The sequence below is a fragment of the Kineosporia succinea genome (genome assembly GCF_030811555.1).
Taxonomy (GTDB): Bacteria; Actinomycetota; Actinomycetes; order Actinomycetales; family Kineosporiaceae; genus Kineosporia; species Kineosporia succinea.
This window is the reverse complement of the sequence record NZ_JAUSQZ010000001.1, coordinates 459,746-573,864: the sequence shown is the minus strand read 5'-3', so window position 1 is coordinate 573,864 and position 114,119 is coordinate 459,746. Positions and strand designations below refer to the sequence as shown.

The following is a 114,119-nucleotide window of genomic DNA, read 5'->3' as shown; positions in this document are numbered from 1 at the left end:
CGAGGTGATCGTCGCGGTGGCCAGCAACCCCGCCAAGAAGTCGCTGTTCACCGTGCCGGAACGGGTCGAGCTGATCGAGCGCAGCTTCGCGGGCCGGCCGGAGGTGAGCGTGCAGACCGTCGACGGTGGGTTGCTCGTCGACTTCTGCCGCCGGGTCGGCGCGGTGGCCGTGGTGAAGGGCCTGCGGGGCGGCACGGACTTCGCCTATGAACTGCCGATGGCCCTGATGAACCGGCACTTGAGCGGCGTGGAAACGGTGTTTCTGCCCGGAGAGCCCCGGTTCGAGCATGTTTCGAGTAGTTTGATCAAAGAGGTTGCTGCGCATGGGGGTGACGTGTCCGGACTTGTCCCGGACCATGTCCTGGCGCGCCTCCTGGATCGACTCGGGCGGGTTGGTCAGACTGAAAACGGTCAGCCCGATGCGGCCGGTTAAGAGCTCTCCGTAACAATAAAGTTACTCTGGGTTCATTTCCACTTCCCCTCGCATCGGTCCGAAGCGTGGAGGGAGGTCCCCGGTGAGTCTTCGCCGAACCTTGGATGCAATGGGTGCGATGGTGGAGCGGGCGTCGTCCGTACCGCTGTCGGCTTCCTGCATGGTCAACCGCGCCGAGATGCTGGCTCTGGTGGAACGGGCCCGGGCCGAGCTGCCCGTCGAGCTCGACCAGGCGGCCGAGCTGCTCGTGGCGCACCAGGAGGTGATCGCCCGGGCCGAGAACGAGGCTGAGGGCCTCCTGGCCCAGGCCCAGGCCGACGCCGAGGCGATGATCGCCGAGAGCGCCCTGGTGGCCGGCGCCCGCGCCCGCTCGGAGCAGATTCTCGACGCCGCCCGCGCGGAGGCCGCCCGGCTGCTGCGCGAGTGCGACATGTACACCGACAACCGGCTCGCGGCCCTCGAGGCCGACCTGCAGCGCACGATGGGCCAGGTGCGGCGCGGCCGTGACCGCCTGCGTGAGCGCAGTGAGCTCGACTACCTCGAGTCCCTGGCCGACGAGTCCGACCCCGAGGGTCGGGACGTGCAGGCCGGGCACGAGCAGGCGGTCGAGCAGCGGCGCGAGCAGGAGTCGTGGGAAGAACGCAACCGCGGCCGCGACGAGGCCTACGACCACCAGGCCGACACTGAAGACGCGTACGACCAGGAGCGGGAGGCGCCCAAGCCGGACGACGCGGGGGCCGACCCGGCCCCGGCGCCGGCTGTCGAGGTGCGGGAGCCCGAACTGGTGCCGGCCGGGGCGGGGACGGAGCACCGGGTGATCGATCTGACGGCCGTGGAACGGGCCGCCGAGCGCTCCGGTTTGGTCGACCGGGCGACCTGAAGTAATCTTCCTAGCTGGTCTTAGTGTGTCAGCCCGATCCCTGCGTGTGATCACCGTCGAAGGCGGTGGAGAGCCCGCTGAAGGAACGGGGCTGGTCCGTCAGTTTCTCGTAAGGAGTGCACCATTCGTCTGAATGCCCGATCGCCCTATGTTCTCGACACCCGGGAACTCGGCCGGCGCCCGGGCATGATGCGGAAGGTGCAGCGGACCGTCCCGGCCCCGGCCGAGCTCGGCACCGAGGTGATCGGCGTTCCTGAGGGCACCGACGTCGAGCTGGATCTCCGGCTCGAGGCGGTGATGGAGGGTGTGCTGGTCAGTGGCACGGTCTCGGCCGTGGCAACGGGTGAGTGCATCCGCTGCCTCGACGGGGTCCGGCAGGAGCTGGACGTCCGCATCGCGGAGCTGTTCAGCTACCCGGAGAACCGAGTCGCCGAAGACCAGGACGACGACCGGCAGGAGGTCGAGGAAGAGATGATCAACCTCGAGCCCGCCCTGCGCGACGCGGTGGTTTCCGAACTGCCGTTCCAGCCGGTCTGCCGGGAAGACTGCCCGGGCCTGTGCTCCGAGTGCGGAGCACGGCTCGCAGACGACCCGGACCACAGTCACGAGGTCGCCGACCCGCGCTGGGCGGCACTTCAGGGCATCCTGACCGACGGGGTGTCACCGAAAGATTCCGGATCGCCCGCAGTGGGCAACCCGGACGAACCGAAGGAGAGCTGACGGCGTGGCCGTTCCGAAGCGGAAGATGTCCCGCAGCAACACGCGGTCTCGCCGGGCGCAGTGGAAGGCGACGCCGACGGCGCTCACCGCCACGACGTCGGGCGGCACCACCACCTACTCCCGGCCCCACCAGGCGCAGGTCGTCACCGACTCCGCCGGCACCCCGCTGTACCTCGAGTACAAGGGTCGCAAGGTCAAGGACCTCTGAGTCTGAGCATGACCACCGGGCATGCATCTGACGGGGCATCCGTAACCGTGACCGACCCGACCGATGCATCGTCCGCCGGCCTGGACGCCGAGGCGCTCGCCAAGCAGGACAAGCTTGTCGAGGTCCTCGGCGTCCAGGTCAGTCATGGGCTGCTCTTCAAGGCGCTGACCCACCGCTCGTACGCGTACGAGAACGGTGGGCTCCCCACGAACGAGCGGCTGGAGTTCCTTGGCGACTCCGTACTGGGCCTGGTCGTGACCTCGGCCCTGTACAACAGCCATCCCACACTGCCCGAGGGGCAGCTGGCCAAACTGCGCGCCGCGGTGGTCAACATGCGCGCGCTGGCCGGCGTCGGCCGTCGCCTCGGCCTCGGTGAGTACCTGATGCTCGGCCGGGGTGAAGAGGCCAGCGGGGGCCGCGACAAGTCGTCGATCCTCGCCGACACGGTCGAGGCCCTGATCGGTGCCGTCTTCCTCGAGTCCGGCATGGACATCGCCGGTGAGCTCGTGCACCGCCTGGTCGACCCGCTGCTCGAGACCAGCGCCGAACTCGGCGCCGGCCTGGACTGGAAGACCAGCCTGCAGGAACTCACCGCCATGGAGAGCCTCGGGGTGCCGGAGTACGCGGTCACCGAAGAGGGTCCCGACCACGCCAAGCTCTTCCACGCCTCGGCGCTGGTGCAGGGCCGGTCGCGGGGCGAGGGCAGCGGGCGCAGCAAGAAAGAGGCCGAGCAGGAGGCCGCCGCCGCCGCCTTCGGCCGGCTCACGGCCGACCGCGCGGCCCGCGCCGCGGAAGAGACTCCCGCCGAAGAGGCCTGAGCCGTGCCGGAGCTGCCCGAGGTCGAGGTGGTGCGGCGTGGCCTGGCCCGCTGGGTCATCGGTGCCACCTTCGAGGGCGTCGAGGTGCTGCACCCGCGGCCGGTGCGCCGTCACGAGGCCGGGATCGACGACTTCGTCTCCCGGCTCGAGGGCGTCACCGTGGTGGACGCGGTGCGGCGCGGCAAGTTCCTCTGGCTGAACCTCGACTCCGGTGAGGCGCTGCTCGCGCACCTCGGCATGAGCGGGCAGATGCTGCTCGAAGAGCCGGACGCCCCCGACGAGAAGCACCTGCGGGTGCGGCTCGGGCTCGCCGGGGCGCAGGGCCGCGAGCTGCGATTCGTCGACCAGCGCATGTTCGGCGGGCTGGCCGTGGTCGAGATGGTGCCGACGCCCGACGGGGGTCCGGGTGGGCTCGGCGGAACACCGGCCGACGTGGTGCCGACCGAGGAGCCCCGAGACGACGGGGTGATCGAGGGGACGTACGAGGCCGGTGAGGCGCTGATCCCGGCGCCGGTGGCCCACATCGCCCGCGACGCGCTCGATCCCGCGCTCGACGTCGACCTGCTCGCGGCCCGGTTCAAGCGGCGCGAGACCGGCCTCAAGCGAGCGCTTCTCGACCAGACGCTGATCTCGGGCATCGGCAACATCTACGCCGACGAGGCGCTGTGGCGGGCCAAGCTGCACTACGCGCGCCCCACCGAGAAGCTGAACCGGCCCACGCTGAACCGCGTTCTGGCCCATGCGCAGGACGTGATGCGGGAGGCGCTGGCCCAGGGCGGCACCAGCTTCGACAGTCTCTACGTCGACGTGAACGGCCAGAGTGGTTATTTCGAGCGGGGTCTGGACGCGTACGGGCGCGAGGGCGAGGCCTGTCACCGCTGCGGCAGCCGGATGCGGCGCGAGACCTTCATGAACCGGTCGTCGTTCTTCTGCCCGAAGTGCCAGCCGAAGCCCCGCGAAGGGCGCTTCTAGGGCCTGTCCGGTGTCACGGGCGCATCGCGGTGGGCCAGTGATCAGCAGGACAGGCCCCGGTCGCGCTCAGTCGAGCCGGTAGCCGTACCCGCGCAGCGTGACCAGCCGGTCGGCGTGCCGGCCGAGCTTCACCCGCAGCCGCCGCACGTGCACGTCGATGGTGCGGTCGCCGGAGATGTAGCCGGTGTGCCAGACGGCGCGCATCAGCTCGTCGCGGCCCAGGGCCTGCCCGCGGTGCCGCTCGAGGAAGGCCAGCAGGTCGAACTCGCGGCGGGTCAGCTCGACCGGGTCGCCGTCGAGCTCGAGGGTGCGGCGGGTGATGTCGACGTCGAACGGCTCGGCCGGGCGGCCGGGTTCACCGCCTGCCGGGCGGTTCCCGGCGCGGCTCTCCGCGCGGCCTTCGGTGCGGCTCTCGGTGCGGCTTGAGGACGTCGTGGTCGCCGCGGTGGGCACCGGCGCGAGCGCGGTGGTGCGGGTGGGCGACGCGTCGCCGGGCTCGTCGCCGGGGGAGGCCCAGCGCCGGGCCCCGTTGGTGGACCGGCCCGGGCGGGCCGGCTCGCGCAGCTCGATCTCCACGCTGGTGACCACGTCGGGAGCGACCGCGTGCACCAGGTCCTCCACCGCGCGGGCGATGCCGCGCAGGTCGGGACCCGGCCGGCGGCCGCCGTTGTCGTCGCCGCTCACTCCCGGGCGCCGGGCGTCGGGAGCTCCGGGCACGCTGAGTCGCACGACCAGCCCGGCCTGCGCGTGGTCACCTCGGTTGGCATCTGGTCCCGGTGAGGTCAACATTGAAAAGCTCCGGTCGCGTAGATCAGCAGGAACAGCCCGGGCGATCGACCGGTCACGGCGGCAGCGGCCGTGACCAGGGCGCCAGGCTCGGATCAGCTGACGGGACAACTACCCATGAGATCGAGTGAAGCACTCGTTCGGCTGAGCTACAAGTAACTCTATCGGATTGGTCTAGAATTTCTGGCGAATACTGATCCCGGAGGCATAGATGGCCCTGCCCGACTTCTTCCTGCTCGGTGCCCCCAAGGCCGGGACCACCGCGCTGCACGCGGCTCTCGCCCAGCATCCGCAGCTGTACCTGTCCGCGGTGAAGGAGCCGAAGTTCTACCTGTGCGACGGTGGCCCGCCCCGGCGATCCGGGCAGCGCGGGCCGGGCGACGCGCACAGCGCCCAGGAGTGGGTGTGGCGCCGCCGGGAGTACGAGTCGCTGTTCGACGTGGCGCCCGCGGGCACGCTCCGGGGTGAGAGCACGCCCTTCTACCTCTACGACCGGCTCGCCCACCGGCGCATCCACGCCGACGTGCCGCACGCGAAACTGCTCGTGGTGCTGCGGGATCCGATCGACCGGGCGTACTCGAACTGGATGCACCTGTGGGCCGACGGGCTGGAGCCGATCGGGGACTTCGCCTCCGCGTTCGCGGCCGAACCCCAGCGCGTCGCCGCCGGCTGGGCCCCGTTCTGGCACTACCGCGGCCTTGGGCTCTACGGCGAGCAGTTGCGTGACCTGATCGGGGTGTTCGGCCGTGAGCAGGTGCACGTGCTGCGCTACCGCGACCTGGTGGAGACGCCCGACGCCGCGATCGACCAGGTCTGCCGCTTCCTCGGGGTGGAGACCGGTCACGTCGCCCAGCCCGCTCGCGAGAACTCGCGCTCCTACGTGGAACCGGGGCCGCGCACGGCCGTGCTGTCACGGGTGGTGCGGGCCGGCGCGGCGGCGGGAGCCTGGGTGCCGCCGCAGGTCTGGCGCCGCGCGAGCGGTCCGCTGCTGAGCTACCTGCAGAAGGGCGGGGCCCGGCGGCCGGTGCTCGACGCGGAGGTGCGCATGCGCCTGGTCGAGTTCTACCGCGACGACAACGCGCTGCTCACCGAGATCGCGGGGGTCGGGTACTCGGACTGGATGGGCGCGACCTCCCGCGGCCAGTTCGCGCCGTCGGGCAACGAGTCCTGAGGTGACCCGGTGGTGAGGTGACGGACGCTCGCCGGCGACCGAAACGTCCTCAGGCGGTGGAGGTGTGCTTCGGGCGGCCCGCCAGCAGGATCAGCCCCACCGCGATCGCCGCGCCGAGCGCGGTCTCGGTCATGCGCTCGGTGGTGGTCGCGAGCGGATCGCTCTCCACCGCCAGGTGCTGCATGAGCAGGGCCAGGGGCGTGATCGCGATGACCGCCAGCCCGTAGTTGCGCATCACGAAGAGCTCGGCGAAGGCCTGGGCGAGCAGGGCCAGGACCAGGGTGGTGACGACGCCCGGGTCGGTCGAGAGGACGGCCAGGCTGATGAGCACGCCCAGCGCCGTGCCCCAGACCCGGTGCAGGGCGCGCGTCACCCGGTGGCGCGCGCCGGGTGGGCTCATCAGCGGGGCCACGGCCGACACCATCGCCCAGTACGGATGCGCACCGCCGGCCGCCGCGGCGACCGTGCCCGCGATCGCCGGACCGGCCGTGCAGGCGAGCAGGTCACCGCGCACGCCCTCACCCCGGAACAGCTCGGAGATGCTGAGACGTGTCTTGCGGGAGGCTTTCTCGCGGTTCCGGCCCGCCGCGAAGAGCTGCCCGGACTGGCCCAGGAGCACCGCGAGCGAGGCTGCCCCGAGGCTCACGGCGAGCGCGAGCGGCACGGTCGACCAGTCCTGCGGATGACTGGAACAGGCCCCGACCGCGAAGACCGCGAACAGGGAACCGGGCGGGGCCCAGTGCGCCCAGCGGGCCACCAGGTAGGCGATCCCGCTGGCGGCCGTGGTCGCGGCGATCGCCAGCGGGGTGCCGCCGACCGCCGCGACGACCACGCCGAGCGTGACGCAGGCGGCCATGAACAGGCCGCTCTCGGTCTGCATGCGCAGGCGTGAGGCGTAGATCGAGTGCCGGCCGTAGAGGCTGTTGAAGGCCCCGAAGCTGGCGAAGAGGGTGAGGTCGGACCGGCCGAGCGCGAGGACCACCGAGACCGGCACCCCCACGGAGAGCACGGCTCGCAACGCTGCCCAGTGGGCGTGCTCGTGGGGTCGGAGTTCGGTCAGCCCCCAGCCACGGACCGTGGCAAGGGTGGACACCCAGCCATTGTGCACCCGGTGCCTCCTTATCTGCACCCGGTGACAAAAGCGCCTAGACCAGCTCCGTGCGCAGGTCGTGCGACCCGTCCGGCAGCGCCGCCTCGTAGTAGAGACGCCGGCCACCGTCGGGGAGGTCGACCACGTCGAGGTAGCGCAGGGCGTGGTCACCGTGCGGCGACTGGGCGATCGGCGCGTCACCGACGGCCGTGAACGACCCGGCCGGGCCCAGGGCCACCCCGGTGCGCTCGAACCAGTTCTCCGCCGCGCTCGCGCGCCCGTCGTAGTAGGCGGCGAGCCCGTCACCGTGGGGGACCACCGCCGTGACCCGCGCGCCGCGGGCGTCCCACCGCCCCGCGCGTCCCTCGATCGCCACCGGCCCGAGCTCCCACTCCAGCCCGTCGTCGCTCGTGGCGTAGCGGGAGTTCATCCGATCGGTGGCATCCGGGTCGTCGAGGGGATGGCAGCACACCCACATCTGCCAGCCGGCGGCGTTCCGGTGCACCACCGGGTCTTTCACGCCCCAGGACTCGTCGCCCGGCAGCACGACCGTGCGCTTGCCGGTGGGCAGGTCCACCACGTCGGCCGCGTCGAGCGCCTCGATCCACCAGTGCTTGGAGTTCGGCGTGGAGCAGCTCAGGTACAGCCGCCAGCCGCCGTCACCGGTGGGCAGCAGGGCCGGGCGCTCGAGCGAGGCGGCGCCGAAGATGTCCCGTCCGACCGAGGTGACCGTCTCGAACGTCACGCCGTCGTCGCTGCGGGCGATCGTGACCGCCACCCCGCGACCCTCGTCCAGCGGCCGCCGTACCCGGTACGCCAGCCAGTACACCCCGTCCTGCAGGCAGACGCTCGGGGCACCCGCCCAGAAACCCGGGCCGGAACCTGGCGCTTCGATGCAGACCTGTGACGCGGAGTGATCGGGGACGGTGAAGCCGGACCTGGTCATGTGGGGCTCTTCCTCCGTGCTGCTGAGGTGGGGCGGCCTTCCGGTGGGGGCCAAGTGTGCCAGTCCAGGTTTGTTGTCGTGCGAGTAACACCGGTCGAACGCGGATACCCTGGGGCGGTCCGCATCAGCCGAGGAGCCAGCCGCCCGTGCACCTGAAGACCCTGACCCTGCGCGGGTTCAAGTCGTTCGCGTCGGCCACCACTCTGCGTCTCGAACCGGGCATCACGTGTGTCGTCGGGCCGAACGGGTCGGGCAAGTCCAACGTGGTCGACGCCCTCAGCTGGGTGATGGGTGAGCAGGGCGCCAAGAGCCTGCGCGGCGGCAAGATGGAAGACGTCATCTTCGCCGGCACCTCCGGCCGCCCGCCCCTGGGCCGGGCCGAGGTCGCGCTCACGATCGACAACACCGACGGTGCGCTGCCGATCGACTACACCGAGGTCACGATCTCGCGCACGATGTTCCGCTCCGGTGGTTCCGAGTACGCGATCAACGGCTCCCCGTGCCGCCTGCTCGACATCCAGGAACTGCTGTCCGACTCCGGTATCGGCCGCGAGATGCACGTGATCGTCGGGCAGGGCCAGCTCGACGCGGTGCTCCAGGCCACCCCGGAGGAGCGGCGCGGGTTCATCGAAGAGGCCGCGGGAGTCCTGAAGCACCGCAAGCGCAAAGAGAAGGCGATCCGCAAGCTCGACGCGATGCAGGGCAATCTGCAGCGTCTCGCCGACCTCACCACCGAGATCCGGCGTCAGCTCAAGCCTCTCGGCCGGCAGGCCGAGGTGGCGCGCAAGGCCCAGGTGGTGCAGGCCGACCTGCGCGACGCCAAGGCCCGGCTGCTGGCCGACGACCTGGTCACGCTGACGTCGACGATCGCGGCCGAGATGGCCGACGAGGCGGCGATCACCCAGCGGCGTTCCGAGGTGGAGCAGGAGCTGGCGTCCACACGGGCCCGATTGTCCTCGTTGGAGCTGGCCGCCAGCGCCGCGTCGCCGCAGCTCTCCCGGGCGCAGAACACCTGGTACCAGCTCTCGTCGTTGCGCGAGCGCACGCGGGGCACGAACAGCCTGGCCGCCGACCGGCTCCGGCTGCTGTCCGAGTCCGAGCCCGACGAGCGCCGTGACGGGCGTGACCCCGACGACCTCGAGGCCCAGGCCGCGCTGGTGCGGGAGCAGGAGGAAGAGCTCCAGGCCGAGGTCGAGGGCGCCAACGAGCTGATGCTCACGGCCGAGGACCGGCGTCGCGAGGCCGAGCAGGCCGCTCGCGCCGAGGAGCAGCGGCTGGTCGAGCTGGCCCGGCGCGCGGCCGACCGGCGTGAGCAGCTGGCCCGGCTGGCGGGCAGGGTCGGGGCGGCCCGCAGCACGGTGGACGCGTCGGTGGGCGCGGTGGAGCGGCTGTCGGGCACGATCGCGGACGCTGAGGAGCGGGTGCTCGCGGCCCAGGCGTCGGTGGCGGAGCTGGAGTCGGTCTCGGTCGCCGATCCGGACGATTCGGATGCTGAGCAGGCCGAGGCGCTCCAGGTCGAGGCGGCGTCCGTCTCGGAGCGGATCCTGGCTCAGGAGACCGAGCTGGAGGAGCTGCAGTCCCGGCTCACCGGGCTGAACCGGGAGCTCGAGGGCCTGCGGCACACCGAGCGCGAGGCGCACGGTGAGCGCAAGGAGTGGTCGGCGCGGCGGGACACCCTTGCTCTCGGGCTGCGGCGCAAAGACGGTGCGGGTGCGGTGCTGGCCGCGGGCGACCGGGTGCCCGGGCTGATCGGCTCGCTGGCAGCGGTGCTGGCGGTGGAGCCGGGCTTCGAGACCGCGGTCGCGGCGGCACTGGGGCCGGCGGCCGAGGCGGTCGCGGTGGGAGAGCTGTCCGGGGCCCTGGCTGCGCTCTCGCTGCTGGCCGCGGAAGACGGGGGGCAGGCGGTTCTGGTGCCGGCCTCGGTGACGTCACCGGCCGATTCGGATCCGGACGGCTGGCCCTCGCTGCCGGCCGGGGGCCGCTGGGTGCGGTCGCTGGTGCGCGAGCCCTCGGCTCTGAGGCCGGCCCTGGACCGTCTTCTGCACCGCGTCGCCGTGGTGCCGGATCTCGCCGCCGCCGCCGAGCTGGTGCGCCTGTGGCCCGACGTCCGCGCGGTGACGCCGGGCGGTGAGCTGGTCTCGGCGGCCCTGGTGCGCGGTGGCTCGGCCTCGGCGCCCTCGCCGATCGAGACGCAGGCCGCGGTCGAGCAGGCCGCCGAGCGGGTGGCTCTGGCGGCGGCCACGGCCGAGGAGGCGGGGGCCGCGCTGACGCAGGCCCGCGACCAGCAGCAGACGGTGCAGCAGCAGGTCCGTGATCTGCAGGGTGCGCTCAAGCAGGCCCAGGGCGATCTGCGCCGGGTCGAGAGCCGCATCGGTGAGCTGGAGGGACGCCGGGCCCAGGCCGCGGCGAAGGTCGCCGCCGAACGGGGGCGGCTCGCGGGCACGGCCCGCGCGGCCGAGGCCGAGGTGGAGCGGCTGCGCGACCAGCTCGGGCGCTCCCGGCAGACCGAGGCGGACGCTCGCGAGGCCCTGTTCGAGCTGGAGGCCCAGCTCGAGGCCGCCTCAGAGTCTCTCGAGGCCGAGGACGAGGAGCCGGACACCTCCGAGCGTGACCGGCTGATCGAGGCCACGGCCCGGCTGCGCGGCGAGGAGACCGACGCGCGCCTGGCCCTGCGCACCGCCGAGGAACGGGCCCGCGCGGTGGCCGGCCGGGCCGAGCAGCTGATGCGCCGGGCCGCCGAGGAACGCGCCGCCCGGGCCAAGGCGGTGGCCCGTGAGGAACGGCGCCGGCGGCAGATGCAGATCGCCCGGGCCGTGCTGGCCGGTGGCGAGTACATGCTCGTGCTGCTCGAGAAGACGCTGGCCACGGCCGAGTCGGTGCGGGACCGGCTGGAGGCCGAGCGCGACGCCCGCAACGTCGAGCTCACCACCGTGCGCGAGAGCGAGCAGCGGCTGGCGGCGGAGCAGGCACGGCTGATCGACTCCGCGCACCGCGACGAGGTCGTGCGCACCGAGCAGCGGCTGCGCATCGACGCGTTCCGGCAGCGCAGCGTCGACGAGCTGGGTATGGACCCGGACGTGCTGATCGAGGAGTACGGCCCGCACCAGCTGGTGCCGCCGAGCCTGCTGGCCCCCGGCGACCCGGAGCCGGCCACCCCGCCCGAGCCGAAGCCGTTCGACCGGGCGACCCAGGAGAAGCGGCTGCGCAAGGCCGAGCGGGGCCTGAACCTGCTGGGCACGGTCAACCCGCTGGCCCTGGAGGAGTTCGCGGCGCTCGAGGAACGGCACACGTTCCTCAACAAGCAGCTCGACGACCTCAAGGTGTCACGGCGCGACCTGCTGCAGATCATCGAAGACGTCGACAAGCGGGTCGAGGAGGTCTTCACCGAGGCCTTCAACGACACCGCGCGCGAGTTCGTCGGGGTCTTCCAGCGGCTCTTCCCGGGCGGTGAGGGCAAGCTGATCCTGACCGACCCGTCGAACATGCTCACCACCGGTCTCGACGTCGAGGCCCGGCCGCCGGGCAAGAAGGTCAAGCGGCTCTCGTTGCTGTCCGGTGGCGAGCGCTCGCTGACCGCGGTGGCGCTGCTGGTGTCGATCTTCAAGGCCCGCCCCAGCCCGTTCTACGTGATGGACGAGGTCGAGGCGGCGCTGGACGACGTCAACCTCGGGCGTCTGATCGGGATCTTCGAGGAGCTGCGGGAGTCGTCGCAGCTGATCGTGATCACGCACCAGAAGCGCACCATGGAGGTTGCCGACGCGCTGTACGGCGTGACCATGCGTGGTGACGGTGTGACCACGGTGATCAGTCAGCGGCTGGCGGACGACGAGCCCGAGTCGGGTTCCCGGTCGCGGCGGCGGCCCGCGGGTGAAATGGTGGACGTGGTGGAGCTTCCCGGGACCGGCGCGGCTGCCGGGGTGGCCGGGGACGGCGCGGCTGATCGGGTGATCGATCTTGACGCGGCGGCTGAGGTCTCGGTGACGACGGTGGACGGGCCGGGATCGCCCGGCTGACGTGATCATGACGTCCCGCTGAGGTCGGCATGACATCACCAGGGCCCCCGGGTGCATCCCGGGGGCCTTTTCCCTGACCCGCGACTACTCTTCGATTGTCTTGACCACGGCGAGTTTTCGCTCCCCACCGATAACGACTTCGATGCGCGGGCAGTTCCTGTTGCAGGCTGGGACTTTTCCGGTAGTTGCCCGGGTCGTTCCTGTGACTACTCCAGCCGGGCGAAGATCGACTGCGACCTCGGACACACTCGGCCGACCTGCGGTTGCTCGCGAAAAGGCTTGTTGCGAGGGGCTTTTCAAGGTGCGGGAATGGGCACGAAATCGGCCGGGTGTCCAGTATCGACAGGCAAGAGTGACGCGATCGAAACAATTGGCAGGGCCGTTCCCATTGGGTCGAGACGAAATACCTCGTAACGTAGACATGTGATTGCCGCGATCGTGGGACTGCTGCTCATCCTGGCCATTGCGATCGGATTCCTGTACCTGATCGCTGCACCTCAATTACGTTCGGGCTCAAGGGTTCTCACCCCCGAGGGGCAACGGGCGGTGAACGCGGCCGCCTCGGTGCCGACGGCTGCGGGCCGGGGCACGGCCAAGGGTGCCATCGCTTCGTGGCGCGCTTCGATCGCGACAGCCCACTGGTTCCAGCGCATCTGGCACCCGCTGAACGAGGCGATGCACTCCGGTCTCGACCAGCTCGAGAATCGTGGCGCCGTGGCGCCGGGGCAGAGCGAGGCGCCGGTCCGTGAGGTCGGCGTCGCCGGCCTCACCTCCACGATGGGCCGCACGCAGCCCCGCGGTCACTCGCGTTCCGCCACGGACGGCCGTTCCTCCGGCGCCGCGTGGCTGGGCAAGACCGGTGAGATCCCGGTGCGGGACATCGCGGTGCCCCACGACCCGCCGATGACCGACGACGGTGACCGCCCGCCGGCCGAGGTGCCCGACACCGAGATGACGATGCCGATGGCGCCGGTCCCGGCTGGTGCGGGCGCTGGCGCGGGTGTGGCTCCGGTGCTGAAGGGGCTGGCGCCGAAGGGTGTGCCGTCCGCGAAGCAGGCCGGGGCGAAGGTCGCGAGTGCGGCCGGCCGGGGAGCGACGCCGGGTGCGGCCGCGGCGGCCTCGCCCGCGGCGGCGGCCCGGGCGACGGGTGGCATCACCACGGGTGTCAGTGCGCGGGCCGGTGGCTCTGCTGCGGGCGGTTCGGGTTCCGCCTCGGGTGGCTCTGCTTCCGGGAGCCCGGGGTCGGGTGCTGTCGGTGCCGGTGTCTCCGCTGCCGGTGTCTCCGCCGGTCAGGACGCTTCCCCGGCGGATACCGGCCAGAGCGGCGTGCGGCACGCGAGCACTGCGGCGAAGCCGGCGGGCAAGCCCAAGGGTCCGCGGCGCGACCGGTTCGACGTGGCCGCGATCATCGGCAGCCGCGGCAAGAACAAGGCGAAGACCGACGCGAAGACCGACGCGAAGGCCGTCGAGGCGAAGGCCGCCGGCCGTGCCGAGGCGCCTGCCGGTGACAGTGCTCCCACAGCGAAGCCGGCGGTGGCCCCGTCCGACGAGACGGTGATGATCCAGCCGGTGAAGGCGGAGATCGCCGGATCCGGTGCGAAGAGGCCCGCCGTGCCGGCCAAGAAGTCCGCCGAGCCGGCCAAGAAGAAGGTCGCGGCGAAGTCCGAGGTCAAGGCCACGCCGAAGGTCGAGGCCCGGGTGTCCGATCGGGTGTCCGAGCCGGTGGCCCCGTCCGACGAGACCGTGATGATCCAGCCCGTGAAGGAGCCGCTCGTCTCCGCCGACGAGACGGTGATGATTGCCCCCGTCAAGGACCCGATCGCCACCTCCGGCGTGAAGAGCCCGACGGTGAAGCCCGGTGTCCCGGCGGCTCCGGAGCCCACCGCGTCCATGTCGTCGGCCAAGGTCGAGTCGAAGAAGAGCGAGCCGGTGGCTCCGTCCGACGAGACGGTCATGATCGCCCCGGTGAAGGACGAGGCGACCTCGGTCGCCGAGGCTGAGAAGGCGGCGGCTGAGAAGGCGGCGGCTGAGAAGGCGGCGGCTGAGAAGGCGGCGGCTGAGAAGGCGGCGGCTGAGAAGGCGGCGGCTGAGAAGGCGGCGGCTGAGAAGGCGGCGGCTGAGAAGGCGGCGGCTGAGAAGGCGGCGGCTGAGAAGGCGGCGGCTGAGAAGGCGGCGGCTGAGAAGGCGGCGGCTGAGAAGGCGGCGGCTGAGAAGGCGGCGGCTGAGAAGGCGGCGGCTGAGAAGGCGGCGGCTGAGAAGGCGGCGGCTGAGAAGGCGGCGGCTGAGAAGGCGGCGGCTGAGAAGGCGGCGGCTGAGAAGGCGGCGGCTGAGAAGGCGGCGGCTGAGAAGGCGGCGGCTGAGAAGGCGGCGGCTGAGAAGGCCGCGGCTGAGAAGGCCGCGGCTGAGAAGGCCGCGGCGGACGCAGAGGCCGCCCGGGAGACTCAGGTCATCGAGACGTCCGAGCCGTCCGTTCCCTCGGCGGCGGAGACCGCGGTGTTCGCCCCGGTGCGCGAGCCCATCGCCCGCAGCACCTCGGCGCCCGACCCGGCCGCGAACCAGACCAGGCCCAAGGCCACGAGCAGGCCTGAGAACACCAGCAAGAACGAGAACACCAGCAAGAACGAGAACACCAGCAGGCCTGAGAACACCGGCAATAACGAGAGCGAACCGGCCGCCGAGGCGGCGACCGAGGTCATGAAGCCCGTCGAGTCGGCCCCGGCCGAGACGGAGGTCATGACGCCGGTCAAGGCAGGCCAGGCAGCGAAGGCAGGCCAGACACAGAAGGCAGGCCAGGCAGCGAAGTTGGGCCAGGCGCAGAAGGTGGGCCAGGCGCAGAAGGCGGCCACGGCACAGAAGGCAGCCTCGGCAGGCCAGGCAGCGAAGGCGGGCCAGCCGCAGAAGGCAGCCAAGGCCGCCGTCCCCCCGGCGGCGGCCGAGACCGAGGTCATGGCCCCGGTGAAGGCCCCGTCTTCTTCGGACGAGACCGTGGTCATGGCCCCCGTTCCCGCCGCCGACGAGACTGCCGTCATGGAGCCGGTCGAGGCCACCGGCCCGCAGCCCAGGGCCCACGACAACACCAAGGGCCGGTCCAAGGGCAAGAAGGTCCGCGGCGGGGGCCGCGTCCGGCACGGGCGCTGATCCGACCGGCAGAGAAGGCAACCCGCACCGGCATCCGAACGGCACCTTCACGAAGGCGCGGTTCCGGGAACCGTCGCCCCGGCGACCGCCCCGGGAGCCGCGCCTTCGTGGCGTCGGTGCGACCGCGCGTCCGTCGGCTCTCGATCTGTGACCCCCTCGTGACCCCCGCCCCACCACCACCCCGGTAACCGGGTGACGCGCCGGGCGGGGGGACACCCGGCGCGGGCGCCGCAGCACACGGGCTGGCATGCTCATCAACGGCCGACACGTCATCGGCGTCGGGGGAGCCGACGCCACCCTGTGCCTGAGGAGGCTCGTCCGGAGTGGACACCGTCCAGTGGATCATTCTCATCGCGATCGTCGCGCTCGCCGGTCTCGGCGGAACGATCGGGCTCGTCGCCGGACGCGGACGTAAGGAGCCTCCGCTCCCGCCGGGCGGCGCGGGCACCACCACCCTCGAGCGTCCCGGTGACGACGCCGAGGTTCTCGACGCCCCGCCGACCGCCGAGAAGTCGGCCGAGAAGACCGCGACCACGGCACCGACCGTCGAGGTCGAGCCGCAGCCGGAACCGGAACCGGAACTGCTGGTTCCCACGCTCGACCGCCCCGAGGCCCCTCGCAGCCGGCTGGTGCGCCTGCGCGAGCGCCTGGCCCGCTCGAACGCCCTCGGCCGCGGCCTGCTCGAACTGCTGAGCCGCGACAAGCTCGACGCCGACACCTGGGACGAGATCGAGGAGACGCTGCTCCTGGCCGACCTCGGCGTCGACCCGACCACCGAACTCGTCGACCGCCTGCGGGAGCGCGTCTCGGTGCTCGGCGTCCGCGACACCGAGCAGGTGCGCGAGCTGCTGCGCGAGGAACTGAAGAAGATCATCGACCCGGGTGAGGGTCTCGACCGCTCGCTGGCCATCGACCACGAGCCCGGCCGTCCCGCCGTCGTCATGGTGGTCGGCGTCAACGGCACCGGCAAGACCACCACCGTCGGCAAGCTCGCCCGCGTGCTCGTCGCCGAGGACAAGGACGTCGTGCTCGGCGCGGCCGACACGTTCCGCGCCGCGGCCGCCGACCAGCTGCAGACCTGGGGCGACCGTATCGGTGTGCCCACGATCCGCAGCGACCGCGACGGGGCGGACCCGGCGTCCGTCGGGTTCGACGCGGTCAAGTACGGCATCGAGGCCGAGGCCGACGTCGTCATCATCGACACCGCGGGCCGCCTGCAGAACAAGGTCGGTCTGATGGACGAGCTCGGCAAGGTGAAGCGGGTCGTCGAGAAGCACGGCCCGGTCAACGAGGTGCTGCTCGTGCTCGACGCCACCACCGGCCAGAACGGCATGCAGCAGGCCAAGGTCTTCAGCGAGGTCGTCAACATCACCGGCATCGTGCTGACCAAGCTCGACGGCACGGCCAAGGGCGGCATCGTGGTCGCCGTGCAGCGCTCCCTCGGGGTGCCGGTCAAGCTCATCGGTCTCGGTGAGGGCCCGGACGACCTGGCCCCGTTCGACCCGGACGCCTTCGTGGACGCCCTGCTCGCCTGAGCCGGGAAACCGGGAACCGGGAAACCGGGAACCAAGAACGACAACCAAGAGCTGACAACGACGGACGCGGGTCCGTCCCCGGAACGGGGGCGGGCCCGCGTCCTTCATTCACCCCGGGCCCGGGCCCGTGACCTCGCTCACGAAATGCTTGATGCCACACGGATTTGATCTCTGGGTGACGCCCCCATCGCTAGAGCCGCGCTCGGGTCACCAGCGTGTGACGGGCGCCGGAGATGTCCCGGTCCGCCCCGGTGCCCGGCCGCGCGAACGGGCTAATGCCCAGGACCGGTAACCGACCGGAAACAAGCTCGCGCCAAACGTTACGGCAAGGAAATCGCGGAGGTGTCGGCAGGAAACCCTCACACAGCAATTTCTTCCGTAGGGCGAGCGGCACCGTACGGAGTCGCTGCCAGTCGCCGTCACCCTGCGCTGTCGGCGACAACTTCACGATGGTCCCGACGACAGCCCCTTCAACGGGGGGCGGTTTTCTCTTGAAGGGGTGGCGGATGGATACCGGCGATACCGCGTGGGTGATGACGAGCGCTGCGCTCGTGCTGCTCATGACTCCAGGTCTGGCGTTCTTCTACGGCGGCATGGTCCGCACGAAGAGCGTGCTCAACATGATGATGATGAGCTTCAGCGCTCTCGGCATCGTCACGGTGCTCTGGGTGATCTTCGGCTACTCGATGGCCTTCGGTGACGACCTCGGCGGTGGCCTGGTCGGCGACCCGTCGCAGTACTTCGGCCTCAAGGGCCTGATGAGCGCCGACGCGGTCTTCGGCACCATCCCGACCCTGGCGTTCGTCGGCTTCCAGGCCGTGTTCGCGATCATCACGGTCGCGCTCATCTCCGGTGCCATCGCCGACCGGGCGAAGTTCGGCGCCTGGTGCGTCTTCGTCGTGATCTGGGCGGCCGTCGTCTACTTCCCGGTCGCGCACTGGGTCTTCGACTTCAGCGGTGACGAGCACGTCGGTGGCTGGATCGCCAACAACCTCAAGGCTCTCGACTTCGCCGGTGGTACCGCGGTTCACATCAACGCCGGTGCGGCGGGCCTCGCCCTCGCCCTGGTGCTCGGCAAGCGCGTCGGCTGGCCGAAGGAGCCCTTCCGCCCCCACAACCTGCCGTTCGTGATGCTCGGCGCCGGTCTGCTGTGGTTCGGCTGGTTCGGTTTCAATGCCGGCTCCGCCCTCGGCGCCAACACCCTGGCCGCCGTGGCCTGGGTCAACACGATCGCCGCGACCGCTGCCGCCCTGCTCGGCTGGCTGATCCTCGAGCGCTTCCGCGACGGTCACGCCACCTCGCTGGGTGCCGCGTCCGGTGTGGTCGCCGGTCTGGTCGCCATCACCCCGGCCGCCAACTCGGTCAGCCCGATCGGCGCGATCATCATCGGCGCCCTCGCCGGTGTGCTCTGCGCCCTCGCGGTCGGCCTGAAGTACAAGCTCGGCTACGACGACTCGCTCGACGTCGTCGGCGTCCACCTCGTCGGTGGTCTCTGGGGCACGCTGGCCATCGGTCTCTTCGCCACCTCCACCTCGCCGGCCGGGGTCGACGGTCTGTTCTTCGGTGGCGGTGTCGACCAGCTCTGGCGTCAGGCCGTGGGCGCGTTCGCGGTCCTTGCCTTCTCCTTCATCCTGACCTACATCATTGGGTTCGCCATCCAGAAGACGATCGGCTTCCGGCTCGACCCGGAGTCCGAGGTCGAGGGCATCGACGGTCACGAGCACGCCGAGTCCGCCTACGACAGCTCCACCGGTGGCGGTTCCGTCCGCCCGGTCGTCGCCAAGAAGACTGAAGAGAGCGAGGTTCCGGCATGAAGCTGGTCACCGCGGTGATCAAGCCGCACAAGCTCGACGAGGTGAAGGCCGCGCTGGAGACCTTCGGGGTCCAGGGCATGACGGTCAGCGAGGCCAGCGGCTACGGCCGGCAGAAGGGCCACACCGAGGTCTACCGGGGCGCCGAGTACACGGTCGACCTGGTGCCGAAGTCCCGGCTCGAGGTGCTCGTCGACGACACCGACGTGGTGGACGTGGTCGACGTGATCACCAAGGCCGCGGCCACCGGCCGCATCGGCGACGGCAAGGTCTGGGTCACCCCGATCGACGACGTGGTGCGGGTCCGCACCGGGGAACACGGCGCGGACGCTCTGTAGAACCCCGGGAAAGATCCGGGCGACAGCAACTCCCGGCACCCCCAGCCATCGGGGGTGCCGGGAGTTTCCGGTACCGGCGGCCGTCTCTGACACGGGCGCTGGGACGAAAGGTGAACGGTGACGGCTGGCCAGTTCGACGGTCTGGACGAGAACACTCCGCACAGCGACGAACCCGACGACCAGACGGTGGAGGACCTGGCCCTCGCGGCCGCCCACGCCGCCCGTGACCTGCGAAAAGACAGACTCACCAGGGCCCTTCGCGGAGGCCCGGAGGGGCCCGGGCGTCGCGCCGCCCTGACCGCGATGGCCGAGAACACCCTGCAGCTGGGCTGGGCCGCCGCCGTGGCCCCGCTCGACGAGCGCCCGCGCCGCCGGGGCCGGGGCCAGAACGGTCACAACGGCCTCGAGGGTCTGGCCCTCGCCGCGGTCGGCAGCGTGGCCCGCGGCCAGACCGGCCCGGCCAGCGACCTCGACCTGGTGCTCCTGCACGACGGCCGCCGTCTGCCCGCCGACGAGGTCGGCGAACTCGCCCAGCGACTCTGGTACCCGCTGTGGGACGGCGGGCTGCGACTCGACCACAGCGTCCGCACCCCCAGCCAGTGCCGCGAGGTGGCCGCCGCCGACCTCTCCGCCGCCATCGGCCTGCTCGACCTGCGCGTCATCGCCGGTGACGCCGCCCTGGTGGTGAAGACCCGCACGTCCCTGCTCGGCGACTGGCGCGGTGGCATCCGCCGCCGCCTGCCGCAGGTGCTCGAGAGCCTGGCCGAGCGCGCCGAACGCTACGGCGAGGCCGCCCACCTGCTCGAACCCGACCTCAAGGAGGCCCGCGGCGGCCTGCGCGACGTCACCGTGCTGCGCGCGCTCGCGGCCAGCTGGGTCACCGACCGGCCGCACGGCTCGATCGACGAGGCGCACGAGCAGCTGCTCGACGTCCGCGACGCGCTGCAGGCCGTCACCGGCAAGAACAACGACCGGCTGCTCCTGCCCGAGCAGGACGCGGTCGCGGTGCTGTGCGGCCTGACCGACGCCGACGAACTGCTCGCCCGGGTGGCCGACTGCACCCGGTCCATCGCCTACGCCGTGGACGTCACCGCCCGCCGTGCCCGCCAGTCGATCCCGACGCGCCGACTGCGGCCCGGACCCCGGCGTCCTCGATTGAGGCCCCTCGGGCACGGACTCGTGGAGCACGACGGTGAGGTCGTGCTCGGCGTCGGCGTCGAGGCCGCCCAGGACCCGGTGCTGCCGATCCGCGCCGCGGCCACGGCCGTCCGCGCCGGCCTGCCCCTGAGCCCCGTGACCGTCGAGCACCTGGCCCAGGACTGCCCGCCCCTGCCTGAGCCCTGGCCCGCCGCCGCGCGCGACGAGTTCGTCGGGATGCTCGCGGGCGGGCCGAACCTGGCCCAGGTCTGGGAGTCCCTCGACCGCGCGGGCGTGATCACGCGCTGGATCCCGGAATGGGCCTCGGTGCGGAACCGCCCGCAGCGCAACGCGGTTCACCGGCACACGGTCGACCGGCACCTGATCGAGACGGTCATCCAGATCCAGGGCGCGCTGCGTGACACCAGTCGTCCCGACCTGCTCGTGCTCGCCGCGCTGCTCCACGACATCGGCAAGGTCGCAGGCGCGCAAGACCATTCGGTCACCGGTGCGCCGATCGCGGCCAAGGTCGCGCAGCGGATGGGCCTGAACGACGACGACAGCTCCACGCTCGAGCGGCTGGTGCGCGAGCACCTGACCCTGATCGAGCTGGCCACCCGGCGCGACCCCGACGACCCGCGCACGGTCGAGGCCCTGGTCGGGGCGGTCGGTGGCAAGCAGGAGACGCTTCTGCTGCTGCGGGCCCTGACCGAGGCCGACGCCGCCGCGGTCGGGCCGGTCGCCTGGACGGCCTGGCGCGCCCGGCTCGTCGAAGACCTGATGGCCCGGGCCTCCACCGCCCTGCGCGGTGAGGAGCCGCCCGGACCGGCCCCGATCGCGCGCACCGAGGTGGAACTGGTGCGCGCGGTGCTGAACGACGGCCGTCCCCGCGTCGGGGTCAGCCCGATGGACGAGCTCTTCACCGTCACCGTCGTCGCCCCCGACCGCTCCGGCCTGCTCGCCGACATCGCCGGGGTGCTGGCCAGTTTCCGGCTCACCGTGAAGTCCGCGCTGGTGCGCACCGTGGCCGCCGACCACCTGGGGGAGCACCTCGAGGGGCCGGACATCGCGGTCGACACCTGGTGGGTCGAGAGCCGCGGGGACATGCCGCCGCCCGAGCTGCTCGAGCTGCACCTGCGCCGTCTCAGCGAGGGCGACCAGAGCGTGCTGGAGCCGCTGATCCGCCGGGACGCCGGGTTCCGCAGCCGCAGTGGTGCGCCCGCGCGTCCACGAGTGGTGTTGCTGCCCGGCGCTTCTCAGGAGGCCACGGTGCTGGAGGTGCGGGCCGCCGACCGGCCGGGCCTGATGCACGCGATCGGCTCGGCGCTCGCCGGGGTGGGCGTTGACCTGCGGTCGGCGCACGTCGCGACGCACGCGGGTCAGGCGGTCGACGTGCTGTACGTGTGTGAGCGCGAGGGGGGCGGCCCGCTGTCGCCGCCGCGGGTGGCCGAGACGGTTTCGGTGCTGGTGGACGCCGGGTCGGTGCCGGGGTCGTAGCGGGTTGGCGGGTTCCCGGGTTGTTCGGGCTCCCGGGCTCCCGGGCTCTCGGGTTCCCGGGTTTTCGGGTTTTCGGGCTTGAGGACGTCGTGGTCGGGTCGGGTGGGTCAGGACCGGTTCGCGCTGGCCGGGTCGAGACAGACCCGGTAGCCGTCCAGCCCCACCGGCACGGTCGAGCCTTCGTCCTCCACCTGGGCGACGACCATGCCGTCGAGGCACACCGAGTCGCCGTAGGTCGTGCCCTGCCAGCCGAGATCCCCGAACGAGGCCTCGAAGGTGTCACCCTCGCGCGTGCTCCCGGCGCTGATCCCGGCCACCAGGTCCTGGTCGCACCCCTTCAGACGCGCCGACTGCTGCCAGTCGCCGCGCTCGGGCTCGTCGCAGGTCTGTGTGGCCCAGTACTGGGTGAGCTGCACGGCGTCGGAGGGGGCCGTCACGCCGCCCTCGGCGCACGCGGTCGTGATCCGGCTCCGCACGCCCGGGGCGGTGAGCCTCGGTGACGTCCAGCCCGGGCCGCCGAGGCTCCAGGCGGGGGAGCGGTAGGTGGCACTGAGCGTGCCGGTCAGCGTCACCTGCAGGCAGCGGCCGGGGCCGGCCCCGATCTGGCGGGTCTGGGAGTAGTCGCGGGTGTAGCTGCCCTCGGCGATCCCGCCGCCCGGGTTCCAGGGGTGGGTGAACCCGGCCGCCACCACCAGGATCAGCACGATCGGGGCGCCGATCGCGAACGCGGCCAGGGGGCCGCGGCCGGACCGTTCCGGCCCGGGCCGCTTCTCGTCCGGGCGCTGCTCGACGTTCGTGGGCATCGTCGTCCTCTCGTCCATCGCTCGTGCGGCCTTGGACGATACGGGTGAAGGTGCCGTTGCCTCCCCGGGCCGGGACGAGCGTCACGAAGCAGGCGATCACGGCGAGTGATCCGGCGGGCCGTCGGCGGACGCGTCGACGGACGCGTCGGCGTCGTGGAGGTGGCGGGGCCGGGAGGGCATTAAGCTGATGGGGTGTTCGCCACGCTTTCCGACCGCCTGACCGCCACCTTCAAGTCGCTGCGCGGCAAGGGCCGGCTGTCCGAGGCCGACGTCGACGCAACGATCCGCGAGATCCGCCGCGCGCTGCTCGACGCCGACGTCGCCCTGCCGGTGGTGCGGCAGTTCACGTCGCGCATCCGGGAGCGCGCGGTCGGCATCGAGGTCTCGCAGGCCCTGAACCCGGCCCAGCAGGTCGTCAAGATCGTCAACGAGGAGCTCGTCGGCATCCTCGGCGGCGAGACGCGCCGGCTGCGGTTCGCCAAGAACCCGCCCACCGTGATCATGCTCGCCGGTCTGCAGGGTGCGGGTAAGACCACCCTCGCCGGCAAGCTCGGCCGGTGGCTGCGCGAGCAGGGGCACACGCCGCTGCTGGTGGCCTCCGACCTGCAGCGTCCCAACGCCGTCACCCAGCTCGAGGTGGTCGGGCAGCGCGCCGGGGTGCCGGTGTTCGCGCCCGAGCGGGGTGTCTCCGAGGGCCAGGGCGTGTCCGGCACCAGCCAGGGCGACCCGGTCAAGGTCGCCCGCGACGGCGTGGCCTTCGCCCGCGACAAGCACCACGACGTGGTCATCATCGACACCGCCGGTCGTCTCGGTGTCGACGGTGAGCTCATGCAGCAGGCCGCCGACATCAAGGCCGCGACCAGCCCCGACGAGGTGCTGTTCGTCGTCGACGCGATGATCGGGCAGGACGCGGTGAACACCGCGATGGCCTTCATGGACGGGGTCGGCTTCACCGGCGTCGTGCTCTCCAAGCTCGACGGTGACGCCCGCGGTGGTGCGGCCCTGTCGGTGATGGGCGTGACCGGCCAGCCGGTGATGTTCGCGTCGACCGGTGAGAAGCTCGAGGAGTTCGAGCTCTTCCACCCCGACCGGATGGCGAGCCGCATCCTCGACATGGGTGACATCCTCACCCTGATCGAGCAGGCCGAGAAGGCGTTCGACGCCGAGCAGGCCGAGAAGATGGCGGCCAAGCTGGCCGCCGACGAAGACTTCACCCTCGAGGACTTCCTGGCCCAGATGGCGGCCCTGAAGAACATGGGCTCGCTGAAGAAGATGCTCGGCATGCTGCCGGGCATGGGCGAACTGCGCGAGCAGCTCGACAACTTCGACGAGCGCGAGATGGACCGCGTCGAGGCCATCATCAAGTCGATGACGCCCCTCGAGCGCCGTCAGCCCCGGGTGCTCAACGGTTCCCGGCGTCTGCGCGTGGCCAAGGGTTCCGGCACGCAGGTCAGCGAGGTCAACACGCTGATCGAGCGGTTCGGCGAGGCGCAGAAGATGATGCGCGCCATGCGTCGCGGCGGCGGGATGCCCGGCATGCCGGGGATGCCGGGCATGCCTCCCGGTCTGGGGGGCGGCGGCAAGAAGGGCAAGGGCAAGAACACGGCGCCGCGCAAGGGCAAGGCGAAGTCGGGCAACCCGGCCAAGCGCGCCCAGCAGCTCGCCGACGGCGGCAAGAAGGGCCCGGCCACGCCGGCGGGCGGTGCGTTCGGGGCCGCTCAGCCGCCGGCGAACATCGACCCGGCGAACCTCGAGCTGCCGCCCGGTTTCGAGAAGTTCCTGGGGCGCTGACCTCAGAATGGAGACCACAGCGGTCGCCCGGGCCACCCGGCCCGGCGGCCGCTGCCGTCTTTCCGGGGGCACGGGCCGGGTGACTCGGTGACCGTGATCAGGCTGACCGGGCCCCTTCTCACCGGTCCGGACGAGGTTCGTGACGGCGCCTGGGTCATCGGCGGCCGCATCACCTTCGAGCGGCCCACCGGGCCCGGCCTCGACCAGACCCTGGTCGACGGCTGGGTGCTGCCCGGTCTGGTCGACGCGCACAGTCACGTCGGGCTCGACGGTCAGGGCGCGGTCGACGCGGCCACCAGCGAGCAGCAGGCGCTCGCCGACCGTGACGCCGGGGCCCTGCTGCTGCGCGACGCCGGGTCCCCGGCCGACACCCGCTGGATCGACGACCGCGACGACCTGCCGGTGGTCGTGCGGGCCGGCCGTCACATCGCCCGCACCCGGCGCTACCTCCGGCACTACGCGCACGAGATCGAGCCCGAGCAGCTCCCCGCGACGATGGCGGCCCAGGCCCGGCTCGGCGACGGCTGGGTCAAGATCGTCGGTGACTGGATCGACCGTTCCACGGGCGATCTCGCCCCCTGCTGGCCGCTCGACGCGCTGCGGGCGGGCATGGCCGCGGCCCACGCCGAGGGGGCCCGGGTCACCGCTCACTGCTTCGGCGAGGAGTGCCTGCCCGATCTCCTCACCGCGGGCATCGACTGCGTCGAGCACGCGACCGGTCTCGACGACCACACGCGCACCCGAGCCGCGAGCGCCGGTGTGCCGATCGTCCCCACCCTGATCAACATCGCCACGTTCCCCGAGATCGCCGAGCGGGCCCGTGAGAAGTTTCCGCGGTACCGCACCCACATGCTCGACCTGCACCGACGTCGCTACGAGCGGGTGAGCGCGGCCTACCACGAAGGCGTGCCGGTGTTCTGCGGCACCGACGCCGGCGGGTCACTGCCCCACGGTCTGGTGGCCTCCGAGGTGGCCGAGCTGCACGCGGCCGGGCTGCCCCGCGTCGCCGCCCTCGACGCCGCCTGCTGGTCGGCCCGCCGCTGGCTCGGCCGGCCCGCGCTGGCCGAGGGCGCACCCGCCGACCTGGTCGTCTACGAGGCCGATCCCCGCACGGATCTGCGCGTCGTGAGCACGCCGCAGGTGGTCGTGCTCCGCGGGGCGTTGACATCTGGCAGAATGGTCGGCTGAACCCGGCCGGTGCGGACCCTCTCACCGCAGGCGTCGCCGAGTCCAAGGCTTACCGATCCACCGGAAACCCCACTCCGGGGAGACGTACGGCCGCACCCATGCATATGAGGAGTCCACACCCGTGGCAGTCAAGATCCGTCTCAAGCGGATGGGCAAGATCCGCGCTCCGTACTACCGCATCGTCGTCGCCGACTCGCGCACCAAGCGTGACGGTCGTGCGATCGAGGAGATCGGTAAGTACCACCCGACCCACGACCCGTCGGTCATCGAGGTCAACAGCGAGCGCGTGCAGTACTGGCTCGGCGTCGGCGCGCAGCCGACCGAGCAGGTCGCGGCCATCCTCAAGGTCACCGGTGACTGGCAGAAGTTCAAGGGCCTGCCGGGCGCCGAGGGCACCCTCCGGGTCGCCGAGAAGAAGGTCGAAGACCGCTCGGGCTTCGCCGAGGCCAAGAGCCTGAACGAGAACGAGGCCAAGACGCTGCGCACCAAGCGCGACGAGGCCAAGAAGGAAGAGGCCGCCAAGAAGGCCGAGAAGGCTGAGGCCAAGGCCGAGGAGAAGCCGGCCGAGGCTGCTGCCGAGGCTCCGGCCGAGCAGGCCTGATCATGCTCGTCGACGCGCTGGAGCACCTGGTCCGCGGCATCGTCGCCCATCCGGACGACGTGGTCGTGCGCAGTCGTTCGCTCCGCCGGGGTTCCCTGCTCGAGGTCCGGGTGCACCCCGAAGACCTCGGCCGGGTGATCGGCCGCTCGGGTCGCACCGCCACGGCGCTGCGCACCGTGGTCAAGGCGATCTCCAACGGTGAGCCGGTCCGCGTCGACGTCGTCGACGTCGACCGCGGTCGCTGAACCGTCCCGAAAGCAGGAACACTGTGCGTCTCGTGGTTGCAAGGGTGGGTCGTGCCCACGGTCTGCGCGGCGAGGTGAGCATCGAGGTCCGGACCGACGCGCCGGACCAGCGGTTCGTGAAGGGAGCCGTCTTCCACGTGGAAGACGGCTCCCTTCAGCGTTCCCTGGTCGCGTCGGGCCTGCCCACCACGCTCACTCTCACCCGGGTCCGTGACAACAACGGCACCCTTCTGCTCGCCTTCGAAGAACTGACCGACCGGACCTCGGCCGAGGGCATGCGCAACGCCGTGCTCGAGCTCGACCTCGACGAGGCCTCCGACGAACCCGACGCCTGGTACGACCACGAGCTGGTCGGCCTGGCCGCGGTGGACACGGCGGGGGAGAAGCTCGGCGAGATCGTCGCCGTGCAGCACCCGGGTGCGCAAGACCTGCTGGTCGTGCGCACGCTGCGCGGAGAAGACCGTCTGGTCCCCTTCGTGAGTGCCCTGGTGCCCCTCGTGGACATCAAGGCCGGCCACCTCGTCCTCGATCCGCCCCTCGGTCTCCTGGAAGATCTCGACGACTAGATGCGCATCGACGTCTTCTCGATCTTCCCGGAATACCTGGCGCCGCTGGACCTCTCGCTCATCGGCAAGGCCCGGCGCACCGGTCTGCTCGACCTCACCGTGCACGACCTGCGGGAGTTCACCCACGACCGGCACCGCACCGTCGACGACGCCCCGGCCGGGGGCGGCGCCGGCATGGTGATGAAGCCGGAGCCGTGGGCCGAGGCGCTGGGCACGCTGGCCGAGGGGCCGCGACGGCCGACGCTTCTGGTGCCGAGTCCCTCCGGGCAGCCGTTCACCCAGGCGATGGCCCGCGAGCTGGCCCAGCAGGACTGGCTGGCGTTCGCCTGCGGCCGCTACGAGGGCATCGACGAGCGGGTCTACGAGCACGCCGCCACGCTCATGCCGGTGCGGCCGTTCAGCCTCGGCGACTACGTGCTCAACGGTGGTGAGGTGGCGGTGCTGGCCGTGGTCGAGGCCGTCGCCCGGCTGATCCCGGGGGTGATCGGCAACGCCGAGAGCCTGGTCGAGGAGAGCCACGAAGACGGCCTGCTCGAATACCCGGTCTACACGAAACCGGCGGTGTGGCAAGACCGTGAGGTGCCGGCCGTGCTGATGTCGGGGCATCACGCGCAGATCGAGCGGTGGCGTCGTGACGAGCGGCTGCGGCGTACGGCGCGGCGTCGGCCGGACCTGATTCTCAAGCTGGACCCCGGGACGCTGGACAAGGTCGACCGGGCCGTTCTGGCCGAGGAGGGCTGGTCGGTGGAGGGCTCTCAATTTCGGTTGCCCGCCCGGCCTGTGGCAGACTGACCCTTCGTGCCGCCTGTCGGCTGCGCCCCTGCCACAGGGGGAGAGCGCGGTACCGACGTCAGCGCCGGGCACGAACCGTGAACCGTAGAATCTTCTACCTTCGCCGGTGACCTGTGGCATCTGCGAGAGAGCGACATATCGTGCACGCACTCGACAGTCTCGACGCTGCCTCCCTGAAGAGCGACGTCCCCTCCTTCCGCGCCGGTGACACCGTCAAGGTTCACGTCCGCGTGGTCGAGGGCAACCGCTCCCGTGTGCAGCTGTTCCAGGGCGTCGTGATCCGCCGCTCCGGTGGTGGCGTCCGCGAGACCTTCACGGTCCGCAAGGTCAGCTTCGGTGTCGGCGTGGAGCGCACCTTCCCGGTGCACACCCCGATCATCGAGAAGATCGAGGTCGCGACCCGCGGTGACGTCCGCCGCGCCAAGCTGTACTACCTGCGCTCGCTGCGCGGCAAGGCCGCCAAGATCAAGGAGAAGCGCGACGCCATCCCGGCGCGCTGAACTTCTTCGTAGCGCTTCGCGAACCGGCCCTGGCCTCCCGACGGGAGCCGGGGCCGGTTCCGCTTTGCCCCTCTGCGTTCTGCTGGCACAGCTTGGGATGAGAAGCTGTGAATCGGCGCGCGTGCGGGCCGCTCGCGTGGTTCGGCGCCATTCGTCGCGGGCCCGTGCGAGGATCCGTGATGCATGTTCTTTTCTGGAAACCGCTCGACGGCCTCTCAATGACGCCTGATCTGAAGAAGAAGGTGGGATCGGGTGCTGATCGGCCGGACCGCGCCGACGTCGCCCCGCCCGGCGATGCCTGACCGTTCTCCGGCGAGCCCGGTGCGCCGGGCCGCAGTGGTTCTGGTCGCGGTCGCGGTGACGATCGCCCTGGTGCGCGCGTTCCTCCTGCAGTCGTTCGTGGTGCCCACCGGCTCGATGGAGCCGACCGTGGAGATCGGCGACCGGGTGGTGGTCTCGCGGCTGTCCTCCCTCTTCGGCGACGTGCAGCGCGGCGACGTGGTGGTCTTCAACGGTGCCGGGGTGTTCGACGACACCGACCCCGGCCCCGACACGCTGCTCGGCCGGGTCGGCCGGGGCGTCGCCGCGCTCTTCAGCATGCCCGTCGGGTCTCACGACTACGTCAAGCGAGTGATAGGCCTGCCCGGCGACCACGTGGTCTGCTGTGACGACCAGGGGCGCATCACCGTCAACGACGAGCCGCTCGACGAGACGTACGTGGCGGACGGCGACCGGCCGAGCGAGGTGGCGTTCGACATCGTGGTTCCCGACGACCGGCTCTGGGTGATGGGTGACCATCGGTCCGACTCCGCGGACTCGCGGGCCTACCTGGGCTCGCCCGGGGGTGGCACGGTTCCCCTCGACCGGGTGGTCGGCAAGGTGGCCGGGATCTACTGGCCACTGTCACGTTTCGGTGGGCTCGACGACGGGTCGGGCCGGTGAGGGCCGGTGACCGGCCGGACCAGGAGGAACCGGTGACCCCTGCGGACCCGTGGAACGCGGCTGCCCCTACGCCGTCTCCGGCCCCTACCCCGTCTCCGGCCCCTGTCCCGGAGTCCGAGGCGCCGGCGCCGGTGCCCGAGAAGCCGGCTCCCGGCCCGCTCGCCCAGCTGCTGAGCCTCGTGCGGGAGCTGGCCCTGGTGCTGGTCATCGCGCTGGGTCTGTCGCTGCTGATCAAGACCTTCCTGGTGCAGGCGTTCTTCATCCCGTCCCCGTCGATGGAGAACACCCTCCTGACCGGCGACCGGGTGCTGGTGAGCAAGCTGACGCCCGGCCCGTTCGACCTGCACCGCGGTGACATCGTGGTGTTCAAGGACCCGGGCGGCTGGCTCGGTGACAGCGAGACCGCCCCCGCGGGCAGCGTCCACCGGGCCCTGAGCTTCATCGGCCTGGTGCCCAGCAACTCCGACGACCACCTGATCAAGCGCGTGATCGGCCTGCCCGGTGACGTGGTGGCCTGCTGCGACGACCAGGGCCGGGTCACGGTCAACGGCGTCGCGATCGACGAGCCGTACCTCTACCCGGGTGACGAGCCGAGTGAGAAGACGTTCTCGGTGACCGTTCCGGCGGGCCACGTCTGGGTTCTGGGGGATCATCGTTCTGTGTCGCAGGACTCCCGCTACCACCCGGACATCAACAACGGCATGGTGCCCGAGAGCAACATCGTCGGCCGGGCCTTCGTGAACGTCTGGCCGCTGAGCCGGTTCAGCCTGCTGCGTAACCCGTCGTCGACGTTCGCCGGCGTCCCGGCCCCGTGACCTCGGGCGTGAGCTCGCACCGCGCCTCGGGGCCCTCCGGACCCGACGAGGGGGAAGAGGCCTGGCGCCGGGCCCGGCGCACCCCCGCGAACCGTCCGCGGGGGATGAGCCGGCGCGACGCGCTCGACGCCGAGCGGGTGCGGGCCGGAAAGGCCCCGCGCCCGAAGAAGTCCGGGCCGGGCAAGTTCCGGCCGCTGGCGCACCGGCCCAAGCCGGAAGACCCGCCGCTCACCCCGGTCCAGGCCGCCGGGTTCCTGATCCGCGAGGTCTTCCTGGTGCTGCTCATCGCGCTGGGCCTGTCGCTGATCATCAAGACGTACCTGATGCAGGCGTTCTTCATCCCCTCGTCGTCGATGGAAGACACGCTGCAGGTGGGTGACCGGGTGCTGGTGAGCAAGCTGACGCCGGGCCCGCTCACCCTGCACCGCGGCGACATCGTGGTGTTCCAGGACCCGGGCGGCTGGCTGCCCCCGACCGAGAAGGCCGCGGCCTCGAGCCCGGCGATGGAACGCATCCACGGTGCACTCATGTTCGTCGGCCTGATGCCCAGCGACGCCGACAATCATCTGATCAAGCGGCTCATCGGCCTGCCCGGCGACAAGGTGGTCTGCTGCGACGACCAGGGCCGGGTCACGGTCAACGGCACGGCGGTGGATGAGCCCTACGTGAAGCCGGGGAGCGCGCCCAGCGAGGACGAGTTCGAGGTCACCGTGCCCGCCGACCACGTGTGGGTGATGGGCGACAACCGCGGTGACTCGGCCGACTCCCGCTACCACCGCGACAACGCCGACGGCACGGTGCCGATGGACAACGTGGTGGGCGTCGCCTTCGCCCGGGTCTGGCCGCTGAAACGCATGTCGGTGCTGACGAATCCGTCGGAGGTCTTCGGGGGAGTGGATTCGTCATAGCGGGAAACACGCGCAACTTCTGCCCCTTCGCGCCGAGATCCGCCGGGCGTCCGGTAGCGTCTGGCTCCTCCGATTGGTTCCGGCTCGACAGGCTTCAGGTGGTGAGTGCGCGATGACCCCGGCGTCCGGCCGCCCCTTGTCGAAGAAGGCTGCGGCCAGCCAGGCCGCCGCGCAGCGGGCCAAGGCGCGTAAGGCCGCCGCCAAGAAGGCATTGCTCAAGAAGCTGACGGCCCAGCCGCCGACGCTGCGCGAGGAGCGCAAGCTGCTGCGCGAGGGGCATCGTTTCGTCGCGGGCGTGGACGAGGTGGGCCGCGGTGCGCTGGCCGGCCCGGTCACCGTCGGGGTCGTGGTGATCGACCTGGAGACGAAGTCCGCGCCGACCGGGGTGAAGGACTCGAAGCTCCTGGCTCCCGCGGTGCGCGAGAAGCTGGTGCCGAAGTTGCGCCGCTGGGCGCCGATGTCGGCGGTGGGGCACGCCTCGTCCGGGGAGATCGACGAGATCGGCATCATCGGCGGGCTCCGGCTCGCCGCCGCCCGGGCCTTCGCCCAGCTCGAGATCCGGCCCGACTGCGCCCTGCTCGACGGTTCGCACGACTGGCTGACGGTTCCCGCCGACGCGGTCGAGGAGGCGCCGCAGGGCACAGCGCTGTTCGACTTCGACGAGACTCCGGTGGCGGTGGGGCATCCGCTGACGTTCGTCGACGGCGAGCCGTTGTCGTCGATCGTGCCCGCGCGGGTGGTGACCCAGGTGAAGGCCGACCTGCGGTGTGCCGCCGTGGCCGCGGCGAGTGTGCTGGCCAAGGTCGAACGGGACGGCCTGATGGTCGGTTTCGCCGACGACCACCCGGGCTACGGCTGGGAGCTGAACAAGGGCTACTCGGCGCCCGACCACCTGGCCGCGCTGCGCCGGCTCGGGCCCAGCCGTATGCACCGGCTGTCGTGGAACATCCCGGGTTCGGACGGGGTGTACGGCGAGACGCTGGATCTGGACGGGCTGGACTCCCCGGTCGTCCCCGAGGTCGACTCGGCTTCCGACCTTGAGCTGGCGGAGGCGCTCGAAGGGATTCCGGCCGAGGCCGACTCGGCGTCGGACCTGGAGGAGCTGGTCTCGTCGGAGGAGGACGGAGTCCGTGGCGGCCGCGCCGAGCTGGCGCCGCCGAAACACGGGCGGGCCGTCGGTTACGACCACGAGGAACTCACGCTCTTCCCATGAGCCGCCTGCGTCAGGAGCTCGCGGTCATCGCGGCGGGTGGGGTGATCGGGGCCGAGGCCCGGTACGGCCTGACCCGCGTCGTGCCGGCCTCTCCGGGCGGGGTGCCCTGGGCCGTGCTGGTCATCAACGTCACGGGTGGCTTCTTCATGGGGGTGCTCATGGCGAGGCTGGCGCGGTCGGCGTCGCCGCATCCGCTGGTGCGGCCGTTCCTGGGCGTCGGGATCCTCGGGGGCTTCACCACCTTCTCCACCTACAGCACCGACACCTTTCATCTCATCGACGCCGACAGACCGCTCGCGGCGGTCGGTTACGTGACGCTGACGCTGGTTGGCGCGTTGCTGGCGGTGGTGCTGGGGGAGTGGGCGGTGTCGCTGGTGGCCCGGCCGGTTGCTCGCGCGGTAGGGGCTGGGGCTGACCTGGCTGGGGCTGACTTGGCTGGGGCTGACTTGGCTGGGGCTGACTCGGTTGGGGCCGACTCGGCTGGGACTGACTCGGTTAGGGCTGACTCGGCGGGGACTCCTGGTTCGACCGGGGAGGCCGGCCCCGTGGTCCTTCCCGACGAGGGCGCCGACGCATGATCCCCCTGATGGTCGCCCTGGGCGCCGCGATCGGTGCCCCGTCCCGGTACCTCCTCGACCGCTGGGTGCAGCGCCGGTTCCCGAGCACGCTTCCCCTGGGCACCCTCGTCATCAATCTCTCCGGCTCCGCGGTGCTCGGTCTGCTCATGGGCCTCGTGGCCGGCGGACGCATCGGCAGTGCGGCTCTCGCGGCTGGGGGCACCGGCTGGTGCGGTGCGTTCACGACCTACAGCACGTTCAGCTTCGAGACGGTGAAGCTGGTCCGAGCGCGACGGGTGGGGCCGGCGACCGGTTACGTGGTCGCGTCCGTCGTCGGTGGGCTTCTGCTGGCGTGGGGCGGAGTCGAGCTGGGGCTGGCGCTTTCCTGACGGCTGGTTCCCGACCACAGCCCGACCGGGCCACCGGCGCGTCCGCCATCGGGCTCGTGAGGTCTGCCCGTCGTCGCAGTTCGCAGCGGTCTGATTCCGGAACGTCCAGCCGGGTGGCCGCCCGTCGCGCGGCAAGCGTCCCTCCTCGCGCGGTTCTGCGACATCATGGGACAGAAGCGGGACCGGAACCGGGCGGATGGTAAGCATGTCCTGGCAGTGCGTGACGGTCCCGACCAGCGGCACACAGGAGCAAGCGGCAGGTATGAACGAGCGACGGCAGACCTGGCGGACCTCGCCGAACGGTGTCGGAGGGGAGGTCGGATGAGCGCCGAGGACCTTGAGAACTACGAGACCGAGATGGAGCTGCAGCTCTATCGCGAGTATCGCGACGTGGTCGGTCTCTTCAGCTACGTGGTCGAGACCGAGCGCCGGTTCTACCTGGCCAACCAGGTGGATCTGCAGGTGCGGTCGGCCGACGGCGAGGTGTATTTCGAGGTCTCGATGAGCGACGCCTGGGTGTGGGACGTCTATCGCCCCGCCCGGTTCGTGAAGGCGGTCAAGGTGGTCACGTTCAAGGACGTGAACGTCGAGGAACTCACGCCGAACGATCTGCAGCTGCCGAAGAACGGCGGTTTCGGCGCGGCCAGCTGATCGCGTCCCGGCTCACTGCCCGCCCCTCACCTCGAGGGGCGGGCAGATTTTGTGCTTGAGGACGTCGTGGTCACCTCGCCCGCGTCGGTGTCAGCCGGTCACTCCTCACCACTGATCCGGATGCTGCGCAGCCGGTAGCCGGTGTAGGCGAGCCCGATCACCGTGACCACGGTGAGCAGCGTGACGCCGGTGCCCAGGCCGACCGCGGAGTTGACGCCGAAGCCGGCGGCCCCGTCTCCGAGCATCTTCTCGGTGACGGCCAGGGCCCACTGCTGGATGCTGAGCGTCTGCGCGCCGGGCACGTACCCGCCGATCGCGGCCTCCCAGACCAGGGCGTAGAGCAGGCCGACCACCACCGCGTTGCGGGTGACGACGGCCAGCAGCAGGAACACCGTGGCGTAGGCGACACCGGCCAGCAGGGCGCCGGTCGCGTAGCCGGTGGCCACCCCGTCCTGATTGCCGGCGATCACGAAACCCGCGACCAGCGTGGGCAGCACGCCGAACAGCACGATCACGCCGATCGCGACGATCCACTTGCTGACCGCGATCACGTAGCGGTTCAGCGGTTTCGCGAGCAGGTAGACGATCGAGCCGTCGTCGATCTCCGGGCCGATCGCGCCGGTGCCCGCGATCAGGCAGAGCAGCGGGATCAGGAAACCGAGCGAGAACTGGCCGAGCAGATCGGCAGCGTTGCCCGACGACTGACCGCTGACCAGCCGCACCAGCACGGCCAGGGCGATCAGGACGGCGGGGAGCACGAACAGCAGGACGGCGCGGCGGCGGCCGACGAGACTGTGCCAGCTGAGCCCGGCGACGGTGGCGTTCATCGGTTCACCAGGTAGGAGAAGACCTTCTCCAGCGACTCGTCGGCGGGTGTGACCTCGTACAACCGGATCCCTCGTTCCCGGGCGAAGACCGGCAGCCGGTGGGCGAACCGGGTGTAGTCGGTGGCCTGCACGTTGAGCCGGTCGCCGAGCTCCACCCCGGAGGTGGAACCGTCGGCGATCAGCGCGGCGGCCAGAGCCCGGTCGTCACTCGACCGGATCGTGTACTGGTGCGGCCGTTCGGTCATCAGGCGGCGGATCTCGCGGAAGTCGCCGGACGCCGCGTGCCGCCCGGCCACCATCACCTCGATGCCCCCGGCGATCTGCTCGACCTCCTCGAGGATGTGCGAGCTGAACAGCACCACCCGGCCGGTGCGGCCGAGCTCGGTCATCAGGTCCATCAGCTGGAGACGCTGGCGCGGGTCCATGCCGTTGAACGGCTCGTCGAGCAGCAGCACGTCCGGATCGTGCACCAGGGCGGTGGCCATCTTGATGCGCTGCTTCATGCCCTTGGAGTAGCCGCCCACGTCGCGGGACGAGGCCTCGAGCATGTCGACGGTCTCGATCGCCCGCCGCGCGGCTGCTTTCGGGTCGGGCAGCCGGTGCAGCCTCGCGTTGGCGAGCACGAAGTCCCAGCCGGAGACCCCGTCGTACATCGCCTCCCGCTCGGGCACCAGGCCGATGCGGCGGTAGATGCCCTCGTTGTGCCAGGTGGCCTGGCCGTCGACCGTGACCGAGCCGGACGAGGGCGGCAGGAACCCGCTCATCATGTGGATCAGCGTGGACTTGCCCGCGCCGTTCGGCCCGAGCAGACCGGTAACGCCGGCCCCGATCGTCATCGAGACGTCGTTCACCGCCACCACGTTGCCGAACCAGCGGCTGACCTGTTCGAGTTTCAGCACGACGGGGGCGCGTTCGATTCTCGTCGCCTGGCTCATGAGGCCGACACCTTCCGGTAGCGCGCGAGCAGGAGGGCGTAGCTGCCGGCGATCACCAGGACCATGACCGCGGTGAACACCAGACCGCCGGTGGTGCCGGGCGGGGGCACGGGGTACGAGACGTCGGCGTCGACCAGCCAGTGCAGCACTCCCTGCACCAGCCCGACCGGGTTGATCATGGCGAAGTAGCCGGACAGGTCGGGATGGTCGTTCTCGTAGGCCAGGGCCGAGAGGACGCCGCTGATCAGGGTGAGCAGGAGCAGCACGGTGATCACCGCGGCCACCCCGAAGCCGCGCCGCGGGGTGATCGAGGCGATCAGCAGGCCGATGCCGGCCAGCACCAGCGAGACCAGGAAGGCCCCGAGAAGGCCCGCCGCCCAGCTCTTCGCGTTCGGCCAGAACGACATCTTGGCCAGCAGCGACCCCAGGAACAGGGCGGTCTGCGGAACCGCGATGAGGATGAACAGGGCCGTGCTCATCGCGCCGAACTTGGCCAGCACGTAGTCGTTGCGGTGCAGCGGACGCGAGAGGTACAGCGGCATGGTGCGGAACCGCAGGTCCCGCGAGACCGTGGCCGGGGCCTGGGCGGCCACGAAGATGGTGATCGCCGAGCTCAGCGCGAAGATGTAGTCGACCGACTCGATCGGCAGCGAGTCCAGCCCGGTCACGCCGGCCACCACCGCGACGATGATCGCGGGGCCGGTCATGACGAACAGCAGCAGGAAGGGCATGATCTTCGACTTCGTCGAGCGGCCGAGACCGTAGCAGCCCCGCAGGCTCTCGACGTACAGCGACCGGATCAGGTAGCCCCGGCCCAGCCGGGGCCCTTCGTAGTGCCGGAACCCGATGTCGTGGATGACTCCACCGTTGCTGCTCACGGTCGCCCCCCTTCGGTGTTCGGCGCGGTGTTCGGCGCGGTGGCGGGCCCGCTGGCGGGCTGTGAGGCCTGGGCCCACTTCTGCTGTAGGGCAGCAGCAACGGCCCGGGCGGGGTCACCCGCGTCGTTGCCGCCCGGGTCGTTCTGGTCGGGGTCGAGAGTCGGGTCGGCGCGGAAGATCTCGGCCATCCGGTGGCGGCGCCGCTCGAGCCGGTGCAGGCCGACCCCGAGCTGCACGACGGTGTCGAGCACGACGTCGTAGGTGCCGTCGTCGACCAGCTCGACCTCGATCTGCCGCCCGGCCGGGTGCACCACGAGCCCGGCGGCCTGCAGGGCCGCGCCCAGCTCGGGCACCCGCTCGTCGACCTCGACCGCCAGGATGCGGCTGGCCGAGGTGACGTCGGCGGTGGACGACGACCGCAGCAGACGCCCGCCGTCGACGACCACGATGTGGTCGCAGACCTGTTCCAGTTCGCCCAGCAGGTGCGAGGTCACGAGCATCGGGATGCCGAACTCGGTGCCGATGCGCCGCAGCAGCGCGAGCATCTGGTCGCGCCCGGCCGGGTCGAGACCGTTGGTCGGCTCGTCGAGCAGCAGCAGACCCGGGTCGTGCACGAGGGCCTGGGCCAGCTTGACCCGCTGCTTCATACCGGTCGAGTAGCCGCCCATCGAGCGGTACCGCTCCTCGTACAGCCCGACGTGCCGCAGTGTGTCGGCCGTGCGCTCGCGGGCCGCGGTCAGCGGCAGCCCGGACATCCGGGCCATGTGGAGGACGAATTCGGTGGCCGACATGTCGGCCGGAAGGCAGTCGTGCTCGGGCATGTAGCCCACTCGCTGCCGGATGGCGGGGCCGTCGGTGGCGACGTCGAGACCCAGGACCCGCGCGCCACCGGTGGTGGCGGGCAGCAGCCCGAGCAGGATCTTGATCATCGTGGACTTGCCCGCGCCGTTGGCACCGACCAGACCGACGACTCCGGACTCGATGGCGAAGGTCAGCCCGTCGAGCGCGGTGACAGCGCCGTAGCGCTTCGTGAGGTTCTCGACTGAGATCATCATGACCTGGCCGACTCTATTGGTGACCACCGACAGTTCACGTCCGGTTCGGCACCCGGTTCTGGGGATTCGTCCCCGGTTTCCGGCTCGGGGGCGCCCCGGATGCGGGGGTGCACCCCCGCCGACCGGACTTCGCAAAACCCTCGAACAGGTCTGTTTTCGCAGGCCACCCGCCCCTAGCATGACGTCCGTGGCCCAGCACTATGCGTTCACCGACAACGTCCGTGACCTCTCGAACAACGACGGTTTCCAGTTCGAGTTCTCCTGCGAGCGGTGCGGCAACGGTCATCGTTCGCCGTTCGTGCGCGACAAGGCCGAGATGGCGCAGAACGTGCTGCGCACCGTCGGCAACTTCTTCGGCGGCAACGCCCACAAGCTCGGCAGTCTGGCCGACTACTGGGACCGCGGAACCAATTCCGCCGCCAAGGACAGGGCGATGTCCGAGGCGGTCGAGACGGTCCGCCACGAGTTCCGCCAGTGCCGGGGCTGCAGCGACTGGGTCTGTCACGACGTCTGCTGGAACGAGCAGGTCGGCCAGTGCGCCCGCTGCTCGCCGTTCGTGCACGAAGAGCTGTCCCGGGCGCAGTCGCAGGCCCAGGTGCAGCAGATGCACGACCAGGCCCGGGAGGTCGACTGGAACAAGAACCTCGACGTCTCGGCCCGCACCACCGTCACCTGCCCGCACTGCTCCGCGAAGGTCGACGGTGGCAGGTTCTGCTCCGGCTGCGGTCAGGAGTTCCAGGTGAAGCGGGCCTGCCCGGGCTGCGAGTCCACGCGCAACGTGCCGGGGGCGGCGTTCTGCTCCGAGTGCGGCACCCGGATGGGCTGACGAACTTTCCACAGCACCGTACGAACGGCTGTCCGTCCACAGGCGGCCGCTGACGACCCGTCGGGAACCTCCGGAGCGAGCAGGCTTTCGCACCGGAGGTGGTGGAGATGCAGCTGGCAAAGGCCGAGCTCGGCCGCTACGGGGAGAACCTGGCGGCGGCGCACCTGGAGGCGACGGGCTGCCGGATCCTGGCCCGCAACTGGCGGTGCCGATCCGGTGAGATCGATCTGGTGGCGCTGGAGGGGCAGTGCCTGGTGGTCTGCGAGGTCAAGACCCGGCAGTCGGTGCGGGCGGGTGACCCCTTCGAGGCGGTGACCTCGGTGAAGGCGGGCCGGTTACGGCGCCTCACCGGGGCCTGGCTCGCATCGCAGAGCCGGTTCTACCCGCAGGTGCGCGTCGACGTGGTCGGCATTGTCCGCCCGCTGTCCGGCACCACCCGCATGGTGCACCTCAAGGGGGTGCTCTGATGGCGCTGGGCCGCGCGTTGTCCGTCGCGATCGTCGGGATGACCGGGCACCTGGTCGACGTGGAGGCCGACATCGCCCTCGGGCTGCCCGCCTTCACCCTGGTCGGCCTGCCCGACGCGTCGCTCACCGAGTCCCGCGACCGGGTGCGCGCCGCCTGTTCCAACTCCGGGCACCCGCTGCCGCAGCGCCGCATCACGGTGAACCTGTCACCCGCCGCGCTGCCCAAGGCGGGCAGCGGGTTCGACCTGGCGATCGCGGTGGCCCTGCTCCGCGCCCAGTCGGTGCTCGAGGCGTCGGCCGCCCGAACCTACGTCCACATCGGCGAACTCGGGCTCAACGGCCGGGTGCGCCCGGTGCGCGGAGTGCTGCCCGCCACGCTCGCCGCCGTGCGCAGCGGCTTCCCCGACGTGGTGGTGCCCGTCGCCAACGAGGCCGAGGCCCGTCTCGTGCCCGGCGCCCGGGTGCATCCGATGAGCACCCTGGCCGACCTGATCCGGTTGCACGGCGGCATCGCCGGTGAGCTGCCGCCCGAGATTCACCAGCCCGCCCTGCTCCATGTCGCGCCCCGCCGCGAGAGCCGCGCTCCCGAGGCGCATCCGGGCGACCTGCTGGTGCGGCCCGGCGACCTCACCCCGGCGCGGGCCGGTCTCCCGGCCGGTCCGGAGCCCGACCTGTCCGACGTGATCGGCCAGAAGCAGGCGCGCACGGCCCTCGAACTCGCCGCCGCCGGAGGGCATCACCTGCTGCTCATGGGCCCGCCGGGCACCGGCAAGACCCTTCTCGCATCCCGGTTGCCGGGGCTGCTGCCCGATCTCGACGACGAGGCGGCGGTGGAGGTGACGGCCGTGCACTCGGTCGCGGGCACCCTCGTCCCGGCGAGCGGGCTGATCCGGCGACCACCGTTCCAGAGTCCCCACCACACCGCCACGATCGTCTCCATGGTCGGCGGCGGCAGCGGACTCCCGCACCCGGGTGCGGCGTCGCTGGCCCACCGCGGCATCCTCTTCCTCGACGAGGCCGGCGAATTCCACTCGCAGGTGCTCGATGCTCTGCGCCAACCGCTCGAGCACGGCGACCTGGTGATCCACCGCGCCAACGGCAGCGCCCGTTTCCCGGCCCGGTTCCTGCTGGTGCTGGCCAGCAATCCCTGTCCCTGCGGCCAGGCCTCGGGCAAAGGGCTGAACTGTGTCTGCGCGCCGATCGCCCGGCGCCGCTACCTGTCCCGGCTGTCCGGTCCTCTGCTCGACCGGGTCGACCTGCAGGTCGACGTGCTCCCGGTGTCGCGCACCGACATGGCCGAGAGCGACCGGGCCGAGACCTCGGCCACGGTGGCCCAGCGGGTGCGTGCCGCTCGGGCCATCGCCCGCGACCGGCTCGCCGGCACCCCGTGGACCTGCAACGGCGAGATCCCCGGCAGCTACCTGCGGGGCCCGCTGCGACTGCCTCCCGACGTCACCCAGGATGTCGACCGGGCGCTCGACACCGGCAAGCTGTCGATCCGGGGCCACGACCGGGTGCTGAAAGTCGCCTACTCGGTGGGCGATCTGGCCGGGCGGGAACGTCCCGACCGCGACGACGTGTCGCTGGCGCTGATGCTCCGGCGCCGGGGGCAGGTGTCAGTGTGAACGGCAACGAGAACGCGTCGGCGGCGCAGGCCGTCGTCGAGCCGCGGCTCGGCAGCGACCCCGAGGAGCGCCGGGCCCGGGTGGCCTGGAGCCGGCTGGTCGAACCCGGTGACGCCCGGGCCGGTGCCCTCGTGGCCCGGCGTGGGGCGGTCGGGGCACTGGCCGACGTCTTCGACGGGTACGACGCCGAACGGTACGGTCCCCGGCTCGCAAGTCTCGATCCCGACCAGGACCTGCACAACCTCACCCTGATCGGGGGCCGTCTGGTCGTGCCCGCCGACCCGGAGTGGCCCACCGGCCTCGACCGGCTGGGCGACGAGAAACCCTTCTGCCTCTACGTCCGCGGCCCGATGCCCCTGAATCAGGCCTGTGCGCAGTCGGTCTCGATCGTCGGGGCACGGGCCGCCACCGCCTACGGTGAGCACATGGCCACCGAACTGGCCGCGGGCAGCGCCGACAAGGGCATCACCGTCGTCTCCGGGGCTGCCCTCGGCATCGACGCCGCCGCTCATCGGGGGGCGCTCGCGGTGAGCGGTCCGACGCTGGCGGTGCTGGCGGGTGGGGTCGACCGGTTCTACCCGCCCTCGAACGAGCTCCTCATCGCCGAGATCGCCGATTCCGGGGCGCTGGTCAGTGAGGTCCCGCCGGGGCAGACGCCGACGAAGTGGCGCTTCATCTTCCGCAACCGCATCATCGCGGCACTGGGCCAGGCCACCTGCGTGGTCGAGGCGGGCAACCGCTCCGGCACGATGGGCACCGCGAACTGGGCCGACCGGCTGAGCCTTCCGGTCGGGGCGGTGCCCGGCCCGGTGACCTCGCCGTCGTCCTACGGGGCGCACCGTCTGCTGCGCTCGGGCGCGGTCTGCATCACCTCGGCCGACGAGCTGTGTGAGCTGGTCGGCCCGATCGGCACGTTCCTCGCGAGCGACGAGCCGGTTCCGGAGGCCGAGTACGACGGTCTGGAGCCCCGGGACCTGCAGGTTCTCGACGCCCTGCCCGTGCGCAGGGCCGTGCCGGTGGCCCGGTTGTGTTCGGTGGCCGGGGCGGGCGAGACGGCCGTCGAGGCGTCACTGGCCCGCCTGGAGCTGCGGGAACTGGCCGAGCGGGTCGGAGACGGCTGGCGCCGGGCCCGCCGCCGGTCGTCGGGAACGTCCCGATGACGCAACGGGTCTCAGCCCTGGTCGGCCGTCGAGTCGATCAGCTCCCGGGCGCCCTGGTGCAGCAGGGCCACGGCGACCGAGGTGCCGAGCAGCACCGGATCCGAGGCGCTTCCGGTCTCCTCGGCCTCCAGCGTGGTCTTGCCGTCGAGCGAGAACACCATGGCCCGCAGGCCGAGCCGACCGTCGGGCCGAGAGGTGGCGAGCCCGGCGATCGGGCTGTTGCAGTGCCCCTGGAGCACGTGCAGCATCATCCGCTCGGCCGTGGTCTCCCGCCAGGTGCCGGTGCTGCCGAGCCTGCCGATCAGATCGACCGTTTCGGTGTCCTCCTCCCGGCACTGCAGCCCGAGCACCCCGGCGCCGATCGGCGGGCACATGGTGTCGATGCCGAGGATCTGTGTCGCCCGGGCGGTCTCGCCGATCCGTTCCAGGCCGGAGTAGGCGAGCAGCAGCGCGTCGGCGTGCCCGGCCTCGAGCTTGGCCAGACGGCTGTTGGCGTTGCCGCGGATCGGCACCGTGGTCAGGTGCGGATAGGCCCTCGCCAGCTGAGCGATCCGGCGCACCGCGGAGGTCCCGATGCGGGTGCCGGCGGGCAGCTCGTCGAGCGTGAGGCCGCCGGGGTGGATCAGGGCGTCCCGCACGTCGTCGCGCTCGAGGTAGCAGGCGAACGTGGTGCCGGCCGGCACCGGCCGGTCTCCCGGAACGTCTTTCATGCAGTGCACGGCGAGGTCGACCTCACGGTTCAGCAGCAGCTGGTCGACCTCGCGGGTGAAGGCGCCCTTGCCGCCGAGCGCCGCCAGCGAGCCGGGCCAGCGGTCGCCGCTGGTCGTCACCGGCACGACCTCGACCACCAGATCCGGCTCGAGCGCGGTCAGCTCGGCCCGCACGCGCTCGACCTGGGCCAGCGCCATCGGTGAGGAGCGCGTGCCGATCCGCACCACGCGTCCCTGGTCTGATCGGTCCACCCGCCGCACACTAGTCCTGCTCATGAGACCTGCACGGCACGCCGCCCCTCCTGCTTGAGCCCGATGCCCGAAAGGGGGACGGTGTGCGGATGCCCGAGCTGCCCCCCGGCCGATCACCCGAGTCCGGCGCCGAACCGCACCACCACCCGCACGGCCACCCGCACGACCAGGTGCTGGTCGAGGAGTACGCGCGTCATCTGGCGGCCGAGCGCAACCTGTCCGAGCACACCGTGCGGGCCTACTCCTCCGACGCCGCAGAACTGCTGCGACACGCCCGGAACGCCGTCGGGGCCGAAAGTCCGCTCGACGATCTGCTCACACTCGCCGTGCTGCGTTCCTGGCTGGCGTCGATGTCCACCGCCGGTCAGGCGCGCGCGAGCCTGGCCCGCCGGGCCGCGAGCGCCCGGGCGCTGAGCCGCTGGCTCTACCGCACCGAACGGCTGACGACCGATCCGGGGGCGCGGCTGCAGGCGCCGAAGCGGGGCCGTCCGCTGCCCGGTGTCCTGCGTCAGGACCAGGCCGGCCGAGCGCTCGCCGAGGCCGCCTCGGTGGTCGAGAACGGTGTGCCCGAAAGCGGTTCCGGTACTCTCAAGATCGATCCGAACGATCCGATACTCGTCCGCGACCTGGCCCTTCTGGAGCTGCTTTACGCGACCGGCGTCCGAGTGGGTGAACTTGTCTCGCTCGACGTCGACGACATCGATCGGGATCGCCGCACGATCCGCGTTCTGGGCAAGGGCGGCAAGGAACGCGTGGTCCCGTACGGAGTACCGGCCGCGACGGCCCTCAATTCGTGGCTGGATCGGGCCAGACCTGCTCTGACCAGCGAAAACAGCGGGCCGGCGGCATTTTTGGGAAAGCGTGGAGGTCGGGTCAACCAGCGTCAAGTCCGACAGGTGGTGCATCAGGCACTCGAACGGGTGAATGACGCGCCTTCGCTTGGCCCGCACGGGTTACGCCACAGTGCGGCGACGCATCTTCTCGACGGCGGCGCGGACCTTCGTAGCGTACAGGAACTGCTTGGTCACGCTACGCTCACGACTACGCAGCTCTACACGCATGTGTCCGTGGACCGGCTGCGCGCCAGCTACCGTCAGGCCCACCCCAGGGCCTGAGTACGACGAAGCTGCCTGACCGGATGACTAGGCGCTCATGCAGGGAGGACCCGGGTGACTGCGAACAGCGACGCTCTCGTCGACGCGACCGCGGAGGACGCCGTCGCGGCCAACGAAGCCGCTTTGCGGGCGCTGTGGGAGAAGTTCAAGCTCACGGGCGACCAGACGACCCGCGAACGCCTGATCCTGCACTACTCGCCGCTGGTGAAGTACGTGGCCGGACGGGTCGGCGTGGGTCTGCCGCCGAACATCGAGCAGGCCGATCTGGTCTCCTACGGCATCTTCGGCCTGATCGACGCGATCGAGAAGTTCGACATCGAGCGCGCGATCAAGTTCGAGACCTACGCGATCTCCCGTATCCGCGGCGCGATCATCGACGAGCTGCGGGCCATCGACTGGATTCCCCGCTCGGTGCGTTACAAGGCCCGTGAGGTCGAGCGGGCCTACGCCACGCTGGAGGGCGAGCTGCACCGCTCGCCCACCGAGCCGGAGGTGGCCGAGCGCCTGGGGATGACGCTCGAAGAGCTGCACGCCGTGTTCTCCCAGGTCTCCTACGTCAACGTGGTGGCCCTCGACGAGCTGCTCACGGTCGGCGGCGAGAAGGGCGACAAGCTCTCCCTGGTCGACACGCTCGAAGACACCAAGGCCGAAGACCCGGTCCAGGCGTTCGAGAGCGAGGAGACCAAGTTCATGCTCTCCCGCGCGATCAACCAGCTGCCCGAGCGCGAGAAGATCGTCGTCACGCTCTACTACTACGAGGGTCTGACGCTCGCGGAGATCGGCCGGGTGCTCGGGGTGACCGAGTCACGCATCTGCCAGATGCACACCAAGGCCGTGCTCCAGCTGCGCGGCAAGCTCTCCGAGGTCAGCTAGCCCTCAACGGTCAGCCCGGGGCGGCGCATCGGTCACCCGATGCGCCGCCCGGCGTTTTGCCCTCCGGTGACGGTGGACGCGGCGGTCGCCACGAGCTGTCCACAGGACGGCACGAGTGGCTGGTTTTCCACAGCCCGCCGGCTCGGAGGGCCGGGCCGCCGCGGCTGACGGCAACCTGGTGCGGTGACGACGACCCTGATCCTGATTCTCGGTGCGCTGCTGACCTTTTCGCCGGCCGCCGCTGCCCCCGTCGAGGCTCCGCCTCCGGCCCCGGTGTCGAGCTGGGAGTGGCCGCTGCAACCCCGGCCCGCCCTGGTTCGGGGTTTCGCGGTCGGCCCGCACCCCTGGTCGCCCGGTCATCGCGGCGTCGATCTCGGGGCCGCGGTGAACCAGCCGGTGATCGCTCCGGCCGGTGGCACGGTGAGCTTCGCCGGGGTGGTGGCGGGCACGCCGGTGGTCAGCATCGACCACGGCGGCGGGCTGGTGAGCAGTTTCGAGCCGGTGCGCACCCGGGTGCGGCGCGGTGAGCCGGTCGCGGCCGGAGCGGTGCTGGGCGATCTGCTCGGCGCGGGCCCTGGCAGCCACTGTCTGCCGGGAGTCTGCCTGCACTGGGGTGTGCGCCGGGAGGGCACCTACGTCGACCCGCTCGAACTGCTCGGCCTGAGCCGGGGGCCGGCGATCCTCCTGCCCCTGGATCCGGTGACCGCACCCGGCGCGGCGCTGAGCGTGAACCAGGGCGGCGGGTCGTCGAAGTCCGTCGCGCATCCGGGGAAGTTCCGTGCGGCGGCGTGAATCGGGGCCGCACCCGGCGGCCGGGTCAGCGCCGCATGCCCGCCAGGCGTTCGGCCGCCTCCGCGATCACGTCCGGGCGCTTGCAGCAGGCGAAGCGCACCAGGGGCGAGGGCTGCGACGGATCCTCGGCGAACGCCTGCACCGGCACACCCACCACTCCGGCGAGGCGGGGCAGGTCGTCGCACAGGGCCGCGCCGTCCCGGTAGCCCAGGGGAGTGGCGTCGGCGATCACGAAATAGGTTCCGTCGCTGGGGCGTACGTCGAACCCGGCGGCGGCCAGCCCGTCGGTGAGCATGGTGCTGCGGCCGCGCAGATCCTCACCGAAGGCCCGGAACTGCTCGTCGGGCAGAGCCAGTCCGGCGGCGACGGCGGGCTGGAACGGGCTGCCGTTCACGTAGGTGAGGAACTGCTTGACGGCGGTGATCGCGTCGACCAGCTCGGGCCGCGCGTGCAGCCAGCCGATCTTCCAGCCGGTCACCGAGAACGTCTTGCCCGCCGAGGAGATCGTCACCGTTCGGTCGGCCATCCCGGGCAGCGTCGCGATCGGCACGTGCTGGTGCGGGGCGAAGGCCAGGTGCTCGTAGACCTCGTCGGCGAGCACGATCAGGTCGTGGTCGCGGGCGGCCCCGGCCACCAGGTCGAGCTCGCTCCGGTCGAGCACCCGACCGGTCGGGTTGTGCGGGGTGTTGAGCAGGATGAGCCGGGTGCGGTCGGTCACGGCGCGGGCGAGAGCCTCGGCGGTGAGCCGGTATTCGGGCCACTCCAGCTTCACCGTGCGGCGCACCGCCCCGGCCATCTCGATCGCGGCGGAGTACGAGTCGTAGATCGGCTCCAGCACCACCACCTCGTCGCCGGGCTCGGTCAGCGCGATGATGCTGGCGGTCAGCGCCTCGGTGGCGCCGGCGGTGACGAGTACTTCGGTGTCCGGGTCCGGGTCGAGGCCGTACCAGTGGCGCTGGTGCTCGGCGACCGCCCGGCGCAGGGGAGCGATGCCCCGCCCGGGCGGGTACTGGTTGGCCCCACCGCGAATCGCCGCCACGGCGGCCTCGAGCACGGCCGAGGGCCCGTCGGTGTCCGGAAACCCCTGCCCCAGGTTGATCGCCCCGGTGCGGGTGGCCAGTTCGCTCATCCGGGCGAAGATCGTGGGCGCGGGCACCCCGGCCCCGTCGAGCAGCCCCGCCGCCTTCGCGACCCGTCGCCACGCACCGTTCACCATGCCGGAACCCTAGATCAGCGGCCCGCCCGCCGGCCCGGCCCCGACCACGTCGCAGTGCCCCGGTCGCCGCACCCACCAAGCGCGGGGATGGAAAATGAACCCGTGAACGTCGCCGAGCGGGTCTTCCAGACGCTGACCGGAACCTGGACGCTGACCCGGGTGATCCATCCGGACCTGGGCACGGCCACCGGCACGGCGCGCTTCACCCCCATGGCCCCCGGCCGCCTCCACTACCGCGAGGACGTCGAGCTCCACCTGCCCTCGGGACACGTCGGCCCGGCGTTCCGTGAGTACGAGTACGTCCTCGAAGACGACCTGATCCGGGTGCTGCTCGCCAACGGCACCACCATGCACCTGCTCACTTTCGAGCCCGAGACCGCCCCGGAACCGGCAGCCCCCGTCAGCTCGCCCGAGCCAACCCTGCCCGAGCCCACCCCGCCCGTTCACGCCACCACCTCGTCCCGCCCGGTCGTCTACACCGCCCAGGACATCCACGACTGCGTCGCCGACCAGTACCGCGGCACCTACCGCCTCCACGACGTCGAGCCCCGCGCGGCCCGCCCGACCGACCCCAGCACCGACCCCAGCCCCCGCACCGGCCCCAGCCCCCGCACCGAACCCAGCACCGAACCCAGCACCGAACCCAGCACCGGCCCCAGCACCGGCCCCAGCACCGGCCCCAGCACCGGCCCCAGCACCGGCCCCAGCACCGGCCCCAGCACCGGCCCCAGCACCGAACCCAGCACCGAACCCAGCACCGAACCCAGCACCGAACCCGGGCCCACCAACCAGCCCGAACTCCTGGTCGACATGAAGGTCGACGGCCCCACCAAGGACTACCGAATCGTCACCCGGTACCGGCGCGACCCGGACGACCACGGCGACCACGACGTCCACCCTTGAGCAGGAGCACCCGGTGCCCACCCGAACCTGGCAAAAGCCCCGCGAATCAACGGGAATGCCTCCGCGCTCCGCGGGGTTCCCAGACCGTCGTCATCCCGCACCCCGGAGTGCGGGTAGACTGCCCACGCGACCGGCGCGAGTCGGTCGACTTCGCGTGTCCGCATTCAGGCCCGCCGCAAGGTGGGCCGGCGTTCCGCTCGGTCCTGTCCCTGACGGCTGCCTGATCAGCCGGCGGAAGGTCCGGAACGTCGCGGGCACCAGGCACGGCACCACCCGGAGCCGTGAACCAACCGAGAGAACTGCGCCCACCCACCGGTGGTGCGCGCCTAGGAGATTGATCCATGGCAGTCGTCACGATGCGCCAGCTGCTCGGCAGCGGTGTGCACTTCGGGCACCAGACCCGTCGCTGGAACCCGAAGATGAAGCGCTTCATCCTCACCGAGCGCAACGGCATCTACATCATCGACCTGCAGCAGTCGCTGTCGTTCATCGACAGCGCCTACGAGTTCGTCAAGGAGACCGTCGCCCACGGCGGCAGCATCCTCTTCGTCGGCACGAAGAAGCAGGCCCAGGAGCCCATCGCCGAGCAGGCGACGCGCGTCGGCATGCCCTACGTGAACCAGCGCTGGCTGGGCGGCATGCTCACCAACTTCCAGACGGTCCACAAGCGGCTCCAGCGCCTCAAGGAGCTCGAGGTCATCGACTTCGAGGACGTGGCCAAGAGCGGCATGACGAAGAAGGAACTCCTCGTCCTGCGCCGCGAGAAGGACAAGCTGGAGCGCACCCTCGGCGGTATCCGCGACATGGCCCGCGTCCCGAGCGCGGTCTGGATCGTGGACACCAAGAAGGAGCACCTGGCCGTCGACGAGGCCCGTAAGCTCGGCATCCCGATCGTCGCGATCCTCGACACCAACTGTGACCCCGACGAGGTCGACTACAAGATCCCGGGCAACGACGACGCGATCCGCTCCGTCACCCTGCTCACCCGGGTCGTGGCCGACGCCGTCGCCGACGGTCTCATGAGCCGCCACGGTGGTGGCCAGAACACCGCCGCCGCCGCGACCGAGGGCACCCCGGCCGCCGCCGCCGAGCCGCTGCCCGAGTGGGAGCGCGAGCTGCTGGCCGGTCAGGCCGAGGGCACCCCCGCCGCCGAGTCGACCGAGGCCCCCGCGGCCGAGGCCCCGGCTGCCGAGGCCACCGAGGCGCCCGCCGCCGAGAGCACCGAGGCCCCCGCGGCCGAGGCTCCGGCTGCCGAGGCCGCCGAGACCGCCTCGAACTGAGCTCCACCCGGGCTCTGACGAGCTCGTGAGCCAGGTACCGGGCGCGCCGCCCACCGGCGGCGCGCCCGACGCCTGATCCGACCGAACTGACGACCTCCTCACCAAAACAGGAGTCAGAGCAATGGCGAACTACACCGCCGCCGACGTCAAGAAGCTGCGCGAGCAGACCGGCGCCGGAATGCTGGACTGCAAGAACGCTCTCGTCGAGAGCGACGGCGACTACGACAAGGCGATGGAGTACCTCCGCGTCAAGGGCCAGAAGGGTGTGGCCAAGCGCGAGTCGCGCACCGCGTCCCAGGGCGCCGTCGCGGCGTACACCGAGGCCGGCGTGGGCACGCTCGTCGAGCTCGACTGCGAGACCGACTTCGTCTCCAAGGGCGACAAGTTCCAGGTCGTCCTCCAGCAGGTGCTCGACCAGGCCGTGGCCGTCAAGGCCGCCGACGTCGACAGCCTGCTGAAGAGCGAGGTGGCCGACGGCCGCACCGTGCAGGCGCTCCTCGACGACGCCAACGCGTCGATCGGCGAGAAGATCGAGCTGCGCGCCGTGGCCCGTCTCGAGGCCCCGTTCGTGGCCTCCTACCTGCACCGCACCAGCCCCGACCTGCCGCCGCAGGTGGGCGTGCTCTTCGGCGCCAGCGGTGAGAGCGACGTCGTGCGCGACATCGCCCTCCACATCGCCGCGCTGCCCCCGCTGTACCTCTCGCGCGACGAGGTCCCGGCCGACGTGGTGGAGAACGAGCGCCGCATCGCCGAGGCCACGGCCCGCGAGGAGGGCAAGCCCGAGGGCGCGCTGCCGAAGATCGTCGAAGGCCGCGTGACCGGGTTCTTCAAGGAGAACGTGCTCGTCGAGCAGAAGTTCGCCAAGGACCAGGGCACCACCGTGCAGAAGGTGCTCGACGGCGCCGGCATCACCGCCGTCGGCTTCTACCGCTTCCGGGTGGGCGTCTGATCGATACCGGCTGCTGATCGATACAGCCGGTAGTACCACCCGGTCGCTCCCCGCAACTGCGGGACAGCGTCCGGTGACAAGCCGGTGAGAGGCAGACCAGCCTCTCACCGGCTTTTTCTCTGTCGGCCGTGCGATACGGCAGACTGCCCCCGGACGCCCGTCCGCCGGGCGCCACGAACCAGGAGGTACCGCTGGATGTCCGACTCTTCGCATTCCGTCAAGCCCCAGCGCCGGGTGCTGCTGAAGCTCTCCGGTGAGGTGTTCGGCAACGGCCAGCTGGGCGTCGATCCGGACGTGGTGGCGCACCTGGCCGAGCAGATCGCCGGGGTCGCGAAGGAGGGCATCCAGATCGCCATCGTCATCGGTGGTGGCAACTTCCTGCGTGGCGCCGAGCTCTCGCAGCGCGGCATGGACCGCGGCCGCGCCGACTACATGGGCATGCTCGGCACGGTGCTGAACTGCCTGGCGCTGCAGGACTTCCTGGAGAAGGCGGGCATCGACACCCGGGTGCAGACGGCGATCACGATGGGCCAGGTCGCGGAGCCGTACATCCCGCGCAAGGCCATCCGTCACCTGGAGAAGAACCGAGTGGTGATCTTCGGGGCCGGTCTGGGCGCGCCGTACTTCTCGACCGACACGGCCGCGGCCCAGCGCGCCCTCGAGATCAAGGCGCACGCGGTGCTGATGAGCAAGAACGGGGTGGACGGCGTGTACACCGCCGACCCCCGCAAAGACCCGACGGCGAGCAAGCTCGACGAGGTCTCGTACACCGACGCGCTGACCCGCCAGCTCAAGGTGGTCGACGCCACCGCTTTCAGCCTGTGCATGGACAACAAGCTCCCCATGATCGTCTTCGGCATGGAGGGCGAAGGGAACATCGCGGCCGCCGTGCGGGGTGAGAGAATCGGGACGCTCGTCACCTCCGGCTGATCCGGCCGGATTCGGGGCGGTTCCTAGCAAGATTTCACGGCACATCCGGTCCGGGTCGCCCGGCCGACAGGTAGCGATGAAGGAGCGACAGTGATCGACGAGACCCTCCTCGAGGCCGAGGAGAAGATGGACAAGGCGGTCGAGGTCGCCAAGGAAGACTTCAGCAACATCCGCACGGGGCGCGCGAACCCGGCCATGTTCAACAAGATCACGGTCGAGTACTACGGCGCCCCGACCCCGCTGCAGCAGCTGGCTTCCTTCACGGTGCCCGAGGCCCGGCAGATCCTGATCCAGCCGTACGACGCGAGCGCCCTGACCGACATCGAGAAGGCGCTGCGCTCGTCCAACCTCGGCGTCAACCCGAGCAACGACGGCAAGATCATCCGCGTGGTGCTGCCGGTGCTCACGGAGGAGCGCCGCAAGGAGTACATCAAGCTCGCCCGCACCAAGGCGGAAGACGGCCGCGTGTCGATCCGCAGTGTGCGCCGCAAGGCCAAGGAAACGCTCGACCGCGCGGTGAAAGACGGTGAGATCGGCGAGGACGAGGGTGCCCGCGCCGAGAAGGAGCTGGAGCAGTCGACCAAGTCCCACGTGGACTCCATCGACGAGCTGCTCCGGCACAAGGAGACCGAGCTTCTCGAGGTATGAGCGTGGCCGGAGGTTCTGGTCCGTCCGATTCCTCGTCCCGCCGGGGACGCCGGGCCGCACGCGGTCCGGCGTCCAGGGACGCGTGGCCCGAAGAGGCCGCTGACGGAACCGGTGAGAACGACGCCTGGCCGGCGGAGGGGCCGGGCGAGGAGCAGAACGACTCCGGTGGTCTCGGCGGTCGGCGTCCGGGAAGTGGAGGTCTGGGCGGTAACCGTCTGGCCCGCGGTGGTGCCTCCGGGCGTGCCTTCGGGCGCGACCGTGGTCACGGCATCCGTTCCAACGGCCCGTCGACGTCGTCGTTCGACCAGTTCCTCGACCGCTCCGGCGGTTCCGGCGGTGCGGATGCTCCCCGGGGTTCCGCGCGGCCCGCGCCTGCGCGCGGCACGTCGCACCCGGGCCTGCCTCAGCGCGCCACCCAGTCGGGCAGCATCCCGGTGAACCCGTACCGCGAGGCACCCGCCGACGACCACGAGAACCCCCGCGACACCGGGCCTTTCCCGTCCGGTCGGCGCGGCGCGGATCCGTCCGGGCCGCCCACGGGCGGTCGCGGCCTCTTCGGTCGCGGGCGGGGCGAGGCGGATCCCTTCCCCGGACCCGACCCTTTCGCGGACGACGCACGCACCTCCCAGCCGGGCCGTGGCGGTCCGGAGCGGGGAACCTTCGCGGGTCCTCAGACGCCCGGCGCGGGCGCCCGCCGGGGCGCCTTCGGTCGTGGCCGTCGCACACCGGATCCGTCCGGCCCTCCCACGGGTGGTCGGGGTCTGTTCGGACGCGGACGTCCCGAGGTGGACGACTTCCCGGAACCCCTGGCGCTGACCGACGACGAACCCGCGGCCGGCGGCCGATCCGGCCGTGACGCCTCACCTTTCCCCGACCCCTCGACCCCGGCCGGCCGCCGGGGCGCCGAACGCGGAACGGGAAGGGACGGCCGAGGCACCGACCCACGCGGCACCAGTTCCCGAGGCACTGATGCCCGAGGTACCGATCCGCGAGGTACTGATCCCCGAGGCGCCGACAGCGGCCCGCAGCCCCGGGGCCGGTTCGGCCGCGGCGGTTCCGGCCCGGCGCCGGGTACACCGGCCGAGGCGTTCCCCGACCCGGCGAAAGCTCGGCGTGGCGCGTTCGGGCGTGGCCGGGGTGACTCGGGGCCGATCCCGGGCACGCCGGCCGAGGGTGTGCCGGACGACGGTTTCCCGGATCCCGCGAAGGCTCGTCGCAGCGCGTTCGGTCGAGGTGACTCGGGCTCGGTGTCGGGTACGCCGGCCGAGGGCATGCCCGATGACGGTTTCCCGGACCCCGCGAAGGCCCGGCGAGGCGTGTTCGGCCGCGGCCGAGGTGACTCCGGTCCGGTCGCGGGTACTCCCGCCGAGGGGGTGCCGGACGACGGCTTCCCCGATCCGGCCAAGGCCCGGCGGGGTGCGTTCGGTCGTGGGCGTGAGGAGGCCGACCCGTTCCCCAGCGCGTCCGGGGGACTGCTCGGCCGGCCCGACGCGTTCCCGGAACCCGGCAGCACCCCCGCGACCCCGGCCGAAGGACGCCGCAGCCCCTTCGGCCGCGGCCGCCGCACCCCGGACACCGGCGACGTGCACGCGTCCCCGGACCGCCACGACTCCCGTGACCCCCGCGACCCGCGCGTCGCCCCGGGGTCCCGGGACCCCCGCGTCCTCAGTGACTCCCGCGAACCCCGCAACGCCCGCGAGACGCGCGACTCCTCCCCGTTCCCCGCCCCGCCGGGCCGCCGCCCCACCGCCGCGCGCGACGGCTACGACGACCGCGACGGCTACGACCGCCCCGACGGCCACGGCCGGCGCGACGAGCACAACGACGGCTACGGCCGGCGCGACGACTACGACGACAAGCGCGTCGGCTACGGCAACCGCGACGAGCACGACCAGTACGACGACGCGTTCCCCGCACCGGAACACGAGGAGGACGAGCGCACCCGCCCCGTCCGGCAACGACGGGCCGAGCGTGGCGAGCGCGGCGACAGATCCGAACGAGGCGACCGCTCGATGCACAACGACCCCACCGGACACGAGCAGGCCCGGGCGGCCCTGCGCAACATGGATAACCCGCCCGAGCCGGATGCGACAATCGTCGCCGTGGCGGCCAAGGACCACGGCCGCGCGGGGCGCAACCTACCCGCGGCCATCGGGGTCGGCGTCGGGCTGGCGGCTCTCGCCCTGGTGTCGCTGTTCGTGCGGCCGGAGGCGTTCGTCGCCCTGGCGTCGTTCGTGGTCGTGCTCTCGGTCTGGGAGCTGTCCGGGGCCCTGGCGGCCAAGCAGATCGTGGTGCCGGTCATCCCGGTCGCCGTCGGTGCGCTCGGCATGCTGGTCTCGGCCTACGTCGCGGGCCCGGAGGGGCTGCTCGTCAGTTATCTGCTGACGGCGTTCGGCATCCTGCTCTGGCGAATAGTCGAGGGCATCGACGGGGCCATGCGAGACGTCACGGCCGGTCTGTTCGTGGCGGCGTACGTGCCGTTGCTGGCCGGGTTCGCGATCCTCATGCTCGCGGCCGACCAGGGGCCCGAACGGGTGGTCACCTTCATCATCGTCACCGCGGCCAGCGACATCGGTGGTTACGTGGCGGGGGTGCTGTTCGGCAAGCACCCGATGGCCCCGAAGATCAGCCCGAAGAAGTCCTGGGAGGGTTTCGCCGGCTCGCTGATCACCTGCCTGGTGGCGGGAACGGCGGCCACGGTGTTCCTGCTCGACGGTCAGCCCTGGGTGGGCGCGATCGTCGGGGCGGCGGCCGTGTTCACCGCGACCGGCGGCGACCTGTCCGAGTCCCTGCTCAAGCGCGACCTGGGCATCAAGGACATGGGCAACCTGCTCCCCGGCCACGGCGGAATCATGGACCGCATGGACTCGTTGCTCCCCACGGCCCCCGTGGTCTACCTGCTCCTGCATTTCCTGCTCTGAGAGCCCTGCCTTCCTGCTCCGGAGCATCCGGAGCACAGCCTGCTCTAGCAAACCCAGAAAGCGCCAAGATGACCTCCGAGAACCTGCCCGAGCCGAAGCCGACCGCGCCCGAGCCCGGCAAGCTGCTGATGGTGGCCCCCCGCCGGGGCAAGCCGCCGCGGCACCTGGCCGACCTCACGCTGGCCGAGCGCATGGCGGCGGTCAAGGAGCTGGGGGAGAAGCCGTTCCGGGGCCGTCAGCTGTCGGTGCACTACTTCGAGCGCCTGGCCCAGATGGACGCCGCCGAGCTCACCGACCTGCCGGGCGCGTCCCGTCAGCCGATGCTCGACGCGCTGCTCCCGACGCTGATCAAGCCGGTGCGCGAGCTGGTCTGCGACGACGGCGCCACCGTCAAGACGGTCTGGAAGCTGTTCGACGGCGCCCTGGTCGAGAGCGTGCTCATGCGCTACCCCGACCGGGCCACGGTGTGTGTCTCCAGCCAGGCCGGTTGCGGCATGAACTGCCCGTTCTGCGCCACCGGGCAGGCCGGGCTCACCCGCAACCTGTCCACGGCCGAGATCGTCGAGCAGGTCCGCACCGCCGCCCGGTACATGCGCACGGCCGTGCCCCTGGGCAAGAGCACGGAGGGCGTGCCCCTGGGCGAGGAGGCCGAGGAGTCGGCGGAGGGTCAGGCCGGCCGCGTCACCAACGTCGTCTTCATGGGCATGGGCGAGGCCCTGGCCAACTACAAGTCGGCCGTCGCCGCGATCCGCCGCCTGGTCGACCCGGCCCCCGAGGGCCTGGGCATGTCCGCGCGCGGCATCACGATGTCGACGGTCGGCCTGGTGCCGGCCATCGACAAGCTCGCGGCCGAGGGCATCCCGGTCACGCTGGCGCTGAGCCTGCACGCCCCCGACGACGAGCTGCGCGACGAACTGGTGCCGATCAACACCCGCTGGAAGGTCGGCGAGACCCTCGACGCCGCCCGCCGCTACTTCGACGCCACCGGCCGCCGCGTCAGCATCGAGTACGCCCTGATCAAGGACATCAACGACCACGAGTGGCGCGGCGACCTGCTGGGCCGCGAGCTGAACAAGCGGGGCAAGGGCTGGGTGCACGTCAACCCGATCCCGCTGAACCCGACGCCCGGTTCGAAGTGGACCGCGAGCACCCGCCGCGCCCAGAACGCCTTCGTGAACGCGCTGCGCGAGCGCGGCGTGCCCACCACGGTGCGCGACACCCGGGGCCAGGAGATCGACGGCGCCTGCGGGCAGCTGGCCGCCACGGTCTAGAAGCACGGTCCAGAAGCACGGACAGGAAACTCCCCGGCGTCTGCGGACGTCGGGGAGTTTCCGCGTGATCGACCAGCGCCCGCTCCGATCGACCAGCACCCGCCCCGATCGACCAGCGCCCGCCCCGATCGCCCCGGACGCGAAGGGGCACCGGACACGCACCGACGCGAATCACACCAGCCTCAAAAAGTCACGGGCGCATCACAACTGGTTACGTGCCGCAAATTTCACGCGTTCCATCTACGGACCAGCACACCAACTTCCCGTCGGCGGGTGCAGAATGTGAGCCGTGAGCGACACCTTTCCGCGCGCCGGCCGCGTCTCCAAGGGCTACGACGTCGACCAGGTCGAGTCGTTCCTCGGCCGCGCCCGGGCCGCCTACGAGGAGAACGGCCGCGGTCCCGCGATGACGTCGTGGCACGTCCGCACGGTCGGCTTCGACCTGGTCCGCGGCGGGTACGACGTCGATGCGGTCGACGCCGCCCTCGACCGCATCGAAGACGCCTTCGCCCGCCGCGAGAAGCAGCGGGGTGAGGAGCGCAGCGGCAGCCAGGCCTGGCAGACGCAGCTGCGCACCCAGGAGCAGTCGCTGCGGGCCCAGCTGGGTCGTCCCGACGGTGAGCGGTTCCCCCGCGGCAGCGGCATGGAGCTCACCTACGACATCGACGCGGTCGACGACCTCTGCATCCGCATCGAGGAGTCGTTCGCGATGGGCCAGCCCCTCCCGCCCGACGCGGTGCGCTTGGCGGTCTTCAAGAGCCGTCGCGGCTCGCGGGGCTACCGCGAGGCCTCGGTCGACGCCTTCCTCGACCGCGTCGTCGAGCTCCTGGTCGTCCAGACGGTCTAGAAGCCCAGAAACGGGAGACGCGCCGGGAGACTCGAGTCTTCCGGCGCGTCCCCCATCGGCTTCGGGTTCAGAGAACCAGGGCCGGGATCAGTCCATCTCGACGATCAGGTCGGCCCGCTCCCGGCTGGCCTCGATGACGCGCGCGTTGGGCTGGTCGGTCTGCTCGATCCAGGCCGACGCGAACTCCGGCGTCTTGCCGAACCGCACGTGCCGCGCCAGCAGCCGCTCCATGCGCAGCTCCTCGGGGGTGTGGCAGTACCAGACCTCGTCGAGCTGCTCCTTGGCCCGGTCCCAGTCGCCGCCGAGCAGCAGGTAGTTCCCCTCCGTGACCACCACACGCGCGCTCGGCAGCACCGCGATGGCCCCGGCGATCGGCTGCTCCAGCGTGCGCTCGAAACCCGGCGCGTAGACCAGGTCCCCGCTCTCACGCAGCCGCTTCAGCAGGGCCGCGTAGCCCAGGGCGTCGAACGTGTCCGGCGCCCCCTTGCGCTGCCGTGAGCCGAGCCGGTCGAGCGTGACGTCGGCCAGGTGGAAACCGTCCATCGGCACGTGCGCCACCTGGTCGGCCCCGATCCGGTCGACCAGCACCGCGGTGAGCTTCTCGGCGAGCGTGGTCTTGCCGGCCCCGGGAACCCCGGCGATCCCGACGATCACTCTGTCGCCCATGCGCCCCGCGGCGAGCTTCAGGACACGGGTCGCGAGTTCGTCCATCGTCGGTCGCACCAGGGAATCATGCCCTGCCGCGGTGTTCTGTGCGGGCACGGGCGCGCCGCTCACGGGTGACGAGCCGCGGACAGCCCGTTGGTCAGGTACGCGTGGGCGTGCTTGGCCAGGTCCTCGCCGTCCGACCAGAGGTTGCGCCAGATCGCCAGGTCGTTCGACAGGCCGGGCGCGACGACGGCCGAGGAGAACGACTCGAACGTGATCGGGCCGGTGTAGTCGATGTCGGCCAGGGCGTGGAAGAAGGCGTTGAAGTCGATGTGCCCGCTGCCCAGGTAGCCCCGGTGGTTCTCGCCGATGTGCACGTAGCCGAGCCGGTCGCCGACCTCGCGCACGGGCCGCACCATGTCGGCCTCCTCGATGTTCATGTGGTACGTGTCGAGGTGGATCTTCACGTTGTCCGCGCCGATGTCGTCGGCCAGCAGCAGCGCGTCGTGCGCGGTGTTGATGACGTTGGTCTCGTAGCGGTTGCAGATCTCGAGCATCAGCGTGATGTCGTCGGCCGCGGCCTGCTTGGCCAGGTCCTGCAGGACCCCCACGACGTTGGCCCGGCCCTTGGCGGACAGGGGCTGAGAGGCCTTGCCGAACGCGCTGTAGAGCGCCCCGGCGAACATCTTGCCGCCCAGGCCGGCGGTGATCTCGAGCGACTTGCTCAGCAGGTCGGCGCCGCGGGCCACCACGGCCGGGTCCTCGCTGGACACGTCGGCGTCGGGGGCCAGACCGCGCGAGCACGCGACCTGCAGGCCGGCCGCGTCGAGCACCCCGCGGGCGTGGGCGACGTCCATGGTCAGGCCGTCGTGCAGGGAGAACTCGAGCAGGTCGTAGCCGGCGGCCTTGGTCTTGGCGACCGCCTGCTCGACCTCGGCGGGAGTGGTGGAGCCGACCCAGACCAGTGCGTGCACACCCAGGGCGTTCATGGTGAATCTCCTTACGATGAAAAGAAGGTCAGGACGCCTTGGCGCCGGTGATGAGGGCGACGATCTCCTCGCCGGTGGTGTCGACGATGCGCCGCCCGGCCACGCACTGGCCCGAGCGCATCACCCACACCTGGTCGGCCAGCCGCATGACCTGCGCGAAGTTGTGGCTGATCAGCAGCACGGCGTGGCCGTCGTCGCGGAGCTTGAGGATGAGCTTCTCGACGCGCTCGGTCTCCTGCACCCCCAGGGCGGCCGTGGGCTCGTCCATGATGACCAGCTTCGAACTGAAACCGGCTGCGCGGCAGATGGACACGGCCTGGCGCTGACCGCCCGACAGACGCCGCACGGTGGAGGTGACGCTGGGGACGTTCACCGCCAGCGTCGAGACCATGCGCTGCGCCTCGCGCTTCATGGCGCGCTTGTCGAGGATGGCCAGCGGCCCGACGCCGCGCACGATCTCGCGGTTCAGGAACAGGTTCTGCCAGACGGTGAGGTCCTCGACCAGCGCCAGGTTCTGGTGCACGGTCTCGATGCCGGCGTTGCGGGCGTCCTCCGGCGTGGAGAAGTGGGTCTGCTCGCCGTCGAAGCGGATCGTGCCGGAGTCCGGGCGGTGGATGCCGCTCAGGCACCGCACCAGCGTCGACTTGCCGGCGCCGTTGTCGCCGACCAGCGCGGTGATCTCACCGGGCTGCAGGGTGAGGGAGACGTTGCGCAGGGCGCGCACGCTGCCGAAGGAGATCGAGATGTCCTCGATCGAGACCAGGTCCTTGGTCACGGTGGGGGTGGTCACGACGGGGTCCTCACTTCTGGAAGCGCATCAGGAGGGCGGCGAGCACCACGACGATGCCGACCGCGAGCGGCTGGTAGAACTGCGAGACGCCGACCAGCGTGAGGCCGTTGACCAGCACCGTGAGCACCAGGGCGCCGAGTACCGGGCCGACGATGGTGGCGCGGCCGCCGAGCAGGCTGACCCCACCGAGCACCACGGCGGCGACGGTGTTCAGGGTCATCGTGGTGTCGGCGGCGGGGGAGGAGGCGCCGATACGGGCCACCAGCAGGATGCCGCTCAGCCCGGCCAGCACACCGGAGATGGTGTAGACCGCGATCTTGATGCGGGCCGTGCTGATACCCGTGGCGGTCGCGGCCTCGGCCGAGCCACCGGCGGCCAGCACGTGGGTGCCGAACCGGGTGTTGAAGAGCACCACGTGGGTCACGACGGCGATCCCGATCGCCAGGATGAACGTCCAGCCAAACAGGCCCAGTCCCTGGGTCGAGAACTTCAGCAGGAAGGGGCTGATCACGGTGGTGGGCTTGCCGTCGGACAGGATCAGCGCCAGGCCGGAGGCGGCGCTCAGCGTGCCCAGGGTGACGACGAAGTCGGGGATCTTGCCCTTCGCGATCAGCACGCCGTTGACCGCGCCGAACGCCAGACCGGCGACGACCGCGATCACCATGCACAGGGGCAGGGCCCAGCCCTGGGTGAAGGCCCAGCCGAAGGCACAGGCGGCGAACGTCATCACCGAGGCCACGCTCAGGTCGATGCCGCCGGTGGCGATGGTGAAGGTCTGGCCGATCGAGAGGATGACCAGGATGGCCGCGGCCACCAGGATCGACTGGACGTTGCCGTAGCTGAGGAAGGTCGAGTTGAGGGCCTGGAACACGATCGTCAGGCCGATCAGGCCGACGAGCGCGGCCCAGTCGGCCCAGAACGCGGGGTCTTTCAGTCGCTGACTACGCGCGGGCGCCGGCGGGGCGGGCGGCGCGTCGATGGCGGTCGCGGTCATCGGTGAACCTTTCGAGCCGGATGGCACGGGTTTTCGGGTGTCGTGGGGGGACGCACGGGTAGCGGTCACGTGCGGTGAATGGCGGACGTGGGGGTCGCCCACGTCTTCCGCGGATCGGCTGCCGGGGCGGGGGACGGAGGGTGAGAAGGTCCGCCGTCCCCCGCGATCCGGGGTTACTTCAGCAGGTCGGCGATCGGGTCTTCGTAGTCGCCGAACGGCTTCGGGGTGGCGGCCAGGGCCTTGTCGGCGTCGGCCTTGGTGACCAGCTCGACCGGGGCGTTGACCGTGGCCGGGAGGGTCTTGCCGGCCGCGGCGGCGGCGCAGGCCTCGACGCCCATCTCACCGATGGTGTAGGGGTACTGGGCGACGGTGGCGGTCAGGCCCCCGGACTGCACCGACTTCAGGGCCTCCTCGACGCCGTCGGTGCCGATGACCTTGACCTGGTCGGTGAGCTTCGCGTTCTCCACGGCCCGCACCACACCCAGGGCCATGTCGTCGTTCGCGACGTAGAAGCCCTTCAGGTCGGGGTGGGCCCGCAGCACGGTGGTGGCCTGGGTCAGGGCCTTCTCGCGGTTCCAGTCGGCGGAGACCTCCTGCACGACCTTCACGTCGGCGGTCAGGCCGGACTTGAAGCCCTCGACCCGCTTGCCGCTGGTCACGTCGCCGGAGGTGCCGCCGATCACGGCCACGTTTCCGGAGGTGATCTGCTTGACCATCTCCTCGCCGCCGAGCTTGCCGGCCGCGACGTTGTCGGTGCCGATGTAGGTCGCCGGGGTGGCGCTCGCGGCCTTGGCCGCCTCCTCCTCGACGGGGGAGTCGATGTTCACGATCGTCTTCTTCGCCGCGGCCAGCTTCGCCAGGCCCTGCACCAGGTTGGTGCCGGTGATCGGGTTGACGATGTAGCAGCTGAAGTCCTGCCCGGCGAGGGCGGTCAGCTTGTCGGCCTGGCCGGTGGTGTCGGTGATCGAGTTCGCGGCCTGGATCGTCGGGTCGATGCCCGCGGTGCTCGCCCCGGCCTTGATGCCGTCCTCCATGGTCTGGAAGAAGGGGTTGTCGAGGCCCTTGATGACGGCGGCGACCTTGGCGGGCTCGGCGGAGTCGCCGGAGCCGGCCGAGCCGGAGCCCGAGGAGGAACTACCGCAGGCCGCGAGGGCGGCCGCTGCGACGGACATGGTCACGCCGAGGGTGGCGATGCGTCGGATCGAGGTGCTGGCTCCCACGTTGGAGCCTCCTTTACGAACGGGGTACGGCTTCGTACCGCCAACGGTCTGGTCGATTACACGCTTCCTTGTGCCAGGCTGTCAATCGTTAAGGGGGAGACTTTTGCAAACCGGCTAGACAGAAATAGGATGGGTCGGTGTTCGAAGTCCGCGAGCTCAGCGTTGACTCGCTTGTCCCCCCGGAGATGTTGCGATGAGTGCCGCCCCCCAGGTCCCCACCGCGTCCCCACTGCACCCGGACGGCGCAGGTCCTGCTGCGTCCGGAGGAGTGAGCAGCGGCGTCGGCGAGATCCTCGCCCTGTTGCGTGACGGCGCGGCCCTCACCCGGTCCGAGGTGATGACCCGCACCGGGTTGTCCCGGACCACCGTGAACCAGCGGCTCGACCAGCTGCTGCAGGCGCGCCTGATCGTCCCCGCAGGAGAGGACAGCCCCACGCGGGGCCGGCCCGCCACCCGCTTCGGCTTCAACGCCGCCCGCGGGGTGCTGCTGGTGGCCGACCTGGGCGCGACCGGGATGCGTGCGGCCGTGTGCGACCTGAACGGGGTGATCGCCTCGGAGAGCGAGCAGCGCATCGACATCACCGAGGGCCCGGAGCGCATCATCGGTGTCGTCGGTGAGCATTTCACCCGTCTGCTCGCCGAGGCCGGCCACACTCCGCAGGAGGTGCACGGCATCGGGATGTCGGTGCCCGGCCCGGTCGACTTCGCCCGCGGCGCCGTGGTGAACCCGCCGATCATGACCGGCTGGGACGGTTACGACATCCGCGGCTGGTTCGCGTCCCACTACGACTGCCCGGTGCTGGTCGACAAGGACGTCAACGCGATGGCCTTCGGCGAGTACCGCCGTAACTACCCGACGACCAGCCACATGCTCATGCTCAAGCTGGGCACCGGTATCGGTGCCGGTGTGGTGGTCGGCGGCCAGATCTACCGCGGGGCCGACGGTGCGGCCGGCGACATCGGGCACTCCCAGCTGAGCCGCCCGGACGACGACGACCAGCCGCTGTGCCGCTGCGGCAACACCGGCTGCGTCGAGGCGTACGTCGGCGGCTGGGCTCTCATGCGTGACCTGCAGGCGGCGGGCCGCGACGTGTCCAGCGTCGACGCGGCGATCGAGCTGGCCCTGGCCGGCGACCCGGTGGCCGTGCAGATCACCCGCCGGGCGGGCCGCATCCTGGGGGCGTCGATCGCCGGGGCGGTGAGCCTGTTCAACCCGCGCGTCGTGGTGATCGGCGGCCAGCTCGCCCGGGTCGAGGGGCAGCTCTTCGCCGGGATCCGCGAGATGGTCTACCGGCGCTCCCTGCCCCTGGCCACCACCCGCCTGCAGATCGTGCGCAGCTCGCTCGACAACAGCGCCGGCCCGATCGGCCTGGCCCTGTCGGTGGCCGACGCGATCTTCGCCCCCGACGCCGTGGAGCGCCTGATCCTCGACGCCGCGTGAGCCACGAGCGGCCGCAACCCTCCCGCAACCCCGCTCCCCGCATCATGCGGGGGTGATCACGCCCGCCGGTGGGTGCGCCCCGGAGCCACCTCGCGCCCCGGCCCCGGCCGCGGCCCACCCACGTCACTCCACCGGCAGGTTCCCCAGCACCCGGTCCACGGCGATGACCACGACCACCCGCTGCGGGTTCTCGCGGGGTTCCCGGTACCGCTCCGCGTACCGCCGCTCGCCCTCCCGCACCGCCGGCGCGTCCTCGAGCACGTGCGCGGGCCCCTCGAAGGTGAGCCAGAAACGCCCGTCGACCACCGACACGGCCGCTCGCCCACCCCGGGCGGCATTGCGAGCCTTGACACTGGTGCCGGAACAGATCACCCGCACCAGACGAGCATCGGCGTCCCAGGTGAAACCGACGGGCACGACGTGCGGACTGCCGTCCGCCCGCAACGTGGTGAGGGTGGCCAGATGCCGGTCGGTCAGCAGCGGGCCGGCGGTCGCGGGAAGATCTGCAGGGTCGAAGGACACCGGGCCAGGGTGCCACGAGTGCCACGGGTGCACGATGAGGGAGCACGCAGATGACGAGTTACGCCGGCGAGTACCGCAGGAGCCTGGACGATCCGGCCGCGTTCTGGGGTGATGCCGCGCGGAGCGTCAACTGGATCCGCAGGCCGAAGCAGATCCTCGACGACACGAATCCGCCGCTGTACCGCTGGTACCCCGGCGCCCGGCTGAACACCTGCTACAACGCGCTCGACCGGCACATCATCGCCGGGCGCGCCGAGCAGGCCGCCCTCATCTACGACTCCCCGGTCACCGGCACGAAGCGCACCTACAGCTACGCCGAACTCCTCGACCTGGTGGCCCGTTTCGCCGGTGGGCTGGAGGCCTGCGGTGTGGGCAAGGGCGACACCGTGCTCATCTACATGCCGATGGTGCCCGAGGCCGTGGTCGCGATGCTGGCCTGCGCCCGCATCGGCGCCGTGCACTCGGTGGTCTTCGGCGGTTTCGCCCCGGCCGAGCTGGCGGTGCGCATCGACGACGCCAGACCGAAGGTCGTGGTGGCGGCCAGCTGCGGCCTCGAGCCGACCCGGGTGGTGGAGTACAAACCGCTGCTCGACGAGGCCCTGCGCCGCGCCGAGCACGAGCCGGAGACCGTCGTGGTGCTGCAGCGTCCGCAGGCGGTGGCCGAGCTCGGGCCGAAAGACGTGGAGTGGCGCACCATCATGACGCCCAACGCGGTGCCGCCCGCCGGCTGCGTGACGGTGGAGGCGACCGACCCGCTCTACATCCTCTACACCTCGGGCACCACCGGACGGCCCAAGGGCATCGTGCGGGACAACGGCGGGCACGCGGTGGCGCTGGGCTGGTCGATGCAGAACATCTTCGGCATCGGGCCGGGCGACGTCATGTTCACCGCCAGCGACGTGGGCTGGGTGGTCGGGCACTCGTACATCGTCTACGCGCCGCTGCTGGCCGGCGCCACCACCGTGCTCTACGAGGGCAAGCCGGTGGGAACCCCGGACGCGGGCGCGTTCTGGCGGGTGGTCGAGGAGCACAAGGTCAACGTGGTGTTCACCGCGCCGACCGCGTTCCGGGCGATCCGCCGCGCGGATCCCTCGGCGGAACTGCTCGAGGGCCGGGACATCAGCAGCCTGCGCACGCTGTTCCTGGCCGGGGAGCGCCTCGATCCCGATACCTGGGCGTGGGCGTCGTCGACGCTGGGTGTCCCGGTCGTCGACAACTGGTGGCAGACCGAGACCGGCTGGCCGATCTGCGCGAATCCGGTGGGCCTGGAACCGCTTCCGCTCAAGGCCGGTTCGCCCACGGTGCCGGTCCCGGGCTATGACGTGCAGGTGCTCGATCCCTCCGGTCAGCCGCTCGGGCCCGCCGAGGAGGGCGCGATCTGCATCCGCCTGCCGCTCCCGCCGGGCACGCTGCCCACGTTGTGGCAGGACGACGAGCGTTTCGTCGCGTCATACCTGTCCGCCTTCCCGGGCTGGTACCTCTCCGGCGACGGCGGTTTCAAGGACGAGGACGGCTACGTGTTCGTCATGGGCCGCACCGACGACGTGATCAACGTGGCCGGGCACCGGCTGTCCACCGGTTCGATGGAGGCCGTGCTCGCGGGGCACCCGGCGGTGGCCGAGTGCGCGGTGATCGGGGTGCACGACGAGCTGAAGGGGCAGCAGCCAAGGGGTTTCGTGGTGCTCAAGGCGGGCGTCGAGACGCCGGTCGCCCAGCTGGAAACCGAATTGGTGACGCTGGTGCGCACCGAGATCGGTGCGGTCGCCTCCCTGCGGCGGGTGGACGTGGTGGCCGCGCTCCCGAAGACGCGCTCGGGAAAGATCCTGCGGCGCACCATGCGGGAGATCGCCGACGGGGTGCCGTTCACGGTTCCGAGCACGATCGAGGACGCGTCGGTGCTGGACGCGCTCACGCCCACCTTGCGCTCGTAGGGCTTTCGCACGAAGAAGGCCCCGGGGGAACCCGGGGCCTTCTCAGTCGAGCGTGATGTTCAGGGAACCGTCGAACCGGATGCTGCGCACAGTCTGGGGCTGTGCCCGGGCCTCGAGCGCCCTCGGGGCGGGGGTACGCCCTCAGATCTCGATGGTGCGCTCCAGGTTCGCCAGCTTGCGGCGGGCCAGGGCCAGGTTCGAGCGGTGCTTGTCGAGCGCGAGGTACAGGAACAGGCCGATGCCGGACTGGTCGGTGATCAGGCGGATCAGGTGGTACTGGGTGTCGAGGGTGATCAGGATGTCCTCGATGCCCTCCCGCAGCCCCAGGGCCTCCATCGTGCGCAGCTTCGACCGGACGACCTCGGTGTTGCCCGCCGCGGCCACCTCGAGGTTCAGGGTCCCGCCACCGGCCTGGCCGAGCGTCATGCCACTCGTGTAGTCCACCAGCGCGACGCCGACGGCGCCGTCGATCTGCATGGCTTCCTTGAGGACGATGTCGATGTTCGTCACGTTGTCTTCCTTCCGGCCGTGAAGGCTGGGGTGAGGGGAGCGGAGTTGCAGGGCGGTTCCGGGCCGGTCGCTCGGACCGGAACCAAGGGGGCGGCGGACGGGGGTGCCCGCCGGGTCGTGGGGCCGGCTGCCGAGATGACTCTCTGCTTGTCCTTCGGCAGGACGGTCCGGATACCAATCCGCCGATCGGTCGGTTCGGCGACGCATGGTGTCGGGCGCGTCGTGACCGGCCGGGCGCACCGGGGCCGCCTGGACCTGGAGCTGGCGGAGGTCGATGGGCTCGGTGTTCGGGGACTGCGGTCGCGGCGGAGCGGTCGGCGCGGGGTGCTGGACCGAGTGCTGCACCGCTTGCTGGACCGGCTGCTGCACCGGCTGCTGGGCGGGGGGCTGCGGCTGCCGGTGCTGGACCGGGGGCTGCGCCGGGTACTGCGGCTGCTGGTTCTGCGGCGGGGCCGGGCGGAACTGGGGAGCCGGGGGAGTCAGGGGATGGCTCTGGTGACCCGCGTTCTGGTGACCCGGGTACTGGCCGGCCGGGTTCTGGTCGGCCGGGTTCTGGTGAGCGTGGGCCGTGGGGGCGGGCGAACCGGTCGGCGCCGCCGAACCGGTCTGTGCCGAGCCGGTCCGGGCCGGGGACCCCGTGGGCGGCGTGCCGTAGCCCGTGCCGTCGTACCCGCCGTAGCCGTAGGACTGGTCGTACGACGACTGCGGGGCGTGCGATGCCCGGGTGTCGAGGTAAGCCGGTTCGTCGCGGTAGTGCTGCTCGCCGGTGGGCGGCCCGACCTGACCACTGGTCATGCTGCGGCGCGCGGCCTCGGCCCGGAGAGCTTCCTCACGGCGGCGGGCCTCGTCGGCGATCGGCGACGACGACACCAGGTAGGTGCCGGACGTCGACGAGATCACGGTGGCGGACGCGATGATCGACTGGGCGCCCGTGACGGGCGGAACGCCGGGACGCGCCTGCGGCTCGGGCGGGGCGACCGGCGGCTGCTGCGGCTTGGGGCGGCGGGTGCGGGCCGGCAACGGGGCACCCGGCTCGAACGCGAAGAGGTGTTCCTGGTCTTCCGGTGAGACATTCAGGTCGATGCGGTCGCCGTCGCGCATGTCGTCGGGCCGCAACGGAACCGGCATCTCACCCGAGTCGGTCGGCGTCGGCGCGGGGATCGCGCTCGCCGGGTGGCCCGGGGTGGCGTGCTTCGGCTCGTTGCGGGACATGCGCTGGCGGAGGCCGGCGAAGCCCCGCTGTGAATTGCTCATCGAGTCTCCAGTCATCGAGGGCTGGCGGCTCTAACGGCTGTGCCCTCCCCACTGTCCGACCATGGAAACACACGTTGTCAGGGCAGGGAAGCTGCATTCAGAAATGCCCGGCAATTACTGTGGGGACGTTGGGGGTAAACACCCAATAAGCCTCGCGGCCATCACGGAGTGTCATGATCGCGTGATGCGTCGTGCGGGGGTCCGGCAACTCGCTGTGAATACCTTTTCGCCATTCAGCTGTGCTAGAAGCGAGTTCCAGAGTCGCGTACTACGCAGCGTACGGAGGTGGTGACTGGCTGGTACGGAATTCGGGAATTGCGGCTCGATCCGATCGCTGGGTAATGACTACGTCACGATCTGCATTGTCGCTCTGTGTTCGCCCCGCGATTGTTTACCGGCCCCGCCGGGACGGTTCACCGTCGGGGCGGTCACAATTCGATGACGTGACCGGGTGGATGGCTGACCGGTGGTCAGGCAATTGAACGCATTCACGTTTCTCACCCGTTCGGGTGATGTCGATGCGGGGTAAACCCCTTGAATCGCCCCGAAATGAAGAAAGCGTCATTCCGTATGTCCGTTTAGACATCATTGGTCACTATTCAAAGTTAAGGCCGGGCCCGTTCTCCGGGCCCGGCCTTAAGTGATGATCAAGATCGATCAGGCGGACTCCCGGCGGAACGTGCGCGCGCCGAACCAGAGCGAGACCGCCACGAGCGCCACGGTGGCCGCCGAGCCCGCGGCGGCGGCCGTCGTTCTCCCGCCGGGGTTCTCGTCCGCGGGCCGCATCGGGTGCCGGCCCGGCCGGATGCGCGCCGGGTCCTCCCCGGCGAACCCGTACTCCCCGTCCCGCACCCGCGACCGCACCGCCCGCACCCCCTCCACCTCGGCGCGCAGCATGGCGCCCTGGAAGGGGAACATCTCGGCCACGTGCGCCGGTGTGCCCGCCGCGCTCGGGTCGAACCCGGCCGAGGCGAACTGCAGACCGGCCGGCCTCGCCTCGAGCAGGCTGCCGCGGGCGCCCAGGGCCGCGATCACCTCGTCGCGGCTCAGCACCCACCAGAACGAGATGCCCGCGCTGATCCAGTCCGGCTCGTAGGGGGCAGCCCCCACAGCGCCTCCCGCACGAGACGCTGGAACTCGGCGTCCCCGTCCACCGTCAGCCGGTGGTCCAGGCGCCGTTTCGACGAACCGGGACCGGAGCCGGAGACCGAGGGCTCCTCCGGCTCCTCGATCAGCAGCACGAGCAGCCGGGTCACAGACATGCTCCCCAGCCTGGGCCGCACCGCTCACGGTGAAACACTTCCCCCGTGAGCGTCCCCACCCTCAGCGTCATCGTGACCTGCCGCAACAGTGCCCGCACCCTCGAGGAGACCCTCGAATCGATCGTGAGCCAGACCTACGCCGGCTGGTGGGAGGTCGTGGTGGTGGACAACGCGTCCACCGACACGACCGTCGAGGTGGCCGAGGCGTTCTCCGCGAGGTTCGCCGAGGTGAGCTACCGGGTGCTGCGGGTACCGAACCCGGGTCACCAGGCCGCGGGCCTGAACCACGGGATCGCGAGCACCACCGGAGAGGCGCTCGTCTTCGTCGACAGCGACGACCTCGTCGCCGAGGGCTATCTGCAGCGCATGGGCGAGGTGCTGGCCACGGCCGGTCTCGCCGGGGGAGAGCTGGACGTGGTGCGCCTCAATCCCGTCGACGTCCGCCACCGCCGGGAACCGTTGCAGGTCAACCGCATCGACACGCTGTGCGGGTTCCGGCCGGCCGTGGTCGGGGCCACGATGGGCGCCCGCCGCGAACCCCTGGAGCGGATCGGGGGCTTCGACGAGGCCCTCCCCACGCAGCACGACCTGGACCTGTCCTGGCGGCTGGCCGGCATCGGGGTGCAGCCGGTGTTCGTGCCCGGAGCGGTCGTGCACTACCGCTACCGCCTCGGCCCGAGGGAGATCTTCGAGCAGGAACGCGGTTACGGCGTCGGGGAAGTGCTCCTGTACCGCAAGTTCCGCCCGCTCGGGATGCGGCGGCGTGGCCCGCGTGCGGTCGTCGGCAGCTGGGTGGGGGTGCTGCGGGCGCTCACGGGGGTGCTGCTGCCGGGGGGTCCGTCACGTCTGGCCACCAGGCTCGGTATGGCGGTCGGGCACGTCGAGGGCAGCCGCCGCCACCGCACGCTCTACCTCTGATCGTCGAAGGCCGATGGCGGACGTGGTGGTCGCCCGGTCAGTGACCGCCCAGGAAGGGGGCCATCAGGCGGGCGGCCACCGACTCGCGTCCGGTGACCCGTTCCTCCACGTCGGCCGCGGTCATCGCGCGCAGCCCGGCGTTGGTGCCGAGCCAGCGCAGCGGTTCCGGCTCCCAGCGCCGCGAGCGGTGGCCGACCCAGGGCAGGCGCACGAGGTCGGTGTCGTGCCGCAGGAGCAGGTCGGTCAGGGTGCGCCCGGCCAGGTTCGTGGTGGACAGGCCGTCGCCCACGTAACCGCCGGCCCAGGCGATGCCCGAGGCGGGGTCGAGCCCGACCGAGGCGTTCCAGTCGCGGGCGATGCCGAGCGGTCCGCCCCAGCCGTGGGTGAACCCGAAACCGCGCAGGTCGGGGAACAGGTCGGTCAGGGTGCGGCGCAGCGCACCGAACACCCGGTCGTCGCGGTCGGACGCCGGGGCGATGCGGGAGCCGAAGTGGTACGGCGCCCCGCGCCCGCCGAAGGCGATGCGGTCGTCGGCGGTGCGCTGGCCGTAGATGACGAGATGCCGTGCGTCGGTGAAGGTCTCGCCCCGGCTCAGGCCCACGCGGTCCCAGAACTCGGGCGGCAGCGGCTCGGTCGCCACCATCAGTGAGTAGATCGGCGCGATCGCCCGCCGGGTGCCGGGAAGCTGTGACGTCCAGGCCTCGGTGGCGCGCACCACGTGCTGCGCGTACACGGTGCCCCGCTCGGTGCGCACCCGCGGCCCGGCCCCACCGGCGCCGTTGTCCGGGGTACGGGGGAGGATCTCCAGGGCCGGGGTCTGCTCGAGCACCAGCGCGCCCAGACCCTCCACCACGGTGGCGAGTCCTCGCACCAGCCGGGCGGGATGGAGCCGTGCGCAGTGCGGGGTGTACCCGGCGCCGACCACCCCGGAAGCCCGCACACGCGTGGAGGTGACCGCGTCGTCCCACATCTCGTAACCGTCGAGACCGCCCCGGGCGGCATCGGCCTCGACCGCCGACCGCACCCGGGTCAGCTGTGCCGCCGAGCGTGCCAGCTCGATCGTGCCGCCGCGCACGAAGTCGCAGTCGATGCCCTCGGCCGCGGTGACCCGCCCGACCTCCTCGACGGTGTCGTTCATCGCGCGTCGCATCGCCGTCGCCGCGTCGGCCCCGTGCCGCCGGGCCAGGGACGAGAAGCCGGACGGGAACAGCGCCGAGCACCAGCCGCCGTTACGGCCACTCGCCCCGAAGCCCGCGATCTGCGCCTCGAGCACCGCCACCCGCAGCGTCGGCTCGGCGCGCAGCAGGTAGTACGCCGTCCACAGGCCGGTCAGCCCGCCTCCGACGATGCACACGTCGACGTCGAGATCACCGTCGAGCGGCGCCCGCGGCGTGAGCGGATCACCCGCCTCCGCCACCTGGTCGAGCCACAGCGACAGCGAGCGGTAGTTCACGAGCGGCCCTCCGGCCACTGCGAAAGGGCCTGCGGGACATCGGGATTTCCCGGCAGGCCGGGAGCGGTGACGGGTTCGCCCCAGACGTGGTGCAGCGGCACGACGCCGCCCCAGACCGGGCTGTCGAGGTCTTCGGAGGCGTCGTCGGGCTCGGCCCGGTCCGACACCTTGAGCGACCACTCGGTGAGGGGAAGAGCGAGCACGGACGTGGCCAGCAGCTCTTTCGGCGACGGCGTGCGCGCCTGGGCCATCCCGGGCATCAGGGCCTCGGCCAGCACTGCCAGCCCCCGCTCCTTCTCCGGGCCCTCCAGCGCGGAGTAGGCACCGAAGAGCATGGCGCTGCGGTAGTTCATCGACGACTCGAACTGGCTGCGCGCCACCACCACCCCGTCCAGCAGGGTGATGGTGGTGCACGTCTCGACCCCGGTGGCGAGGAAGCGGAACGCCTGCGACGCGCTGGACCCGTGGATCAGCAGCCGGTCGCCGTCGCGGGCCGCGCCGACCGGCACCACGGCCAGCCGGCCCGGGGCGGGCACCGCCACGTGCGCGACCAGGGCCGCGTCGAGCACCGCGTGCAGCGCCTCGAGCTCGGTGACCTGCTTGTTCGGCAGACGCCGGACCAGCGTCCGGGGACGTTCCTTCACAACCGGTTCCACGCTTCCGTCAGCACCGAGCGCAGGATGCCCTCGATCTCGTCGAACTCGGCCTGCCCCAGCGTGAGCGGCGGCGACAGCTGGATCACCGGGTCGCCGCGGTCGTCGGCCCGGCAGTACAGCCCGGCCTCGAACAGCGCCCTGGACAGGAAACCGCGCAGCAGCCGCTCGGACTCGGCCTCGGTGAAGGTCTCGCGGGTGGTCTTGTCCTTCACCATCTCGATGCCGTAGAAGAAGCCCTCGCCGCGCACGTCGCCCACGATCGGCAGGTCGCGCAGCTTCTCCAGGGTGGCGCGGAACGCCGGCCCGTTGGTGCGCACGTTCTCGAGCAGGCCCTCGCGCTCGAACAGGTCGAGGTTGGCCAGGCCGACCGCCGCGGACACCGGGTGCCCGCCGAAGGTGTAGCCGTGCGGGAAATAGGTGGCGTCCCTCGAGAACGGCTCGAACAGGCGGTCGCTCGCGATCATCGCCCCGATCGGGGAGTAGCCGCTGGTCATGCCCTTCGCGCAGGTGATCATGTCGGGCACGTAGCCCATCTCGGAGCAGGCGAACATGCCCCCGACCCGGCCGAACGCGCAGATCGTCTCGTCGGACACGAGCAGCACGTCGTACTGGTCGCAGATCTCGCGCACCCGCTCGAAGTAGCCGGGCGGCGCCGGGAAACAACCACCGGCGTTCTGCACCGGCTCGAGGAACACGGCCGCCACGGTGTCGGCGCCCTCGAACTCGATGGCCTCGGCGATGCGGTCGGCGGCCCAGCGGCCGAAGCCCTTCGGGTCGTCGCGGAACTGCGCCTCGGCCCGGTAGATGTTGGTGTTCGGAACCCGGAACGCGCCCGGCACCAGCGGCTCGAAAGGCGCCTTCAGGCCAGGGATCCCGGTGATCGACAACGCGCCCTGGGTGGTGCCGTGGTAGGCGATCGACCGCGAGATCACCTTGGTCTTGCCCGGCTTGCCCTTGAGCTTGAAGTACTGCTTGGCCAGCTTCCAGGCGCTCTCCACGGCCTCACCGCCACCGGTGGTGAAGAAGACCCGGTTCAGGTCGCCCGGCGCGTACTGCGCCAGCCGGTCGGCCAGCTCGATCGCCGGGGGAGTGGCGTACGACCAGAGCGGGAAGTAGGCCAGCTCCTTCGCCTGCTTCGCCGCCGCCTGCGCCAGCTCGTCCCGCCCGTGCCCGGCCTGCACCACGAAAAGCCCGGCCAGGCCGTCGATGTACTGCTTGCCGTGGGAGTCGTAGATGTGGTGACCCTCGCCACGCACGATGATCGGCACCGGGTCGGGGTTCTCGCCGAAGTACCCGGAGTGCCGCGTGAAGTGCAACCACAGGTGGTCGCGGGACTTCTCCTGAAGAGCCTGCGTCAGAGCATCGGTCATCGGGTACCCCAGTTGTAGAGCTGCTTGCGGAGCTTCAGATAGACGAAGGTCTCCGTGCTGCGGACGCCGGGCAGACCCCGGATGCGCCGGCCCACCACGTCGAGGAGGTGGTCGTCGTCCTCACAGACCACCTCGACCAGGAGGTCGAACGAGCCGGCGGTGACCACGACGTAGTCCACCTCGGCCATCGCCGACAGCTCGTCGGCGACCGGATCGATCTCCCCGTCGACCTTCACGCCGATCATCGCCTGCCGGGCGAACCCGACCTGGACCGGATCGGTCACCGCGACGATCTGCATGACCCCGCCGTCCTGCAGCCGCTGCACCCGCTGCCGGACGGCCGCCTCGGACAGGCCCACGGCCTTGCCGATCGCGGCGTAGGGACGGCGGCCGTCTTCCTGCAGCTGCTCGATGATCTGCTTCGAGGTCTCGTCGAGAGGCTGGGCGGACGGTCGCGGAGGTTTACGCGTCACCCTGCGATCCTCGCTGGTTCAACCGTCGTTCGGCAATAGATTCCGTTGTTTCCGGCGCGATAACAGTGCGAATCCATGCTGACGGGGTGCCTTGACCACGGGAACCGCAGAAACGAGGCCCCGGGGCATCGGAAAACCGCCCGTGCCGCCGGAATCCGGGCGATCGGTGCTGATCCGGTAACGAATCCGTTGCTTTCCCCGGCGAACGCCACGGAAAACTACGTTGACGCCTTGCCGTGCATCTTTACTGCGTGCCAGTATCCGAGCAGTTCCGCCCCGGGTTCAGCAATGACGGTCACGGCCTGTGAGACGGGTGACCGGTCACCGCGAAAGTTAACGACGTGTTGCGAACGATGCGTGATCGGCTTGGTTGCCGAATTCCGCGCTTAGGCTGACGCTCCCCGGCCGAGGCCGCACGACCAGCCGCCCCGAAGCGCGCCGCTCCTACAGTGCCACCCGTAGCGTCACGAAAGGACTTTCGTCCATGACCCAGCGTCGCCGCCGTCCGCTCTCCCCCGAGGCCGCGGCCGTGATCCGGGCGCAGCAGAGCTTCTCCCGCCGCCGGCTGATGGGTGGCGCCGGAATGCTCGGCCTGGGCGCCGCGCTCGCCGCCTGCGGGACCTCCGGCACCACCACCGGCAGCAGCGGCAACGCCAAACCCGCGGCGGCCACGGACACCTCGGCCTCCGACAAGACCGTGAACTGGGCCAACTGGACGCTCTACCTGGACTACGACGAGGACACCAAGAAGTATCCCAGTCTCGAGGCGTTCCAGTCCGAGACCGGGATCAAGGCCACGTACGACGAGGCGATCGAGGACAACGACTCGTACTACGGCAAGATCCAGGGCCAGCTGCGCAACGGCCAGGACATCGGCAAGGACGTCGTCGTCTTCACCGACTGGATGGCCGCCCGCCTCCTGGAGCAGGGCTACGCCCAGAAGCTCGATCAGGCCAGCATTCCCAACGCCGCCAACATCCTCGACAACCTCAAGAGCGTCGACTTCGACAACGGCCGCAACTACTCCCTGACCTGGCAGTCCGGCTACGCGGGCATCGCCTGGAACAAGGAGCGGCTGCCGCAGGGCCTGAAGAGCGTCGACGACCTCTGGAAGCCCGAGCTCAAGGGCAAGGTCGAGGTGCTCTCCGAGATGCGCGACACCCTCGGCCTGATCATGCTGCAGCAGGGCGTCGACATCTCCGGCGACTTCACCGCCGACCAGTTCGGCAACGCCCTCGACGTGCTCGAGGAGAACCTCGGCAACGGCCAGATCCGCCAGGTCAAGGGCAACTCCTACAAGGAGGACCTGATCTCCGGCGACGCGCTCGCGGTGATCGGCTGGTCGGGCGACATCACCCAGATCAACGCCGAGAACGGCGACAAGTGGGAGTTCGTCGTGCCCGAGGCCGGCGGCCTGCTGTGGAGCGACAACATGCTGGTGCCGATCGGCTCGCCGCACAAGGCGAACGCCGAGGCCCTCATGAACTACTACTACGAGCCCGAGGTCGCGGCCGAGGTCGCCGCCTACGTGAACTACATCTGCCCGGTGAAGGGTGCTCAGGAGGTCATGGCCTCCAGCAAGGACAAGGAGCTGGCGGCGCTCGCGGAGAACCCCAGCATCTTCCCGAGCGAGTCGGACCTGGCCAAGGTCAAGGTGTTCCGCACCCTGACCGGCACCGAGCAGACCGAGTTCGCCTCCGAGTTCCAGCGCGTGCTGGGCAACTGAGATGGCCGGCGACCTGCGCCTGACCGGCGTCTCCAAGCGGTTCGGCAGTTTCGTGGCGGTCGACGGGCTCGACCTGACCATCCCCGAGGGCTCGTTCTTCGCGCTGCTCGGGCCCAGCGGCTGCGGCAAGACCACCACGCTGCGGATGGTCGCCGGGCTCGAGGAGCCCACCGAGGGCACCATCCACCTGGGCGATCTCGACGTCACGCACACCAAGCCGTACCAGCGGCCGGTGAACACGGTCTTCCAGAACTACGCGCTCTTCCCGCACCTGACGATCTTCGAGAACGTGGCGTTCGGCCTGCGCCGGCGCGGTGTGAAGGACGTGAGGAAGCAGGCCACCGAGGCGCTCGACCTGGTCGAGCTGGGGCACCTGGCCCGACGCAAGCCGGCTCAGCTGTCGGGCGGTCAGCAACAGCGCATCGCCCTGGCCCGGGCCGTGGTCAACCGGCCGCAGGTGCTGCTGCTCGACGAGCCGCTGGGCGCGCTCGACCTGAAACTGCGCCGCCAGATGCAGATCGAGCTCAAGCGCATCCAGACCGAGGTCGGCATCACCTTCGTGCACGTCACGCACGACCAGGAGGAGGCCATGACGATGGCCGACCGGGTCGCGGTGATGAACCACGGGAAGATCGAGCAGCTCGGGGCGCCGAGCGAGCTGTACGAGGCGCCGGACACCACGTTCGTGGCGAACTTCCTCGGGCAGTCCAACCTGGTGGAGGCGACCAGGCACGGTACTGACGGCGACTACACGACGCTCGAGACCCACGGGCAGAAGGTACGGGTGCTCAGCAGGCGTGCGTCCCCCCAGCCGGAGCTCCTCCTCGGCGTCCGCCCCGAGAAGATCCGCCTGACCGCCGAGGCGACCGAAACGTCCTCAGGCACCAACACACTCACCGGCGGCCGGGTGATCGACGCGAGCTACCTGGGAGTCTCCACCCAGTACCTGGTACGCATGCCGTGGGGCCAGGACCTCACCGTGTTCGCGCAGAACCTGGGCGTGGCCGACCGTTTCGCCGACGGCACCGCCGTGACCCTGAGCTGGGAACCCGACCACAGCTTCGCCCTGGCCGGGGACGCGGCCGCGGGCGTCGAGAACGTCGATGACCTCGAGACCGTGGCGCAGGGCTGACCATGGCCGCCATCGCCCCCCACACCGATACGCAGGCAGAACTCCCGCGCGCCCGCGGCCGGCAGCTGCGCACCGTCGCGCTGCTCCTGCTCCCCGGCCTGCTCTGGCTCGGGATCTTCTTCGTGGTGCCGCTCTTCACCCTGGCCGGCACCTCCACCCAGACCCCTTCGGGCAGTGGCATTCCCGGCGAGTTCGTGCAGACGTTCCACCTGGTGAACTACTGGGACACCATCGGTGAGTACAAGGAGCACTTCGCCCGCAGCTTCTTCTACTCGACGCTGGCCACGCTGCTCTGCCTGGCGATCGGCTACCCGCTGGCCTACCTGATCGCCCTCAAGGCCGGACGCCTGAGAAACCTGCTGCTCGTGCTGGTGGTGGCCCCGTTCTTCACCAGCTTCGTGCTGCGCACCCTGGCCTGGCGGCAGATCCTCTCCGACGACGGCACCGTGGTCTCCACCCTGAAGTGGCTGCACCTGATCCCGCAGGACATGGCCGTCACCGCCAGCGCGTTCGCGGTGGTCGCGGGCATCACCTACAACTTCCTGCCGTTCATGGTGCTGCCGCTGTACTCCAGCCTGGAGCGCATCGACCCGCGGCTGATCGAGGCCGGGGGAGACCTGTACGGCAACGGTTTCGCGGTGCTGCGCAAGGTCACCTTCCCGCTGTCGATGCCGGGGGTGGTGGCGGGCACGCTGCTCACGTTCATCCCGGCCTCGGGCGACTACGTGAACGCGGCGCTGCTCGGCAACAGCCGCACCACGATGGTCGGCAACGTGGTGGAGAGCCGATTCTTCCGGGTCGTCGACTACCCGACCGCCGCGGTGCTCAGTTTCGTGCTGATGGCCATCATCCTGGTGCTGGTCGTGCTCTACGTGCGCCGCGCCGGCACGGAGGAGCTCGTATGAAGCGGTGGCTCTCCCGGCACGCGCTGCACGTCTACGGCGTGATCGCCTTCATCTACATCTTCACGCCGATCGCCTACGTGATGGTGTTCAGCTTCAACCGGCCCGCGCGCAGCAACCTGACCTGGCGCGGGTTCACGCTGGAGAACTGGGCCAATCCCTGCAGCGCGCCCGACGTGTGCACCGCGCTGGGTAACAGCCTGAAGATCGGCCTGACCTCGACCGTGCTGGCCACGGTGCTGGGCACGATGGTGGCGTTCGCCCTGGCCCGCTACCGGTTCCGTGGCCGCACGCCCACCAACCTGCTCATCTTCCTGCCGATGGCCACGCCCGAGGTGGTGCTGGCCGCGTCGCTGCTGACGCTGTTCCTGAACATGCGCATCCCGCTGGGCTTCACCACCATCGTGATCGCGCACGTCATGTTCAGCATCAGTTTCGTGGTGGTGGCGGTGAAGGCCCGGATCGCCTCGCTCGACCCGCGGCTGGAGCAGGCGGCGCAGGACCTGTACGCGAACGAGTTCGAGACCTTCCGCCGCATCACCCTGCCGCTGGTGGCGCCGGGTATCGCGGGGGCGGCACTGCTGGCGTTCAGCCTGTCGTTCGACGACTTCATCATCACCAACTTCGTGTCCGGCGACGTGAACACGTTCCCGAAGTTCGTGTACGTCTCGGCGCAGCGCGGTATTCCGGCCGACGCGTACGTGATCGGCTCGGCGATGTTCCTGCTGGCGATGGGGATCGTGCTGGCGGCTGAGCTGTTCCGGTGGCGCCGGGTTTCACAACCGTAGACGGATCTCAGGGAGGCCGGGGATGGCACGGAACGGGCAGACGCAGTCCTGGGCCGGTGGATCCCTGGCCGGGGTGAAGCATTCACCGTTGTGGCTGGACGGTTTCACCGGTCCGCAGCACCCGCCCGTCGACGCGGACCTCCTGGTCGACCTGCTCGTGGTGGGTGGCGGTTTCACCGGGTTGTGGGCGGCGTTGCAGGCGGCGGAGCAGAATCCGGGACGCGTGGTCGCCCTGGTCGAGGCCGGTTCCCTGGGGTGGGCGGCGAGTGGGCGCAACGGCGGGTTCTGCTCCGCGACGCTGACCCACGGCCTGGCCAACGGCCTGGCACGGTGGCCGGACGAGATCGGGCTGCTGCAGCGGCTGGGCCGCGAGAACCTCGACGCGATCGAGCGCACGGTGCTGGCTCATGGCATCGACTGCGGGTGGACGCGGGCGGGCGAGATGGTCGCGGCGGTCGAGCCCTGGCAGGTGGATGCGCTCTCCGCTCAGGTGGACGCGTCCCGGCAGCTGGGTGGCCGGGTCTCGATGCTGGACGCGGTCCAGGCCCGGGCGGTCGCCTCGTCACACACGTATCTCGGCGGGGCGGTGGACCCGGACTCCACGGCGGTTCTCGACCCGGCCCGCCTGGTGCTCGGGCTGGCGGCGGCGGCGGTTTCCCTCGGGGTGCGGGTGTACGAGGGGACGCGGGTGGTGGGGGTGCGGGACGAGGGCTCGCGGGTCGCGGTGTCCGTGACCACGGGACTGGACACGGGGCTGGCAGCGGCACCCGCGTCCACCGTCGTCAGGAACCATACGGTCAGGGCGAGCCGGGTGGTGCTGGCGACCAACGTGTTCCCCAGCCCGTTGCGCCGCGTGCGGCCGTTCACGGTGCCGGTGTGGGACCACGTGCTGGCGACCGAGCCGCTCAGTGACCGGCAGTGGGACGATCTGGGATGGCACGGGGGACAGGGAATCTCGGACGCGGGCAACCAGTTCCACTACTACCGCACGACGCCCGACCGGCGGGTGGTCTGGGGTGGTTACGACGCGCTGTACTACTACGGCTCGGACCTGACGCAGCGGCGGATGCGGCACCCCGAGACGTCGAAACGGCTGGCGGAGCACTTCTTCACCACGTTCCCGCAGGTGCGCGGGCTGCGTTTCACGCATGCGTGGGGCGGGGCGATCGACACGAGCACCCGGTTCACGGCACTGTGGAAGCCGGCTCTGGGGCGCAAGGTGGTCTCGGTGAACGGGTACACCGGGCTGGGGGTGGGGGCGTCGCGGTTCGGTGCCTCGGTGGCGCTGGACCTGCTCGAGGGGGTGTCGAACGAGCGCACGCGGCTGGCCATGGTGCGCCGCCCGCCCCTGCCGTTCCCGCCGGAACCGTTGCGCTGGGCGGGGATCCAGCTGACCCGGGCGAGTCTGGGACGGGCGGACGCGACGGCCGGGCGGCGCAACGCGTGGCTGCGGCTGCTGGACCGGATGGGGATGGGGTTCGACAGTTAGGCCCTGTCCTGGGTGGTCCTTGGGGATCTTGGGGGCCTGGGTGGCCTTGGGGGGCCTGGGTGGTCCTAGGTGAGCAGGCCGTCCATGACCGGTCCGAGCATCGCGGCGACCGTGCGGGCCGAGCGGATCTGGCGGCGTGACCAGGGGGCGTCGTCGCGGCGGTAGCACTCCAGCAGGCCGATCACCCGGTCGCGGCTGATCACGGGCACCATCAGCACGGTCTCGAAACCGGTGCGGTGCAGCAGGTCGCACTCGCTCTGCTCGCCGGGGGCGCGGTCGGTGACCGGCTCGTCGCCGCGGTAGACCGGGATCACCGTGCGGGTGCTCAGGCAGACCTGGGTGAGGGGGTAGCCGGTGAGCGGGAAGGTCTCGCCGAACGTGCCCGGGTGATGCGCGGCGGCCAGGGTGGCGCCGTCGGCCGAGAGCACGCTGACGACCATGGAGTCGGCGCCGAGCACCTGGCCGCAACCGCCGACCAGGGAGTGCAGCGCGGGGAGGTCGGTGACGGTGGTGAGGCGGGTGAGCAGTTCCTCCACGTCGGCCACGGGCGGGGTGCTGCGCAGATCGATGGGGGACGCGCCGGGCTGAGAGCCCGGGACGGCGGGCGTCGCCGGGGTGGGAGCCTCCACCCGGATCGGGACCGTGGGGGACTGCGCGGCGTAGGTCTGCGGGGGCAGGCTCGCGCGGTGGCCTCCGGACAGCATGACCACCAGCCGGTCCTCGGCCGAGCGCACCGCCCCGGGCTCGGCGTCGCGGAAGTCGCTCTCCGGCATGCCGATCGCCCAGCCCTGGGCCGAGGCGACGTCCAGGTCGGCCACGGCCTCCAGGTCGTCGAGGTTCTCCACACCCTCGGCGCAGACCGTGGCCCCGATCTGCTCGGCCAGGTCGACGACGGCCCGGATCAGTGCGGCCTTCGACGAGCTGTGCGCCACGCCCTGCACCAGCACCCGGTCGAGCTTGAGCTTGTCGGGTGACAGGTCGATGACCCGGCGCAGACCCGAGTGCGCGGTGCCGACGTCGTCGATCGCGATCCGGGCGCCGCGCTCGCGCAGGTGGTCGAGGCTGCGGCGCAGCGGGCCGGTGCCGGGTGACCACTCGTGCTCGGTCAGCTCGATCTCGACGCCGGTCAGGTCGTCGGGCAGCACCGAGGCGAACGACGGGCTGGTCAGCACGGCGGGCGAGACGTTGACGGCGATCGTGGTGCCGGCCGGGCGTTCGTGGCGCCGGGCCAGGGCGCGTTCCACGGCCGAGGTCTCCAGGGCGATGCCGAGGCCGAGCTCGCGCGCCCGGGTGAACCAGTCCTCGGTGCCGCGGATCGGGGAGTCGGGGAAGCGGGCCAGCGCCTCGTAGCCCTCGACCGTCATCCGGGAGAGCGAGAGCTGCGGCTGGTACACGATCTCGGGGCCACCGCCGGAGACGACCCGGCGCACCGCGGCCTGCTGGAGGCGGCGCGCGGCGTCGGCCGAGACGTTGTGCAGGCTGCCGGCCACCGGGTGAGAGCTGCCGGACCGGTCGCAGTGCCCGTCCTCGTGTGTCGCCGAGCCGCGCCGGGCGGACGGGACAGAGGCGCTTGCCATTCGTGCGACCCCTGGGGGAAGAGGGCTGGGACCAGGCCGTGGGATTGCGGCCTCGGCCCTGAGCCTTCCACAGGGCCGTCACAGAGGGATCATCTGAACGGCCGTTCTTGCGTCACAATCAGTGGAGACCTCGTCACGCAGGTGGGGGTAAACCCCGGGAATCCGTGCTGCGGTGCGTGATGCTGGGTGGATCGCCGATGAACAGGCGCCTCACAGCGTCACGCACCGCGACTATGCGACGGGCGTCCGTTAGGGCGCTCTCAGGCCGTGACGGAGGCCTCCGCGGCGAACGCGTCGGCCAGTACCGAGAGCGCGTCGTCGAGGAGGTCGTCGTCGATCGTGACCGGCGGCAGCAGGCGGATGACGTTGCCGTAGGTGCCGCAGGTCAGCGTGATCACGCCGTTGCGGTGGCAGTGCCTCGCGATCCGGGCCGCCAGGCCCGCGTCCGGTGCGCCGGAGCCGGGAACGGCGATCTCGATCGCCTGCATGGCCCCGCGCCCCCGCACGTCCACCAGCTGGGGGAACTTCGCCGCCAGATCGAGCAGGAACGACCGCAGCCGATCGCCCAGACGGCGCCCGGCCTCGACCAGCCCGTCGGCCTCGATCGTCTCGATCGCGGCGAGGGCGGCCGCGCACGACACCGGATTACCCGTGTAGGTGCCACCGATGCCGCCGGCGTGGGCCGCGTCCATGATCGACGCCCGGCCGGTGACCGCCGACAGCGGCATGCCCCCGGCGATGCCCTTGGCCGTGACGACCAGGTCGGGCACCACACCCTCGTGCTCGACGGCGAAGAAGTGCCCGGTGCGGGCGAAGCCGGACTGCACCTCGTCGGCCACGAACACCACCCCGTTGGCGGTGCACCAGGCGGACAGCGCGGGCACGAAACCCGGGGCGGGCTCGATGAAACCACCCTCACCCTGGATCGGCTCGATCACCAGGCAGGCCACCCGGTTCGCGCCCACCTGGCTCTCGATGTCGCTGATCGCGCGGGCCGCGGCCGCCGCCCCGTCGGACCCCAGCGGGTCGCGCAGCGGGTAGGACATCGGCGCCCGGAACACCTCACCGGCGAACGGGCCGAAACCGTCCTTGTACGGCATGTTCTTGGCGGTCATCGCCATCGTCAGGTTGGTGCGCCCGTGGTAGGCGTGGTCGAACACCACCACCGCGTCGCGGCCGGTGGCCCGGCGGGCGATCTTCACCGCGTTCTCCACGGCCTCGGCGCCCGAGTTGAACAGTGCCGACCGCTTCTCGAAATCACCCGGGGTGAGCCGGTTCAGGGCCTCGCACACCGCGACATAGCCCTCGTACGGGGTGATGGTGAAACAGGTGTGGCTGAACTCGGCGATCTGCCGCTGCACGCCCCGCACGACGGCGGGCACCGAGTGGCCCACCGTGGTGACGGCGATGCCGGAGCCCAGGTCGATCAGGTGGTTGCCGTCGACGTCGACCACGATGCCGCCCCCGGCCCGGGCGGCGAACACCGGCATCAGGCTGCTCACGCCACCGGCCACGGCGGCGTCGCGGCGGGCGGCGAGCTCGCGGGAACGGGGACCGGGCAGCTCGGTGACGAGGCTGCGCTTCTGGGGGACGGGCTGCGCGGCGGACTCGCCCACGGCGCCGGACTGGGGGAGGGTGGGGTCGGGCATGAGCTCAGCATAAGTTCGCCCGTCGAGAAGAATCCCGGAGGAACCGCGCAGATGACCACCTCCTCTGAGACGGCCGTGCTCGACGCCGTCCCGACGAACCTCTTCATCGCCGGCCAGTGGCGCCCCGCGTCCGGCGCGGCCCGGATGGACGTCGAAGACCCCTCGACCGGCGAGGTGATCGCGACCGTCGCCGACGCCTCGGTGAGCGACGCCCTCGACGCGCTCGCCGCCGCCGACGCGAAACAGAAGCAGTGGGCCGCGACGCCCCCGCGCGACCGCGGCGAGATCCTGCGCCGCGCCTACGAGCTGATGATCGACCGCGCCGACGACCTGGCCCTGGTCATGACTCTGGAGATGGGCAAGAGCCTGGCCGAGTCGCGGGCCGAGATCGGTTACGCCGCCGAGTTCTTCCGCTGGTTCTCGGAGGAGGCCGTGCGGGTCGCGGGCCGCTGGTCGACCGCCCCGAACGGCGCCACCCGCCTGCTCACGATGAAGCAGCCGGTCGGCCCCTGCCTGTTCATCACGCCCTGGAACTTCCCGCTGGCCATGGGCACCCGCAAGATCGGCCCGGCGATCGCGGCCGGCTGCACGATGGTGGTCAAGCCCGCGCCCCAGACCCCGCTGTCGATGTACGCCCTGGCGGCCCTGCTCGCCGACGCGGGCCTGCCCGACGGCGTCCTCAACGTCGTCACCACCTCGAAGACCCCGGCCGTGGTCGAGCCGCTGGTGCGCGACCACCGGCTGCGCAAGCTCTCCTTCACCGGATCCACGCCGGTCGGCCGCAGACTCGTCGAGCAGTCGGCCACCCAGTTGCTGCGTGTGAGCATGGAACTCGGCGGCAACGCGCCCTTCCTGGTCTTTCCCGACGCCGATCTGGACGCCGCCGTCGAGGGCGCCATGCTCGCCAAGATGCGCAACATCGGCGAGGCCTGCACGGCGGCCAACCGCTTCCTGGTGCACCAGTCGGTGGCCGAGGAGTTCGCGACGCGGCTCGCCGGCCGGATGGGGGCGCTCAAGCTGGGACGCGGCACCGAGGAGGGCGTGGACGTCGGGCCCCTCGTCGACGGGGCGGCGCGCGACAAGGTGGGTGAACTGGTGGCCGACGCGGTGGACGCGGGTGCGAAGGTTCTCGTCGGCGGTTCGCCGGTGGGGGAGCGCGGCTACTTCTACGCGCCCACTGTGCTCACCGGGGTCGAGCCGGGCGCCCGCATGCTGTCCGAGGAGATCTTCGGGCCGGTCGCGCCGATCACCACCTTCCACACCGACGAGGAGGCGCTCGCCATGGCCAACGACACCCAGTTCGGGCTCGTGGCCTACGTGTTCACGCGCGACGTGTCGCGGGCGCTGACGGTGGCCGAGGGACTCGAGACCGGCATGGTGGCCCTCAACCAGGGCATCGTGTCGAACCCGGCGGCCCCGTTCGGCGGGGTGAAGCACTCCGGGTACGGACGCGAGGGTGGCGTCGAGGGGATCGAGGAGTACCTGGAGACGAAGTACGTGGGGATCGCCCTGTAGACCTGCGTTCCGGGGCCGCCCGGGTGGGCTGCCAGACTGGCCGCCATGTCTGAACCTCGCGACGTCGTCCTGCTCGGATCCACCGGTTCCATCGGTACCCAGGCGATCGACGTGGTGCATGCCAACCCCGACCGATTCCGGGTCACCGGCCTCGCCGCCGGGGGCGGCAACATCGAGTTGCTGGCGTCCCAGGCGGCGCAGTTGCGGGTGTCCGTGGTGTCGACGGGTGACTCCGCTCAGCGGGAGGCCCTGGAAGAGGCCCTGATCCGGCGCGCGGGGGCGGGGCACGGCATCGAGGTGCTGGCCGGTCCGGACGCCGCGGCCGAGATCGCCTCCCGCCCGGCCGACGTCGTGCTCAACGGCATCACCGGTGCCATCGGCCTGGCCCCCACCCTGGCCGCGCTCGGCGCCGGCAGCACCCTGGCACTGGCCAACAAGGAGTCGCTGATCATCGGCGGCGAACTGGTGACGGGCGCTGCGGCCCCGGGCCAGATCGTGCCGGTCGACAGCGAGCACTCGGCGCTGGCCCAGGCCCTGCGCGGGGGCACGGCCGACGAGGTGAAGCGTCTCGTGGTGACGGCCAGCGGTGGCCCGTTCCGCGGTCGCACCCGGGACGAGCTCACCGGGGTCACGCCCGAGCAGGCCCTCAAGCACCCGACCTGGGACATGGGCCTGATGGTGACCACGAACTCGGCCACCCTGGTGAACAAGGGCCTCGAGGTGATCGAGGCGCACCTGCTGTTCGGTATCCCGTTCGACCGGATCGACGTGGTCGTGCACCCGCAGTCGATCGTGCACTCGATGGTCGAGTTCGTCGACGGCTCCACCCTGGCCCAGTGCTCCCCGCCCGACATGCGCCTGCCGATCGCGCTCGGAATGGCCTGGCCGCACCGGGTTCCCGGCGCCAACCCGGGCCTGGACTGGACCACGGCCAGCACCTGGGAGTTCTTCCCGCTCGACGACGCGGCCTTCCCGGGCGTGGCCCTGGCCCGCGCCGCCGGTGAGCGCGCGGGCACCTTCCCGGCGGTCTACAACGCGGCGAACGAGGAGTGCGTCTGGGCCTTCCACGACCGGCGGATCGGCTTCACGCAGATTCTCGACGTCGTCGGCGACGTGCTGGCCGACCACGCCGAGGCCGGGGAACTGTCGATCGAGGCCGTGCTGGCGGCGGACTCCTGGGCGCGCTCGCGGGCGAAGGAGCGGATGGCAGAGCTTGTCTGAGGGTCTCGGCCCCAGGGGTGCTCGCCCGGCGCGTGTGCCCCGGACTCTGCGCTGGGAGGCCCGGACCCTAGCCTGGGAGGCCCGGCCCGGACCCTAGCCTGGGAGGCCCGGCCCGGACTCTGCCCTGGGAGGCCCGGACCCTAGCCTGGGAGGCCCAGCCCGGACCCTCACCTGAGGGCTGTGCCTGGTCTGCACCCGATGGGTCCTTCCCCGGAGCTGGGCCTGGAAGGCCTCTCGCCTGGGGCGTTCCCCTGAAGCTTACCCCGCCGGGGGCCACCCACCGAGGGCCACCCACCGAGGGCCACCCACCGAGGGCCACCCACCGAGGGCCACCCACCGAGGGCCACCCACCGAGGGCCACCCACCGAGGGCCACCCACCGAGGGCCACCCACCGAGGGCCACCCACCCAGGGCCACCCTCCGGGGGCCACTCACCGGGGGCCGCCCACTGTGGGCCGCCCACCCAGGGCCGCCCACCCAAGGCCGCGCGCCAAGGCCCTCGCGCGCCAGAGGCCCTCGCCCGCCAATGGCCCCGACCAGGATTCCCCGGCCAGAGGCCCACCCCCAGTGCCTCGTCTGGCAGGGGCCTGTCTGCTCTACCTCGCGCCAGCGCAACAACACCCCCCATACCGCCTGGGTATAGGGGGTGTTGTTGTCCCGCAGCCGTAGTTGATAACAGGCCGCGTCCGCGGGGTAGAAAGGGCGCGTGCCCGGAACCTCACCCACCCCTTAGGGGAGGAGAGAGGGGCGGGTGCGCCGACGCGTCCTCAAGCCTCAGAAGAGGATCGTCGCGTAGGTGCCGACCTTCTGGAACCCGACCCGCTCGTACGCCCGGATGGCCCGGGTGTTGTAGCCGTTGACGTAGAGGGAGACGATCGGCGCGACCTCGCGACGCACCGTCTCGACCAGGGCGGCCATGGCCGGGGCGGCCACACCCTGCCCGCGGTAGCGGGGGTTCACCCAGACGCCCTGCACCTGCACGGCCTCGGGGACGACCGAGCCGAGCTCGGCCTTGAACACCACCACCGGGCCGGACTCGGTGTGGTCGATGCGCACGAACGAGCGTCCCGAGGCGACGAGCCCGCTGACCTGCGCCCGGTAGACCGCGCCACCGTCGGCGGCAACGGGGGAGTAGCCGACCTCCTCGGTGAACATCGCCACGCAGGCCGGCACCAGCAGCTCGAGCTCGGACATCTGCCCCCGGCGGACCAGCGGGTCAGGCTCGACCGTGGGCGCGGTGGACATTGCCATCAGTGGCTGGTTGGCCCGGATGTCGCGCGCCGGACCCCACGAGGCCTGCAGGTGCTGCCACAGCCCGAGCACCATGTGCGCCGGGCCGACGATGCTCGAGCACTGCCGGCCACTGCGCTTGGCCCGGTAGGCGAAGGCCTCGACGGCCTGCTCGTTCGCGTTGACCGGCACCAGGTTGGCGCCCGACCAGCAGGCCGCGCGCATCGAACCGGCCTCGTACCAGCCCCAGATCTCGCCGCCGTGCCGGCGCGGGTCGCCCTTCAGCGCCCGCAGCCGGGCGGCCACGAACAGGTTGGCCACCGGGTCCTGGGCGCACAGGGCCAGCGCCTCTTCGACGTCGTCCCTGGCCAGAACCTTCAGCGCCGAGCGCAGCACGTGCAATCCACCTGTCGTCGAACGAGCCAGCGAGCTAGCTGACGGTCACCTGAGGAGCGCCCTCCGGCGCATCTTCGCCCATCTCTTCGGCGATCCGCATGGCTTCCTCGATCAGCGTCTCGACGATCTTCGACTCGGGGACGGTCTTGACGACCTCACCCTTGACGAAGATCTGGCCCTTGCCGTTGCCGGAGGCTACTCCGAGATCGGCCTCGCGCGCCTCGCCCGGGCCGTTCACCACGCAGCCCATCACGGCGACGCGCAGCGGCACCTCCATGCCCTCGAGCCCGGCCGTCACCTGCTCGGCCAGCGTGTAGACGTCGACCTGGGCGCGGCCGCAGGACGGGCAGGACACGATCTCGAGCTTGCGCGGGCGCAGGTTCAGCGACTGCAGGATCTGGATGCCGACCTTGACCTCCTCGACCGGCGGCGCGCTCAGCGAGACGCGGATCGTGTCGCCGATGCCCTGGCCGAGCAGGTGGCCGAAGGCGACGGCCGACTTGATCGTGCCCTGGAACGCCGGGCCCGCCTCGGTGACGCCGAGGTGCAGCGGCCAGTCGCCGCGCTGGGCCAGCAGCTCGTAGGCCCGCACCATGACCACCGGGTCGTTGTGCTTGACCGAGATCTTGAAGTCGTGGAAGTCGTGCTCCTCGAACAGCGAGGCCTCCCACACCGCGGACTCGACCAGCGCCTCGGGCGTGGCCTTGCCGTACTTGGCGAGCAGGCGCTTGTCGAGCGAGCCGGCGTTCACGCCGATCCGGATCGAGGTGCCGGCATCCTTCGCGGCCTTGGCGATCTCGCCGACCTTGTCGTCGAACTGCCGGATGTTGCCCGGGTTCACGCGGACGGCGGCGCAGCCGGCGTCGATCGCGGCGAACACGTACTTGGGCTGGAAGTGGATGTCGGCGATCACCGGGATGCCGGACTTGCGGGCGATCGCGGGCAGCGCCTCGGCGTCGTCCTGGCTGGGGCAGGCCACCCGCACGATGTCGCAGCCCGCGGCCGTGAGCTCGGCGATCTGCTGCAGCGTGGCGTTGATGTCGGAGGTCAGCGTGGTGGTCATGGACTGCACCGAGACCGGCGCGTCACCGCCGACCGCGACCTTGCCGACCTGGATCTTGCGGGACTTGCGACGCGGGTTGAGAACAGGGGGTGGCGCGGTAGGAATACCCAGACTGACGCTCATGACCTGAACCGTGCCTCCTTGAAGATCCCCGTGACTCGTGCTGCGGCCCCCGCCAGAGTGAACAACCGTCCGGCCGGACAATTATGCCTGTCCCGGAGGGTGCCTCTTCTCACCCCGCCGCCGAACCGGCCCGTCGAACGGGTGCTGCACCGGATGTTCATCCGGGGTGCCCGCTGCGCTCACCGTTGAACAGCTGCATCGGTCGTGACATCGGTCGACAGGCCGGGCGGGTATAAAAGTGGTGGACGCCCGGTCCCGGGTGGACGAGCAGCAGAACAGGGAGTAACAGCGGGGATGAGCTACACGATCGGGGTGGTCCTGTTCGCCCTCGGCCTCCTTCTCAGCGTCTGCCTGCACGAGGCCGGGCACATGCTCACGGCGAAACTGTTCGGCATGCGGGTCACCCGCTACTTCGCCGGTTTCGGGCCCACGGTGTGGTCGTTCCGCCGCGGTGAGACCGAGTACGGCCTGAAGGCGGTGCCGCTCGGCGGGTTCGTCAACATCGTCGGCATGGCGCCCGGCGTCGACGAGCCGGAGGCCGAGGAGACCGAGGCCCAGGGCCGCGCCTTCTGGCAGAAGCCGCTCTGGCAGCGCACGATCGTGCTCGCCGCCGGCTCGATCACCCACGTGATCATCTGCATCCTGCTGCTGATCCCCGCGTTCGCGGCGTTCGGCATCCCCACCGCGAAGCCGCTCGACCAGACGCCGGCCGTGATCGGTGGCGTGCCCACCTGCGTCATCACCGGCTACGACGTCGACGGCGACAGCGTGCTGCGGGCCTGCAAGGAGGGCGACCCGCAGTCGCCCGCCGCGGCCGCCGGACTGAAGACGGGTGACGAGATCACCTCCATCGGGGGCACCGCGATCACCTCGTACGCGGGCTTCCAGAAGGCCGTGCGCGAGCAGCCGGTGAACGAGCCGGTGGCGCTGACCTACAAGCGTGACGGCGCGGAGAAGACCACCGAGGTCACGCTGATCAGCACGCAGCGCCCGGCGCTGGGCTCCTCCGACAGCAGCGCGCTGGTGGCCACGCCGACCATCGGCATCCAGAACCAGAGCGTGATCTACAACGACCGCAAGGGCGTCGTGGAGAGCGTCGGGCTGGCGTTCAAGACCACCGGCGAGACGATGGTGCGCGGCGTCGAGGCGATCACCAAGCTGCCCAGCAAGATCAGCTCGCTCTGGAACGCCCTGCTCGGTGGCGAGCGCGCCGCCGACGACCCGGTCAGCGTGGTCGGGGCCAGCCGTCTGGGCGGTGAGATCGTGCAGACCAGCGGTTTCCAGGGCGGCGCGACCTTCCTGGCGATCCTGGCCAGCCTCAACGTCTTCCTCGGCCTGTTCAACCTGCTGCCGCTGCCCCCGCTCGACGGTGGGCACATCGCGGTGGCCTGGTACGAGTCGGCCCGTCGCAAGCTGGCCTTCCGCCGCCGGCGGCCCGACCCGGGCCCGGTCGACCGGGAGAAGCTGATCCCGCTGACGCTGGCGATCATCGTGATCTTCGGCGCGTTCACGCTGCTGACGGTCTCGGTCGACGTGGTGAACCCGATCCGGCTGCAGTGACGGCTGCCGTCACGGCCGGGCTCACGGCCGGGCTCACGGCCGGGCTCACGGCCGGGCTCACGGCCGGCTCGTGACGAACGGCCTCGGCGGCCACCTCCGGGCGCGGCGCGAGCAGCCCCGCCCGGAGGACGCCGACCGTGCGCGTGACCGGACGGGTCGCCGGGGTCGCTGAGCGCCCCGCTGAAACCACTGGCGGAACAGGACTAGGCTTACCAGCTGTCTGTTTAACCCCCAGGAGGATGAGTCACGTGCTGCTCCGGATGTCGTCGTTGTTCCTGCGAACGCTTCGCGAGGACCCGGCGGACGCCGAGGTTCCGGGGCACCGCCTGCTGGTGCGCGCCGGCTACGTGCGCCGCGCCGCCCCCGGCATCTACTCGTGGTTGCCCCTGGGCTACCGCGTCTACCGCAACGTCGAGCGCATCGTGCGCGAGGAGATGGACGCGGCGGGCTTCCAGGAGGTGCACTTCCCGGCGCTGCTGCCCCGTGAGCCCTACGAGGCCACCAACCGCTGGACCGAGTACGGCGACAACCTGTTCCGCCTGAAAGACCGGCGCGGCAACGACTTCCTGCTCGGCCCCACGCACGAGGAGATGTTCACGCTCCTGGTGAAAGACCAGTACTCGTCGTACAAGGACCTGCCGGTCTCGCTCTACCAGATCCAGACGAAGTACCGCGACGAGGCGCGGGCCCGCGGTGGCCTGCTGCGCGGCCGCGAGTTCGTGATGAAAGACAGCTACTCGTTCGACATCGACGACGCCGGGCTGGCCACCAGCTACGAGCGTCACCGCGACGCCTACATCAAGACGTTCGGCCGTCTGGGTCTGGACTTCGAGATCGTGTCGGCCACGTCGGGCGCCATGGGCGGCAGCCGCAGCGAGGAGTTCCTGCACCCCACCGAGATCGGTGAGGACACGTTCGTCCGCTGCACCACGGGCCACTACGCGGCGAACTCCGAGGCCGTGGTGACCCCCCGGCCCGCGCGGACAGCGCTCGAGGGGCTTCCCGCGTCCCATGTCGAAGACACCCCCGACACCCCCACGATCGACTCGCTCGTGGCCGCGGCCAACGTGATGTTCCCCGACCGGAACTTCACCGCGGCCGACACCCTCAAGAACGTCGTCGTGACCCTGGTACACCCCACGGGCGAGCGCGAGCCCCTGGTCATCGGTGTGCCCGGCGACCGCGAGGTCGACACCAAGCGGCTCGAGGCGGCCGTCGCCCCGGCCGAGATCGAGCCCTTCGAGGCGGCCGACTTCGCCCGGCACCCCGGTCTGGTCAAGGGCTACATCGGCCCGCAGGTGCTGGGCACGGAGTCGGAGACCAAGATCCGGTTCCTGCTCGACCCCCGCGTGGTCGAGGGCTCGGCCTGGATCACCGGCGCCAACGAGCCCGGCAAGCACGTGTTCGACCTGGTGGCCGGCCGCGACTTCACCGCCGACGGCACGATCGAGGCCGCCAACGTGGTCGAGGGCGACGCCTGCCCGGTCTGTGCCGCCGAGGGGGGCGACGGAAAGCTCACCCTGGCGCGGGGTCTCGAGATCGGTCACATCTTCCAGCTCGGCCGCAAGTACGCCGAGGCGCTCGACCTGAAGGTGCTCGACCAGAACGGCAAGCTGGTCACCGTCACGATGGGCTCCTACGGCATCGGCGTCACGCGCGCCCTGGCCGCGATCGCCGAGGCGTCGTGGGACGACAAGGGCCTGTGCTGGCCCCGTGAGGTCGCCCCGGCCGACGTGCACCTGATCGCCCAGGGCAAGCAGCCGAAAGACGCGTCGGTGTTCGAGGCGGCCGAGAAGCTGGCGCTCGAGCTCGAGGCGGCCGGCGTGCGGGTGCTGTTCGACGACCGCGGCAAGGTCTCGCCCGGGGTCAAGTTCAAGGACGCCGACCTGATCGGCGTGCCCTCCCTCCTGGTCGTGGGTAAGAATCTCGACGAGGGTGTCATCGAGTTCATCGACCGTAAGTCGGGCGACAAGCAGACCGTCCCGGTGGGCGAAGCGGTGAAACACGTGGTGGCGTCGATCAACTCGTAAGGGCGGTGGGGTTCCGTGCTCGATCTCGGTCTGGCTCAGCAACTGCGGGAGGCCGGTCTGGCCTGGAACCCCCTGCCCGGAGACCGCTTCGTCCTGCCCGGCAAGGGCATGGACGAGGAGGTCTTCGTGGTCAGTCACATGGTGGTGGAGATCCACGACACCCCCACCGGGCAGGTCATCGGTTTCAACGGCACCACCGAGTGGGCGCTCGACTCGCTCGAGCAGCGACAGGTGGTGTGGATGCCCCGCGAGTCCCAGTTGCGGGAGCTGCTCGGTGACCGGTTCGTGGCGTTCGAGAGCGTGACCGGGGGGTTCTCGGTCACGCTCTCGGGCGCGGGCGGCGAGGTGCACCGGGAGGTCGACCCCGACGCGGAATCGGCCTACGCCCGGGCGGTTCTCGCGGTTCTGGCCGCGCTCGGCCCGGAGGAGTAGAAGCTTGCCGATCGAGGCCGTCATCTTCGACTGGGGCGGCACGCTGACGCCCTGGCACCCCATCGACCTGGTGAAGCAGTGGCAGGTGTTCGCCCAGGTCTACTCCGGTGACGACCCGGACGCCGGGGCCGAGCTGGCGGCCCGGATGTTCGAGGCCGAGCGCGCGGCCTGGGGCCGGCTGAAGGAGACCGGGGCCAGTGCCCGGCTGTCCGAGTTGTTCGAGGCGGTCGGTGTGCACAGTGACCACCCCGGGCACGACGCCGCGCGGGTGGCCTACGAGGAGTTCTGGGAACCGCACACCTGCCTCGACCCGGACGTGCCGGTCGTCTTCGAGGGGCTGCGTGAGCGCGGTATCCGGGTGGGCGTGCTGTCGAACACCATCTGGACGCGTGACTACCACCGGGGTCTGTTCGAGCGTGACGGCATCCTGCACCTCATCGACGGTGACGTGTACTCGTCCGAGATCCCTTGGGTCAAGCCACATCCCGAGGCGTTCGGGGCGGCGCTGAGTGCGGTCGGGGCCACCGACCCCTCGGCCTGCGTGTACGTCGGTGACCGCGTCTACGAAGACGTGCACGGCTCCCAGCGGGTCGGCATGCGCGCGGTGCACGTCCCGCACAGTGACATCCCGCTCGACCAGCAGGTTCCGGTCGAGGTCACGCCCGACGGCACGGCCCACCGGTTGCTCGACGTGCTCGACCTGGTGGACGGCTGGGCCTGATCGCCCGGTTCGCCCGGGCGGGCAACGTGTCTCAGGCGACGGGTTCGCCGCTCCAGGCCGCCTGACGGCGCACGCTGCCGACGAGGAGGTCCGCCGCGAGCGACTGGACCTCGGTGTGGGTGGCCGCGGCCACCGCATCGGCCGCCAGCCCGGCCAGGCGTTCCTCGACGGTCGTGGCCAGCGTGGCGGCCTGTCCCTTGGTCGTCGGGGTCTCGACCTCGTAGGCCGCGTTCGCCTCGACCGGGTCGGCCCCGGCCGTCAGCAGCATCCGCTCCAGCTCGTCGCGCTGCTGCCGGTGGGTCTGCCAGACGGTGGTCGCGACCTCCTCGCGGGGTCCGTCGATGTGGGCGATGACCAGGGGGTACGCGTAGTAGGCGGCGTGCTCGCCGGCCAGCAGGCGGTTGAGTGCGGTGGTCTCGGCGGGCACGAGGGTCAGGGCGGCACTGCTTGAGGACGTGGTGGTCGGCGTGGCCGTCCCGGTCGCCGACGGCGTCGGCCCGGTGGTGGTGGTCGGCGGGGCCGTGGCCGGTGCGGCCGGTTCGGTGCTTTCGGCGGCTTCGGCGCTCCCGGCGGCTTCAGTGCTTTCGGCGGGTTTCAGGGCGCCCAGTGACTTGCCCTTCAGGGCGCTGTTCAGCAGATCGGCGGCCGCGGCGCAGGACGCGGCGGTGCGGTAGAGCAACCGGGCGAATTCCGGGCTGAGGCCGGCGGCGTCGCGCAGCAGGGTGCGGGCGGCCTCCCACTCGGCGGTGACCAGGGTCGCGGGGGAGGTGACGGCATCGGCGTCCTCCGTGCTCGGGGTGGGGCTTTCGGAGCTGGTGGACGGCGTGGCCGGGCTGGTGCTCACGGGTGCCCCGAGCGCGCTCAGCTGGGTCGCGTGCACCTTCAGCAGAGCGGGGAGCAGCTTCGCCACCGCACCCGACAGCCGGGCCGCGGCCCCGCCCGGCACGGTGCCCGAGGCCAGGGCGGAGGCGCCGGTGTGCACGGCCCGCACCAGCTCCACGGCCCGGTTCACGGCGGCCTCCTCGAGCTGCGTGGAAGCGGCCGGGGTGAGCGCGGAACCGTTGCTGCCGGAGGAGGAACAGCCGGTCAGCACGGTCGTCGCACCGCCGGCGAGGGAGAGGGTGCCGAGGGCGAGGAAGGCCCGGCGACGGGGTCGGACCAGGGACGTCCCGGACTTGGAGCTCAGCACCGGGGGATCATTTCACGAGACGGAAGTGAACCGTGGGTTCCGGCAGATCTTGACAAGTCGGGCACAGGTCGCGAGTGACGGTATGTTTGTCCGCTGGCGCGCCCGGCCGGGTGCGTCACCATGGTCTTCAATCCAATATCGAGGAGGTCGGCATGAGTGCGTCCTCCGGGCAACAAGCCGCCGACGGCGTGCGAGCCCTGGCAGAACCCCTGGCGGCCGACGCCGGCCTGGTGGTCGAGAGCGTCACCGTCACCCCCGCGGGCAAGCGCCGCGTGCTGCGGGTGACCGTGGACCTGCCGGAGACCGAGTTCGGGGGCGTGCCTCTCGAGTCCGTCTCCGCCGTCTCCCGTTCGATCTCCGAGGCGCTCGACGCCGGCAACGTGATGGGCGGTACGCCCTACGTTCTCGAGGTCAGCTCCCCGGGGGCCGACCGCCCGCTGACCGAGCGCCGCCACTGGATGCGCGCGCGGCGCCGGCTGGTGCGCACGCTCGCCGCCGAGGGCGCGACCCCGCAGACCGGGCGGCTCACCGAGGTCACCGACGAGGGTGTTGTGCTCGACGACGAGCGCACGGTGCCCTGGGCCGAGATCACCGGCGGGCGGGTCGAACTCGAGTTCGGTCACCCCGACGACTACGCGGATCTCGAGGCCCAGGCGGGCGACGCCGCCGATGACGATGACGAAGAGAAGTAGGGGCTGAGGGATGGACATCGACCTGGCGGCCCTGCGCGCGATCGAGCGCGAGAAGGACATTCCGCTCAACACCCTGGTGCAGACCATCGAGACGGCTCTGCTCCAGGCTTATCACCGCACCGAGGGGGCCCAGCCGCAGGCGCGGGTGGAGCTCGACCGCAAGAGCGGGCACGTCGTCGTCTGGGCGCGGGAGCTGGACGAGACCGGAGCGATCAAGCGCGAGTGGGACGACACCCCGGAGGGTTTCGGCCGGATCGCCGCCACCACCGCGCGCCAGACGATCCTGCAGCGCCTGCGTGACGCCGAGGACGAGCAGGTCCTCGGCGAGTTCCGCGGCCGTGAGGGCGACATCATCTCCGGCATCGTGCAGCAGAGCGCCGACCCGCGCATGGTGCACGTCGACCTCGGCACGGTCGAGGCCGTGCTGCCGCCGGCCGAGCAGGTGCCGGGCGAGACCTACGCCCACGGTGCGCGGCTGCGGTGCTACGTGGTGGGCGTGCGCAAGGGCCTCAAGGGCCCGTCGATCACGCTCTCCCGCACCCACCCCAACCTGGTGCGCCTGCTGTTCGCGCTCGAGGTGCCCGAGGTCGCCGACGGCACCGTGGAGATCGCGGCGCTGGCCCGCGAGGCCGGGCACCGCTCCAAGGTGGCCGTGCGCGCGACCGTGGCCGGCGTCAACGCCAAGGGTGCCTGCATCGGCCCGATGGGTCAGCGGGTGCGCGCGGTGATGACCGAGCTGCGCGGCGAGAAGATCGACATCGTGGACTACGACGACGACCCGCAGGCGTTCGTGGCCAGCGCGCTGTCCCCGGCCCGGGTGTCGTCGGTCGAGGTCCTCGACCTGGACGCGCGGTCCGCCCGGGTCGTGGTGCCCGACTACCAGCTCTCGCTGGCCATCGGCAAGGAGGGGCAGAACGCCCGTCTCGCCGCGAAACTCACCGGCTGGCGCATCGACATCCGGTCCGACACGGCGCCTTCGGAGAGCGGTTCGCGCGCTTCCGGAGCCGGTCCGGGGAGTGTCTGAGCGAGCTTTGGGCCACCCAGGGAACAATCGCGCCGCTTCCGGGGCTATGCTTGGCGGGGCCGGTCACGCGGCCACGAATCCCGAACGCTCGTCTCCGGCCCTTCAGGGGCCGGTCCGCACCTGCGTGGGATGTCGTGAACGCGCCGAGCGGTCCGGCCTGTTGCGAGTGGTCGCGGCCGAGGTTGACGCTCAGTGGTGCGTCGTCCCCGATCCAGGTCATAAGCTGTACGGCAGGGGTGCGTCCCTGCACCCCTCGCTGAGCTGTCTCGAACTTGCCGAACGTCGTCGAGCGTTTTCCCGGGCCCTGCGTCTGCAGAACACCGGGGGGCCGCTCGACACGGCCCGGGTCAGAGAGTTCCTGACAGAGAAGCAGCAGCAGGTTCCAGAGGTGTCCAGATGAAGGCGGGTCCAACGCGATGAGCAGCAGCACCCTGAAGGCGGAGTACGCGCTGTGAGCACCCGATGAGCGCGCTCCGATGAGCACCCTTTTTACGTAACGACGGTCCGTAGCCTCCTCCTGGCTCGGGCCGAGACAGGAGAGATGTGGCAAAGGTCCGGGTCTATGAGCTCGCGAAAGAGCTCGGAGTCGACAGCAAGACCGTACTGAGCAAGCTGCAGGACATGGGCGAGTTCGTCCGTTCCGCGTCGTCCACCGTCGAGCCCCCCGTGGTGCGCCGCCTCCGTGAGGCGATGCCCGCTGCCGAGGGTGCCGGTGGCCGCAAGAAGGCCGCCCCCCGTCCCGCCCCGGCCGCGGCTGCGTCCGCGCCGGCTTCACCGGCCCGGCCCGCTCCGGCGCCGGCCCCCGCTCCGGCCCGCCCGGCTCCGCGCCCGGCCGCCGCAGCACCGTCCGCCCCGGCGGCCTCCTCGGCCCCGAGTGCTCCGAGCCCCGCACCGGCGCCCCAGGCCCCGGCCGCGAGCGCCCCGAGCCCGGCCGCACCGGCCTCCGAGGCACCGTTCACCCCGCCGGCCCCGGCTCGTCCGGAGTCGCGTCCGGCCCCGACGCCGGGTCCGCGTCCCACGCCGGGCCCGCGCCCGACCCCGGGCCGTCCCGGTCCGGCCGAGCGTCCGGCCGCCGCGGCCGGTGCGCCGGCTCCCGAGCGCACCGAACGTCCGCAACCCTCGGGCGACCGTCCCGAGCGGGGCCCCCGTCCGGGTGGCGACGCCCGTCCCGGTCCGCGTCCCGAGCGTGGCGACCGTGGTCCCCGTCCGGGTGGCGACGCCCGTCCGGGCCCGCGTCCCGAGCGTGGTGGCGACCGCGGCGACCGTGGTCCCCGTCCGGGTCCCGGTGGCGGTTCCCCGCGTCCGGGCAACAACCCGTTCGCGTCCTCCCAGGGCATGCCCCGTCCGGGTGGCCGTGGTGGTGGCGAGGGCGGCGGCGCCCCGCGTCCCGGCAACAACCCGTTCGCCTCGGCCCAGGGCATGCCGCGCCCGCAGCGCGGCCCGCGTCCCGAGGGTGCTCCCGCGGCCCGTGGCGGCGACGCCGGTGACCGTCCGGCACCCCGCCCCGGTGGCCCGCGTCCCAGCCCGGGCAACATGCCCAACCGCCCGAACCCGGGCATGATGCCCGGTCGTACCAACGTCGGCCGTCCCGGTGCCGGTGGTGGCGGCGGTGGCCGTCCCGGTGGTCCCGGTCGTGGTGGCCCCGGTGGTGGCGGCGGCGGAGGCCGTGGTGGCTTCGGTGGTCGTCCCGGTGGCGGCCCCGGTGGTCCCGGTGGTGGCGGTGGCGGTTTCGCCGGCCGTCCCGGTGGTGGCGGCCGTGGTGGCCGTGGTGGCACGCAGGGTGCGTTCGGTCGCGCCGGTGGCCGTCCGGTCCGAGGTCGCAAGTCGAAGCGTCAGCGGCGTCAAGAGTTCGAGAGCATGGCGGCACCGGCTCCCGGTGGCGTCACGGTTCCCCGCGGCGACGGCAACACGATCGTCCGCCTGCGTCGCGGTTCCTCGCTGACCGATTTCGCCGACAAGATCAACGCGAACCCGGCCAGCCTCGTCACCGTGCTGTTCCACCTCGGTGAGATGGCCACGGCGACGCAGTCGCTGAACGAGGAGACGTTCGACGTCCTCGGTGAGGAACTGGGTTACAAGATCCAGGTCGTCTCCCCGGAAGACGAAGACCGCGAGCTGCTCGGTCAGTTCTCGATCGACATCGAGGGCGAGGCGGAGGCCGACGAGGAGTTCCTCGAGGCGCGTCCGCCGGTCGTGACCGTCATGGGTCACGTCGACCACGGTAAGACGAAGCTGCTCGACGCGATCCGTCAGACCGACGTGGTGGCGGGTGAGGCCGGTGGCATCACCCAGCACATCGGTGCCTACCAGATCCACACCACGCACGAGGGTGAAGACCGCGCGATCACCTTCATCGACACCCCGGGTCACGAGGCGTTCACCGCCATGCGTGCCCGTGGTGCGAAGGTCACCGACCTCGCGGTACTGGTGGTCGCGGCCGACGACGGCGTGATGCCGCAGACGATCGAGGCGCTGAACCACGCCCAGGCGGCCGACGTGCCGATCGTCGTGGCCATCAACAAGGTGGACAAGGAAGGCGCGAACCCGGACAAGATCCGGCAGCAGCTGACCGAGTACAACCTGGTCGCCGAGGAGTACGGCGGTGACACGATCTTCGTCGAGGTCTCCGCGAAGCAGCGGCTGAACATCGACGGCCTGCTCGAGGCCGTCCTGCTCACCGCCGACGCGTCGCTCGACCTGCGTGCCAACCCCGAGAAGGACGCCCGCGGCGTCGCGATCGAGGGCAACCTCGACCGTGGTCGCGGTCCGGTGGCCACCGTCCTGGTGCAGTCCGGTTCGCTCCGCATCGGTGACTCGATCGTGGCCGGCACCGGTCACGGCCGCGTCCGCGCCATGATCGACGAGCACGGTGAGTCGGTCGAGGTGGCCACGCCGTCCCGTCCGGTCATGGTTCTCGGCCTGACGAGCGTTCCCGGCGCCGGTGACACCTTCCTGGTGGCGCCCGACGACCGCACCGCCCGTCAGATCGCCGAGAAGCGTGAGGCGATCGAGCGGAACGCGGCCCTGGCCAAGTCCCGCAAGCGCATCAGCCTCGAGGACTTCACCAAGGCCCTCGAGCAGGGCAAGGTCGAGACCCTCAACCTCATCCTCAAGGGTGACGGCGCGGGTTCGGTCGAGGCCCTGGAAGACGCGCTGCTGCAGATCGACGTCGGCGAAGAGGTCGAGCTCCGGATCATCGACCGCGGTGTCGGTGCCATCACGAAGAACAACATCAACCTCGCCGTGGCGTCGAACGCGATCATCGTCGGCTTCAACGTGAAGTCCGAGGGCCAGAACGCGGAGTACGCCGACCGCGAGGGCGTCGACATCCGGTACTACTCGGTCATCTACCAGGCGATCGAGGAGATCGAGGCGTCCCTCAAGGGCCTCCTCAAGCCGGAGTACGAAGAGGCCGAGCTGGGCACCGCGGAGATCCGCGAGATCTTCCGCTCCAGCCGCTTCGGCAACATCGCGGGTTGCATCGTCCGCACCGGCGAGATCCGGCGCAACAGCAAGGCTCGCGTGCTGCGCAACGGCGTGGTCATCGGCGACAACCTCACGATCGAGTCGCTCAAGCGGTTCAAGGACGACGCGACCGAGGTTCGCGAGGGTTACGAGTGCGGTATCGGACTGGGGTCGTTCAACGACATCCGGAACGAGGACATCATTCAGACCTTCGAGATGCGCGAGAAGGCGCGGGCCTGAACACCTCGCTGACGGTCGGCGCGCCTTCGGGCCCGCCGGCCGCCCCCGCGGGGGAGGTGCCGTGTACGTCGGTTCACTGACGCTGGACCTGCTCCTGGGCGACGTCCACTCGCTCAAGGAGAAGCGGTCGGTGATCAAGCCGGTGGTGGCCGAGCTGCGCCGTAAGTTCGAGGTGCACGCGGCCGAGACCGGTGACGCCAATCTGCACCGGCGCGCCGAGATCGGTGTCGCCCTGGTGTCTTCCGAGTCCGGCCAGTGCCGCGAGGTGCTCGAGTCCTGCGAGCGCCTGGTGGCCGGCCGCCCCGAACTGCAAGTGCTCTCCGCCCGTCTGCGGGTGTGGAGCGACACCGACGACGATTGACGAGCGGGACGAACGATGACCGACACTGCACGGGCTCGCAAGCTGGCCGACCGGGTGCGCGAGGTGGTGGCCGAGGCCCTGGAGAAGCGGATCAAGGACCCGCGCCTGGGCTTCATCACCGTCACGGACGCCCGGGTCACGGGTGACCTGCAGCACGCCACGGTCTTCTACACCGTGTACGGCGACGACGAGGAGCGGGCGTCCACCGCCGCGGCCCTGGAGAGCGCCAAGGGCGTTCTGCGGTCCGAGGTGGGCAAGCGCACGGGTATCCGGCTGACGCCGACGCTGGAGTTCGTGGCCGACGCCCTGCCCGAGAACGCCGCCGCGATGGCCGACCTGATCAAGGTCGCCAACGAGCGCGACGCCGAGGTGGCCGCGCTGGCCAACGGCGCGAAGTTCGCGGGCGAGTCCGACCCGTACAAGAAGCCGGTCACCCCGGACGAGGACGACGACGAGGACGACGAGGCGTGAAGTCCCGTGAGCCGGGTCCCAGCGGCCTGGTGATCGTGGACAAGCCCGCCGGGATGACCTCGCACGACGTGGTCAGCCGGATCCGCCGTCTGGCGGGGACCCGGCGGGTCGGTCACGCCGGCACGCTCGACCCGATGGCCACCGGCGTGCTGGTGGTCGGGGTCGAGCGCGCCACCCGTCTGCTGACCTACCTGGTCGGCGCGGACAAGGCGTACTCGGCCACGATGCGGCTCGGCGTCGGCACGATCACCGACGACGCCGAGGGCGAGATCTCGTCCACGCCCGGCCTGGCCGCGCTGACGCTCGAAGAGGTCGACGCGGCGGCCGCGTTCCTGCGCGGCAGCATCCAGCAGGTGCCGAGCTCGGTCAGCGCGATCAAGAAAGACGGCAAGCGTGCCTACGCCCGCGTCCGGGAGGGCGAGGAGGTCACGCTCGACGCCCGGCCGGTCACGGTCTCGCTCGACGTCCTCGCCGTGCGCCCGGGGCAGCACGAGGGCGTTCCCGTGCTCGACGTCGACGTGCACGTCGTCTGCTCGTCGGGCACGTACGTCCGGGCCCTGGCGCGCGATCTCGGCGCCTCGCTCGAGAGTGCCGGGCACCTGACGGCACTGCGCCGCACCCGGGTCGGCCCCTACCCGCTCGACGGCGCGCGCACGCTGCCGGAGCTCGAGGAGTCGTTCGGGCTGCTGCCGATCGCCGACGCCGCGCGGGTCGCGTTCACCGCCCGCGAGCTCAGTGACGACGAGGCCCGCAAACTGGCGCACGGGCAGCGGCTGGAGGCGAGCGAGATGGGCCCAGGGCCCGTCGCGGCGTTCGCCCCCGACGGGTCCCTGGTGGCCCTGATCGCGGACGCGGGTCTCACCGCGCGTCCGCTGGTGGTTCTTACCGGTTGATCAGCTGCTGCTGGTCGCCAGGGCCTTCTCCGCGTCGGGCTGCTTGCCTGCCTGACTGCAGGGCCAGACGGTTCCGCAGATCGTGCAGAACCCCCCACCACTGGCGTGGGCGAAGGTCTCGACGGCTCGTTGGGCGGGCATCGGTGCCCGCCCGGCAACACGCTGGCTGTCCATAATGATGTCCTCGCTGGACTTGGTTAACTGAACGTGCTTTCTCCATCGCCGATCATGAGGCGCTTGTTACCTTGCTCTCACGACGAGCGAGGCGATTTCACCACATCGGAGCACCGAACGTGGAACTGAAGTACCCACCTGGCAGAGTTGGACCCGTGAACGAGACCCAGGTGCACGTGTGGCGGGATCTGAGCGAGGTCCCCTCCGGGTTCGGCCCCTCCGTGGTCACCATCGGGAACTTCGACGGTGTGCACCGTGGGCACCTCGCGGTGCTCGACCACACGGTGCAGGCGGCGCGGGCCGGTGGCCTGCGGTCGGTGGCGATCACCTTCGCCCCGCATCCCCTGGCCGTGCTGCAGCCCGAGCGGGCGCCACAGCCGCTGTCCACGCCCGAGCACCGGCTCGAGCTGCTGGCCGACACCGGGCTCGACGCCGTGCTGATGCTCCCCTTCACGCCCGCGCTGGCGGAGTGGAGCCCGCGCCGGTTCGTCGAGGAGGTCATGACCGGCGCCCTGGGCGCGCGCGCCGTGGTGGTCGGCTCGGACACCCGTTTCGGCCGCCGCAACGCCGGTGACATCGGCACCCTGCGCGAGCTCGGTGCGGAGCTCGGCTTCACCGTCGACGAGGTGGCCGACCTGAAGGCCGCCGACGAGTCCCGCCGCTGGTCGTCCACCCTGGCCCGGGAGCTGATCGCGGCGGGCGACGTGCGGGCCGCCACCGACGTGCTCGGTCGTCCGCACCGGGTGACCGGGGTGGTCGTGCACGGCGACCACCGCGGCCGCGAAATGGGTTTCCCCACGGCCAACCTCACCACCGACTCGATCGGCGCCGTGCCCTCCGACGGGGTGTACGCGGGCTGGCTGGTGCGCGCCGGGGACGACGGCGAGCCGGGGGCCTGCTCGAAGCACGACACGGGGGAGCGGCTGCCGGCCGCGATCTCGGTCGGTACCAACCCCACGTTCGACGGCGACGAGCGCCGGGTCGAGGCCTACGTCCTCGGCCGCACCGACCTCGACCTCTACGGCGAGCGGGTCGCGGTGGAGTTCGTCGAGCACCTGCGGCCCACACTGCGCTTCGAGGGCATGGAGTCGCTGATCAAGCAGATGAACGACGACGTGGCCCGGTGCCGCGAGGTGCTCGGGGTCAGCACACCGGCCTGACACCCGCTGCTCAATTGGGTTGACTGCCTGTCGCGCTGTTAACGTGTCTGCTGCCGTTAGATCGGCCGCGGATCCAGAGAGCCCGGGTGGACGTGCCCCGGGGCGCCGCGCAGCGAATTCTAGGGAGACATCGAGTGCCGCTCGACAACGAGACCAAGAAGAAGATCATGGCGGAGTACGCGACCGTCGAGGGCGACACCGGTTCCCCCGAGGTCCAGATCGCGCTCCTCAGCCAGCGCATCCGTGACCTGACCGAGCACCTCAAGGAGCACAAGCACGACCACCACAGCCGTCGTGGTCTGCTGCTGCTGGTCGGCCAGCGCCGCCGTCTCCTGCAGTACGTGCAGAAGAAGGACATCACCCGCTACCGGTCGCTGATCGAGCGACTCGGCCTGCGCCGCTGATTTCGAGGCCGTGACCGGGCAACCGGTCACGGCCTCTTCGGTGTGTCCGTCCGCACCGCAGGCCCATCGATACTCGATCATCGGGTTGTCGGTGGGCCACACGCCTAAGACCCACCCGCACCACCAGTAGGTACGACAACAGGAGGGGTCGGCGAAGGCCGGTTGACACCCGGTCCTCGGTAGTGGCCTCCGCGAACCGCCCGCCCCGAGCGGGCGTCGCGTGGGCCTCGATCGAAGACCGGAACGCCTCGACCAGACCTCGCGCACCACTCCTGAACCCGATGCCGCGGCGAGAAGCCGCGGAAGAACAGGAGAGTGACCCTTGGAGGGTCCCGAGATCACCGCGGCCGAGGCCGTCATCGACAACGGCACGTTCGGCAAGCGCACGGTCCGGTTCGAGACCGGCCGCCTCGCCAAGCAGGCCGCCGGTTCCGTGGCCGTGTACCTCGACAACGACACGATGCTCCTGTCGGCCACCACGGTCGGCAAGCAGCCGAAAGACCAGTTCGACTTCTTCCCCCTGACGATCGACGTCGAGGAGCGGATGTACGCCGCGGGCAAGATCCCCGGCTCGTTCTTCCGTCGTGAGGGCCGCCCCAGCACCGACGCGATCCTGGCCTGCCGCCTGATCGACCGCCCGCTGCGCCCGACCTTCGTCAAGGGCCTGCGCAACGAGGTCCAGGTCGTCGTCACGGTGATGGCGCTCAACCCGGAAGACCCGTACGATGTGGTGGCCATCAACGCCGCCTCGCTGTCCACGCAGATCTCCGGCCTGCCGTTCTCCGGCCCGATCGGTGGCATCCGCATCGCCCTGATCGACGGCCAGTGGGTCGGTTTCCCGCGTCACGGTGAGATCGAGCGCGCCGTCTTCGACATGGTCGTCGCCGGTCGCGTCGTCACCAACGAGGCCGGTGAGCCCGACGTCGCGATCATGATGGTCGAGGCCGAGGCCACCGAGGGCTCCTGGACCCTGATCAAGGACCAGGGCGTCGCCGCCCCGACCGAAGAGGTCGTCGCGGCCGGCCTCGAGGCCGCCAAGCCGTTCATCGCCGAGCTGTGCCGGGCGCAGGCCGAGGTGGCCGCGGCCGCGTCCAAGCCGACCGTCGAGTTCCCGCTCTTCCTCGACTACCAGCCGGACGTCTTCGACGCGGTCGAGTCGGCCGTCGCCGCCGACGTGGCGCAGGCGCTCACCATCGCCGGCAAGCAGGAGCGCGAGAGCCGTCTCGACGAGCTGAAGGACGGCGTGAAGGCCAAGCTGGCCGCCGACTTCGAGGGCCGCGAGAAGGAGATCTCCGCCGCCTTCCGCTCGGTCAACAAGAAGCTGGTCCGTCAGCGCATCCTGAAGGACAAGGTGCGCATCGACGGCCGCGGTCTGGCCGACATCCGCCAGCTCGGCGCCGAGGTCGAGGTGATCCCGCGCGTTCACGGCTCGGCCCTGTTCGAGCGCGGCGAGACCCAGATCCTGGGCGTCACCACGCTGAACATGCTGCGCATGGAACAGCAGCTGGACACCCTCTCCCCGGTGACCCGCAAGCGCTACATGCACAACTACAACTTCCCGCCCTACAGCACCGGTGAGACCGGCCGCGTCGGTTCGCCGAAGCGCCGCGAGATCGGTCACGGCGCCCTGGCCGAGCGTGCGCTCATGCCGGTCCTGCCGTCGCGCGAGGAGTTCCCGTACGCGATCCGTCAGGTCTCCGAGGCCCTCGGCTCGAACGGTTCCACCTCGATGGGCTCGGTCTGCGCCTCGACCCTGGCCATGCTGAACGCCGGTGTGCCGCTGCGCGCCCCGGTCGCCGGTATCGCCATGGGCCTGGTGTCCGACACGGTCGACGGCAAGACCGAGTACGCGGCGCTCACCGACATCCTCGGTGCCGAGGACGCGTTCGGTGACATGGACTTCAAGGTCGCCGGCACGTCCGAGTTCGTCACCGCGATCCAGCTCGACACCAAGCTCGACGGCATCCCGGCGTCGGTGCTCGCGAGCGCGCTGACCCAGGCCCGCGAGGCCCGGCTGCACATCCTCGACGTGATGAGCGAGGCGATCGACCGGCCGGACGAGATGTCCTCGTTCGCGCCGCGCGTGATCAGCGTGAAGGTCCCGGTCGACAAGATCGGCGAGGTCATCGGGCCCAAGGGCAAGATGATCAACCAGATCCAGGACGACACCGGCGCCGACATCTCGATCGAGGACGACGGCACGGTGTACATCGGTGCGACCGACGGCCCCTCGGCCGAGGCCGCCCGGACGGCGATCAACGCGATCGCCAACCCGACCATGCCCGAGGTCGGGGAGCGCTACCTGGGTACCGTCGTGAAGACGACGACCTTCGGTGCGTTCGTCTCGCTGGTGCCCGGCAAGGACGGCCTGCTCCACATCTCGCAGATCCGCCGCATGGTCGGTGGCAAGCGTGTGGAGAACGTCGAGGACGTGCTCAGCATCGGTCAGAAGGTCCAGGTCCAGATCGCCGAGATCGACCCGCGGGGCAAGCTCTCCCTGGCGCCGGTGATCGACGAGGAGACCGAGGGCAAGACCGAGGCTGCGGATGCCTGAGTCCGTTCCCCGCACCGCCGGGGATGAGTCGGCCTGATCTCGTGACGGCGATTCCTCTGCCGCTGGTCGCAGCGGGAGCCTCCGGATCGTCCCAGATCATCGCGGGGGAGGACGGCGGCGCCATCGTGCGCCGGACCGTCCTCCCCGGCGGGGTCCGGGTGCTGTCCGAGGCGATGCCCGGTCTGCGGTCGGCCACGATCGGATTCTGGGTCGGTGTCGGCTCGCGCGACGAGACCACCGGCCACCACGGTTCCACGCATTTCCTCGAGCACCTGCTGTTCAAGGGCACGGCCCGGCGCAGCGCGATGGACATCGCCACCGCGTTCGACCGGGTGGGCGGTGAGTCCAACGCCGTCACCGGCAAGGAGCACACCTGCTACTACGCCCGGGTGCTCGACGACGACCTGCCGATGGCCGTCGACGTGCTCTGCGACATGGTCACCGGCGCCAAGCTCGACGCCGGTGACGTGGAGAGCGAGCGCGGGGTCATCCTCGAGGAACTCGCGATGAACGACGACGACCCGGCCGACGTCGTGCACGAGCGGTTCTCCGAGATCGTGCTGGGCGACCACCCGCTGGGCCGTCCCATCGGGGGCACCGCCGACACGATCAACGCGGTGGTGCGCGACAACATCGTCGACCACTACCGCGAGCACTACCGGGCTCCCGGCCTGGTGGTCACGGTCGCCGGCGGCGTCGACCACGACCGGGTGTGCGAGCTGGTCCAGGCCAGCCTGACCCGTTCCGGCTGGTCGCTCGACGCCGGTCAGAGCCCCTTCCCGCGGCGCGACGTGTCGCACCCGCCGAAGGAAGACGCACCGGCGGCCGACGACGGCACGCCGCACCGGCTGATCGTGGTCAACCGCCCGACCGAGCAGGCGAACGTCGTGGTCGGCACCACCAGCCTGGTGGCCACCGACCCTCGCCGTTACGCGATGTCGGTGCTCAACGCGGTGCTGGGCGGTGGCATGAGCAGCCGTCTGTTCCAGGAGATCCGTGAGCAGCGCGGGCTGGCCTACTCGGTCTACTCGTTCGCGAGCGGTTACTCCGACTCCGGCTACTTCGGTCTGTACGCGGGCTGCACCCCGGCCCGCACCGACGAGGTGATCGCGCTGATGGTCGCCGAGCTGCGGCGTCTGGCGGCGGACGGGGTGCCGGACGAAGAGCTCTCCCGGGCGCACGGCCAGCTGGCCGGTGGTCTGGTGCTGGGCCTCGAGGACACGGGCTCGCGGATGTCCCGGCTGGGCAAGGCCGAGCTGGTGCACGGCGAGTACCTCGGGCTCGACCGGGCGCTCGAGCGGATCCGTTCGGTCGGTGCCCAGGACGTGCAGGATCTGGCGGCCGACCTGGCCTCCCGCCCACTGTCCCTGTCGGTGGTCGGCCCGTTCGCCGAAGACCGCACCTTCCGGCTGAGCTGAGCACGACAGCCCCTGCACCGAGGACGACGCGGAGCCTTCGGGTTCCCGTCGTCCTCAACGCTTTTGGTGACCCTCGCGACCGGGCGACCACCACGTCCGTCGTTATCATCGCCCCTGGCCCGATCGGGGGAGGGGCGATGACGGAACGACCCGGTGCGCTCCGCGCCGCAGCCGCTGCTGAGGTTCCTCGAGCGAGGCGGTGCCTTCAGCCGGATGGGGAACGGGGAGATCGACATCGACTTCCTGGCGTCCATGCGGGCCGGTACCACCGAGGAGGTCCTCGCCCACGAGCCCCTGCACGACCTCTCCCAGGAGAACCTCGACCGCATCGACGGTTTCCGCTGGGTGGCCCCCGGCCCGTCCCAGCCCCTGAACGCCTGAAACACACCGACCCACGACCGAAACGACCCGTTCGTTGACGGCACCCGCACCCGGTGGTGGGATGGCCGGGAACCCGGACGGGGAGGCACGAATGGGCGTCTACCAGCAGACGACGCGGGGCACCACGTACCGCTTCGACGGCCTGGTCGACCTGATGGCCAGGGCCACCCCGGCCCGCAGCGGTGACGAGCTGGCCGGGTGCGCCGCGAATTCCGACGCCGAACGGGTGGCCGCACAGCTGGCGCTGGCCGAGGTGCCGTTGCGGCAGTTCCTCGAAGAGCCGCTGGTGCCGTACGAGACCGACGAGGTCACGCGGCTCATCCTCGACACCCACGACACCGTCGCCTTCGAACCGGTCAGGGCGCTGACCGTGGGCGGGTTCCGCGACTGGCTGCTCGATCTCGCCGCGCGGCCCGACGCCGGCACCACCCTGACGCGGCTCGCGAAGGGCCTGACGCCGGAGATGGTCGCGGCCGTCAGCAAGCTCATGCGCAATCAGGACCTGATCGCCGTCGCGCGGGCGACCCGGGTGACGAGTGCCTTCCGGTCGACGGTCGGGCTGCCCGGGCGGCTCGCGACCCGGCTGCAACCCAACCATCCCACCGACGACCTGCGCGGCATCGCCGCCGCCACCCTCGACGGGCTGCTCCTCGGCTGCGGGGACGCGGTGATCGGCGTGAACCCGGCCGGTGACTCGCCGCAGACCTGCGCCGACCTGCTGCACCTGCTCGACGAGATCCGCGTCGCCTACGAGATCCCCACCCAGACCTGCGTTCTCACCCACGTCACGACCACGATCGGCCTGATCGAGGCGGGCGTGCCGGTGGACCTGGTGTTCCAGTCGGTGGCGGGCACACAGGCGGCGAACCAGGGGTTCGGCGTCGACCTGGCGCTGCTGCGTGAGGGGCACGAGGCGGGGCTGTCGCTGCAGCGCGGAACGGTCGGCCAGAACGTCATGTACATGGAGACCGGTCAGGGGTCGGCCCTCTCGGCCGACGCGCACCTCGGCACCGGCGGGCGTCCCGTCGACCAGCAGACCCTCGAGGCCCGGGCCTACGCGGTGTGCCGCGAGTTCGATCCGCTGCTGGTCAACACGGTGGTCGGGTTCATCGGTCCGGAGTACCTGTACGACGGCCGGCAGATCATCCGGGCCGGGCTCGAAGACCACTTCTGCGGCAAGCTGCTCGGCCTGCCGATGGGCGTCGACGTCTGCTACACCAACCACGCCGAGGCCGATCAGGACGACATGGACAACCTGCTGACGCTGCTCGGCGTCGCCGGTTGCTCGTTCGTGATCGCGGTGCCGGGCGCCGACGACGTGATGCTCGGCTACCAGAGCACGTCGTTCCACGACGCGTTGTTCGTGCGGCAGGCGCTGGGGCTGCGCCCGGCGCCGGAGTTCGAGAACTGGCTCGAGCGGCTGGGAATGATGGACGCGGGTCGCGTGGTCCCGGTGGACGCGTCGGCCTCGGCGCTGCGGGCCCTGACCGACCGGGTCGGCTCGTGACCGACTTCTGGGACCCGCTGCGGGCGACCACCCAGGCGCGCATCGGGCTGGGGCGGGTGGGCGACGGCATGCCCACCTCCCGGGTGCTGGACTTCCGGCTGGCGCACGCGATCGCGCGCGACGCGGTGCACGAGCCGCTCGACGTGCCCGCGTTGCTGGGTTCGCTGGTCGGTTCCGGTCTGTGCGCGCCGATGGTGGACGCCTCGGTCGCCTCGGGGAGCTCGGTCCCCCCTCCCGGGGGCAACGGTGAGCCGAGGCTCGGGCCGCCGGTGGTGGTCACCAGCCGGGCGGGCGACCGGGCCACCTACCTGCGGCGCCCCGACCTGGGGCGGCTCCCGGCCGACCTCTCGCCGGTGCCCGCGACCGGTGCCGACGTGGGATTCGTGCTGGCGGACGGCCTTTCCGCCCGCGCCCTGCAGACCCACGGGGTGCCGCTCCTGAGGGCACTGGTGCAGGCCCTCCCGCCGACGCTGACCCTGGCCCCGCCGGTCGTGGCCACCCAGGCCCGGGTCGGGCTGGGCGATCACGTCGGCGCGGCGCTGGGGGTGGGCACCGTGCTGGTGCTCATCGGTGAACGTCCCGGTCTGTCGGTGGCCGACAGCCTGGGCATCTACCTGACCCACCGCCCGGAACCGGGCCGCGCCGACTCCGACCGCAACTGCGTGTCGAACGTGCACGCTCCGGGCGGGCTCCCCTACGAGGTCGCGGCCCGGGTGGCCGGCGGGCTGATCGCCGGGGCCCGTCAGCTCGGCCGCTCGGGCGTGGCCCTGAAGGACACCAGCCGGGAGGCGGCCCTGCCGGGGGCGCCCGGGCAACCCGCGGTGTGACCACGCCCGGCTGATACCTTGCCCTGCGTGACAGCGGTAGCAGTGATCGGTGCGGCCGGTCGGATGGGCAGGGCCACCGTCGACGCGGTGGAGGCAGCCGGCGATCTCACGCTCAGCGCGAGCATCGGCCGGAACGACGACCTGGTGGCCGGGCTCGAGGGCGCGGACGTGGCCGTGGTCATGACCGGTCCCGAGGGGGTGGACGACATCGTGGCCACCTGCGTCGAGCAGGGCGTGCACGCGGTCGTCGGCACCACCGGCTGGACCGGGCCCGGCCTGGCGAAGGTACGCGCGGCGCTGGAGAAGTCGCCGTCCACCGGGGTGCTGCTGGCGCCCAACTTCGCGCTCGGCGCGGTGCTGCTCATGCGTTTCGCGGCCGAGGCGGCCAAGCACTTCGAGTCGGTCGAGGTGGTCGAGCTGCACCACCCGAACAAGGCCGACGCCCCGTCCGGCACCGCCCGGCACACCGCCGAGCAGATCGCCGCCGCCCGCCGCGAGGCCGGGGTGGGCCCGTCGCCCGACGCGACCACCGCGTCCCTCGACGGCGCCCGGGGTGCGGACGTCGAGGGGGTGCGCGTGCACTCGGTGCGGCTGCGCGGCCTGGTGGCGCACGAGGAGGTGCTGCTCGGTGGGCCGGGTGAGCAGCTGACCATCCGCCACGACTCGTTCGACCGGATCTCGTTCATGCCCGGTGTGCTGCTGGCCGTGCGCCAGATCGCGAACCGGCCCGGTCTGGTGCAGGGGCTCGAGCACTACCTGTGAAGCGCTCCGTCAGCGCCGCGCGGCCACACCCGCCATCGACACGATGGCGTCCTCCAGGGGCCCGCGGCGCTTCGGTGCGCCCCAGAGCAGCCCGATGATCACGGCGCCGACGACGTTCAGGGCCAGGAACGGCCACGGCGGCACCAGCGGATCCGCGCCGGCGGCGTTGAGCCCGACCGCGAGCACGTGCACGCAGTAGAGCGTCAGCGTCATCGAGCCGGCGGCGGCCAGCATCCGCACCGGCACCACCTCACCGAGCCGGCCCACCACGAGCAGGGTCAGCCCGAGCACCAGCAGCGACGTGCCGGTGGTGTGCACCAGGTCGGTGATCGAGCCGCTGTGGGCCACCCGCACCAGCAGCCACCACGGGTCGTTCACCGGGGTGACGCCGTAGAAGCTGGAGTTCGGTGTGGCGTCGGTGACCGAGTAGCGGCTGAGCAGGCCGTCGGTCACCAGCGTGCCGAACCCTCCGGCCAGGCGCACGGCCACCTGTGACACCAGCCAGGCCCCGGCCGCGAGCGCGGCGCCCACGGCCGTCACCAGCGCCGCCGTGCGCGGCTGCCGCAGCGTGAGCCGGCCCACCGCCAGGCCCGCGAAAAGGTAGGTGGTCCAGGTGAGCACGGGGTAGTAGCCGGTCAGCAGCAGGTGCCGCAGCACGGAGACCGGCTCGGCCAGCGACGCCCAGGACAGGTTGTCGCCGGAGTGCTCGTCGAGCCCGCCCGGCCCGCGCAGCCAGTAGCTCACCACCGGGGTCACGAGTGCACAGGTCACGGCCAGGCCGGTCAGCGCGGGGGCCCGCAGGCTCAGGAACGGCACCGCGACCAGGAACAGGACGCCGTAGTAGGCCAGGATGATCGCGACCGGGGTGTCGGCCAGCGCCAGCGTCAGGCCGAGGGCCACCAGCGCGACCGACCGAACGAGGGTGGTGTGACGGGTGCGAGCCACCTTCGGCGGTGTGGGGTCCGCCCCGCCCGAGGCCAGGGCCAGCCCGACGCCCGCCAGCACCGCGAAAAGCGCTGCGGCGCGGCCTCCGGCGAGATCGTGCAGGGCCCCCATCGCCCCCTCCTCCGAGCCCTCGCCCGACAGGATGTGCGTCGCCATCATCCCGAAGAGCGCGAACGCCCGGGCCACGTCGATGCCCACCAGACGGCGAACGGGGGACGTGGTGGTCGCCTCCGCGGGCGACGTGGGCGTCACCCGGCCACCCAGGGATCCAAGGCCACCCACGAACCGGGGGCCACCCGCGAGCCGAGGGCCATCCACGAGCCGAGCGTCATCCGTGAACCGGGCGCCACCCGCGAACCGGCGCCCGGAAGCGTGAGTGCACCGCCGCGTCCACCATCGGCAGCCACCCGGACCCGGCCGCCCGCCTCACCCACCGACGGGCTCCCCGATCTCCGCCGTGAAACGCGCCTCGGTGACCGTGGTCCCGTCCGGCCCCGCGAACGACCGCCGCGCCCCGTCGGCCACCATGCCCGCCGACGTGAAGAACTCGACCCGGGGTGAGTCCGCCTCCGGCACCCACACGGTCAGCGACGTCAGCCCGTGGCCCCGCAGGTGGTCGACGACCGCCGACAGCAACCGCGACCCGTGCCCCGCCCGCTGGTGCCCCGGGTCGACCGCGAGAACCCCGAGCGCGCCGGTCGCCTCGTCCGCGTCCTGGTCGTCGCTGGGTGCCACCGACGCGAACCCGACCACCAGGTCGTCGGTCACCGCCACGAACACGCCGTGCTTCGGGCCCGGTGGCCGCAGCACCGCCTCGCGCCAGACCGGGGTCAGCTCGGCCGGTGTCAGCGCGGCCAGCGCCTCGGGCGGCAGCAGTTGCGCGTAGGCCAGCCCCCAGGCCCGGGCCTGGATGGAGCCGATCACCGCCGGGTCACTCGCACGGGCCGGCCGGACCAGGACGTTCGATGCCATGCGGGACATCATTTCACCCAGGACCCGGCCCGTACCCTGGCGCCGTGGCCGACAACGAATCCCTGACCGCGCTCGCGGGGCGCACCTTCGCCGCCGTCCTCTTCGACATGGACGGCACCCTCATCGACTCCACGCCCGCGGTCGAGCGCTCGTGGATGCGCTGGGCCGGCGAGTTCGGTGTCCACCTGACCGGTTTCGGCACCTGGCACGGGATCCCGGCGGCCCAGGTCGTGTCGCAGTTCCTGCCGCCGGAGCAGTGGGAGGTGGCCACCCGCCGCATCGAGCAGATCGAGACCGAGGACACCGACGGGGTCGTCGTGCTGCCCGGCGCCGCCGAGGCCCTGGCCGCCCTGGCCCCGAGCGGCCGGGCGGCGATCGCCACGTCCTGCGTGCACGACCTCGCGCTCGCCCGGATCGCGACGTCCGGCCTGATCGCGCCCGAGGTGCTGGTCACCGCCGACATGGTGGAGGTCGGCAAGCCCGACCCGGCGCCGTACCGGCTGCCCGCGCAGCGGCTCGGCGTCGACCCGGCCGACTGCCTGGTGGTGGAGGACGCGCCCGCGGGTCTCACCTCGGGCAAGGAGGCGGGCGCGGCCCGGCTGGCGCTGGCGACCACGCACAGCGCCGACACGCTCGAGGCGGACGCCGTGGTGAAAGACCTCTCCCACGTGCGCTTCGTCGTCACCACGGCCGGCGTCCGGGTAGCGTCGCGCTCATGACGTCGACGCAGTACGAAGACCTCCTGACCCACGTGATGTCCACCGGCGTCACCAAGTCGGACCGCACCGGCACCGGCACCCGCAGCGTGTTCGGCCACCAGATGCGCTTCCACCTGCGTGACGGCTTCCCCCTGATCACGACCAAGAAAGTGCACTTCAAGTCGGTGGCCGTGGAGCTGCTGTGGTTCCTGCGCGGTGACTCGAACATCGGCTGGCTGCACGAGAACGGCGTCACGATCTGGGACGAATGGGCCTCCCCGGAGGGCGAACTCGGCCCGGTCTACGGCGTGCAGTGGCGCTCGTGGCCGAAGCCCGACGGCGGACACGTCGACCAGATCGCCGACCTGGTGCAGACCATCCGCACCAACCCGGACTCGCGCCGGATGATCGTGTCGGCCTGGAACGTGGCCGAGATCGAGAACATGGCGCTGCCGCCGTGCCACCTGCTCTTCCAGTTCTACGTGGCCGACGGCGAGCTCAGCCTGCAGGTCTACCAGCGCAGCGCCGACCTCTTCCTGGGCGTGCCGTTCAACATCGCCAGCTACGCGCTGCTGCTGCACCTGGTGGCGCAGCAGACCGGTCTGGAGCCGGGCGAGCTGATCTGGACCGGCGGCGACTGCCACATCTACGACAACCACGTCGAGCAGGTGACCGAGCAGCTCAGCCGCGACGTGCGTCCGTTCCCGCAGATCCGGATCACCCCGGCCGCGAGCCTGTTCGAGTACACCTACGCCGACCTCGAGATCGTCGACTACGACCCGCACCCGGCGATCCGCGCGCAGGTGGCCGTCTGATGCGCGTGCGCATGATCTGGGCCCAGGCCCGCGGCGGGGTGATCGGCCGGGACGGCGACATCCCCTGGCACGTCCCCGAGGACCAGGCCAACTTCCGCCGCCTGACCAAGGGGTCCGCGGTGGTGATGGGCCGGGCCACCTGGGACTCGCTGCCCGAGCGCTTCCGCCCGCTGCCCGACCGGCTCAACCTGGTGCTCACCCGCGACCCGATGTGGGACGCGCCGGGAGCCTGCGTGGTGCACTCGCCTCAGGAGGCGCTCGGGAGGGCGCAGGACGTCTGGGTCATCGGCGGGGGAGCGGTCTACGCCGAGTACCTGCCCCTGGCCGTCGAGCTGGTCGTCACCGAGATCGACCTGGACGTGGAGGGCGACACCCACGCCCCCGCGATCGGGGCCGGATGGGAGGGCGAGCCCGGTGACTGGCTGGAGTCGCGCACGGGCACCCGGTACCGCTTCACCACCTATCGGCGTACGCCGGACGTGTGACCCGTGGCACGTGTCGCGGGTTTCGGTAACACCGTCCCGTGGCAGACCGATGAGCTGTGCGAGTCCCGACGCTGCTCGAACCCCCGAGCGAGTCAGCGTCGGGACTCACTCACGTCCGGGCCGTCCCGCCGTAAATTCTTGCTCGCGGCCGGTGTTCCGGCCCGATTGTGCGGGTGCGGCGTAGGGTGGGCCGGAGCTCTTGCGCCCGGCGTGGCCTGGGCCCGCGCGTCCCCGGTCGGCCGTCGCCGCGCACACCCCGGCGCCCGGTACCTTTGCGCCATGCCCGTGGAACCCGTCACCCGATCCTTCGGTTCCGTCGGCGTGGCCATGGTCACGCCGTTCACCGCCACCGGAGAGCTCGACCTCGAGGCCGCCCAGAAGCTGGCGGTGCACCTGGTCGAGGCGGGCACTGACGCTCTCGTGGTGTCCGGCACCACCGGTGAGTCGCCCACCACCAGCGACGCCGAGAAAGACCAGCTGCTGCGCGCCGTGGTCGAGGCCGCCGGCGACCGCGCGGTGATCATCGCGGGCATCGGCACCAACGACACGGCGCACACGCTCGAGCTCGCCCGCCAGGCCGCCAAGGCCGGCGCGAACGGCCTGCTCGCGGTCACGCCCTACTACTCCAAGCCCTCGCAGGCCGGTCTGGTCGCGCACTTCACCGCGGTCGCCGACGCCACCGGCCTGCCGGTCATGCTCTACGACATCCCGGGCCGCTCGGGGATCCCGATCCAGACCGAGACGCTGCTGACGCTGGCCGAGC

Annotated in this window: 108 protein-coding genes and 1 pseudogene (2 of these 109 running past the window's edge); 77 read left to right on the top strand and 32 right to left on the bottom strand. The window is 71.2% G+C overall.

Annotated features, from left to right (window positions below):
* From coaD to J2S57_RS02585, 6 genes are all read left to right on the top strand, one after another.
* Positions 1-433, top strand: the 3' portion of a protein-coding gene (gene coaD / locus J2S57_RS02610; RefSeq protein WP_370882430.1) for a pantetheine-phosphate adenylyltransferase. 50 nt of this gene lie to the left of the window's left edge; 433 of the gene's 483 nt are visible here — the last part of the coding sequence; its start codon lies beyond the left edge, outside the window; its stop codon occupies positions 431-433.
* 109 nt (positions 434-542) lie between these two features.
* Complete coding sequence (locus J2S57_RS02605; protein WP_307237849.1) at positions 543-1,313, top strand: hypothetical protein; 771 nt, start codon at positions 543-545, stop codon at positions 1,311-1,313.
* A gap of 189 nt (positions 1,314-1,502) precedes the next feature.
* Positions 1,503-2,033 carry a YceD family protein gene (locus J2S57_RS02600; protein ID WP_370882555.1) on the top strand — a complete coding sequence of 177 codons (531 nt, stop codon included), beginning with the start codon at positions 1,503-1,505 and terminating at the stop codon, positions 2,031-2,033.
* 4 nt (positions 2,034-2,037) lie between these two features.
* Positions 2,038-2,241 carry a 50S ribosomal protein L32 gene (rpmF, locus tag J2S57_RS02595; RefSeq protein ID WP_231445300.1) on the top strand — a complete coding sequence of 68 codons (204 nt, stop codon included), beginning with the start codon at positions 2,038-2,040 and terminating at the stop codon, positions 2,239-2,241.
* 47 nt (positions 2,242-2,288) lie between these two features.
* A complete protein-coding gene (rnc, locus tag J2S57_RS02590) occupies positions 2,289-3,059 on the top strand; it encodes a ribonuclease III (RefSeq protein ID WP_307237844.1) in 771 nt (256 codons plus the stop codon).
* 3 nt (positions 3,060-3,062) lie between these two features.
* Positions 3,063-4,031: an Fpg/Nei family DNA glycosylase gene (locus J2S57_RS02585; protein ID WP_307237842.1), complete on the top strand. Its 969-nt coding sequence runs from the start codon at positions 3,063-3,065 to the stop codon at positions 4,029-4,031.
* Positions 4,032-4,097: 66 nt separating this feature from the next.
* Here J2S57_RS02585 and J2S57_RS02580 read toward each other — a convergent pair whose 3' ends face one another.
* A complete protein-coding gene (locus J2S57_RS02580; RefSeq protein WP_307237840.1) occupies positions 4,098-4,820 on the bottom strand; it encodes a winged helix-turn-helix domain-containing protein in 723 nt (240 codons plus the stop codon).
* A 208-nt stretch (positions 4,821-5,028) separates the two neighbouring features.
* Between J2S57_RS02580 and J2S57_RS02575 the strand changes: the two genes are divergently transcribed.
* A complete protein-coding gene (locus J2S57_RS02575; RefSeq protein ID WP_307237838.1) occupies positions 5,029-5,988 on the top strand; it encodes a sulfotransferase family protein in 960 nt (319 codons plus the stop codon).
* 49 nt (positions 5,989-6,037) lie between these two features.
* On the opposite strand, the gene J2S57_RS02570 is transcribed toward J2S57_RS02575, so the two are convergent.
* Both J2S57_RS02570 and J2S57_RS02565 read right to left on the bottom strand, forming a co-directional pair.
* Positions 6,038-7,081 carry an FUSC family protein gene (locus tag J2S57_RS02570; protein ID WP_307237836.1) on the bottom strand — a complete coding sequence of 348 codons (1,044 nt, stop codon included), beginning with the start codon at positions 7,079-7,081 and terminating at the stop codon, positions 6,038-6,040.
* Positions 7,082-7,133: 52 nt separating this feature from the next.
* On the bottom strand, positions 7,134-8,024 hold the full coding sequence (locus J2S57_RS02565; RefSeq protein ID WP_307237835.1) for a hypothetical protein: 891 nt from the start codon (positions 8,022-8,024) through the stop codon (positions 7,134-7,136).
* Between the two features lie 146 nt (positions 8,025-8,170).
* On the opposite strand from J2S57_RS02565, the gene smc reads away from it, so the two are divergent.
* The 6 genes from smc to J2S57_RS02535 all read left to right on the top strand — a co-directional run bounded on the left by smc (position 8,171) and on the right by J2S57_RS02535 (position 21,493).
* Positions 8,171-12,037: a chromosome segregation protein SMC gene (gene smc, locus J2S57_RS02560; RefSeq protein ID WP_307237833.1), complete on the top strand. Its 3,867-nt coding sequence runs from the start codon at positions 8,171-8,173 to the stop codon at positions 12,035-12,037.
* A gap of 423 nt (positions 12,038-12,460) precedes the next feature.
* Positions 12,461-15,175: a histone H1-like repetitive region-containing protein gene (locus J2S57_RS02555; protein WP_307237831.1), complete on the top strand. Its 2,715-nt coding sequence runs from the start codon at positions 12,461-12,463 to the stop codon at positions 15,173-15,175.
* A gap of 323 nt (positions 15,176-15,498) precedes the next feature.
* On the top strand, positions 15,499-16,710 hold the full coding sequence (gene ftsY / locus J2S57_RS02550) for a signal recognition particle-docking protein FtsY (RefSeq protein WP_307237829.1): 1,212 nt from the start codon (positions 15,499-15,501) through the stop codon (positions 16,708-16,710).
* A 506-nt stretch (positions 16,711-17,216) separates the two neighbouring features.
* On the top strand, positions 17,217-18,524 hold the full coding sequence (locus J2S57_RS02545; RefSeq protein ID WP_307237827.1) for an ammonium transporter: 1,308 nt from the start codon (positions 17,217-17,219) through the stop codon (positions 18,522-18,524).
* Positions 18,521-18,859: a P-II family nitrogen regulator gene (locus J2S57_RS02540; protein WP_307237825.1), complete on the top strand. Its 339-nt coding sequence runs from the start codon at positions 18,521-18,523 to the stop codon at positions 18,857-18,859. Before J2S57_RS02545 ends, J2S57_RS02540 begins: the two co-directional genes overlap by 4 nt.
* A gap of 117 nt (positions 18,860-18,976) precedes the next feature.
* Positions 18,977-21,493: a [protein-PII] uridylyltransferase gene (locus tag J2S57_RS02535; RefSeq protein WP_307237823.1), complete on the top strand. Its 2,517-nt coding sequence runs from the start codon at positions 18,977-18,979 to the stop codon at positions 21,491-21,493.
* A 107-nt stretch (positions 21,494-21,600) separates the two neighbouring features.
* Here J2S57_RS02535 and J2S57_RS02530 read toward each other — a convergent pair whose 3' ends face one another.
* Complete coding sequence (locus J2S57_RS02530) at positions 21,601-22,296, bottom strand: hypothetical protein (protein WP_307237821.1); 696 nt, start codon at positions 22,294-22,296, stop codon at positions 21,601-21,603.
* 192 nt (positions 22,297-22,488) lie between these two features.
* Here J2S57_RS02530 and ffh point away from each other — a divergent pair, with 192 nt between their 5' ends.
* From ffh to J2S57_RS02455, 15 genes are all read left to right on the top strand, one after another.
* Positions 22,489-24,087: a signal recognition particle protein gene (gene ffh, locus J2S57_RS02525; protein WP_307237819.1), complete on the top strand. Its 1,599-nt coding sequence runs from the start codon at positions 22,489-22,491 to the stop codon at positions 24,085-24,087.
* Positions 24,088-24,180: 93 nt separating this feature from the next.
* Positions 24,181-25,275, top strand: a complete 1,095-nt coding sequence (locus tag J2S57_RS02520; protein ID WP_370882554.1) for an amidohydrolase family protein — start codon at positions 24,181-24,183, stop codon at positions 25,273-25,275.
* A gap of 121 nt (positions 25,276-25,396) precedes the next feature.
* Positions 25,397-25,876, top strand: coding sequence for a 30S ribosomal protein S16 (gene rpsP, locus J2S57_RS02515; RefSeq protein WP_307237815.1), 480 nt, complete (start codon positions 25,397-25,399; stop codon positions 25,874-25,876).
* A 2-nt stretch (positions 25,877-25,878) separates the two neighbouring features.
* Positions 25,879-26,121, top strand: coding sequence for an RNA-binding protein (locus J2S57_RS02510; protein ID WP_307237813.1), 243 nt, complete (start codon positions 25,879-25,881; stop codon positions 26,119-26,121).
* A 23-nt stretch (positions 26,122-26,144) separates the two neighbouring features.
* Positions 26,145-26,687, top strand: a complete 543-nt coding sequence (gene rimM / locus J2S57_RS02505) for a ribosome maturation factor RimM (RefSeq protein WP_307237811.1) — start codon at positions 26,145-26,147, stop codon at positions 26,685-26,687.
* Positions 26,688-27,479, top strand: coding sequence for a tRNA (guanosine(37)-N1)-methyltransferase TrmD (gene trmD / locus J2S57_RS02500; RefSeq protein ID WP_307237809.1), 792 nt, complete (start codon positions 26,688-26,690; stop codon positions 27,477-27,479). It begins immediately after the preceding gene.
* Positions 27,480-27,616: 137 nt separating this feature from the next.
* On the top strand, positions 27,617-27,979 hold the full coding sequence (gene rplS, locus J2S57_RS02495) for a 50S ribosomal protein L19 (RefSeq protein ID WP_370882553.1): 363 nt from the start codon (positions 27,617-27,619) through the stop codon (positions 27,977-27,979).
* Between the two features lie 179 nt (positions 27,980-28,158).
* Positions 28,159-28,281, top strand: coding sequence for a hypothetical protein (locus J2S57_RS02490; RefSeq protein ID WP_307237805.1), 123 nt, complete (start codon positions 28,159-28,161; stop codon positions 28,279-28,281).
* A complete protein-coding gene (gene lepB / locus J2S57_RS02485) occupies positions 28,274-28,921 on the top strand; it encodes a signal peptidase I (RefSeq protein WP_307237803.1) in 648 nt (215 codons plus the stop codon). The genes J2S57_RS02490 and lepB (J2S57_RS02485) overlap by 8 nt, the downstream gene beginning before the upstream one ends.
* Positions 28,922-29,052: 131 nt before the next feature.
* On the top strand, positions 29,053-29,736 hold the full coding sequence (gene lepB, locus J2S57_RS02480) for a signal peptidase I (RefSeq protein ID WP_307237801.1): 684 nt from the start codon (positions 29,053-29,055) through the stop codon (positions 29,734-29,736).
* 8 nt (positions 29,737-29,744) lie between these two features.
* Positions 29,745-30,644, top strand: coding sequence for a signal peptidase I (gene lepB, locus J2S57_RS02475; protein WP_307237799.1), 900 nt, complete (start codon positions 29,745-29,747; stop codon positions 30,642-30,644).
* Between the two features lie 112 nt (positions 30,645-30,756).
* Positions 30,757-31,857 (top strand): ribonuclease HII, encoded by a 1,101-nt coding sequence (locus tag J2S57_RS02470; protein WP_307237796.1) that lies wholly within the window; start codon positions 30,757-30,759, stop codon positions 31,855-31,857.
* Positions 31,854-32,435: a fluoride efflux transporter CrcB gene (crcB, locus tag J2S57_RS02465; protein WP_307237794.1), complete on the top strand. Its 582-nt coding sequence runs from the start codon at positions 31,854-31,856 to the stop codon at positions 32,433-32,435. The genes J2S57_RS02470 and crcB (J2S57_RS02465) overlap by 4 nt, the downstream gene beginning before the upstream one ends.
* Positions 32,432-32,803: a fluoride efflux transporter CrcB gene (gene crcB, locus J2S57_RS02460; RefSeq protein ID WP_307237792.1), complete on the top strand. Its 372-nt coding sequence runs from the start codon at positions 32,432-32,434 to the stop codon at positions 32,801-32,803. The genes crcB (J2S57_RS02465) and crcB (J2S57_RS02460) overlap by 4 nt, the downstream gene beginning before the upstream one ends.
* A 321-nt stretch (positions 32,804-33,124) precedes the next feature.
* Entirely contained in the window at positions 33,125-33,454 is a 330-nt protein-coding gene (locus tag J2S57_RS02455; protein WP_052533778.1) for a DUF2469 domain-containing protein, read from the top strand.
* 98 nt (positions 33,455-33,552) lie between these two features.
* Here J2S57_RS02455 and J2S57_RS02450 read toward each other — a convergent pair whose 3' ends face one another.
* The 4 genes from J2S57_RS02450 to J2S57_RS02435 are packed head-to-tail and all read right to left on the bottom strand — an operon-like array spanning position 33,553 to position 37,146.
* Positions 33,553-34,281: an ABC transporter permease gene (locus J2S57_RS02450; RefSeq protein ID WP_307237790.1), complete on the bottom strand. Its 729-nt coding sequence runs from the start codon at positions 34,279-34,281 to the stop codon at positions 33,553-33,555.
* Entirely contained in the window at positions 34,278-35,216 is a 939-nt protein-coding gene (locus J2S57_RS02445; protein ID WP_307237788.1) for an ABC transporter ATP-binding protein, read from the bottom strand. Before J2S57_RS02445 ends, J2S57_RS02450 begins: the two co-directional genes overlap by 4 nt.
* Positions 35,213-36,094: an ABC transporter permease gene (locus J2S57_RS02440; RefSeq protein ID WP_307237786.1), complete on the bottom strand. Its 882-nt coding sequence runs from the start codon at positions 36,092-36,094 to the stop codon at positions 35,213-35,215. Before J2S57_RS02440 ends, J2S57_RS02445 begins: the two co-directional genes overlap by 4 nt.
* Positions 36,091-37,146, bottom strand: a complete 1,056-nt coding sequence (locus J2S57_RS02435) for an ABC transporter ATP-binding protein (protein WP_370882552.1) — start codon at positions 37,144-37,146, stop codon at positions 36,091-36,093. The genes J2S57_RS02440 and J2S57_RS02435 overlap by 4 nt, the downstream gene beginning before the upstream one ends.
* Positions 37,147-37,327: 181 nt before the next feature.
* On the opposite strand from J2S57_RS02435, the gene J2S57_RS02430 reads away from it, so the two are divergent.
* From J2S57_RS02430 to dprA, 4 genes are all read left to right on the top strand, one after another.
* Positions 37,328-37,975, top strand: coding sequence for a zinc ribbon domain-containing protein (locus J2S57_RS02430; protein ID WP_370882429.1), 648 nt, complete (start codon positions 37,328-37,330; stop codon positions 37,973-37,975).
* A 107-nt stretch (positions 37,976-38,082) separates the two neighbouring features.
* Positions 38,083-38,442, top strand: a complete 360-nt coding sequence (locus tag J2S57_RS02425; RefSeq protein ID WP_307237780.1) for a YraN family protein — start codon at positions 38,083-38,085, stop codon at positions 38,440-38,442.
* Positions 38,442-40,067 (top strand): YifB family Mg chelatase-like AAA ATPase, encoded by a 1,626-nt coding sequence (locus tag J2S57_RS02420; RefSeq protein ID WP_307237778.1) that lies wholly within the window; start codon positions 38,442-38,444, stop codon positions 40,065-40,067. Before J2S57_RS02425 ends, J2S57_RS02420 begins: the two co-directional genes overlap by 1 nt.
* Complete coding sequence (gene dprA, locus J2S57_RS02415; protein ID WP_307237776.1) at positions 40,064-41,227, top strand: DNA-processing protein DprA; 1,164 nt, start codon at positions 40,064-40,066, stop codon at positions 41,225-41,227. Before J2S57_RS02420 ends, dprA begins: the two co-directional genes overlap by 4 nt.
* 11 nt (positions 41,228-41,238) lie before the next feature.
* Here the strand turns inward: dprA and hemC are convergent, their stop codons facing one another.
* Positions 41,239-42,213 carry a hydroxymethylbilane synthase gene (gene hemC, locus J2S57_RS02410; RefSeq protein ID WP_370882428.1) on the bottom strand — a complete coding sequence of 325 codons (975 nt, stop codon included), beginning with the start codon at positions 42,211-42,213 and terminating at the stop codon, positions 41,239-41,241.
* Positions 42,214-42,278: 65 nt separating this feature from the next.
* On the opposite strand from hemC, the gene J2S57_RS02405 reads away from it, so the two are divergent.
* The 3 genes from J2S57_RS02405 to J2S57_RS02395 all read left to right on the top strand — a co-directional run bounded on the left by J2S57_RS02405 (position 42,279) and on the right by J2S57_RS02395 (position 44,969).
* Positions 42,279-43,304, top strand: a complete 1,026-nt coding sequence (locus J2S57_RS02405) for a tyrosine recombinase XerC (RefSeq protein ID WP_307237772.1) — start codon at positions 42,279-42,281, stop codon at positions 43,302-43,304.
* A gap of 54 nt (positions 43,305-43,358) precedes the next feature.
* A complete protein-coding gene (gene whiG / locus J2S57_RS02400) occupies positions 43,359-44,177 on the top strand; it encodes an RNA polymerase sigma factor WhiG (RefSeq protein WP_307237769.1) in 819 nt (272 codons plus the stop codon).
* A 183-nt stretch (positions 44,178-44,360) separates the two neighbouring features.
* Entirely contained in the window at positions 44,361-44,969 is a 609-nt protein-coding gene (locus J2S57_RS02395) for a M23 family metallopeptidase (RefSeq protein WP_307237767.1), read from the top strand.
* Positions 44,970-44,994: 25 nt separating this feature from the next.
* Here J2S57_RS02395 and J2S57_RS02390 read toward each other — a convergent pair whose 3' ends face one another.
* Positions 44,995-46,185: a pyridoxal phosphate-dependent aminotransferase gene (locus J2S57_RS02390; protein WP_307237765.1), complete on the bottom strand. Its 1,191-nt coding sequence runs from the start codon at positions 46,183-46,185 to the stop codon at positions 44,995-44,997.
* A gap of 102 nt (positions 46,186-46,287) precedes the next feature.
* Between J2S57_RS02390 and J2S57_RS02385 the strand changes: the two genes are divergently transcribed.
* The 8 genes from J2S57_RS02385 to J2S57_RS02350 all read left to right on the top strand — a co-directional run bounded on the left by J2S57_RS02385 (position 46,288) and on the right by J2S57_RS02350 (position 55,934).
* Entirely contained in the window at positions 46,288-47,088 is an 801-nt protein-coding gene (locus tag J2S57_RS02385; RefSeq protein WP_307237763.1) for a DUF6314 family protein, read from the top strand.
* 341 nt (positions 47,089-47,429) lie between these two features.
* A complete protein-coding gene (gene rpsB, locus J2S57_RS02380) occupies positions 47,430-48,368 on the top strand; it encodes a 30S ribosomal protein S2 (protein ID WP_307237762.1) in 939 nt (312 codons plus the stop codon).
* A gap of 121 nt (positions 48,369-48,489) precedes the next feature.
* A complete protein-coding gene (gene tsf, locus J2S57_RS02375; RefSeq protein ID WP_307237760.1) occupies positions 48,490-49,317 on the top strand; it encodes a translation elongation factor Ts in 828 nt (275 codons plus the stop codon).
* Positions 49,318-49,512: 195 nt separating this feature from the next.
* Complete coding sequence (pyrH, locus tag J2S57_RS02370) at positions 49,513-50,247, top strand: UMP kinase (RefSeq protein ID WP_307237758.1); 735 nt, start codon at positions 49,513-49,515, stop codon at positions 50,245-50,247.
* A 90-nt stretch (positions 50,248-50,337) separates the two neighbouring features.
* Positions 50,338-50,895: a ribosome recycling factor gene (gene frr / locus J2S57_RS02365; protein WP_307237756.1), complete on the top strand. Its 558-nt coding sequence runs from the start codon at positions 50,338-50,340 to the stop codon at positions 50,893-50,895.
* Positions 50,892-53,816: a phosphatidate cytidylyltransferase gene (locus J2S57_RS02360; protein WP_307237754.1), complete on the top strand. Its 2,925-nt coding sequence runs from the start codon at positions 50,892-50,894 to the stop codon at positions 53,814-53,816. The genes frr and J2S57_RS02360 overlap by 4 nt, the downstream gene beginning before the upstream one ends.
* Positions 53,817-53,884: 68 nt before the next feature.
* On the top strand, positions 53,885-55,087 hold the full coding sequence (gene rlmN, locus J2S57_RS02355) for a 23S rRNA (adenine(2503)-C(2))-methyltransferase RlmN (protein WP_307237751.1): 1,203 nt from the start codon (positions 53,885-53,887) through the stop codon (positions 55,085-55,087).
* A 289-nt stretch (positions 55,088-55,376) separates the two neighbouring features.
* Positions 55,377-55,934 carry a DivIVA domain-containing protein gene (locus J2S57_RS02350; protein ID WP_307237749.1) on the top strand — a complete coding sequence of 186 codons (558 nt, stop codon included), beginning with the start codon at positions 55,377-55,379 and terminating at the stop codon, positions 55,932-55,934.
* A gap of 87 nt (positions 55,935-56,021) precedes the next feature.
* On the opposite strand, the gene J2S57_RS02345 is transcribed toward J2S57_RS02350, so the two are convergent.
* The 5 genes from J2S57_RS02345 to J2S57_RS02325 all read right to left on the bottom strand — a co-directional run bounded on the left by J2S57_RS02345 (position 56,022) and on the right by J2S57_RS02325 (position 60,575).
* Positions 56,022-56,645, bottom strand: a complete 624-nt coding sequence (locus tag J2S57_RS02345) for a nucleoside/nucleotide kinase family protein (RefSeq protein WP_370882551.1) — start codon at positions 56,643-56,645, stop codon at positions 56,022-56,024.
* Positions 56,646-56,707: 62 nt separating this feature from the next.
* Positions 56,708-57,571 (bottom strand): sugar phosphate isomerase/epimerase family protein, encoded by an 864-nt coding sequence (locus J2S57_RS02340; RefSeq protein ID WP_307237745.1) that lies wholly within the window; start codon positions 57,569-57,571, stop codon positions 56,708-56,710.
* Positions 57,572-57,599: 28 nt separating this feature from the next.
* Positions 57,600-58,361: an ATP-binding cassette domain-containing protein gene (locus J2S57_RS02335; protein WP_307237743.1), complete on the bottom strand. Its 762-nt coding sequence runs from the start codon at positions 58,359-58,361 to the stop codon at positions 57,600-57,602.
* A gap of 10 nt (positions 58,362-58,371) precedes the next feature.
* Positions 58,372-59,355: an ABC transporter permease gene (locus tag J2S57_RS02330; protein ID WP_307237741.1), complete on the bottom strand. Its 984-nt coding sequence runs from the start codon at positions 59,353-59,355 to the stop codon at positions 58,372-58,374.
* Positions 59,356-59,528: 173 nt separating this feature from the next.
* Positions 59,529-60,575, bottom strand: coding sequence for a substrate-binding domain-containing protein (locus J2S57_RS02325; protein WP_307237739.1), 1,047 nt, complete (start codon positions 60,573-60,575; stop codon positions 59,529-59,531).
* A gap of 268 nt (positions 60,576-60,843) precedes the next feature.
* On the opposite strand from J2S57_RS02325, the gene J2S57_RS02320 reads away from it, so the two are divergent.
* Positions 60,844-62,016 carry an ROK family transcriptional regulator gene (locus tag J2S57_RS02320; RefSeq protein WP_307237737.1) on the top strand — a complete coding sequence of 391 codons (1,173 nt, stop codon included), beginning with the start codon at positions 60,844-60,846 and terminating at the stop codon, positions 62,014-62,016.
* 123 nt (positions 62,017-62,139) lie between these two features.
* Here J2S57_RS02320 and J2S57_RS02315 read toward each other — a convergent pair whose 3' ends face one another.
* Entirely contained in the window at positions 62,140-62,538 is a 399-nt protein-coding gene (locus J2S57_RS02315) for a TIGR03618 family F420-dependent PPOX class oxidoreductase (RefSeq protein ID WP_307237735.1), read from the bottom strand.
* Between the two features lie 50 nt (positions 62,539-62,588).
* Here J2S57_RS02315 and J2S57_RS02310 point away from each other — a divergent pair, with 50 nt between their 5' ends.
* Complete coding sequence (locus J2S57_RS02310; protein ID WP_307237733.1) at positions 62,589-64,469, top strand: propionyl-CoA synthetase; 1,881 nt, start codon at positions 62,589-62,591, stop codon at positions 64,467-64,469.
* A 141-nt stretch (positions 64,470-64,610) separates the two neighbouring features.
* Here the strand turns inward: J2S57_RS02310 and J2S57_RS35275 are convergent, their stop codons facing one another.
* From J2S57_RS35275 to J2S57_RS02295, 3 genes are all read right to left on the bottom strand, one after another.
* Positions 64,611-64,946, bottom strand: a complete 336-nt coding sequence (locus J2S57_RS35275) for a hypothetical protein (protein ID WP_370882550.1) — start codon at positions 64,944-64,946, stop codon at positions 64,611-64,613.
* Positions 64,947-66,890: 1,944 nt separating this feature from the next.
* On the bottom strand, positions 66,891-67,343 hold the full coding sequence (locus J2S57_RS02300) for a hypothetical protein (RefSeq protein WP_307237729.1): 453 nt from the start codon (positions 67,341-67,343) through the stop codon (positions 66,891-66,893).
* Positions 67,280-67,495 carry a hypothetical protein gene (locus J2S57_RS02295; protein WP_307237728.1) on the bottom strand — a complete coding sequence of 72 codons (216 nt, stop codon included), beginning with the start codon at positions 67,493-67,495 and terminating at the stop codon, positions 67,280-67,282. The genes J2S57_RS02300 and J2S57_RS02295 overlap by 64 nt, the downstream gene beginning before the upstream one ends.
* Before the next feature lie 45 nt (positions 67,496-67,540).
* On the opposite strand from J2S57_RS02295, the gene J2S57_RS02290 reads away from it, so the two are divergent.
* The gene (locus J2S57_RS02290) at positions 67,541-68,413 is read left to right on the top strand and encodes a glycosyltransferase family 2 protein (RefSeq protein ID WP_307237726.1); all 873 of its coding nucleotides are present in this window, start codon (positions 67,541-67,543) and stop codon (positions 68,411-68,413) included.
* 37 nt (positions 68,414-68,450) lie between these two features.
* On the opposite strand, the gene J2S57_RS02285 is transcribed toward J2S57_RS02290, so the two are convergent.
* The 4 genes from J2S57_RS02285 to J2S57_RS02270 are packed head-to-tail and all read right to left on the bottom strand — an operon-like array spanning position 68,451 to position 72,365.
* Positions 68,451-69,866 (bottom strand): NAD(P)/FAD-dependent oxidoreductase, encoded by a 1,416-nt coding sequence (locus tag J2S57_RS02285; protein WP_307237724.1) that lies wholly within the window; start codon positions 69,864-69,866, stop codon positions 68,451-68,453.
* The gene (locus J2S57_RS02280) at positions 69,863-70,510 is read right to left on the bottom strand and encodes a pyridoxamine 5'-phosphate oxidase family protein (RefSeq protein ID WP_307237722.1); all 648 of its coding nucleotides are present in this window, start codon (positions 70,508-70,510) and stop codon (positions 69,863-69,865) included. Before J2S57_RS02280 ends, J2S57_RS02285 begins: the two co-directional genes overlap by 4 nt.
* Entirely contained in the window at positions 70,507-71,892 is a 1,386-nt protein-coding gene (locus tag J2S57_RS02275) for an aspartate aminotransferase family protein (RefSeq protein WP_307237720.1), read from the bottom strand. The genes J2S57_RS02280 and J2S57_RS02275 overlap by 4 nt, the downstream gene beginning before the upstream one ends.
* Positions 71,889-72,365, bottom strand: a complete 477-nt coding sequence (locus J2S57_RS02270; RefSeq protein WP_307237718.1) for an Lrp/AsnC family transcriptional regulator — start codon at positions 72,363-72,365, stop codon at positions 71,889-71,891. Before J2S57_RS02270 ends, J2S57_RS02275 begins: the two co-directional genes overlap by 4 nt.
* A 484-nt stretch (positions 72,366-72,849) precedes the next feature.
* Here J2S57_RS02270 and J2S57_RS02265 point away from each other — a divergent pair, with 484 nt between their 5' ends.
* Genes J2S57_RS02265 through J2S57_RS02245 form a run of 5 tightly spaced genes read left to right on the top strand, consistent with a single transcriptional unit; the run spans position 72,850 to position 78,402 of the window.
* On the top strand, positions 72,850-74,091 hold the full coding sequence (locus J2S57_RS02265) for an ABC transporter substrate-binding protein (protein WP_307237716.1): 1,242 nt from the start codon (positions 72,850-72,852) through the stop codon (positions 74,089-74,091).
* A 1-nt stretch (position 74,092) separates the two neighbouring features.
* Complete coding sequence (locus J2S57_RS02260; protein WP_307237714.1) at positions 74,093-75,223, top strand: ABC transporter ATP-binding protein; 1,131 nt, start codon at positions 74,093-74,095, stop codon at positions 75,221-75,223.
* Between the two features lie 2 nt (positions 75,224-75,225).
* The gene (locus tag J2S57_RS02255) at positions 75,226-76,128 is read left to right on the top strand and encodes an ABC transporter permease (protein WP_307237712.1); all 903 of its coding nucleotides are present in this window, start codon (positions 75,226-75,228) and stop codon (positions 76,126-76,128) included.
* Positions 76,125-76,913 (top strand): ABC transporter permease, encoded by a 789-nt coding sequence (locus J2S57_RS02250; protein ID WP_307237710.1) that lies wholly within the window; start codon positions 76,125-76,127, stop codon positions 76,911-76,913. The genes J2S57_RS02255 and J2S57_RS02250 overlap by 4 nt, the downstream gene beginning before the upstream one ends.
* Before the next feature lie 22 nt (positions 76,914-76,935).
* On the top strand, positions 76,936-78,402 hold the full coding sequence (locus J2S57_RS02245) for an NAD(P)/FAD-dependent oxidoreductase (protein WP_307237708.1): 1,467 nt from the start codon (positions 76,936-76,938) through the stop codon (positions 78,400-78,402).
* A gap of 65 nt (positions 78,403-78,467) precedes the next feature.
* Here J2S57_RS02245 and J2S57_RS02240 read toward each other — a convergent pair whose 3' ends face one another.
* Together J2S57_RS02240 and gabT are read right to left on the bottom strand one after the other, a co-directional pair.
* Positions 78,468-79,979, bottom strand: coding sequence for an EAL domain-containing protein (locus J2S57_RS02240; protein WP_307237706.1), 1,512 nt, complete (start codon positions 79,977-79,979; stop codon positions 78,468-78,470).
* Between the two features lie 260 nt (positions 79,980-80,239).
* Positions 80,240-81,628 carry a 4-aminobutyrate--2-oxoglutarate transaminase gene (gabT, locus tag J2S57_RS02235; protein ID WP_307237704.1) on the bottom strand — a complete coding sequence of 463 codons (1,389 nt, stop codon included), beginning with the start codon at positions 81,626-81,628 and terminating at the stop codon, positions 80,240-80,242.
* Between the two features lie 51 nt (positions 81,629-81,679).
* Between gabT and J2S57_RS02230 the strand changes: the two genes are divergently transcribed.
* Both J2S57_RS02230 and dxr read left to right on the top strand, forming a co-directional pair.
* Entirely contained in the window at positions 81,680-83,143 is a 1,464-nt protein-coding gene (locus J2S57_RS02230; protein ID WP_307237702.1) for an NAD-dependent succinate-semialdehyde dehydrogenase, read from the top strand.
* A gap of 45 nt (positions 83,144-83,188) precedes the next feature.
* Positions 83,189-84,364 (top strand): 1-deoxy-D-xylulose-5-phosphate reductoisomerase, encoded by a 1,176-nt coding sequence (dxr, locus tag J2S57_RS02225; protein WP_307237700.1) that lies wholly within the window; start codon positions 83,189-83,191, stop codon positions 84,362-84,364.
* A 774-nt stretch (positions 84,365-85,138) separates the two neighbouring features.
* On the opposite strand, the gene J2S57_RS02220 is transcribed toward dxr, so the two are convergent.
* Entirely contained in the window at positions 85,139-85,990 is an 852-nt protein-coding gene (locus tag J2S57_RS02220) for a GNAT family N-acetyltransferase (protein WP_307237698.1), read from the bottom strand.
* A gap of 34 nt (positions 85,991-86,024) precedes the next feature.
* Complete coding sequence (gene ispG / locus J2S57_RS02215) at positions 86,025-87,176, bottom strand: flavodoxin-dependent (E)-4-hydroxy-3-methylbut-2-enyl-diphosphate synthase (RefSeq protein WP_307237695.1); 1,152 nt, start codon at positions 87,174-87,176, stop codon at positions 86,025-86,027.
* A 294-nt stretch (positions 87,177-87,470) separates the two neighbouring features.
* Between ispG and J2S57_RS02210 the strand changes: the two genes are divergently transcribed.
* The 4 genes from J2S57_RS02210 to J2S57_RS02195 all read left to right on the top strand — a co-directional run bounded on the left by J2S57_RS02210 (position 87,471) and on the right by J2S57_RS02195 (position 91,919).
* A complete protein-coding gene (locus J2S57_RS02210; protein WP_307237693.1) occupies positions 87,471-88,736 on the top strand; it encodes a M50 family metallopeptidase in 1,266 nt (421 codons plus the stop codon).
* A gap of 248 nt (positions 88,737-88,984) precedes the next feature.
* Positions 88,985-90,766, top strand: coding sequence for a proline--tRNA ligase (locus J2S57_RS02205; RefSeq protein ID WP_307237691.1), 1,782 nt, complete (start codon positions 88,985-88,987; stop codon positions 90,764-90,766).
* A 15-nt stretch (positions 90,767-90,781) separates the two neighbouring features.
* The gene (locus tag J2S57_RS02200; protein WP_307237689.1) at positions 90,782-91,198 is read left to right on the top strand and encodes a pilus assembly protein CpaE; all 417 of its coding nucleotides are present in this window, start codon (positions 90,782-90,784) and stop codon (positions 91,196-91,198) included.
* A 4-nt stretch (positions 91,199-91,202) separates the two neighbouring features.
* The gene (locus J2S57_RS02195) at positions 91,203-91,919 is read left to right on the top strand and encodes an HAD family hydrolase (RefSeq protein WP_307237687.1); all 717 of its coding nucleotides are present in this window, start codon (positions 91,203-91,205) and stop codon (positions 91,917-91,919) included.
* 31 nt (positions 91,920-91,950) lie between these two features.
* Here J2S57_RS02195 and J2S57_RS02190 read toward each other — a convergent pair whose 3' ends face one another.
* On the bottom strand, positions 91,951-93,108 hold the full coding sequence (locus J2S57_RS02190; protein WP_307237685.1) for a DUF4439 domain-containing protein: 1,158 nt from the start codon (positions 93,106-93,108) through the stop codon (positions 91,951-91,953).
* 152 nt (positions 93,109-93,260) lie between these two features.
* Here J2S57_RS02190 and rimP point away from each other — a divergent pair, with 152 nt between their 5' ends.
* The 8 genes and pseudogenes from rimP to truB all read left to right on the top strand — a co-directional run bounded on the left by rimP (position 93,261) and on the right by truB (position 100,254).
* A complete protein-coding gene (rimP, locus tag J2S57_RS02185) occupies positions 93,261-93,800 on the top strand; it encodes a ribosome maturation factor RimP (RefSeq protein WP_307237683.1) in 540 nt (179 codons plus the stop codon).
* Between the two features lie 10 nt (positions 93,801-93,810).
* Positions 93,811-94,824 (top strand): transcription termination factor NusA, encoded by a 1,014-nt coding sequence (nusA, locus tag J2S57_RS02180; RefSeq protein ID WP_307237681.1) that lies wholly within the window; start codon positions 93,811-93,813, stop codon positions 94,822-94,824.
* A 46-nt stretch (positions 94,825-94,870) separates the two neighbouring features.
* Positions 94,871-95,224, top strand: a complete 354-nt coding sequence (locus J2S57_RS02175) for a YlxR family protein (RefSeq protein ID WP_307237679.1) — start codon at positions 94,871-94,873, stop codon at positions 95,222-95,224.
* 143 nt (positions 95,225-95,367) lie between these two features.
* Positions 95,368-95,457 (top strand): annotated as a pseudogene (locus J2S57_RS35270) (translation initiation factor IF-2 N-terminal domain-containing protein); the annotation flags it as partial.
* Entirely contained in the window at positions 95,446-98,529 is a 3,084-nt protein-coding gene (gene infB, locus J2S57_RS02170) for a translation initiation factor IF-2 (RefSeq protein ID WP_370882549.1), read from the top strand. The pseudogene J2S57_RS35270 and the gene infB, both read left to right, overlap by 12 nt.
* A gap of 61 nt (positions 98,530-98,590) precedes the next feature.
* Complete coding sequence (locus J2S57_RS02165) at positions 98,591-98,890, top strand: DUF503 domain-containing protein (RefSeq protein WP_307237675.1); 300 nt, start codon at positions 98,591-98,593, stop codon at positions 98,888-98,890.
* A gap of 15 nt (positions 98,891-98,905) precedes the next feature.
* Positions 98,906-99,361 carry a 30S ribosome-binding factor RbfA gene (gene rbfA, locus J2S57_RS02160; protein ID WP_307237673.1) on the top strand — a complete coding sequence of 152 codons (456 nt, stop codon included), beginning with the start codon at positions 98,906-98,908 and terminating at the stop codon, positions 99,359-99,361.
* Positions 99,358-100,254 (top strand): tRNA pseudouridine(55) synthase TruB, encoded by an 897-nt coding sequence (gene truB / locus J2S57_RS02155; RefSeq protein ID WP_307237670.1) that lies wholly within the window; start codon positions 99,358-99,360, stop codon positions 100,252-100,254. Before rbfA ends, truB begins: the two co-directional genes overlap by 4 nt.
* On the opposite strand, the gene J2S57_RS02150 is transcribed toward truB, so the two are convergent.
* Positions 100,255-100,428: a hypothetical protein gene (locus J2S57_RS02150; RefSeq protein WP_307237668.1), complete on the bottom strand. Its 174-nt coding sequence runs from the start codon at positions 100,426-100,428 to the stop codon at positions 100,255-100,257.
* A gap of 155 nt (positions 100,429-100,583) precedes the next feature.
* Between J2S57_RS02150 and J2S57_RS02145 the strand changes: the two genes are divergently transcribed.
* From J2S57_RS02145 to dapB, 8 genes are all read left to right on the top strand, one after another.
* On the top strand, positions 100,584-101,588 hold the full coding sequence (locus J2S57_RS02145) for a bifunctional riboflavin kinase/FAD synthetase (RefSeq protein ID WP_307237666.1): 1,005 nt from the start codon (positions 100,584-100,586) through the stop codon (positions 101,586-101,588).
* A 134-nt stretch (positions 101,589-101,722) separates the two neighbouring features.
* The gene (rpsO, locus tag J2S57_RS02140) at positions 101,723-101,992 is read left to right on the top strand and encodes a 30S ribosomal protein S15 (protein WP_307237664.1); all 270 of its coding nucleotides are present in this window, start codon (positions 101,723-101,725) and stop codon (positions 101,990-101,992) included.
* A 322-nt stretch (positions 101,993-102,314) separates the two neighbouring features.
* A complete protein-coding gene (locus J2S57_RS02135) occupies positions 102,315-104,546 on the top strand; it encodes a polyribonucleotide nucleotidyltransferase (protein ID WP_307237662.1) in 2,232 nt (743 codons plus the stop codon).
* Positions 104,547-104,569: 23 nt separating this feature from the next.
* Complete coding sequence (locus tag J2S57_RS02130; protein WP_370882427.1) at positions 104,570-105,964, top strand: M16 family metallopeptidase; 1,395 nt, start codon at positions 104,570-104,572, stop codon at positions 105,962-105,964.
* Positions 105,965-106,117: 153 nt separating this feature from the next.
* Positions 106,118-106,345 (top strand): hypothetical protein, encoded by a 228-nt coding sequence (locus J2S57_RS02125; protein ID WP_307237658.1) that lies wholly within the window; start codon positions 106,118-106,120, stop codon positions 106,343-106,345.
* Between the two features lie 91 nt (positions 106,346-106,436).
* Positions 106,437-107,852 (top strand): ethanolamine ammonia-lyase subunit EutB, encoded by a 1,416-nt coding sequence (locus J2S57_RS02120; protein ID WP_307237656.1) that lies wholly within the window; start codon positions 106,437-106,439, stop codon positions 107,850-107,852.
* Positions 107,849-108,679 carry an ethanolamine ammonia-lyase subunit EutC gene (eutC, locus tag J2S57_RS02115; protein WP_307237654.1) on the top strand — a complete coding sequence of 277 codons (831 nt, stop codon included), beginning with the start codon at positions 107,849-107,851 and terminating at the stop codon, positions 108,677-108,679. Before J2S57_RS02120 ends, eutC begins: the two co-directional genes overlap by 4 nt.
* 27 nt (positions 108,680-108,706) lie before the next feature.
* The gene (gene dapB / locus J2S57_RS02110; protein WP_307237652.1) at positions 108,707-109,441 is read left to right on the top strand and encodes a 4-hydroxy-tetrahydrodipicolinate reductase; all 735 of its coding nucleotides are present in this window, start codon (positions 108,707-108,709) and stop codon (positions 109,439-109,441) included.
* 9 nt (positions 109,442-109,450) lie between these two features.
* On the opposite strand, the gene J2S57_RS02105 is transcribed toward dapB, so the two are convergent.
* The 3 genes from J2S57_RS02105 to J2S57_RS02095 are packed head-to-tail and all read right to left on the bottom strand — an operon-like array spanning position 109,451 to position 111,358.
* The gene (locus J2S57_RS02105; protein ID WP_307237650.1) at positions 109,451-110,638 is read right to left on the bottom strand and encodes a heparan-alpha-glucosaminide N-acetyltransferase domain-containing protein; all 1,188 of its coding nucleotides are present in this window, start codon (positions 110,636-110,638) and stop codon (positions 109,451-109,453) included.
* Entirely contained in the window at positions 110,635-110,820 is a 186-nt protein-coding gene (locus tag J2S57_RS02100) for a hypothetical protein (RefSeq protein ID WP_307237648.1), read from the bottom strand. The genes J2S57_RS02105 and J2S57_RS02100 overlap by 4 nt, the downstream gene beginning before the upstream one ends.
* Positions 110,813-111,358 carry a GNAT family N-acetyltransferase gene (locus tag J2S57_RS02095; protein WP_307237646.1) on the bottom strand — a complete coding sequence of 182 codons (546 nt, stop codon included), beginning with the start codon at positions 111,356-111,358 and terminating at the stop codon, positions 110,813-110,815. Before J2S57_RS02095 ends, J2S57_RS02100 begins: the two co-directional genes overlap by 8 nt.
* 44 nt (positions 111,359-111,402) lie before the next feature.
* Between J2S57_RS02095 and J2S57_RS02090 the strand changes: the two genes are divergently transcribed.
* The 4 genes from J2S57_RS02090 to dapA form a co-directional block, all read left to right on the top strand.
* Complete coding sequence (locus tag J2S57_RS02090; RefSeq protein ID WP_307237644.1) at positions 111,403-112,077, top strand: HAD-IA family hydrolase; 675 nt, start codon at positions 111,403-111,405, stop codon at positions 112,075-112,077.
* Positions 112,074-112,871, top strand: a complete 798-nt coding sequence (locus tag J2S57_RS02085; protein ID WP_307237642.1) for a thymidylate synthase — start codon at positions 112,074-112,076, stop codon at positions 112,869-112,871. The genes J2S57_RS02090 and J2S57_RS02085 overlap by 4 nt, the downstream gene beginning before the upstream one ends.
* Entirely contained in the window at positions 112,871-113,356 is a 486-nt protein-coding gene (locus tag J2S57_RS02080; protein WP_307237640.1) for a dihydrofolate reductase, read from the top strand. Before J2S57_RS02085 ends, J2S57_RS02080 begins: the two co-directional genes overlap by 1 nt.
* A 279-nt stretch (positions 113,357-113,635) precedes the next feature.
* Positions 113,636-114,119, top strand: partial view of a 4-hydroxy-tetrahydrodipicolinate synthase gene (gene dapA / locus J2S57_RS02075; protein ID WP_307237638.1) — the 5' portion only. Its footprint extends 416 nt past the window's final position; 484 of the gene's 900 nt are visible here — the first part of the coding sequence; it begins with the start codon at positions 113,636-113,638; the stop codon falls past the right edge of the window.

Excerpts from the sequence above, each read along its gene's own strand:
- crcB (WP_307237794.1), top strand. The coding sequence starts at position 31,854 with ATGAGCCGCCTGCGTCAGGAGCTCGCGGTCATCGCGGCGGGTGGGGTG.
- J2S57_RS02175 (WP_307237679.1), top strand. The coding sequence starts at position 94,871 with ATGCTTGGCGGGGCCGGTCACGCGGCCACGAATCCCGAACGCTCGTCT.
- J2S57_RS02530 (WP_307237821.1), bottom strand. The coding sequence starts at position 22,296 with ATGCCCACGAACGTCGAGCAGCGCCCGGACGAGAAGCGGCCCGGGCCG.
- ispG (WP_307237695.1), bottom strand. The coding sequence starts at position 87,176 with ATGAGCGTCAGTCTGGGTATTCCTACCGCGCCACCCCCTGTTCTCAAC.
- J2S57_RS02095 (WP_307237646.1), bottom strand. The coding sequence starts at position 111,358 with ATGGCATCGAACGTCCTGGTCCGGCCGGCCCGTGCGAGTGACCCGGCG.
- J2S57_RS02275 (WP_307237720.1), bottom strand. The coding sequence starts at position 71,892 with ATGACCGATGCTCTGACGCAGGCTCTTCAGGAGAAGTCCCGCGACCAC.
- J2S57_RS02250 (WP_307237710.1), top strand. The coding sequence starts at position 76,125 with ATGAAGCGGTGGCTCTCCCGGCACGCGCTGCACGTCTACGGCGTGATC.
- J2S57_RS02210 (WP_307237693.1), top strand. The coding sequence starts at position 87,471 with ATGAGCTACACGATCGGGGTGGTCCTGTTCGCCCTCGGCCTCCTTCTC.
- trmD (WP_307237809.1), top strand. The coding sequence starts at position 26,688 with ATGCGCATCGACGTCTTCTCGATCTTCCCGGAATACCTGGCGCCGCTG.
- J2S57_RS02360 (WP_307237754.1), top strand. The coding sequence starts at position 50,892 with ATGAGCGTGGCCGGAGGTTCTGGTCCGTCCGATTCCTCGTCCCGCCGG.
- J2S57_RS02575 (WP_307237838.1), top strand. The coding sequence starts at position 5,029 with ATGGCCCTGCCCGACTTCTTCCTGCTCGGTGCCCCCAAGGCCGGGACC.
- J2S57_RS02345 (WP_370882551.1), bottom strand. The coding sequence starts at position 56,645 with ATGGACGAACTCGCGACCCGTGTCCTGAAGCTCGCCGCGGGGCGCATG.
- rimP (WP_307237683.1), top strand. The coding sequence starts at position 93,261 with ATGAGTGCGTCCTCCGGGCAACAAGCCGCCGACGGCGTGCGAGCCCTG.
- J2S57_RS02265 (WP_307237716.1), top strand. The coding sequence starts at position 72,850 with ATGACCCAGCGTCGCCGCCGTCCGCTCTCCCCCGAGGCCGCGGCCGTG.
- J2S57_RS02600 (WP_370882555.1), top strand. The coding sequence starts at position 1,503 with ATGCGGAAGGTGCAGCGGACCGTCCCGGCCCCGGCCGAGCTCGGCACC.
- gabT (WP_307237704.1), bottom strand. The coding sequence starts at position 81,628 with ATGCCCGACCCCACCCTCCCCCAGTCCGGCGCCGTGGGCGAGTCCGCC.
- rlmN (WP_307237751.1), top strand. The coding sequence starts at position 53,885 with ATGACCTCCGAGAACCTGCCCGAGCCGAAGCCGACCGCGCCCGAGCCC.
- rpsB (WP_307237762.1), top strand. The coding sequence starts at position 47,430 with ATGGCAGTCGTCACGATGCGCCAGCTGCTCGGCAGCGGTGTGCACTTC.
- J2S57_RS02510 (WP_307237813.1), top strand. The coding sequence starts at position 25,879 with ATGCTCGTCGACGCGCTGGAGCACCTGGTCCGCGGCATCGTCGCCCAT.
- J2S57_RS02435 (WP_370882552.1), bottom strand. The coding sequence starts at position 37,146 with ATGATCTCAGTCGAGAACCTCACGAAGCGCTACGGCGCTGTCACCGCG.
- J2S57_RS02295 (WP_307237728.1), bottom strand. The coding sequence starts at position 67,495 with ATGTCTGTGACCCGGCTGCTCGTGCTGCTGATCGAGGAGCCGGAGGAG.
- infB (WP_370882549.1), top strand. The coding sequence starts at position 95,446 with ATGGGCGAGTTCGTCCGTTCCGCGTCGTCCACCGTCGAGCCCCCCGTG.
- J2S57_RS02605 (WP_307237849.1), top strand. The coding sequence starts at position 543 with ATGGGTGCGATGGTGGAGCGGGCGTCGTCCGTACCGCTGTCGGCTTCC.
- J2S57_RS02230 (WP_307237702.1), top strand. The coding sequence starts at position 81,680 with ATGACCACCTCCTCTGAGACGGCCGTGCTCGACGCCGTCCCGACGAAC.
- nusA (WP_307237681.1), top strand. The coding sequence starts at position 93,811 with ATGGACATCGACCTGGCGGCCCTGCGCGCGATCGAGCGCGAGAAGGAC.
- pyrH (WP_307237758.1), top strand. The coding sequence starts at position 49,513 with ATGTCCGACTCTTCGCATTCCGTCAAGCCCCAGCGCCGGGTGCTGCTG.
- J2S57_RS02150 (WP_307237668.1), bottom strand. The coding sequence starts at position 100,428 with ATGGACAGCCAGCGTGTTGCCGGGCGGGCACCGATGCCCGCCCAACGA.
- tsf (WP_307237760.1), top strand. The coding sequence starts at position 48,490 with ATGGCGAACTACACCGCCGCCGACGTCAAGAAGCTGCGCGAGCAGACC.
- J2S57_RS02240 (WP_307237706.1), bottom strand. The coding sequence starts at position 79,979 with ATGGCAAGCGCCTCTGTCCCGTCCGCCCGGCGCGGCTCGGCGACACAC.
- lepB (WP_307237803.1), top strand. The coding sequence starts at position 28,274 with ATGCCTGACCGTTCTCCGGCGAGCCCGGTGCGCCGGGCCGCAGTGGTT.
- J2S57_RS02450 (WP_307237790.1), bottom strand. The coding sequence starts at position 34,281 with ATGAACGCCACCGTCGCCGGGCTCAGCTGGCACAGTCTCGTCGGCCGC.
- J2S57_RS02545 (WP_307237827.1), top strand. The coding sequence starts at position 17,217 with ATGGATACCGGCGATACCGCGTGGGTGATGACGAGCGCTGCGCTCGTG.
- J2S57_RS02390 (WP_307237765.1), bottom strand. The coding sequence starts at position 46,185 with ATGGTGAACGGTGCGTGGCGACGGGTCGCGAAGGCGGCGGGGCTGCTC.
- J2S57_RS02470 (WP_307237796.1), top strand. The coding sequence starts at position 30,757 with ATGACCCCGGCGTCCGGCCGCCCCTTGTCGAAGAAGGCTGCGGCCAGC.
- J2S57_RS02080 (WP_307237640.1), top strand. The coding sequence starts at position 112,871 with ATGCGCGTGCGCATGATCTGGGCCCAGGCCCGCGGCGGGGTGATCGGC.
- J2S57_RS02310 (WP_307237733.1), top strand. The coding sequence starts at position 62,589 with ATGACGAGTTACGCCGGCGAGTACCGCAGGAGCCTGGACGATCCGGCC.
- J2S57_RS02455 (WP_052533778.1), top strand. The coding sequence starts at position 33,125 with ATGAGCGCCGAGGACCTTGAGAACTACGAGACCGAGATGGAGCTGCAG.
- J2S57_RS02340 (WP_307237745.1), bottom strand. The coding sequence starts at position 57,571 with ATGAACGCCCTGGGTGTGCACGCACTGGTCTGGGTCGGCTCCACCACT.
- J2S57_RS02255 (WP_307237712.1), top strand. The coding sequence starts at position 75,226 with ATGGCCGCCATCGCCCCCCACACCGATACGCAGGCAGAACTCCCGCGC.
- J2S57_RS02580 (WP_307237840.1), bottom strand. The coding sequence starts at position 4,820 with ATGTTGACCTCACCGGGACCAGATGCCAACCGAGGTGACCACGCGCAG.
- J2S57_RS02245 (WP_307237708.1), top strand. The coding sequence starts at position 76,936 with ATGGCACGGAACGGGCAGACGCAGTCCTGGGCCGGTGGATCCCTGGCC.
- J2S57_RS02565 (WP_307237835.1), bottom strand. The coding sequence starts at position 8,024 with ATGACCAGGTCCGGCTTCACCGTCCCCGATCACTCCGCGTCACAGGTC.
- dxr (WP_307237700.1), top strand. The coding sequence starts at position 83,189 with ATGTCTGAACCTCGCGACGTCGTCCTGCTCGGATCCACCGGTTCCATC.
- J2S57_RS02130 (WP_370882427.1), top strand. The coding sequence starts at position 104,570 with ATGAGTCGGCCTGATCTCGTGACGGCGATTCCTCTGCCGCTGGTCGCA.
- J2S57_RS02120 (WP_307237656.1), top strand. The coding sequence starts at position 106,437 with ATGGGCGTCTACCAGCAGACGACGCGGGGCACCACGTACCGCTTCGAC.
- J2S57_RS02330 (WP_307237741.1), bottom strand. The coding sequence starts at position 59,355 with ATGACCGCGACCGCCATCGACGCGCCGCCCGCCCCGCCGGCGCCCGCG.
- crcB (WP_307237792.1), top strand. The coding sequence starts at position 32,432 with ATGATCCCCCTGATGGTCGCCCTGGGCGCCGCGATCGGTGCCCCGTCC.
- J2S57_RS02490 (WP_307237805.1), top strand. The coding sequence starts at position 28,159 with ATGCATGTTCTTTTCTGGAAACCGCTCGACGGCCTCTCAATGACGCCT.
- J2S57_RS02420 (WP_307237778.1), top strand. The coding sequence starts at position 38,442 with ATGGCGCTGGGCCGCGCGTTGTCCGTCGCGATCGTCGGGATGACCGGG.
- J2S57_RS02540 (WP_307237825.1), top strand. The coding sequence starts at position 18,521 with ATGAAGCTGGTCACCGCGGTGATCAAGCCGCACAAGCTCGACGAGGTG.
- J2S57_RS02085 (WP_307237642.1), top strand. The coding sequence starts at position 112,074 with ATGACGTCGACGCAGTACGAAGACCTCCTGACCCACGTGATGTCCACC.
- J2S57_RS02430 (WP_370882429.1), top strand. The coding sequence starts at position 37,328 with ATGACGTCCGTGGCCCAGCACTATGCGTTCACCGACAACGTCCGTGAC.
- J2S57_RS35275 (WP_370882550.1), bottom strand. The coding sequence starts at position 64,946 with ATGCAGATCGACGGCGCCGTCGGCGTCGCGCTGGTGGACTACACGAGT.
- rbfA (WP_307237673.1), top strand. The coding sequence starts at position 98,906 with ATGACCGACACTGCACGGGCTCGCAAGCTGGCCGACCGGGTGCGCGAG.
- J2S57_RS02405 (WP_307237772.1), top strand. The coding sequence starts at position 42,279 with ATGCCCGAGCTGCCCCCCGGCCGATCACCCGAGTCCGGCGCCGAACCG.
- J2S57_RS02445 (WP_307237788.1), bottom strand. The coding sequence starts at position 35,216 with ATGAGCCAGGCGACGAGAATCGAACGCGCCCCCGTCGTGCTGAAACTC.
- J2S57_RS02260 (WP_307237714.1), top strand. The coding sequence starts at position 74,093 with ATGGCCGGCGACCTGCGCCTGACCGGCGTCTCCAAGCGGTTCGGCAGT.
- hemC (WP_370882428.1), bottom strand. The coding sequence starts at position 42,213 with ATGAGCAGGACTAGTGTGCGGCGGGTGGACCGATCAGACCAGGGACGC.
- J2S57_RS02425 (WP_307237780.1), top strand. The coding sequence starts at position 38,083 with ATGCAGCTGGCAAAGGCCGAGCTCGGCCGCTACGGGGAGAACCTGGCG.